Raw genomic sequence first — 115,343 nt, 5'->3', positions numbered from 1 at the left:
GCGGCCGGCCAGGAATGGCGGGCGGCCGGTCACCCTGAGACCTCCGGGTCAGGGCACGAGGACGGCTCGGGCGGGGATCTTCCCGGCCTCGAGGTCCTCGAAGGCCTGGACGGCGTTGTCGAGCGGGTACTTCTTCACCTCGACGCCGATCTTGCCGTCCCTGGCCAGGGCGATGACCTCGCGCATGTCGGAGCGGGTGCCGCCGTAGGCGCGCTGGATGTCGACGCCCCACGGCACGATCTCGGTGCTCTGGGCGGCATAGGGGAACGATCCTCCGCCGAGGCCGATGAACCGGATCGCGCCGCCTCCGGCGACGACGGAGGTCGACAGGTCCACGGTCGGCTGGACCCCGACGACGTCGAGGACGACATCGGCTCCGCGACCCGAGGTCAGGTCGAGGATCGCCTCCGCCGCCTCGGCGTCGGAGGGCAGCACGATGTCCGCACCGTGGGAGGAGGCGTAGTCGAGCTTGCCCTGGTCGGTGTCGAGGGCGATGATCCGTGAGCCCGTCGTCGCCCGCAGGATCTGCAGCGCCAGGTGGCCGAGCCCGCCGAGGCCGATGAGCACGACGGTGGCGTCGGCCGTGAGCCGATCGCGCACGGAGTTGATGTTGTGCATCGGCGTGAGCCCGGCGTCGGCCAGCGGCGCGCTGGTGACGGGGTCCAGGTCACCGAGGGGGTCGAGGTGGCGGGACTTCACGGCGATGTACTCCGCCATGCCGCCCGGCGAGCCGATTCCCGGGGAGAGGGGGGCGAGCGCGTCGCGGGGGTAGGCGACGTGGCACTCGTTGTCACGTCCGGACAGGCAGGCCCGGCACTCCCCGCAGGAGAGGATGAGGGAGACGATCGCGGCGTCGCCGGGCTCCCAGCCGTGGACATCCTCGCCGAAGGACTCGACGATGCCGGAGACCTCATGGCCGAGGGTGCTGCCGATGAGCGGACTGTCATCGCCCATGGTGATGATCGAGACGTCGGAGTGGCAGAGGCCGGCGCCGCCGACCTTGAGCAGCACCTCGTCGGAGCCGATCTCGGGGATGGGCTTGTCCTGGACCTCGACCGTGTTGTTGCTGACGTACGTGACTGCGCGCATGGCTCCTCCTTGACGATGTCGAGTGCGACCGTCGACGAGAGCGCCGACGGCAACCTCGGTGTCCATCCTCGTGGTGTCGCCGAGGTGGGTCAACCACGCGCGGTGCTCACCGCTGCCCTGCTCGGCCGTCGCGGAGCCGAGAGATCCATTGGATGAGCAGCTGAGTCTCCGTGGCGCCCAGGACTTCAGGGTGTGCGGCGGCGTGTTCGACGATCGAATGCCACGGCGTCGATCCCTCGCCTTCGGACTGCGAGGCTCCGGTGATCGCGGTCAGAACGCCTTCACGCACGGCCACCGACAGTTCGCGATCCTCGGCACCGAGGACGATCTGACGCAGTGTCACACCGATGTTCGTCACCAGGATGTGCGCCGCGGCCTGCTCGGGCGACACCACCAGACGCCCCTGCTGACTCGCCCGTTCGGTCAGTCCCCGCAGGATCTCACTCGGTCGCGACTGCGCCTCGGGCGAGTAACCCGGTACGACTTTGCCGTACATCAGGGTGTAGAAGCCGGGGTTGGCGAGCCCGAAGGCAACATGGGCGTCCCATCCCATCCGCAGATCCTGGATCGGATCACCACTCGATTCGGCTGCGGTCTTCTCCCCCAGATACATGTCGAAGCCACGTTCGATGACGGCGTCGATGAGTCCTTGCTTGCTGCCGAAGAAGTGGTAGAGGGTCGGCATCTTGACACCGGCCGCATCGCACACCGCACGCAGGGAGAAGTCCTCACCGGGCTCCGCGGCGATGAGGTCCGCGGCCGCATTGAGCAGGCGCGTGCGTGTATCGGCAGTCGGGAACTCTGTCATACCGCTATATTATCGTGTAGTGTTGATATGGAACCCCATATCACCGATACGACAGGAGTTCTCATGACCGAGCACACCCTTCGGGGAAAGCACGTCCTCATCGCCGGCGGAGGCAAGAACCTCGGCGGTCTCATCGCCCGACAGGCGGCCGAGGCCGGCGCCGACGTCGCCATCCACTACAACTCCGAATCCTCACGCGCCGAGGCCGAGGCGACCCTCGCAGCGGTCGAGTCGCACGGTGCCAAGGGGGTCCTCCTCACCGGGGACCTCACCCGGCCCGCCGCGGTCGAGTCGCTGTTCGCGGAGGCCGCGTCCGCCCTGGGCACCATCGACGTCGCGGTGAATACGGTCGGGAAGGTCCTGCGCAAGCCGATCGCGGAGACCACGGAGGACGAATACGATTCGATGTTCGACATCAACTCCAAGGCGGCCTACTTCTTCATCAAGGAGGCCGGCAGGCGCCTCGGCGACGGCGGCACGATCATCACCATCGTCACCTCGCTCCTCGCCGCGTTCACCGAAGGCTATTCGACCTACGCGGGCGGCAAGAGCCCCGTCGAGCACTTCACCCGGGCGGCGGCGAAGGAATTCGGCGAACGCGGCATCTCCGTCACGGCCATCGCCCCCGGTCCCATGGACACCCCGTTCTTCTACGGCCAGGAGACGCCGGAGCGGGTGGAGTTCCACAAGTCCCAGGCCATGGGCAACCAGCTCACCCAGATCGAGGACATCGCACCGATCGTCCGGTTCCTCGCCACCGAGGGCTGGTGGATCACCGGTCAGACCATCCTCGCCAACGGCGGATACACGACACGCTGAACCCTCGCGGTCAGGCAATCACCATTCACCACCGACGACCAGGAGCACCCATGACCGAACCGCAGATCCCTGATACCGTGGCCCGTTTCATCGGCCTCGTCAACGCCCACGACGAGGAGGGCTTCCTCGAGGCGTTCACCTCGGGCGGAACCGTCGACGACTGGGGCCGGGAGTTCACCGGCCGCGAAGCCATCAAGGCATGGAGCGACAAGGAGTTCATCGGCGCCACCGGAACGCTGACCCCAGAGGAGGTCACCACCGCGGGAGATCAGGTCACCGTCATCGGCGACTGGTCCTCCACCTGGGCCAATGGCCGATCCTCGTTCACCTTCGACGTGGTCGGCGATCACATCTCCCGGATGACCATCCGGGAAGGCTGAACCGGGGTGCCGGGCCCCGGCCGCCGGCCGACAGCCGGTGGTCCGGGGTCGGCGTTCCGGCGGAGCACGGGCGGCCCTAGACTGGCCGGATGAGGAGAGAATCGAGTTCCGACTTCTTCGCCCTGCACGTCCCCGGTGACCCCTTCGTGCTGCCGAATGCCTGGGACGTCGCCTCCGCCCTCACACTAGCGGCGGCGGGCTTCCCCGCCATCGGAACGACGAGTCTCGGGGTCGCCGCCTCCGCCGGAGTCCCCGACGAACATGCCCTGACCAGGCAGAGGAACCTCGATCTCCTCAGCACTCTCAGCACCTTCGCGGACGCGCCGATGCTGACCTGCGACATGGAGAACGGATACAGCCAGGACCCGGCGGCCGTCGTGGACGCGGTCGACGAACTCCTGGACTCCGCCTCAGCGGTCAGAGGCATCAACATCGAGGACTCGTCCCACGGCTCGGTCACGGACGCGGGCACTCATGCGGCGAAGATCAATGCCGTCAAGGACCGCCATCCGGATCTGTTCGTCAATGCGCGCACCGACGTCTTCTGGACCGGCTTGGACGACCTCGCCGAGGCGCTCGACCGCGTCGATCGCTACGCCGAGGCCGGGGCCGACGGGATCTTCGTCCCCGGAGACCTCGACCATGAGACGATCGCGAGGATCACCGAGCACACTTCGCTGCCCGTCAATGTCCTCGCCACCCCGAGGATGACCCGGGCGGAGCTGGCGGACGTCGGCGTCGCGCGGATCAGCACCGGCTCTCTGCTCTACCGCACCGCACTGACCGCCGCAGTCGACACGGCCCGTGGATTCGCCGATCCGTCCTCGACTCCCCGGTCGACATACTCCTATTCCGAGATCCGCGACACGGTCACCGAGAACACGCGAATCGGCCGGCGATGACTCACTTCTTCACCATCGGCCACTCCAACCGCTCGATCGAGGAGTTCATCGAGCTCCTCGGCGAGAGCGACATCGACCTCGTCGTCGACGTCCGACGGCTTCCCGGGTCGACGAAGTACCCCCATTTCGACGAGGACGCCCTCGAGAAGTCCCTCGCCGAGGCGGACGTCGCGCTGCGCCGTCTGCCCGGGCTGACCGGGCGGCGAAACGTCAGCAAGGAGATCCCCTTCGAGGTGAATGCGTGGTGGAGGAACCGCAGCTTCCACAACTACGCCGATCACGCCCTGACCGACGAGTTCCGGTCGAGCCTCGACGAGCTCCGTGACTGGGGTGCGTCGGCGACGACTGTGGTGATGTGCTCCGAGGCCGTGTGGTGGCGGTGCCACCGCCGGCTCATCGCCGACCACCTGCTCGCCCGCGGCCACGAGGTCGCCCACATCCTCGGCCGAGGCCAGGTCAAGCCGGCGGAGCTGAGCGAGGGCGCGGTCATCGGCGACGACGGAACGGTGACCTATCCGGCGCCGGTCGCCGACCCTGCGGAGGCGACGCAATAGAATCGGCAGCTGAGACGACCGCACGTGACGCTCTGCCGGGGAAGCTCACATGTCACAGAAACTCGCCGAGCGGTGTCTCCATGGTGACCTCTCAATGAAAGGACACCAACGATGAACACCATCGGCTCCCCCAACAACTCCGACCGCTCGAGCGCACGCATCCCTCTGGACAAGTCGGGCCTCGTCGAATCCGCACTCGGCTGGGTGTCGGAGAAGATGTACGGCAAGGTTCTCGATCCTTTCCGCGCCGCCTTCCACCATCGCCCGGTCCTATTCTCCTACCTGGGATTCGAGCTGGCGGCGATGCGATGGAAGAAGCTCCCGCAGGGTCTCCAGGCCCTGGCGGTGATGACCGTCGCCCAGGAGATCGGGTGCTCGTGGTGCATGGACTTCGGCTACTGGGAGAACCACCACAGGGGAATCGATCCCGCGAAGCTCCGCGATGTCCCGCAGTGGCGGACCAGCAGGGCCTACACGAATCTCGAACGCACCGTGATGGAGTACGCGGCCGCCGCGACCGCGACCCCGCCGACGGTCACCGACGACATGGTCGCATGCCTCCGCGAAGATCTGACCGACGCCCAGGTCGTCGAGCTTGCCAGCCTGGTCTCCCTGGAGAATCTCCGCTCCCGCACGAATGCCGGCCTGGGGCTGACCAGCCAGGGATTCAAGGCAGAATGTGAGGTACCCATTCGCGAAGTGAGCTGAGGTGCTGCCGGTGACCGGAGAAGACCATCATGCGGACGTGTTCGAGGAGCACCGCGGCACCTTGCTGGGTGCGGCCTATCGCGTCCTGGGCACCGTCCAGGACAGCGAGGACGCGGTACAGGAGACCTGGCTGCGCTGGACTGATGTCGACCTCCAGGACATCCGCGACCCCAGGTCCTACCTCCTCAAGGCGGTCACCCGCGTCGCTTTGAACATCGCCCGCTCCCAGTCCCGGCGCCGGGAGGAGTACCCCGGCCCATGGCTGCCGGAGCCTGTTGCGACGGGAACGGATTCCGAACCCGGGCACCTCGCCGAGGTGGCTGAGGAGGTGTCGCTCGCCCTTCTCGTCGTGCTCGAATCGCTCACCGACCTCGAGCGGGCGGCGTTCGTGCTCCGGGAGGCCTTCGGATTGCCGTATGCCGAGGTCGCCGAGGCTCTCGGACGGTCCGAGACCTCGACGCGACAGCTCGTCAGCCGAGCACGGAAGGCCATCCGCGTCCGAGCGCCGAGGCGGTCCGCCGGCCCGGATGCGCACCGGGACGTGACGCGTCTGTTCCTGGCAGCGGCTGAAGGATCCGTCCCTCTGGAGGAGGTCCTGCCGGTGCTTGCTCCCGCTGTCGTGCTGACGACGGACGCCGGCGGTCGGGCGAAGGCCGCACTCAATCCCATCACCGGCGCCGCCAAGGTGCTCCGGTTCATCGCCGGCGTGCTGAGCAAACCCGAGACTGTCGCCCTGAACTGGGAACTCACCGAGGTCAATGGCGCTCCCGCCTTCATCGCCCGGCATGACCGGGGCATCGACTCCGTCGTCTGGCTCGAGGTCGAGGGCGACGTCGTCACACGCATCCAGATGATCCGGAACCCCGACAAGCTGCGTGCCCTCCGGGCGCACTGAGCCGTGAACGTCAGCAGGTGCTGCGAGATCAGACGGAGTTTCTCTCAGCGGCACTGGAGCGGGACTGAATAGTCGTCCCACCTCTCGTGCAACCGAGGCCAAGTCTCCGTCCGATCAGGTCAGCTCAGATTCGACGCCGGTCGCCGACCCTGCGGAGGCGACGCAATAGAATCGACACCTGTGACGACCGCACGTGACGCTCTGCTGGGGAAGGTGCTCGATTATCTCATCGAGCACGGAGTTCGCGATGTCAGTCTGCGCACACTGGCGGCGAACATCGGCACCAGCCACCGGATGCTCATCTACCACTTCGGGTCCCGAGAAGGTCTGCTGACAGCGATCGTCGATCACATCTGGCACGCCCAGCAGGAGATCCTCGAGCAGTTTGCCGAAGCTCACCTCGACGATCCCGTTGAAGGAGCCTGGCAGTTCTGGCAGGCCCTGGTCAGGGACAGCTCGGTCATGCCACTGGTGTTCGAGCTCTCGGCCGCCGCGATGCAGGGCGCTCCGTGGAGAACGTCGTTCCAAGAAGGCGCGGCCCTCTACATCGACCGCTTGTCGCGTCGGCTGAGGCTGGCCGGAGTGCCGGACGAACGCGCGGAGGTCCTGGCCCGGTTGTGGGTTTCGACTGCGCGGGGCGCACTCTGGGAACTCAGGCTCACCGGAGACGTCCATGCGGCGAACGCCACCGTCCGCAGCCTCCTCGACTCCACGTTCCCCCCGTCCGCGAACTGAGGAGGACAGCACCAGAGATCACCTTCACGGGCGATGGGGCAGCATCCCGGCGAGCCGGTTGCGAGCCTCTGCCGCCCGGCCCTCGGCCAGAGCGACACGCGCGACCACGCTCGAAGCAGCGCGGATCAGCTGTGGGGCGATCAGCCTCCTGCGGGAATAGCGGGCGAGCGCTTCACTCGGCTCATATCGACCCAGCAGAGTGCCGAGGGCGACCGCGTCACGGATCGCCTCACACGCCCCTCGCCCGAGGTTGGGGGTCATGGCGTGGGCCGCATCGCCGATGAGCACAGCACGACCACGGACGAATGACCGCAGTCCTCGCGAGACATGGATTCCGCTGACGACCGTCTGCTCGGCGGTCGCCTCGGCGAGGACGTCGGACACTCGGGAGGGGAAACCTCGAGCGACAGTCCTGATGTGCGAGAGACCCTCCTCGGCGTCCGCGAACCGCCGGCCGGGGAACGCGGTGAACCAATTCGTCCGCCCTCCCGGCACCGGCGTGATCCCGAACAGCGTGCCCGAGCCCCAGTACTCGGTGACCTCCCCGCCGGACAGGTCGTGCTCGATCACCCCTCGCAGCACGGTGGCCCCATGGACGCGCGCGGCACTGCGCTCACCCCAATGATCTCGACGCACGGCACTGCGCGCCCCATCGGCACCGACGACCACCTCGGCGTCCAAAGCATGGGAATCGGCGATCTCCTCCGTGCGCCAGATGACCGACTCGGGAAGGGACTCGCGGAGGATCCGGTGCAGGCTGGCGCGGCCGATCATCACGATGTCCTGGGGGCCGCTTCGCAGCAGGGCACGATCGTCAGCAGCGCGAACGGTGGCACCCGTGACCCTGATCCCCTGCTGACGCACGGTCTCGCCGAGGCCGATCGCGTCCAGCGCATGCATCGCCGGGCGCCACATGCCGAAGGCGGTATCGACCTCGCGCCTCGTTTCGGGCGCAGTGCGTTCGCGCACCGTCACAGTCCAGTCCGGTCGTCGGAGGGCGCGTGCCAGAGTCAGTCCCGCGATTCCGCCGCCGACGATCTCCACGGCAGCCATGACCGAATTGTATAACTCTTGTCGTCCGTCAGCCCTGAGAGTGCGCGCTGTCGAGGACGGCCTCTCAGGGATGCTGACCCGTGTGTAGCGCTTGATTCAACTCCTGAGTCAGGGCCACGGCCGTCACAGACCCTTGTTGGGCTGGGATCGGCTATGTACCATTTGGTACATGACAGTTCTCATCTGCGGAGCCGGGCCCACAGATCTCGTGTCAGCACTGGTCCTGACAGCGAACGGGATCGATTGCCGAATCGTCGACAGACGCGCAGCCCCGAGGCCCAGTTCGCGTGCGCTCGGGCTCCAGGCCCGATCCATGGAGGTCCTCTCGGGACTCGGCATCGCCGAGAGAGTGGAACGGGTCTCCTACCGTCTCTCCAACGCAACGATCATGCGCGGTGACCGGCCTCTGGTGACCATGGCATGGATCCCGCCCGACAGTCGCTACCCCTACACCTACGTGGTTCCGCAGTCCGGCCTCGAAGAGATCCTCGCGGCTCGGCTTCTGGAGTGGGGAGTCCCGGTCGAACGCGATATCGAACTGACCTCGGTGTCGGCCGACGATGCCCAGGTGGTCGCCACCATGGCCGATGGTTCGACGATCGCCGCCGACTGGCTGATCGGAGCTGACGGGGCCCGGAGCCGCGTGCGGGAATCCGTGGGAATCGGCTTTCCGCATCAGGTGACGGGCGAGACCTACTACTTGGCCGATGCGACGATCGACCTCGACGTCGACATCGGCGACAGCGCGATGTGGTTGGGAAGGAACGGCCCGCTCATGTTCATGCGTCTGCCCGGAGACGATCATTCCTGGCGGGTCTTCGTCGACATGACCGACAGGGCCAGTCGTCGTCGACTGCCTGAGCTGACGAGGGAGAAACTGGTCTCACTGCTCTCCTCACGCGGACCGGGGACCGCCGAGGTCGAATCGCTCTCATGGACATCCGTCTTCCAGACCAGGCTGGGTCTGGCTGATTCCTATCGATCCGACCGCGTCGTCATCGCCGGGGACGCCGGTCATGTCTTCCCACCTTTCGGCGGGCAGGGAATGAACCTGGGAATCCAGGATGCGGTGAACCTGTCGTGGCGTCTGGCCGCGGTTGTCCGAGGCGAACCTGAGTCCCTGCTCGATGAGTACGAACGCGAACGCCGAGCGGTCGCACAGGCGACCATCCGAGATGTCGAAGCACGCCGGCGGATGTACGCCCTGCGCAACCCGATAGCTCGATCAGCCCGCGATCTGCTGCTGAGGCTCGCCGGAGGAAATCCTCGTGCCGCCCGTCGCGCGAGTCTGCAGAACTCTCAGCTGCTCACCACGTACCGGGCCGTCACTCCGGGGGGAGACCGAGGACAGGCTCCCCGACCAGGGGACCGGGCTCCTGACGGTCCGTTCAAGGGCGGCACTCTGCACGAGCACTTCGCTCCCGATCATTGGACCCTGCTGGAATTCGAGACGCTGGTGACTCGGGAGACGGTCGAGAGAGAATCGGGCCTGCACACGGTCCGCATTCCTCTCAGCGCAGACACCAGCCTGAATCTCCGACAAAGGTACGGCGTCGGCGATGCGCCGGAGTATGTTCTCGTCCGACCCGACGGTCACATCGCCACCCGGTCCTCGAAACTGGCGGAGGTCCGCTCTCAGCTCCCGACCATCTGATGAGCCCGGGCCTCCGTCGCCTTCTGATCGGCGAGTCGATCCGCTCAGAGATGGCGGCAAGCACCCTGGTCGTGGAGCTCGAGGGCCTCTGAACCCTCACCGCAGATCCACGCTGAGGTTCCCCTTGACCGTGGAGTAGATACGGCAGGACCCCGAGGCCAGGGGCAGTCCCTCCGCGGGGGCGCGCACCCGCCTCGGCGTGCCGACGATGTCGCCTGCCCGCAGTTCGACGACGACGTCGACGAGGACCGGGCCGAGCTCCGCGAGGTCCGCCCGGGCGAACACGGCATGACGCGAAGTCCCCCTGCGCTCGATCCCACCGGCCGCCTCGGCGTCCCCGTCCCGGACCCGGGCGACGATGCGGGCGATGTCGACCTCGTCGGCCGGGTCCAGGTCGACGTCGAAGCTCACGGCCTCCGCGTCGAGCGTGACCCGCGATGCCCGCGGGTTCTGCTCGAGGAGTCTCTGCGTCGACGCCAGGGACTCGAGTCCGGAGATGTCCCGGGAGCGGATGAGCTGTGCGCGCTGCCGGTAGGGGAACTCGAGGTGCGAGTCCAGACGTTCGGGGACGAAGCGCTCCATGAAGCGCACATGGGCGTGCACCCAGCGGCGCCGTGTCAGCGCTGACATCGCGGGAAGCCTCTCGGGGGCGTAGAAGCGCAGCGCCTTGCGGCGGAAGAGGTCGAGCACCATGAGCTCGGCGGTCCGGGGATCGGGTTCGAGCTCCAAGATGATGCGGGCCAGTTCGGTCACCGACTCCGTGTAGGACTCCGGGTGGACCCGTTCGGAGCTGATGTTGCGGCCGTCGTCGCGCTGGCGGAGGAAGTAGTGGTCGTAGTCGGCGAGGATCGCGATGCGCCGCGATCTCAGGTAGCACCGGGTGAGCATCATGCCGTCCTCGAGGCGGATCTTCCCCTCCGGGAACCGGATGCCGTGGGCCTCGATGAGCGAACGGCGGATGAGCTTCTGCGGGGACAGGGTCGCCAGCACCGTGCGCGCGTCGACGTCGACGACGGTGGCGGTGAAGAGGGAGGACTGGATCCGCCGGCCCCCGAGGGCGACCAGCCGGGGAGCGACGACATCGACGTCGTGCTCGTCGGCGAACGCCACCATCCGGCGCAGGGATTCGGGTCCCATCCGGTCGTCGGCGTCGCAGAAGAAGAGGTAGTCGCCGGTGGCCGCGTCGATGCCGACATTGCGGGGATGGCCGGGCCAGCCGCTGTTCTTCTCGTGGATGACCCGCCAGTTCGGGTGGCGGGAGGCGACGTCGTCGAGGAGGCGCCCGCCTCCGTCGGTCGACCCGTCGTCGACGGCGATGACCTCGAAGAGCGCGGGGTCGAGGTCCTGGTCGGCCAGGGAGTCGAGGAGCTCGCGCAGGTACGGCATGGCGTTGAAGACGGGCACGATGACGGACACCCGTGCGGACCCAGCGCTCGATGAGGGTCCCGTGTCGCCCTCGCGGACGCGGAACTGGGCCAGCCTGGCAGAGAGCTTCCTCAGCCTGCGGCGGGCCCCGGCCAGCCTGTCGCCCACGGACACACGGTCTCCCTCGATCGCACACCATCAACCTCAATCAAGCCATGGTTCGGCAGCCGGGAGCAGGAGGCACGCCGAGGCGGTCGCCGGCGCGCCCCCTCGATCGGAGGTCTCAGAGGCGGTTGAGCAGCTCCTGCTCGGCGTCGGGGTGGAGCTCTCCGGTATCGGGGTCGACGACCGGCTCGACCCGTCCCTGCTGTTCCCACTCGGTGGCGATGACGCCGAGTTCGGCCCTGATCGCTCCCTCGTCGGCGCCGAAGCGCTCGGTGTCGGTGATCTCAGCCATGGAGATCCTTCGCCGGTTCCTGCCCGGGCTTGTCGTCGCCGCCGGAGATCTTCGACTTCACCTCGCCGCCGGCCTTCTTCACCTCGTCGCCGGCGGTCTTCAGCGCCTGCTCGGCCTGCTCCTGGACGACCGGCGCCTTCTCCTTGACGGTCTCCTGGATGTCGGAAACCCGGTCCTGGACCTTCGGATCGTTCCACAGCTCCTGAGCCCGCTGCTTGAGCGACTCATAGCTCTGACGTCCGGCGCGCGCTCCCAGGACGTATCCGATCCCGATCCCTGCTGCCAGCAGAAGTTTGCCCTTCATGTTGCCTCCTTCTCTCGGGTTTCCCAATGGTGCCTTGAACTTAACGGCGATCGCCCAGGCGATCAAGAGGGGTTGCGGGAACCGTGGTCCTCGTCCTGGGCCAGGGCCTCGCGCACGGCGGCGAGGATCTCCTGGGCCGAGGCCTTCTCGGACTCGCTGCTCGTGTCGACCCGGACGACCGGGCCGAGTTCGAGCGGCGCGCTGCTGCGCCACAGGTCGACGTCGTTCGGATCGTCCTCGTGGATGCCGTGCCGGTCGCGGTTCTCATAGCGTTCGATCGCCTCGTCCAGCGGGGCGTCGCACCACACCTCGACGACCGTCGTCGCCCCCGCGGTGCGCAGGCCCTCGCGGACGCAGTCGAGGTCGCGCTCGAGCGCCCAGAAGGACTCGACGACCACCGTGTCCTCGACGAGGCCGGCGAGCTCCCAGGCCACCCTGTTCGCCAGCTCATGGGCCGGGTCCCTGGGGAAGCGATAGTTGACGGAGTCGACGAGGCGCTCGAGCACCTCGTCGACGGAGAGGAACGGAACATCGGCCTCGTCGGCGAGTTCGGATGCGAGGGTCGACTTCCCCGAGGCGGGGAGTCCGTTGACGAGGATCACGGTGGCTGCCATAGTTCCGTCCTTTCACGCCGCGCCTCCGACGGCCGAAGCGGTGTCCACCGCTCCTGGCGCCGCCGGAGGCCGACTGCTGCGTATTCTGTTCTCGCTGATCTCTCGGTCAGGGGGTGTCGATGAGACTGGCCCGATCGACGCGGCGGTGGAATCGCATTCCCGCCAGCCCGCCGAGGATCGCCGCAACCAGGGTCACGACCAAGGCGACGAGCGCGGCGATGATTCCCGGTGTGGTCAGGTTACCGAGGTCGGGGATCTGGGGGAAGCTCGACATGACACCGAGCTGCGATCCCGTGATCACCCCGATGACGGCGACGACGATGGCGATGACGACCGCCCACACCCAGACGGCGACGCCCTGCCTGACCCCGTTGAACCGGGCCATCCGTCCCGCGACGTACCCGCCGCAGTAGTAGGCGATGAAGAGGATCACGGCGAGAACGATCCCACCGATGATCCCGGCCGACTGCGGATCCTGCAGGGCCTGTTCGGCCACGTTGGAGTTCGTCGCGCCGCCGACCAGGGCGCTCACCGCACCGGCGAGCGCGGTGAGGAGGACCGTGGTGCCGACGGCCGTGAGCCAGCCGAAGAAGGCCGATCCGATCTTCACGCCGCCGAACGCCTCACGCTCCCTCTCGACGAGGTGGTCGCGCGGGTCGTTGATCGCGCGGCGCTCGCCGAGGCGGTCGCGGTCCCGCTCGTCGACCGGGTCGGCACCGGAGTCCGGATGGGGGTCCCGGTCGATGCCGTGGTCGCCGAGGCGGTCGCGGTCGGCATCGTGCTTGCCCAGATGGCGTCGACCCTCATCAGGGTCGGTCGGGCCTGCGTTCGTGCTCATCAGTCCTCACCTCACTGCCGGTCTCGCTGGTCGATGCCGTTCAGCGCCGGTCGCGGGGGTCGACATCCCCATCGGCTTCGATCCGCTCCTTGCGGACGTCCTCGCTGACCGTCTCCTCGTCGGTGACGCGCTCCTTGTCGAGACGGACGCGTTCGACGGGGACGGTCTCCTTCTCCACGACCGGTCGCTCCTCGTGGAGGGTGACCTCGTGCTCCTCCTCGCTGATCGCGGGGCCGTCGAGGGCCTCGTCGCGGTTGGCGTCGGTGATCGGCTCACGCTCGATCCGGACCTCCTCGCGCTGCACGGGCACGGTGCGGGTCTCGTTCTCCGTGACCACGTACTTGCGCAGTCGCGCCCGCCCGGTCTCGCGCGATTCGGTGCCGACGTGGAGCTCCTCCTCGGACCGGGTCATCGCATCGTCGGTGGTCGGACCCGAGGTGTCCCGGCCGACGGCGTCGCGGTCGGTCGCGTCCTGGCCCTGGACTCCCGCGCGGGTGCCGCCGGCGAGGTTGTAGTAGCGGTAGAGCTCGTCCTGCTCCTGCTCGCTGAGGTGGCCCTCGGGTTCGATGCTGGGCGCATCCTTGACGGTGTCCTTGTCGAAGGCGATCCGGATGTCGTCGCCGTCGATCCTCGCACCCTCGAGAGGAGCGAATGATTCCTTGGTGCCGAGGAGACCGGTGTTCGCGGTCACCCAGCTCGGGTTGCCGGTCCGGTCGTCGACGTAGATCTGGCCGACGGATCCGATCTTGTCGCCGTCGGGGCCGAGCACCTTGCCGTTGTTGTTGAGGACCTGGGCGATGTTCTCCGTGGAAATCATGGTGTTCTCCTCTGCAGTTGTTCCGTTGGTGCTGCTGGAGTCGCAACCGACGGTTGCGTGGCCCCACCGTAACCACAGGTCGCTTCACGCCGTAACCCCCGCGCGTTGACTCAGCGAAAACACCCGCCAAGCGGCAAGTGGGTTTGCGAGATCTCAGGGTTCCGGCACCGATTGCTCGGGCGGATCCTCATCGGCGTCGCGGTCGCCGATCCCGGGCCCGTCGCCGTCGAGCAGGCCGTCGCCGTCGAGCAGGGCGATCGCGGCGTCGGCGACCGCGGATCCCGCACCCGCGTAGATGTTGACGATCGCCTGCACCCCTTCTGCTTCCAGGTGCTCGACCTGGTCGGGTCGTTGGACGACGGCGGCGATGTGCCCCTCGAACCCGGCTGCGCGCAGCTGGTCGAGGGCGAACGCGTTGGAGTCGTGAATGGCCATGGCGAGGACGACGGTGCGGACGAATCCTCCGGCGACGAGACGCTGCCAGAACTCGTGATCGGTCGCATCCCCCTCGAGGACGTTGAAGCCCTCGTCCTGGAGTCGGCCCACCACCGCGTGGTCGTTGTCGATGCCGAGCACCTTGAGGCCCTTGCGGTCGACGAGCCGGGAGTAGGCCGAGCGTCCCACTCGTCCCATGCCGAGGACCACGACGTCGGCGTCGGTCGTGTCGATCGGCCGGTCCTGGGGACGCAGCTTCGCGGTGCTCTCGTCGGGCATCAGCCGCTCGAAGAACGCCGCGATCGCGAGGCTGTGCGCATTGGCCAGGGAGGAGACGATCATGCTCAGCGCGACGGCGAGCGAGATCGGTGAGATCCAGTGGTCGTCGAAGAGGCCCGCGGCGACCCCGACGACCACGACGATGATCGAGAACTCGGAGAAGTTGGTCAGCGCGAGGCTGCTCCTGATGCTCGTGCGGTTGCGCAGGCCGAACAGCCGGCCGAGGAGGATGAAGCCGAGGAACGTCAGCGGAAGCAGGATGAGGCACAGCAGCCCCGCCAGTTCGAGGTCCTCCCAGGTCGGCGTCGAGTGGATTCCGATGACGAGGAAGAAGCCGACGAGGAAGAGCTCCTTGACGCTGAACAGGACCTTCGACAGTTCGAGGGCCCGAGGGTGGGAGGCGAGCAGCGCGCCCATGACGAGGGCGCCGAGGTCCCCGTGGATGCCGACGCTGTCGAAGGCGTAGTATCCGGGGCCCAGGGCGATGACCACGCCGAAGAGCACGAGCAGTTCGTCGTGGCCGATCCGGTCGAGGATCCGCCGCACCACCCAGGTCGCCGGGATGATGAGGATGAGGGCGAAGGCCCACGGATCGGGCGGCTCGTCGCCGGTCAGTGTGAAGAACGCCACCGCGGCGAGGTCCTGGATGACGAGGATCGCGATCGCGGTCTGCCCGTAGTAGGAGCCGTCGTCCGACCGTTCCTCGAGGACCTTGACGCAGAGCACCGTCGAGGAGAACGACAGGGCGAATCCGAGCAGCGCCAGCGTCCGCCAGTCCCCGTCGAGGTCGGCGATGCCGATGGTGACCGCGAGCGCGACGGTCGCGCCGCCGGCGACGATGCTGGCGAGCATGTGGAGGACGGCGGTTCCGTACGCCTCCGGGTGGATGAGCGAGCGGAGGTCGAACTTCAGTCCGATGGTGAACAGGAGCAGGGTGACGCCGAGGTTCGCCAGGTCCTCCAGTCCCGGGAACGGGGCGATGTCGACGGCGCCGAGGAGGAAGCCGGCTCCGAGGAACCCCACGAGTGCGGGGACCCGGAGTTCGTGGGCGACCACTCCGCAGATCGCGGCGGCGACGATGGTCAGGACGATCTCATGCACGAACGTCCTCCTCGTCGCCGGGACCCATCGACCGCGTCGTCCGCCGTCAGCACCCCCCGTTCCGTCTGCGGGTACTTCAAAGTTACCGCGAGAAGGACCGTGTGGATACGGCTCACAGGATCCGGAATCGCGACAGGGTCCCGCGGCCGGGGTTCACTGCGCGCCGAGGTGCGCCGTCGGCTCAGGGGTCGATGCGCAGGATCCGATCGTCGTCCGGCCCGGGGTCGCCGCGACCGTCGGTGTTGTTGGTCAGCACCCACAGTGATCCGTCGGGGGCGACGGTGACGTCGCGGAGCCGACCGAAGTCCTCGCCGAGGCGCTCGTCGGACTCATCGAGCGCGTCGAGGGGGACATCGCGCAGCCGCTCACCCCGGAGGTTGGCGATGTGGATCGTCTCCTCGGTGATCGCCATCCCGCTGGGACTGGCCTCGGTCGGTTCCCACTGCTGCACGGGGTCGACGAAGTCGTCGTCGTTCGCGATGCCCTCGACCTCGGGCCACCCGTAGTTGTCGCCGGCGTCGATGACGTTGAGCTCGTCCCACGTGTCCTGACCGAATTCGCTCGAGTACATGGTGCCCTCGGCGTCCCAGGCGATGCCCTGCGGGTTGCGGTGTCCGAGGCTGTACACCGGGGAGCCCTCGAACGGGTTGTCCTCGGGCACCGCGCCCTCGGGAGTGAGCCGGAGGATCTTCCCCGCGTGGGAGTCGAGATCCTGCGCATCCGAACGCCTCCCGGCGTCGCCTGTCGTCGCGTAGAGCAGGCCATCGGGGCCGAATGCGATACGACCTCCGTTGTGGAAGCCGGCGGCGGGGATCCCGTCGAGGATCGTCTGAGGATCCCCGAGACCCAGTGCTCCCGGTTCGCCGGTCAGGGGATATCGTTCGATCCTGTTCTCGTCGCCGGCGGTGAAGTAGGCGTAGAGGTGGTCCTCATGGACGGCGATCCCCAGCAGCCCGCCTTCACCGTTCGGTTCGGCACCGTCGATGCTGCCGAGTTCCCGTGCGTTGCCGTCGGGATCGAGTTCGAGGATGCGGGCGCTGTCGCGTTCACTGACCAGCGGGGTCTGGCCGTGGAAGGCGATCGACCAGGGGGCGTCGAGGCCCTCGGCGATGACTCCGACGTCTCCGCCGGCCTGGTCGGCGCTCGGTGCCGCCTGGTCCGTTCCTGCTTCCGTTTCCGCCTCGGTGCCGGCATCGCGGTTCGACCCGGTGCCGGCGGGCTCAGTGCTCGTCGAGCATGCCGCGGCCGCGAGCACGGTCGCGCTGACTGCGAGGGTGACGATGAGCCTGCGAGGAGTCATGGCGGTCCTTCCGGTCGTCCACGACCAGGATAGGGGTCAGCTCATGGTCTGGGGAGGGCCTTACGGTGCCTCTCAGGATTCTGCGGACACCCGTCGCCCGGTGAGTCCGTCCGCACCCTGCTCAGGGAACCTGGTGGCCCGCAGCACGGAAGAGGCCGTACCACTCGCCGCGGGTCAGGCGGATGTCGGACCCGCTGGCGGCCTCGCCCACCCGGGAGGGGTTGGTCGTGCCCAGGACGACCTGGATGCCTGCGGGGTGGCGGGTGATCCACGCGGTGGCGATCCCGGTCGGGGTGACGCCGTACTTGTCGGCGAGACGATCGAGTTCGCCATTGAGCTCCGGCCAGTTCGGTGAGCCGAGGAAGACGCCGTCCTCGAAGCCCGACTGGAACGGCGACCATGCTTGGAGGGTGATGGAGGTGGTCCGGGCATGATCGATGACCCCGCCGCCGTCGCGGGTGATCGAATCGTCGTGGCCGGACATGTTCGAGGACAGTCCCTGTGCGACGAGCGTCGAATGCGTCACTGACAGTTGGACCTGGTTGACGACGATCGGCTGCCTCACCACCGTCCTCAGCAGATCGATCTGCCGCGGGGTGTGGTTGGAGACTCCGAAGGCACGAACCTTCCCGGCCGATTCGAGGTGGTCGAAGGCACGAGCGACCTCCTCGGGTTCGACCAGCGCATCCGGACGGTGGAGGAGCAGGACATCGAGGTAGTCGGTCCGCAGGGCCCGCAGGGACCGCTCGGCCGCGGCGACGATGTGCTCGTAGGACTGGTCGTAGCTCCACGGCTCGGCCACGATGCCGGTCTTGGTCTGCAGGATGATCTGCTCTCGCTCCGTCGGGCTCAGGCGCAGCGCCTCGGCGAAACGCTGCTCGCACAGATGCGGACCGCCACCGGGATGATTGAAGCCGTAGAGGTCGGCATGGTCGAAGAAGTCGATGCCGGACTCGCGGGCGGCGGAGTACAGGGTTCGGATCTCCCCATCGGTGAGCGCGGCGATCCGCATCATGCCGGCGATGACGTTGGGCACCGCGGTGCCGGTGGGGCCGAGGGGAACGGTGCGCATGCGTCGATACCTCCGTGGTCGAGTGCTCTCAGCACCCAGCCTAGGTGCACGATCGAGGGAGTTGGCTCACTTCGACGACGAAGGCCCCGGACCGATCCGGTCCGGGGCCTGTGCCGCGAGTGCTGTCTCAATGCTGCTCGAGTGGAGGTAAGGGGACTCGAACCCCTAACCCCCTGCTTGCAAAGCAGGTGCGCTACCAATTGCGCCATACCCCCGAGTTCCGCGAATTCCGTCGCGGACGTCCAGCCGATTCTACTCGCACCGTCGGCCGCGGCGCAAAGGATCGTCCCTGCAGGAGGTCGGGCACGGTCACCCGCCGATGGTCCGCGGGCTCAGACGGTCTTGCGCACCCCGTCGAGGAGAGGCTTGAAGACCAGCCCGCCGAGGAGCGCTCCGATGATCGGGAACACGAGGAACGCCCACAGCTGCATGAGCGACTCACCGCCGCCGTAGATCGCCGAGGCGATCGACCTCGCCGGATTCACCGAGGTGTTCGACACGGGAATCGAGATGAGGTGGATGAGCGTCAGGCTCAGCCCGATCGTCAGCCCAGCGGCGGCAGGAGTCGACCGGGGTGCCGTGGCACCGAGGATGACGATGACGAACACGGCCGTGAGGATGATCTCGACGAGGGCGACCGACAGGAGCCCGTATCCATCGGGTGACGCGTCACCGTAGCCGTTCGACGCGAAGTTCTTCAGGTCGGCTCCGTCGCGTCCCAGTGCGATGAGGAACAGCAGGCTGCTTGCGACGAGCCCGCCGACGACCTGCGCGATGACGTAACCGGGCACGTCCTTCCAGGCGAACCGCCCGGCCGTGGCGAGGCCGACGGTGACGGCGGGATTGAAGTGGCCTCCGGAGACGGGGCCGAACGAATAGGCTCCGACGACCACGGTGAGTCCGAAGGCCAGGGCGACCCCGAGGAATCCGACGTGCTCGCCGGCGAGGACCGCGGTGCCCACGCCGCCCAGGACGAGGAGGAAAGTGCCCAGCGCCTCGGCGCCCCAGCGGGCTCCGGTGCTCGGCAGCAGGGATTCGATGTCAGCTGGATGTGCGTCGGTGGCCATGTCGTGTCCTTCCAGAGGAAGCAGACGGCGGAGACGCAGGCACAGTGACCCGGGCGTCGCCGTCATCCCGCAGGTTCTCTTTCAACGTAGCACCGAAATCAGGAAATGGTCAGTTCGTTCACCGAAACTTTACATAGTCGTTCGCGGAGTCTCAGCCGTCCGATCGGGGCGCGGCTGTGGTTCCGTGGGCTGCTCCTCCGCTGCAGCGGATCCGCCCAGGGCCTCGATGCGGAGGGTGAGAGCGGCGATCGTCTCCTCGAGGGCATGGATGTGGGCGACGGTCGCGGATTGGTTCTCATCAGCGTTCTCCGACACCTTCTCGACGATCCAGGAGGCGAGCGTGCCGGTGACGACGCCGAGGAGCGCGATCCCTCCGAGCATCAGGCACACGGCGAGCATCCGCCCGACCCCGCTCACCGGGGCCATGTCCCCGTAGCCGACGGTCGTCACGGTGACGAACGCCCACCAGATGGCGTCGGGGAAGGTGTTGATCGCCGACTCGGTCCCGCGCTCGGCGTCGAGAACGGCCAGCGCCGCCGCGTAGACGAGGAGTGCCGAGGCCGAAGCGGTGTAGATGAGGATCCGACCGCGGACAGCGGTGCCGACAGTGCGGTTGAGGATGTGGAGAACCGTGATGGCGCGCAGCACCCGCAGGGGGCGCAGCAGCGGCAGGGCGATGACGGCGAGGTCGAAGAGATGGCGGCGGAACCAGACCCAACGGTCCGGAGCGAGGACGAGACTGATGACATAGTCGACGACGAAGACGAACCAGGGGACGATGACGAGTGCGAAGGCGATCTCACCGGTCCGACCTGTCGGCTGTCCGATGACCTGCCAGCTGTAGCCGCCGAGGAAGACGAGAGCGGCCGCGACGAGCGGCCATTCCATGATCTGCTGCCAGCGTTCGGAGTTCACGACACCGACCTCGGTGCGCCGGTACGGACGGTCATGAGCTCATCCCCTCGAACCAGGGGAGGGAGGGGAGACGGGCCGGATCGGCAAGGACCTCGAGCGAGGCGATGGTCCCGCCCGTGATGACGAACGCCATGACCGAGACCACGCGTGAGCGGTGCACCGCGGCGAGTCCGGGCATCCCGTCGACGAGAACCGGGATCGACTGGGCGGCGAGCCTGCTCATCTGGACCGCCTGGGCGGCGATGTCCGAGGCACCTGCGACGACCTGGATCCGTTCACCGTAGTCGGCCCGGAGGACCGCGTTCTCGTCAAGCATCTCGAGGAGAGTACGCAAGTCGCCGGTCTCGACCGCATGCCGCCATGCGTAGACGAGGCTCATTCCGCGGCGGCGGTCGCGCCCTGCCGATTCACCATTCTGCCGGAGTCGGCGCCTGGCACGGGAGGCGAGCTGACGAGCCGCCTCGGGAGACCGGTCCACAACGTCGGCGACGGTGTCGAAGGACTGGCCGAACACGTCGTGGAGGACAAAGGCGATCCTCTCCGCGGGACTGAGAGTCTCGACCACCATGAGCAGGGCGACGCTGATCCGATCGGATTCGATGACGGCGTCGACGGGATCCGGAGCCGGATCGACGGGTTCGTCCGTCCACGACTCGACATGCCAGGAATGCTCGCGGGTGCGCCGAGGTGAGCGCAGCAGGTCGAGGCAGACCCGGGAGACCACGGTGGTCAGCCAGGCGTCGAGGTTCTCGATCGTCGAGACCTCGCTGCGGGTCAGTCGCAGCCATGTCTCCTGGACGGCGTCCTCGGCGTCCGCCGAGCCACCGAGGAGTCGGACGGCGATCGCGTACAGTCGGGACCGCTGCGTCTCGAACCTCTCCGACAATTCCATGTCACATCTCCTCGTCCTCAGTCGTCAGGGTGATGACGGTCGAACAATCCGTCGAGTGACGAAGGAAGGATGATCATGACAGTCAACCCGATCCTGGTGACCGGTGGCACGGGGAACATCGGCACGCGCGTGGTGCGGATGCTGCACGAGGCCGATCGTGAGGTGCGCATCCTCACTCGTCGTCCCCACTCTAGCTCCCCGGGCACCGAATACGTCTACGGTGACACAGTGCGGAACCACGGCCTCGACGAGGCGGTAGCCGGCGTCGACACCCTCATCCACCTCGCGGGCGGTGCCCGGGGAGACGATGCAGCGGCGGACAATCTCGTCGCGGCGGCCCGCCGCGCCGAGGTGCGGCACATCGTTCTCATCTCAGTCACCGGCGCCGAGCGGATGCCGATCGGGTACTTCCGCCGCAAGGCGAAAGCCGAGGACATCATCATCGGTTCCGGTTTGCCCTTCTCGATCCTCAGGGCAGCTCAGCTCCACGACTTCGTCCTCCCGATCATCCGGTCCCTGTCGATGCTGCGCATCGCTCCGCGGGGACTGCGATTTGAACCGGTCGACGCCGATGAGGTCGCGGCTCGCCTCACCGCCCTGGCCCTCGGCACTCCGGCCGGTCGGGTACCCGACGTCGTCGGACCGCAGGTCCTCGACTGCAGGGAAATGGTTTCCACGTACAACCGAGTGGGAGAGCTGCGTCGTCCCATCGTGTCGATGCGGCTGTGGGGGACGATCGGCCGGGCCTATCGCGAGGGAGCCAACTTGGCAGAGGCCGGCGCTGTCCGGGGTCTGCGCTCGTGGGAGGAGCATCTGCGGGGCACCGCAGCCGTGGCCGGCTGACCATGGTCAGCACCGGACAACGCGAAATGCCCCGCCATTCGACGGGGCATTCCTCGATTCTGTGGAGGTAAGGGGACTCGAACCCCTAACCCTCTGCTTGCAAAGCAGATGCGCTACCAATTGCGCCATACCCCCGAGAGCGGGTGTTCACCCTACACCGAGTCGGTGTACTTGGACCATTCGGCCTGGGCACTCTGGTTCCTGTGCCGCCACCGGAAGAAGAATCCCAGTCCCACCAGGGTGAGACTGCTGAGAATCCATCTCTTCATGATCCTCCTCGAAAGGATGTGGGCCTACCTGGACTTGAACCAGGGACCTCTTCGTTATCAGCGAAGCGCTCTAACCGCCTGAGCTATAGGCCCTTTCCGGGGGTGAACCCGAAGTAAAAATATACCCAACCCGCCTCGTCGAACACAAATCCGGCGGCCGTGACTCCGGTCACAGGCCGCCGGATCGTCAGTGCGTCCGATTCAGTCGTCGGTGAGCGTGAGGTGGAAGCCGCCCGCGATGAGGGAGCCGATGTTGTAGAGGAATGCGGCCAGGGTCGACAGGGCGGTGAGCAGCACGATGTTGATCACCGAGATGATGAAGCCGGCCGCCACGACCCGACCGAAGCCGAAGATGCCCACGATCCGCTCGGCGGACTCGGCACCGGCCAACTCGGTCATCGTCGCCTCCATCGAGCTCATCACGCCGGTGGCCTGGAGCACGACCCAGAGCACGACGAATGCGACGATGGTCGCGATGCCGATGGCCACCGAGATGAGGAACGACATCTTCATCACGGACCAGGGATCGACCGCCGACACGGTGAGCCGAACGGTCCGCGGACCCTTCTTCTTCTTGCCCTTGCCGCTCTCGACCATGTTCTTGACGCCCATCTTCACGCCGCCGGAGCTGGCCCGGACGGTGTTCGCCGCCGCTGCCATCTTCGTGGTGGCGCCGCCCGTCGACTGCGAACCGGATCCCGTCGACTGCGATCCCGCGCTCGGGGCGGAGGGCCCGGACCCGGTGGGGGCGGACTTCCCGGTCGATGGCGCCGACTTCGGAGCGGGAGGGGCGACGACCGTGGGAGGTCCGCTCGACTTGGCGGAGCTGCCCGACTTCGCGGCGTTCCCGGACTTCGCCGCATTTCCCGACGGCGCGGGAGACTGCTGGGCCGGCCGAGGCGACTGCGCGGGCCCGGACCCGGCCCTGTCGTCGGTCTTCGCCGAGCCGGCGGTCAAGCGAGTCGAGCCGCTCGAAGTTCTGATGATCTTGCCTGAGCCTGGCTTCTTGTTGTCGCTCACTCTTCCACATCCTCGCTGCCGGTCTCAGGCGCTGCGCCCTCAGCCTCGGCTACGTCGGCTTCGTCTTCAACTGCGGTCTCGGGTCCACGGGTCACTGCGATGATACGGTCATTCTTGCCCGGCTTGGCGAACACCACACCCATCGTGTTGCGTCCCTTCGCAGGGACCTCGTCGATGTTCGACCGCACCACTTTACCGCGTTCCATGACGACGAGGACCTCTTCGCCCTGTTCGACGATGAGTCCGCCCACCAAGTCTCCGCGTTCCTCCGTGATCTTGGCAACTCGGATCCCGAGGCCGCCGCGGCCCTGCAGCCGGTATTCGTCGACGGGAGTGCGCTTGGCGTAACCGCCCTCGGTGACGACGAAGACGTACCTGTCGGGCTGCACGACGTCCATCGTCAGCAGCTCGTCGTCGTCTCGGAACTTCATGCCCGTGACCCCCGACGTGACGCGGCCGAGCGGCCGGATCGTCTCGTCATCGGCGGCGAAGCGGATCGACATCCCCTTGCGGGAGATGAGCAGCAGGTGGTCCTCGGGTCCCACGATGCGCGCCGAGACCAGCTCGTCGGGCTGACCGTTGTACTCCCGGAGGTTGATCGCGATGACGCCGCCGGTGCGGTTCGAGTCGTACTCGCTCAGCCGTGTCTTCTTCACGACGCCGGAGCGGGTGGCGAGGATGAGGAACTCCGCCTCCTCGTAGTCGCGGATCGAGAGCACCTTGGCGATCGTCTCGCCCGGCTGCAGCGCGAGGAGGTTCGCGACATGCTGACCCTTGGCATCGCGTGAGCCCTCGGGGATCTCGTACGCCTTGGCCCGGTAGACGCGTCCGGTGTTCGTGAAGAACAGCACCCAGTTGTGCGTCGAGGTGACGAAGAACTGCTCGACGACGTCGTCACCGCGCAGTTGGGCGCCCTTGATCCCCTTGCCGCCGCGGTGCTGGGCGCGGTAGAGGGAGGTCTGGGTGCGCTTGGCGTACCCGCCACGCGTGATCGTGACGACGACCTCCTCCTCGGGGATGAGGTCCTCCATCGACACATCGCCGTCGAAGCCGGCGAGGATCTTCGTGCGGCGGTCGTCCCCGTAGCGGTCGACGACCTCGTCGAGCTCCTCGGACACGATCTCGCGCTGCCGCGCGGGGGTCTCGAGGATGTGCTTGTACTCGGCGATCTGCTTCTCGATCTTGTCGGCCTCCTCCTGGATCTTCAGCCGCTCGAGGGCGGCGAGCCGCCGCAGCTGCAGATCGAGGATGGCGTTCGCCTGGAGCTCGTCGACCTCGAGCAGCTCCATCAGCCCGGTCCGGGCCTCATCGGACGACGGTGAGCGGCGGATCAGGGCGATGACCGCGTCGAGGGCGTCGAGAGCCTTGAGGTAGCCGCGCAGGATGTGGGCCCGCTCCTCGGCCTTGCGCAGCCGGAACTGGGTCCGCCTGACGATGACCTCGATCTGGTGCTTGACCCACAGACGGAGGAACGAGTCGAGGCTGAGGGTGCGCGGAACATTGTCGACCAGCGCGAGCATGTTCGCGGAGAAGTTCTCCTGCAGCGAGGTGTGCTTGTAGAGGTTGTTGAGCACGACCTTCGCGACCGCGTCGCGTTTGAGGACGATGACGAGGCGCTGTCCGGTGCGTCCCGAGGACTCATCGCGCAGGTCCGCGATGCCCGCGACCTTGCCGTCCTTGACGTAGGAGGCGATCTTCGCGGCCAGGGTGTCGGGGTTGACCATGTAGGGCAGCTGGGTGACGACGAGGCACGTGCGCCCCTGGATCTCCTCGACCTCGACGACGGCCCGCTGGGTGATCGATCCGCGGCCGGTCCGGTAGGTGTCCTCGATGCCCTTGCGGCCGAGGATCGTCGCGCCCATCGGGAAGTCGGGTCCCTTGACGATGCCGAGCAGGGCCTCGAGCGCCTCCTCCTTCGTCGCCTCGGGGTGGGCGAGGAGCCATTGTGCCCCGGCGGCGACCTCACGGAGGTTGTGCGGGGGGATGTTCGTCGCCATGCCCACGGCGATGCCGGCGGAGCCGTTGACGAGCAGGTTCGGGATCCGCGAGGGCAGGACGACGGGTTCCTGGTTGCGGCCGTCGTAGTTGTCCTGGAAGTCGACGGTCTCTTCCTCGATGTCGCGGACCATCTCGAGGGCCAGGGGCGCCATCTTGCACTCGGTGTACCGGGGGGCCGCGGCGCCGTCGTCACCGGGAGAGCCGAAGTTGCCCTGGCCGGCGATGAGGGGATAGCGCATCGTCCACGGCTGCACGAGGCGGACCAGGGCGTCGTAGATCGCGGTGTCGCCGTGCGGGTGGTACTGGCCCATGACGTCGCCGACGACGCGCGAGCACTTGGAGAAGTTGCGGTCGGGGCGGTAGCCTCCGTCGAACATCGCGTAGAGGACGCGGCGGTGGACCGGTTTGAGACCGTCACGGACATCGGGCAGGGCGCGTCCGACGATGACGCTCATCGCGTAGTCGAGGTACGACCTCTGCATCTCGAGGTTGAGGTCGACCTGTTCGACCCGATTGATCTCGGTCCCGATTTCGTTGTCGTCAGCCAATGTGGGCTCTTTCCTTCTCTGTCACCGAGGCATGGTCAGCTCGGCGGGTGAGTGTGTGGGGTCTGCGCTGCCTCCGCCGAGGTGACCGGAAGTCCCGGCCACACCTCGGCGAGGTGGGGATCAGATGTCGAGGAAGCGGACGTCCTTCGCGTTCTCCTGGATGAAGCGACGGCGCGAATCGACGTCGTCGCCCATGAGCACGGTGAAGATCTCGTCGGCGACGATCGCGTCGTCGAGCGAGACCTGCTTAAGCAGCCGATGGTCGGGATCCATCGTCGTCTCCCACAGCTCCTCGTAGTTCATCTCGCCCAGACCCTTGTAGCGCTGGATCGCCAGGTCCTTGGGCAGCCGCTTGCCGGCGGCCTTGCCCGTCGTCAGCAGACCGTCGCGCTCCCTGTCGGTGTAGGCGAACTCGTGCGGGGCGTTCGTCCACTTGATCCGGTAGAGCGGCGGGGTGGCGAGGTAGACGTAGCCGTGCTCGATGAGGGGCTTCATGTACCGGAAGATCAGGGTCAGCAGCAGAGTGGTGATGTGCTGACCGTCGACGTCGGCATCGGCCATGAGCACGATCTTGTGGTAGCGGAGCTTGTCGAGGTCGAACTCCTCGCCGATCCCCGTGCCGAAGGCCGTGATCATCGCCTGGACCTCGTTGTTGCCCAGGGCCCGGTCGAGCCGGGCCTTCTCGACGTTGAGGATCTTGCCGCGCAGCGGCAGGATCGCCTGCGTGTTCGGGTTGCGACCCTGCGCGGCGGAGCCGCCGGCCGAGTCACCCTCGACGATGAAGACCTCCGAGATCGCCGGGTCCTTCGACTGGCAGTCCTTGAGCTTGCCGGGCATGCCCGAGGTCTCGAGGAGGCCCTTGCGGCGGGTGGCCTCCCGCGCCTTGCGGGCGGCGAGCCTCGCCTGGGAGGCCTGGATGGACTTGCGGACGACGTCCTTGGCCTGGGCGGGATTGGCCTCGAGCCAATGCCCGAGCTCGTCGCGGACGACTCTCTGGACGAATCCCTTGACCTCGGAGTTGCCGAGCTTCGTCTTCGTCTGCCCCTCGAACTGGGGATCGCCGATCTTCACCGAGATGACCGCGGTCAGCCCCTCGCGGATGTCATCGCCGGTGAGGTTGGGATCTTTCTCGCGCAGCAGCTTCTGGTCGCGGGCGTAGGCGTTGATGAGCGAGGTCAGCGCGGTGCGGAAGCCCTCTTCATGGGTGCCGCCCTCGTGGGTGTTGATGACGTTGGCGTAGGTGTGCACGGACTCGTTGTACGCGGTCGTCCACTGCATCGCGATCTCGAGGGCGAGAGTCTGCTCGGTCTCCTCGGCCTCGAAGACGATGACGTCGGGATGGACGACCTCGGCCTTCTTCGTCGAGTTGAGGTACTGGACGTAGTCGAGCAGCCCGTGCTCGTAGAGGTAGGTGACCTCGCGCGGCTTCGCCTCGGTCTGCTCGTCCTCGTCGATCTGGACGTTCTCGTCGTCGACCTGGGTATGACGTTCGTCGGTGAGGCTGATCTGGAGTCCCTTGTTGAGGAACGCCATCTGCTGGAACCGGGCCCGCAGGTACTCGTAGGAGAACTCGGTCGTCTCGAAGATCTCGGCGTCGGGCCAGAAGGTCACCGAGGTGCCGGTCTCCTCCGTCGCCTCCCCGCGGGTGAGCTCACCGGTGGGAACGCCTCGGCGGAAGTCCATCGTCCATACGTAGCCATCGCGCTTGACCTCGACATCGAGGCGTTCGGACAGGGCGTTGACGACGGTCGATCCGACGCCGTGGAGGCCGCCGGCCACCGCGTATCCGCCGCCGCCGAACTTGCCTCCGGCGTGGAGGATCGTGAGGATGACCTCGACGGTGGGCTTGTTCTCGGTGGGGTGCATGGCCACGGGCATTCCGCGTCCGTTGTCGACGACGCGCACGCCGCCGTCGGAGAGGATCGTCACCTCGATGTGATCGCAGTAGCCGGCCATCGCCTCGTCGACGGAGTTGTCGACGATCTCCTGCACCAGATGGTGGAGACCGCGTTCCGAGGTCGATCCGATGTACATGCCCGGGCGCTTGCGAACTGCTTCGAGACCTTCGAGTACCGTGATATCCCCGGCATCGTATCGGGACTGATCCTCGGTCGTCATGTGACTCCTTGTCCAAGTGAACGCTATCGGCCTCCCATTCTACCGTGCCGAAGTGTGAAATGCCCGTAAGCGGCCTCAGAGGGCCGTTGTGCGGATTTTCGAGCCATCGGCAGTACCCCCGGACAGGTGAGGGTCATGCGAACGCCGTTTACGGCGTTCTGTCGCTTTCGCCGAGACAGGCCCATACCCCTGAGGAGGATCCGACATCCTCCGCGCAGCTCGAGAGCTCTGCGGTCGTGCCCGGCCGTTCAGCCGTACGTGTCACGCGGTCCTCGCCCGGCCACGGTGCGGCGGCCCTTCTTGAAGGTGCGCCCGCGGGGGCCGCGGATCTCGATCTCGGTGATCGTCCGCGATCCCAGGCCCGTCTCGAGGGCGTCGAGGATCGAGGGCTTGAGGACGCGCAGCTGGGTCGCCCAGGTCGTCGAGTCCGCGGCGATGACGAGGAGAGGGGGCGAGAAGTCGACGGGGGTGCAGTGCTGGGCGACCTGGGCGCCAACGAGGTCGGGCCAGCGGCCGAGGACCTTGCCGATGTCGATCGACGAGCTCCACCCCCGGGAGGAGATGAGGCTGCCGAGAGCCGAGGAGATCGTGGCCGGGTCGCGCTTGTCCTTGCCCGCCGAGGTGTAGGTGACCTCTCCGCGCACCCGGGAGCGCCGGCGGGACGGGACGTACCGGGACTCCGTCGCCTCCATGCGACGGACCCGGTCGAGGGCCTCGAGGGCGGCCACCGGGGTGGCCTCGTCGCGGATGATGCCGCTCATGTCGATTCCGCCTCGCGCAGGAGCCGGGACTGATCGATCCTGGTGCCGACGAGGCCAGCGGGCAGATCGGCGTCGACGGCCGCCGTGATGAGAACCTGCTCGGCCTCGGTGATCCTGGCGGCCAGTCGTGACCGTCGTCCGGTGTCGAGCTCGGCGAAGACGTCGTCGAGGACGAGGATCGGCTGCTCGGCGACAGAGCCGGCATCCGCGCTGAGCAGGTCCCAGCCGGCCAGCTGCATCGCGAGCGCCAGCGACCAGGTCTCCCCATGGGAGGCGTAGCCCTTGGCCGGATGCTCACCGATCGTCAGGGCCAGATCGTCCCGGCCGGGCCCGTGCAGAGTCAGCCCGCGCTCGATCTCCGTGGTGCGGCGGCGTTCGAGCGCGGCGAGCAGCAGCTCCCGGCACTCGGCCGCCGACTCGGCCGACGAGTAGTCGATCCGGGATTCGTAGCGGGCCTGGATGCCCTGCCGTTCCAGGCGGGCATCGGCGGCGATGTAGGCGAAGTTCTCCTGCAGTCCCGTGACGATGTCGGCGAGGAGCCTGCGTCGACCGGCCACCAGCTCCGAGGCAGCGTCCGCATAGGCCATGTTCCAGATGTCGAGGGTCGCCTCGAGTCCCGGATCGCGGTCCTCGCGCAGTCGCTTGAGCAGGGCGTTGCGCTGCTTGAGCGCACGTTCGAAGTCCGTGATCACCGAGGCGTAACGGGGATTGCGGGCGACGACGAGGGCGTCGATCCAGTTCCGGCGCTCGGCGGGCTCGCCGCGGACGAGGCTGAGGTCCTCGGGAGCGAAGACGACACAGGAGACGAGGCCGAGGATCTCCCGGAGCCTGACCGCCGAACGGTTGACCCGCGCCCGATTGGCCCCTTTCGACTGGATCGAGACCTCGACGACGGCATGGCGCGGGCCGCGATTGACCAGGGCGGAGATGGTCGCCGCCTGGGCGTTCTCGTGGACGAGCGGGGCGTCGAAGGCGACGCGGTGGGAGCGCAGGTGGGCGAGGTAGCCGATCGCCTCGACGATGTTGGTCTTCCCGGTCCCGTTGTCGGCGACGAACGTGGTCACTCCCGGCTCGAACTCGAGATCGAGCTCGCGGTAGGAGCGGTAGTCACGCAGGGAGAGTCGGGATATCCACATTCAGATGCGGGTGGGCATGAGCAGATAGCGGTACGACTCGTCAGCCGGGGAGTCGAGGTCCTTCTGACCCGAGATGATCACGGGCTTCATCGGCTGGGTGAAGGAGAAGTTGACGTACGGGCTCTCGACGGCGGCCAATCCCTCGGCGATGTAGTGGGGGTTGAAGCCGACGGTGATCGGTTCGCCCTGGAGGGTCGCCTCGACGGCCTCGGACGCCTGGGCGTCGTCACCGGTGCCGGCATGGAGCGTGAGCAGACCGTCGCTGACCTCGAAGCGCAGCGGGGTGTTGCGCTCGGCGACGAGCGAGACACGGCGCACGGCCTCGCGGAGGACCCCGGTCTCGACGATCGCGTGGATCGGCACGGAGTCGGGGAAGAGAGACCGCACCTTCGGGTACTCGCCCTCGACGAGCAGCGAGGTCGTCACCCGTCCCGCCGAGGTGAAGGAGATGAGGTCCTTGCCCGAATCGGTGCTCAGCCCGATCGTCACGTCTCCGCCGAGGGACTTCGAGACATCGGACAGCGTCCGGCCTCGCAGCAGCGCGACGGCGGAGACGTCGGGTCGGCCCGGGTTCCAGGTGAATTCGCGGACGGCGAGGCGGTAGCGATCGGTTGCGAGCAGGGTGACCTTCTCACCCTCGATCTCGACGCGCACGCTGGTGAGGATCGGGAGGGTGTCGTCCTTCGATGTCGCGATCGTCACCTGGGAGACGGAGTTCTGGAACTCCCCGGCGGAAACCGTGCCCGAGGCGTCGGGGATCTGCGGGAGCGAGGGGTACTCGGCGACGGGCATGGTCATCAGCGAGAACCGGGACGACCCGCACGTGACGTCGACCTTGGAGCCGATCTGCTCGAGTGTCACCTCCTGATTCGGCAGGGCCTTGGAGATGTCGGCGAGGAGACGGCCGGAGACGAGGACGGTGCCGGCCGAGACGACGTCCGCCGAGATCTCGACCCGCGAGGAGACCTCGTAGTCGAAGACGGCCAGACGGACGGTGCCACCCGCCTCGGCGGTGATGAGGATGCCGGTGAGCACCGGCGCGGAGGGGCGGTTGGGAAGGGTCTTGGTGGCCCAGGTGACCGCGTCAGCGAGGACATCACGGTTGACTTTGAACTTCAGGGTCGATGCTTCGGCGTTCACTTCACTCCTTGGGGCTGTCCACCCGATGTACTCACTGCTCTCCGGTTTCACGCTGCTCGGAAAACTCTACACAGCGTAGCCGACATCAGTGCCCCGCCTGCGACGGAATCTCGGATCCGAGAATCGCTCGAGACCGAATGTTCGAATAACCGGAAGGCTCCGGACTCGGTGCTCCGTGCCGGTGTCGACCTCATCGGCCCGCCAGGCAGCAGGCGGTGGCGGGAACCCTCTTGAGAGATGAATTCACTCAGTAGAAGTATTAGCACCTGTGGACTCTGTGGACAACCCTCGATGACTCCCGGATGATCTGGGCTGACAGCCCTTCGGTGGGTGTGGATGAGGTGTGCAGCCAGGGGCGGGGTCCCGGGAACGCCTGGGTAAGCACAGGCATGTAGTTCACATCCGTCCACGTCCCCTTCGCCCTCTGTCCACGTCCTCGTCCCCAGAGTGGCCTGTTTGTCCCCATGGTTATCCACAGATGTGCATAGCCGATTCTATAGGCGATGCTGTTGTTTGATGCGGTTTGTGAGTTCGGTGACCTGGGTGTAGACCGCTCGTCGTTCGGCCATCTGAGTTCGAATCTTCTTGTTGGCGTGCATGACGGTCGTGTGGTCGCGGCCCCCGAATGCCTGACCGATCTTCGGCAGGGACAGGTCGGTGAGCTCGCGGCACAGGTACATCGCGATCTGGCGGGCAGTCGTCAGGGTGCGGGACCGGGAGGTGCCGCAGAGATCGTCGAGGGTGAGGCTGAAATAGGCGGCCGTCTGGCCCATGATGTCGGCCGCGGTGATGGTCGGGGTCTCGTCCTGGGTGATGAAGTCCTTGAGCACGGTCTCGGCCAGGCTGACGTCGACGAGCTGGTCGTTGAGGTTGGCGAAGGCCGTGACCCGGATGAGGGCGCCCTCGAGTTCGCGGATGTTCGAGGAGACGCGTGAGGCGATGTACTCGAGGACGTCGTCGGGGACGTCGAGCTGTTCGCCGGCGGCCTTGCGCCGGAGGATCGCGAACCTCGTCTCCATGTCGGGGGGCTGGACGTCGGTGAGCAGTCCCCATTCGAAGCGGGAGCGCAGTCGTTCCTCGAAGCCCTTGAGCATCTTCGGCGGCTGGTCGGAGGTGATGACGACCTGTTTGGCCTCGTTGTGCAGCGCATTGAAGGTGTGGAAGAACTCCTCGACGGTCGCATCCTTGCCCTGCAGGAACTGGATGTCGTCGATCATGAGGATGTCGACTTCGCGGTAGCGCCGCTGGAACGCCGGCCGGAGGGAGTTCGAGGTGCGCGAGGAGCCGATCGTGTTGATGAAGTCGTTGACGAACTCCTCGCTCGAGACGTACTTCACCCTGATCTCCGGGAACAGCTGCGTCGCGTAGTAGCCGATGGCATGGAGCAGGTGGGTCTTGCCCAGGCCCGAGTCGCCGTAGATGAAGAGGGGGTTGTACGCCTTGGCCGGCGCTTCGGCCACCGCGAAGGCCGCGGCGTGCGCGAAGCGGTTGGAGGCACCGATGACGAAGGTGTCGAACGTGTACTTCGGGTTGAGCTGTGCCACCCCGGGGATCTCCGTGCTCGTCGTCTCCGCAGCAGGAGCCTCGGCGAGCTTCACCGGGGAGTTGTCCACAGGTGCTGGGGACGACGTCGCCGTCGTCGCAGCCGAGCCGGTGACCGCCTCCGGGGGGCGGAAGCCGGTCTTCTCGGGCACGTTGTCCACAGGGGTGGGAGCCGGAGCGGCCGGAGGCTCGTCGAGCACGTGATCCTCGGTCCGGGGGGTCGGTGCGCTCGCCGAGGCGGGGGCGGAGAACTCGGGGGCTGCTGTGCTCTGGGGAGTGGGCTCGCCGATGAGCTCCTCGAACTGGACCGGAACGTCGAGGTCGGGTTCGACGACGAAGCCAAACGTCACGTCGAAGCCCAGCACCTTGGAGAATTCCCTGGTCAGAGGCTCGCGGAGGCGAGTTTCGATCGTGCGTCGAGTGTGCTCGTCGCGGACGGCGAGAACCACGAGGGAGTTGTCGACGAGCGCTTTGGGAAGGGCGAGGAGCAGGAAGCCCCGCTGGTGGGCGGAAAGGTTCTCGTCCTGTTCCAGGGTCGAGACCACCGTCCGCCAACGGCTGATGAGCTCATTCTTGGAATTCGGCAATCTTCCTCCAGTTCCACACTGCGTCACGGGCGCGGTCCACACCTGTGCATGACATCCACATAGTTTTCCACAGTTTGTGGAACCGGAGCGACTCGAGGCCGAGATCCTCCACATTCGTGGATAAGGATGTGGAAAACTACACCGTTGTGACTTGTGGATTCGTGACCCTCGTCCGAGCCGGGAACGGGTCCAGCGCCTCGGCGGACCGGCTCCTGCGGTGATGCAGGCCATGTCCGGTTCGTTTGACCGTCGACTCGGGCCTTCGCTAAGATGGAGTGTCCTGTGTACTGGGCTTCATCCGATTCTCTTTAAGCTCTACTGCACAGGAGTGCTCGGCGGTCGAGACTCGCACCGCCGTTTTTTGTGAGAACGCATTGTCGTTCACCGGCGATCTAGAAATCGGAGACCTGAAGTGAGTAAGCGTACTTTCCAGCCCAACAACCGCAAGCGTGCCAAGAAGCACGGTTTCCGTCTGCGCATGCGCACCCGTGCCGGCCGCGCCATCCTGGCTTCGCGTCGTCGTAAGGGACGTTCCGAAGTCTCGGCATAAGGCATGATCCCCGCAGCGCACCGGATCCGGAGCGGCGATGACTTCAGACGAGTCTTCAGAGCCGGAGTCCGCGTGCGCTCGGATCATCTCATGGCCCACGGCCTGACAGATACGAATGATTCCCACGCCGGCCGCGTGGGTTTCATCGTATCCAAGGCCGTTGGCAATGCCGTGAGGCGCAATCGGGTGAAGCGACGCCTGAGAGAGATCATGCGTCCGCGGATATCGGACCTCGAGCCCGGATCCCTGTTCGTCATCCGAGCGCAGCCGAACGCCGCCGAGGCGGACTATGCCGTGCTCGAGTCCGAGGTCGTCACCCTGCTGTCGAAGGCACGGAGGAAGCTGGCGGATCGTGGACGCCGAGCATGACCTTCGGCATGTCTCGGAGGTCCCACCCCGTCCGCGCGGGTGGTGTCCCTCTCTCTGGTGGCTGCTGAGGATCGGGCCGCGGTTTCCGTTCGTGTGGGCGATCCGCGCGTACCGGCTGGTCATCTCTCCCCTCTACGGGCAGGTGTGCAGGTACTATCCGAGCTGCTCGATGTACGGTCTCGAGGCCTTCGAGATACACGGAGTTCTCAAGGGGATGGTGTTAACTGGGTGGCGGATCCTGCGATGCAATCCCTTCTCCCGCGGTGGGGTGGATCATGTTCCCGGCTCAGCACGTGAGGCCCGGTCCGAGAGGATCCGGTCCGGCGAATGATCCCGACCCCGGTCCAGGCTGCCGATCCCTGGGGATGCTGCGCAGCGCGCGAGGAGATGGGGTCCCACTGCGCGGTCTCGCGACCGACTGGCAACAATGGCAAAATGAACGATCGTGAAGATTCGTTGTAACGAGGAGAACTGAATGGACTGGATTGACAAGCTGCTCTACCCCCTGCAGTGGGTGGTTGCTTGGATCCTCGCGATCTTTCACGAGATCTTCACGGCGATCGGGCTGCCGGCGGACAACGGCTGGACCTGGGTGCTCTCGATCGCGGGCCTGACTCTCGTCATCCGTGCTCTGCTCATTCCGCTGTTCGTCTACCAGATCAAGGCGCAGCGCAAGATGCAGCTGCTGCAGCCGGAGATCCAGCGACTGCAGGCCAAGTACAAGGGCAAGAAGGACCAGTACTCGCGTCAGGCCATGGCCGAGGAGCAGATGGCCCTGTTCCGCGACAACAAGACGAGCCCCTGGGCGTCCTGCCTGCCGCTGCTCGTCCAGATGCCGATCTTCTTCTCACTCTTCCGCGTCATCCACAACATGCCCAAGGTGGCCAACGGGGATATCGGCGCCATCGGCGGGTTCACTCAGCAGCTGGCGATCCAGGCCGAGCAGTCCTCGGTCTTCGGGATCTCCCTGTCGGCGGTCTTCACGGACCCCGGCATCGGCGTCAAGCTCCTCACCGGTGTCCTCATCGTCATCATGGCGGCGACGATGTTCATCACGCAGAAGCAGATGATGGCCAAGAACATGTCGGAAGCGGCGATGGCCAATCCGATGATGCAGTCGCAGAAGATGCTGCTCTACATCATGCCGATCGTCTTCGGTGTCGGCGGCATCTACTTCCCGCTCGGCGTCCTCTTCTACTGGCTGGTCTCGAACACCTGGACCATGGTCCAGCAGCACATCGTCATCCGCAACATGCCGGCTCCCGGGTCCAAGGCCGAGAAGGAGATGCTCGAACGCAAGGCGCGCAAGGGCAAGGCCGTCAAGACGCCCGAGTCCACGGGCACTGTTGCCGAGACCGCCGCCGAGGCGCCCAAGCCCAAGGGGCAGCGCGCTCAGCCCGTGAGCAAGAATCGCAAGAAGAACAAGAAGCGCTGAGGAAGAACATGACTGAAGAGATCGTCGAAGACCGGGCCGCGAAGCCGAGCCGAGCAGAACTCCTCGAAGAAGAGGGCGAGATCGCAGCGGACTACCTCGAAGAGCTGATGGACATCGCGGACATCGACGGCGACATCGACATCGATGTCGCCGATGGCCGCGCGCAGCTGTCCATCGTCTGTGAGGACCAGGAGGAGTCGAATCTCCGCACGCTGGTCGGACGTGACGGCAAGACGCTCAGCGCCCTGCAGGAGCTGTGCCGGCTGGCCGTGCAGACGAGCACAGGACAGCGTTCCTGGCTCATGCTCGACATCGACGGCTTCCGTTCGAGCCGCCGCGACGAGCTCATCACGAAGGCTCAGAAGGCGCTCGCGCAGGTGCGCGAGACCGGTGAGACCTATGTCTTTCCTCCGATGAACAGCTTCGAGCGCAAGATCATCCACGATCAGGTGGCACAGGCCGGACTGGTCTCGGAATCCGAGGGTGAAGGAGACGGACGGCATGTCGTCGTCCGTTCCGCGAATGACTGATCTCTCCGCCCTCGAGGTCCCTCCGACCGGAACCTCGGCCTATTTCGGTGAGTCATTCGGCACAGCCGAGCGCTACGCCGAGCACCTGGCGACCACCGGAATCGAGTGGGGCCTGATCGGTCCTCGTGAAGTGGACAGGCTGTGGACGAGGCACATCCTCAACTGCGCTGTTGTCGCCGAGTTCATCGATGACGACGATGTCGTCGGAGACGTCGGCAGCGGCGCCGGACTGCCCGGCATTCCGATCGCCTTGCTCAGGCCGAATGCCCAGGTCGTGCTCATCGAACCGATGGAACGCCGTGTCGAATGGCTGACGATGGTTGTCGAGGACCTCGGCCTGGACAATGTCCGCATCGTCCGGGCTCGAGTGGAGGAGCTCGTCGACGAGGAGATGTTCACCGCGGTGACCGCCCGGGCGGTCAAGGCGATGACGACGCTGATCGAATGGACTCACGATGTCGTGGGACCAGGAGGCCGCATCCTCGCTCTCAAGGGAGCCTCGGTCGAGGCCGAGCTGGCGAAGACGAAGAAGCTGCTCAAACGGTATCGTTTTGGTCAGCCGACGATCCACCTCGTGGACGGAGGCGGAATCCTCGAAGTGCCGAGCCGCGTAGTGGAAATCGCAAAGAAATAGATCAAAGCAAATCTGGTTTAGGCTGAGTACAGCTTTGTGAACCCAATGGATGATGGAGTGCGCCGTATGCCGATCATGGACGAGTCGTCTCCCATAGGCGCTGCGATCGCACGCGACAACAGGCGCGCCGATCGTCTGTCGCAAGTGAGCTTCCCCAAGCCCGATTCGACTCGAGTGTTCACGATCGCCAATCAGAAGGGCGGCGTCGGCAAGACGACGACGGCCGTGAACCTCGCCGCCGCTCTGGCCAAGCAGAATCTCAACGTCCTCGTCATCGACATCGACCCGCAGGGCAATGCGAGCACCGCCCTCGGCATCGATCACTACTCCGAGGTGACGAGCATCTACGACGTCATCATCGACGACGTGCCGATCAGGGAGGCAGTCGCGCAGTGCCCTGATTTCGAGACCCTCAAATGCGTGCCGGCGACGATCGACCTGGCCGGAGCCGAGATCGAGCTCGTCTCCCTCGTTGCCCGCGAACAGCGCCTGCACCGCTCTCTCACCCAGTACCTCGACGAGGAAGCCGCAGCGGGCCAGCGCGTGGACTATGTCATCGTGGACTGCCCGCCGAGTCTCGGCCTGCTCACCGTGAATGCCTTCGTCGCCGCACGCGAGGTCCTCATCCCTATCCAATGCGAGTACTACGCCCTTGAGGGTCTGAGCCAGCTGCTGAAGAACATCCAGCTGATCCAGAAGCACCTCAATCCGAACCTGGCGATCTCGACGATCCTTCTGACGATGTACGACGGCAGGACCAACCTGAGCGCACAGGTGGCCGAGGACGTCCGCACTCACTTCCCGGACCAGGTCCTCCGGACGTCGATTCCGCGATCCGTGCGGATCTCTGAAGCCCCGAGCTACGGGCAGACCGTGATCTCGTACGATCCCCATTCCAGTGGCGCCTTGTCGTATCGGGAAGCTGCCGAAGAAATTGCTATTCGAGGAGTGAAGCGTGGCTGAACGCAGGAAGCGCGGACTGGGACGGGGTCTGGGAGCGCTCATCCCGGACGCCGCCGCAAGTGAGCGTCCCGTGGATGTGTTCTTCTCCGGTGGCGAGACGGACGAGAGGCAGAGCAACGGAGAAGAGGCGAAGCCCGCCCGCACGCGGACCGACCCCGCCGCCTCCATGCAGTCATCACGCCGCAGGAAGGCGAAGACGGCCGCCGCCGGCAAGGCTGAAGGCGCAGAGCCCCCGACGACCGGTCAGGCGAAGAAGGCGCGAGCCGGTGGGTCGAAGGCGGAGGCCGGCGAAAGCGCGGGGACCTCCTCCAGCACCTCGACGGCTCGGAAATCGACGAGCGCGAAGTCGACCGGTGGGAAGTCGTCAGCTGTGAAGACGTCCGGCGCGAAGTCGACCAGTGCGAGGACTTCCGGTGGGAAGGCTTCTGCTGCGAAGTCGACCGATGCGAAGACCTCCCGCTCGAAGACGACCGACAGGTCTGCCACCGATGCAGTCACTGGTGCCGAATCGATATCGCCACCGAGGACCGACGACAAGTCTGCAGGCGCGTCGTCGTCAGCGACGACGAAGGCTGCCGAGGAGACACCTGAGGGTGTCTCTGAGACGACGGCAGAGGAACCGTCGACTGTGGACGCCTCAGAGGTGCCCGAAGCCGCTCCAGATGCCGCCCCTGAACTGTCGTCGTCGTCGTCCGTCGATGGTTCGTTGACCGATGGTCTCTCGTCTGGGCAAGAAGGCTCTGCACCCACGGATGCGGACGATGTCAGGGAGACCCATCCGGGCGTGTATACCTCGGCGGGAGGGTCGTCGAACTCTGAGCGGACCTCGAAGAGTAGTACTACAGGCGAAGTTACCATGTCGGGCGACTTCTCCTCCGACTCTTCGTCCGACTCTTCGTCCGACTCTTCGTCCGGCCCTGAGATGCCGGAATCGTCCGAGGCCGAAAGTCCGAGCACAGCGGATGCGAATGCTGCCGCGGAACGCTCCTCTGAGTCCGACGACGAGACGGACGACGAAGCGGACGACGGGGTCGAGTCGATCGCCGACACCGAGTACGGGGAGATCGCTGTCGATCTCATCGATCCCAATCCTCGCCAGCCACGGACGGTCTTCGACGAAGACCAGTTGGCTGAACTCGTGCACAGCATTCGCGAGATCGGCGTCCTGCAGCCTGTCGTCGTGCGGCAGAAGCCGGGTGATTCGCCACGCTACGAGCTGATCATGGGCGAACGTCGTCTGCGCGCGACGAAAGAAGCCGGCCTCGAGTCGATCCCTGCGATCATTCGCCATGTCGACGACACCGACCTCCTCCGGGATGCCCTCCTGGAGAACCTCCATCGTGCGGAACTCAATCCGCTGGAGGAGGCTGCTGCGTATGGCCAACTCCTCGAGGACTTCGGTTGCACTCAGGAGGAGCTTTCGGAGAGGATCGGTCGTTCACGTCCGCAGATCTCGAATACTTTGAGGCTTCTGCGTCTTCCGCCTCTGGTTCAGCGTCGTGTCGCTGCTGGTGTCATCTCCGCAGGGCATGCGCGGGCGATTCTCGGGCTGAAGAATCCCGAGCATATGGAGGTTCTCGCTCAACGTATTGTCGCCGAGGGGTTGTCCGTGCGGGCGTCGGAAGAGGCCGTCGTTCTGCTCAACCGTGGTGACTCCGTGAATGTTTCACGTGCAACGTCGAAGGTCGCTCCGGAGTTCATCGAAGTGGCAGAACGCCTTGGGGACCGTCTGGATACCAAGGTGAACATCACCGTCGGCAAGCGAAAAGGAAAATTGAGCGTCGAATTCGCCAATCAGGAGGATCTCGACCGCATACTCAACATCCTTGGCATCAAGGACTTCAGCAACTGATTGAAATCGGAAGAGAGCCCCTTCAGCTGTGCAGCTGAGGGGGCTCTCCCTCATGTGCTGCATTCCCGGACCTTCCTTCGAACCCCAACTAGCGTCGACCGTCGGTTGGTTCACCGTGGATCTCCGACTATCCCGTACCCTCCGGTGGAAAATCCGGTGGTGATAGTGGCTGCTCGGATCGGCGAGGCGTTTCGTAGGGCATTTTGGGACTGACACATGGCGGCTGAAGTTCCCCGTCCGGTGAGTAGCTGCGACTACGAGACTGGATTACCACGGACACTACTGATTGACCGGGCGCTACCAGACAGTCGTTAGGCTCAGCGCTTCGCGGTTCATCGGGAACCGTGGTCACGCTCAAGTCTCCGAACCCCGCACGAATCGTGGAACACTGTCGGTGTACGCGGAAGGGGTTCCACGTGAAACGCAATGCCATCCTAATAGGCGCGGGGGTTCGGGAGATTGTAGTGCTCGGTGTTCGGTCGCCGAGAGTCCGTTTCCACCGTTTTCCGTCGAACGAGGCTCGAGTTAATCATGGGTCTAGGCGCGTTCCGCATGTTCGTGACACAGTCTGTGCCTGAGTACCCGGCGATGAACGACCCCCATGGGCAACCACGCGCGTTGCTGTTGGTGGCAAGGGACTGATCCACCGTGCTTCCCCTGGCGCCGGGTCATTAGTGGTGTTTCACGTGGAACAGAGCGCTTCTGTATCGCAACCGACGAAAGAATGAGCGCATCAGCATTGCTGGTCTGGGGCAAGTTGAGGCTGATCTGTTTTCCCGCAGGGTGTGGCCGTTCTGGTTATGGCAACTGAGGAATCGCTGCATCTGCCAGAATGCGGTCGGCCCGGCGGCCAACGCGAGTTCAGATGTTGGAGTTGGAGTAGGATGCGCGGGACGAGAACCAGATTGATGCAGTTCCTGTGTGCCAACCACTCTCCGAGGGAGGCGCAGATACACTGGGAACGAGGTTTCATGTGAAACCGACGCGGCCGCGCGTCCATACGTCGGCGCTGGCTATGTACATGTTGGACTACGCACCCGGCCCAGCGCGTGCCTCCAAACCTGCGGGCGAGCAGGGAGACCGCAGCTGCTCCCTCTTGATACTGCAAATGCCTTAGTATATGACACAACTTCACTGGATCAAGCACACGTTCCGGTCGCTATACATGGCACTGCATTCCGGGCTTGCAGGCAGTAGGATTCCGCTCGATTCCTTGTGATCTCAGGGCAACCAGTAGAAATTATCCGACTGGTTGGCTGGTTCTGGCTCTCAACGGGTGTTGTGCGCAGCGCAACAGAAGGGTTCGATGAGTTTCCGACGGTCTTCCTTGCACGGGTTTCACGTGGAACACGGGTCGGGCCCTTGTGTTGTACCTTGTTTGGCTACGCCCCCACCGCACGGATGACTGTTCGGTCTCGCAACGTGTGCTGTGGGCAGCGAAGCGCAGACGGGCTCGGTACATCTCCGAGGGTCGGCCTTACGGAGGCTTCTCGTGAAACATCGTCTTGGCTTTAACGGCAACGATTGCATGGCCAGTCCGTTTGCATGAACCCGGTGTTATGCAAACGCGGTAACTGCCGGATCGCGACGCAAACCGTGCTGCCTGTGGTGCCCGGAGGGCGGTACTACGTTCACGGAGTCCCACGCTCCCCGCCTTTACGTCGGTGGATGGACAGGTTTGGGGACAGTTCGCGGGTCCGCCTGTTCCACACCCGACTTGCCCCGGTGAGTGCGGTCAGTGCAATCAGACGTCGAGTCGTACCTCGGGTGTGAATAGTCGATCGCACTTACACTAGATGCCTCAGTTGGCCCTTTGACTTCTTGGGCGGGTAGATCAGTGTATTCGCTGCTTATAGCTCCCTTAGTTCTAATGCGATGTTCCACGTGAAACATCCGGGTGCTTCTCCCAAAGCCGCCGCTCGCCTATCTCGCCGGCACGGTGATTCCTGTGGGATTCGCGTGCGGACCACTCCTCGCGCAGAATGGGTGATTCACCCGCTTCGACGGTTTGGTCTCTCGATGAGACAGGCGCAATGGAGCACACTCGATCCCACCTCCACCTAGGATGCTCCTACCTAGTGTCCGACGAAGCAATTTGAGACGGCGTCCGCGTTTCACGTGAAACCATTTGTCAGGTCTCAAACGGGCACTTCGGACTCGCGCCCCGTAGCTATTGCGATCATGTTTGTTTTGCCGTCCTGGACCCAGAAACTCACTGCGTATCAGTGGGTACTTCCCGGAGACGATTTGCGATGCTCTCCACCGTTAGGCGACCCGGCGCTGTGGACGTGTGAAGAATGAGTCGGATGCCGCATTCCGCAAGCTCGCGACTCGGGTTCCATCTGGCATGAGTCCTCGAAGGCCTCGAGAGTTGCGCCGTTTGACTCGGACAGGCCGTTAGGGCTGAAGGTTTCGGTCGGAGAATAGAACGTATTCGGAGCGAGTTTGAACGCCGAAAGCGCAGTGTGTTTGTTGATCATGTTTCACGTGAAACGCAGCCGGCGCAATGTGAGGCGGTGTGAATGTTTCTAGTGAGACGCAGCCGGCGCGTGTCAGTCGACGGGAGTGTTTCACGTGAAACTGCGAAGCTAGAGCGCTAATCGTAGTGTCGACAACTAGAGCAGGCGGTTGATGTGGTTTGGCGTTGAGCTTGTACGGGCCCGGATGACATTCTTGCTGCCCTGCAAGGAGTATATGTGTCGGTCCAACGACCTACCCGCCGGCCGAACATGGACGATTTGGAATCTGCACTGTGCCGGAGAAGCGAGCGATAGCGGGCATTTGGGGAGGAGCGCTGGCTCTCGCTGCTTCGTACTCTGCGTGCTTTACCGTCTCTATGTGCTCCGTCTGCTGTTAGCCGGCGTTCGCTCATGACTCGACTGTGGGCGCCCAGGCAATGGGAACAACCAAAGGTGGGCATCTGATCTGAGCTCTGGCGTTCTGAGGGTTTTCTCCAAGTTGAGCACGCGTGTTCCACGTGAAACACTACGGCCCCTGCCCAGAAGCGGCAGTTCCCCATTGATCAGGCGTTGCAGAACACACCCATGTGCTGAGAGTCAGGTACTGCCAACCTGGGCGTGCCAGTCGCTTCCCGTGTTGATGCGACCAGGTGCGCCTTCCACCGATCTCCTATTGACTGGCGCCGTTGTCGGGTCGCTTCCTTTTGAATGCCGTAAGTCTTGTCGCTCTTGAGAGCAGATTGTTCCACGTGAAACCAAGGAGGAAGTCAGGAAGTACCGTATTCGTAGGGCTATACGCCTGAACAGATTCGTGAGATCTGAATCGAAGCGCGGGGCCTCGCCGGTGGATCGACCTTGAGGCGTCGGAACTACTCTACTCCGTTCAGTGCTTGGCGCCTTTGATGGCGCTGTTGACCAGAACACTCCGATTCGATCACATAATGCGTAGGCACCAAGTAGGAGCCCGAGCACGGCGTGGATGGAGACCGAATTAAGGGAACGTTCTCTGTCATTGGCGGCGCATTGGGAATAGCGTGACGAAGTATTAATTCTTAACGAAGTTTCACGTGAAACGAGATGAGCGGGTTTGTGCTTCCGCTTCGCATATCGCCGTTCATCCGGCCCGCGGGAGGATGAAAACCGGCCCGACAGGTCATGTTAGAACACCTGGTACTCGGTCCGTGGCGAGGACGTGCAACCAGGTGCGTCTACTCGACGGCGATGTGACCCGGAGTTTCACGTGAAACTGTGTTGGAGCTATTGGGATAAGACACCGACCGGAACAAAACCGCCGATTTGCCGGACCGCGTGGGCAGGATCAAATGCGTGTGTTCCCAGGAGCGTGGACGATCTCAGCTGAACGCTTTGATCGCCTCGATACTGAGGGTTCCCGTGTCGGGGTCAGCGTCCTCTCTGACGTAGAGACGTTGAAGGGCAGCAGCGATCCCGACGGCGACGGAGTCGCGGGTATGTGGCTGCTCGAGACGTCTCAGATCGTCGTCGTTGGTCAGATAGCCGGTGACGACGTGGACCTTCGGCGTCTTCAGTCGCTTCAAGGACGACCACGTCCTGGCGTGTGTACGGCAATCGAGCATGCCGGTACGTGAGGTCACCTCGCTCTGAATGAGGGAAGCGAGTCGTGATCCGATCGGGGAATTCACATGAGGCAGCTTCTCATGCCCGAAGTAGAAGCTCGCAATGCCGTTGGCCTGCGGAGAATCGTGGACATCGGCGGTGACGGTGATGACCGCCGATGCGCGCAGGTGATCGGCCATGCTGATGTCGACCGACTCGGCGTCGACGACGATCGCTCCGGCTCCGACTGCTTCGAGTCGACCCGCCAGACGGCGGGCGATGTCAGTGGTGATCTCCTTCTCCAATGCGGCCTGTTCATCGGTCATGGGAAGCGTCACGAAATCTACAACTGTAGTTGCTGCTTCGATGACGAATGTCCGACCGGCCAGGGACGTGCCACTCGCGGCCACCCGAGCGCGTTCTTCCAGTGCGAAGAGATTCCCGGTGCTGTGGTTGCGATCGATTGCGGAGAGGCCGCGCAGGGTCTGGGGCCCAGCAATGCCGTCAGGAACCGTTCCGAGGCTCCTCTGCAGTTCCTTGAGCGCGGCTTCGGTGACGTCTTTGAACTCCGCATCGATGAGGCCGGCGTAGAACCCGAGACCGGCAAGCTTCTGCTGCAGATGGAGCACATCGTCGCCGGCCAGGGGCTTGACGGGGTCGAATCGGAGCACTCTGTCCCCGAGCTGGTACCGCGCCCGTTCGAGTTCCGAGAAGGTCTCTGTGCCGAGGACACCGTCGCAGAGGATGCCCCGGACCTGTTGGAACTGGCGCAGGGCGAGTTCGAACGACTGGTCGAACTCCGGAGAACCCGCTTCGCCTGCGTCGAGGCCCATGCGGCTCATCTGCGATCTGACCGTTGCCAGTACTTCTGAGGAGTCCCCACGCTTGAAATGCGGGTGTGGGCGGTCAGTCACGTGCTTGCCAATCTGCTGTGTGTGTCGGGTCCGGATACACCGAAGGCGCCTGTTGATCCTACAACAGGCGCCTCGGAGCTTGATCAGATGAAGTCGGCGAGCTCTTCCTCGAGGGCCGGCTTCGGTCGGGCACCGATGATGGTCTTCGCCACTTCTCCGTCCTTGAAGACGTACAGTGCGGGAATCGAGGTGATCCCGTATGCACTGGCGGTTTCGAGGTTCTCGTCGGTGTTGACCTTGACGACCGTGAGCTTCTCGGCGTTCTCTTCGGCGATCTGGTCGACGATGGGACTGACCATTCGGCAGGGGCCGCACCAGGGGGCCCAGAAGTCGACCAAGACGGGCTTGTCGGACTTGAGAACGGTCTCTTCGAATGTGGCGTCGGTGACTTCGGTCGTCATGGCCTACCTTTCTTCAATCAGTGTTCTCAGTGGAGAACAGCATGCGAGGGGGTTTCATTCCCTCTCTCAGGAGCCTAACGGCGCCGCCGTTGCAGCCGCCGCCGCGTCGACTCCCTGAGACTGCTTCGCCGCGGACTCGAGTCCTGCGAGGTAGTGCTCGGCGTCGAGGGCCGCCGCGCACCCGGACCCGGCGGCCGTCACCGCCTGGCGATACACGGAGTCGATGACATCACCGGCGGCGAAGACACCGTCGACCGCCGTCTTGGACGAACGGCCGTCGACCTCGAGGTAGCCGTCGGCGCGGAGCGGAAGCTGGTCGGCGAAGAGACTCGTCCGCGGGTCGGAGCCGATGGCGACGAACAGACCGGTGACCGGAAGCTCCGAGGTCTCGCCGGTGACGGTGCTGCGCACGGTGATGCCCGTCAGCGACTCGTCGCCGTGGATCTCGGCGACTTCGCTGTCGAGGAGGAACTCGAGCTTCTCATCGGCCTTGGCACGGTCCTGCATCGCCTGGGAGGCGCGCAGTTCCTGGCGGCGGTGGATCAGCGTGACCTTCGAGGCGAATCGCGTGAGGAACGTGGCTTCCTCGAGCGCGGAGTCTCCGCCCCCGACCACGGCGATGTGCTGATCGCGGAAGAAGAACCCGTCGCATGTTGCACACCAGCTGACACCGTGCCCGGAGAGCTTCTTCTCGTTGGGCAGGTTGAGCTCACGGTAGGCGGAGCCGGTGGCGAGGATGACCGCCTTCGCGGTGTATCGGGCTCCCAGCGCCGTGACGATCTGGTGGGCGCCGGGCTCGAGGGTGAGGGTCTCCACGTCGTCGTAGACCACCTCGGCGCCGAACCTCTCCGCCTGGGCGCGCATGTTCTCCATCAGCTCGGGACCCTGCACTCCCTCGGGGAATCCGGGGAAGTTCTCCACGTCGGTGGTGTTCATCAGCTCGCCGCCCGCGGTCACGGATCCCGCGATGACCACGGGATTGAGATTGGCACGGGCCGCGTAGACGGCGGCGGTGTAGCCGGCGGGTCCCGACCCGATGATCACCAGTTGGGTTTCAGTCATGTGCAGATGTCCTGTTCAGTTCAGTTCTCGATGCGCCCGCCCACGATGCGGGCGCGGATTGCCTGTCGTAGATGTAACCGTCCGGCCCGAACGCCTATTCCGTGCTCGGGCCGGAGCGGGACCGCGGGCCTATTTCACGGCGACCGTGCTGATCGATGCTCGGTAGCCGCCTTCGCCCTGCGGCAGCTCGGTGATCCAGAGGATCAGACTGTCGGTCTCGACCCCCTCGTCGAGTTCGACGGTGACACCGTCCTTGTCGAACTCTCCCTCTCCCACCTTCTTCGCGTCGGCAGGATCGGAGCCGCTGCGGATCTCGAAGGCACCGCCCGAGGAGGACGACTTGACCTCGACCTCCTTGACGATGGTCTCCTCCTTGAGCTCCACGAGGAGTCCGACCCCGGACTTGAGGTTGCCGAACTCGGCGCTGTTGTAGCGATCGGTGCGCCATGACCCCTTCTCACCGGGCATGACATCGGCTGCGCTGTCGTCGTTCTCGCTGTCGTCACCCTCGGGGTCGAGCGCCGAGACCGTGTCGATCTCCGGTGGCACGGCCGGCTCCTCCTCAGCAGCGTCCTCGGTGCTCTCCTCGGCCGGCTGGGTGGGTGCCGGGGAGTCGACGACGGTGGCCGGCTCGTCCTGTGAGTTCTGGTTGACCACGACGAAGCCGATGACGACCGCGGCGGCGAGGACGACGGCGAGGATGATCCAGGGCAGGGGCCTCTTGCGCCGGTCGGTGCCCTGCGGACCGGTGCCGGAGCCCGCGGCACCCGCCGGGGCGCCCGCGGCGGCTGCCCCCGCGGTCCCGCCCGATGTGCTCGTCCCGGTCACCCGGCCCGAGGCGCCTGCTGCTCCCGCAGGTGCCGATCCTCCGGTTCGCGCCGCACCTGCTGCCGCTCCGGTGGCTCCGGCGACGGTCGCTCCGGCGGTTCCGACCGCAGCGGCGACTGTCGGGCGACCGTCATCGCCCTGCTTCCGGACCGATCCGGTTCCCTTCGGGTCTCCGCGACCGGCTGGGCCGGCATCCGGGGCCTGGGTCGGCAGGGGCGCCGTCGCGGCATCCGTCGCCGCGGTGGTGCTCATCGGCTGGGTCGTGGCGTCGTCGTCGACCGTGCCGGGTGAGAGCCGGCGCACCTGCTTGGGAGGCGCCGAGGCGTTGGCCTCCGCCCGTCTCTCCGCCGAGGCGGCTTCGAGGGCCGCGACGCGCCGCCGGGCCTCCTCCTCCTTGGCACGGGCGATGCGACGTTCGCGTTCGTACTCGCGCAGCTGATGCTCGCGCTGCTGCTCGTGGGTCTCGAACATCCCTCCGAGGAACCACGACCCGTCGTCCTCGTCATCGAGGATGACCCGGGTGTCGTTGTCCTCATCGTCGTCGGAGACGATGTCGAGCGCCTGGGTGTCGGGGTCGGTCGGGTCCTCGCCACCGCGCTCCATGATCGGAGTCGTCATGTTGTCGTCGTACTCGCGATCGGCGTACTCGGAGTATTCGGAGTAGGTCTGCTCCGGCTCCCACTCGTCCCATTCCTTCGCCGCATGGTCGATCTGGGAGGCACCGATGGGGAAGCTCGAGGCCTCGCGCATCTGCATGCGGTCGGCGTAACGGCCGGTCGTCTTGCCGACGACGCCCGCCGCCAGCCCACGGGTGCCGGGACGCGTGATCCCGATCCGCACGAGGGCGGCCTTGACCTGGTCCTCGCTGGCCGTGGCGTTCGAGCCGATCCCGCCGGACCCGGGCGCAGGCAGCCGGGTGGCCTCCTCGAAGCTGCGCGGGGCCCGGTTGAACAGGGAATCGTTCTCCCGGACGGGAGCCTTGGTCACGTACCGCAGGAGCTCGGGATCCCATTCGGCGAGGTAGCCGAGGACCTCGGCCACGGAGCCGGGTCCCGGGTCCGCTCCGGTGAGGATGCCGCTGACGAAGTCGTCGACGGTGGGAGGCAGTTCAGGATTGAGCGATCTGGCGCGGGCGATCCGGGAGTTCTCCCGGCCCGACGGCGGAATGCCGCCGACCGCCTCGTCGCCGGGCCAATGGCCGGTCAGCGCCGCGTAGAAGAGCCGCACGAGGTCGAGTGCGTCCTGCCGGGACGCCTTCGTCGGGGTCCAGTCCTCAGCGGGGAGGACGCCGGTCCCCAGGGCCAGCGCGGCGTCGATGCCGATGCCGGAGACGAGGACGCCGCCCTTGGACGTGATGCCGGCCGTGCTGGGGCGCAGGAACATGTGGAAGAGTCCGCGCCGTGCAGCGGCGACGAGGACCGTGCCGATCTCGCCGATGAGGGCGCGGGCGGTGTCCACCGACAGCGGGGTCCGGGGCAGGATCTCTCCGAGCGAAGCGGCGGCGATGCGCTCGACGACGACGTAGTCGAGGCCGTTGGCCTGTCCGACATCGAGCGTCGGGGCGATCCGGTGGTCACCGAGGATCGACACCCGCCTTGCCGCATCGAGCATGTCTCCGGACTTCTCGGCGTCGGCGACATGGATGAGGACGGGCTCGTCGAGAATGGCGTCGAGGGCCGTGCAGACCGCGCCCGCCTCGGGGGCCTCCTCGATCCACGGACGGTCGATCGTCGATACAACATAACGACCGGCCACGACCATGCCGGGTTCGATATGGATCAGGGTGATCACCTCCGAGGGGACTGAAGAGAGCGGCTATCGTCTTATTTTTCCAGCAACCACGCCAATTATCGAATGGAGTTCCCGGACTTTGAGCAGATAGCACACGCCCAGGTAGACGATGAGCATGACGAGACCGATCATGACGACCTCGAGCGCCGCCGGGATCCGTCCCGCGGGGAACCATGGGTTGGCGAAGTACAGGCAGACGAATCCCGCGACCATCGCCACCGCTCCCGCGGCGACGAACTTGAGGTGGCTGAGGACGATCGTGCGCAGGTCGATGCCGCCGAGACGGCGGTGGAGGATCGCGAACGAGAGCACCATCGCGAGCAGGTAGCCGAGGCTCATGGCGGCGCCGATCGCCATGACGGTGAACTCCTTGGGGATGTAGGCGATGGCCCACACCGCGACGGAGGTGAAGACGACCTGCGGCAGCTGGACGAGGAACGGGGTCTTCGCGTCCTCGTAGGCATAGAACACGCGTTGGGCGAGGTAGTTGGCGCTGAAGGGGACGAGCCCGATGACCATCGTCGTGATCACCATGGCGATGGTCCGCGCCTGACCGACGTCGGCGCCGGCGGCGATGACCATCGCGACCTGGGTGCCGAGGACGAAGAATGCGACGGTCGCGAACATGTTGATCATCCCCACGATCCGCACTCCGGTGGAGAAGCCCTCCCGGACCGCCTCGGTGTCCTGGTGGGCGGCATCCCTGCTCATCGAGGTGAACAGCGCCGTGGCCAGGGATACCGCGATGAGCGAATGCGGGAGCATGAAGACGAGGTAGCCGTAGGAGTAGGCGGCGTTCGAGGCGTTGCCGGCCCCCGAGGCGCCCGCCGCGACCCGGGAGATGACGAGGAAGCCCAGCTGGCCGATGAGCATGGCCGCGAAGGTCCAGGACGCCACCCTGCCCGCGGTGCCCAGGCCCACGCCGCGGAAGCCGAACCGGGGTCGGTAGGAGAATCCGATCCGCTTGAGCGGCCAGATGAGGATGAGGGCCTGCGCGGCGACGCCCAGGGTGGCCGACCCGCCGAGGAGGGCGATCTTCTTCGGCGTCCAGGTCCCGAGCGAATGGGACACGGCGTTGTCGGAGCCGAAGACGACGATGAAGACGGCCAACCCGATGATCGCCACGACGTTGTTGAGCACCGGCGCCCACATGTAGGGCCCGAAGGAGGACTTGGCGTTGAGGACCTGTCCGAGCAGCGTGTAGAGGCCGTAGAAGAACAGCTGCGGCACGCACCAGTAGGCGAATGCGGTCGCCAGGGCCATCTGGCCGGCCCCCCAGCCCGAGGAGTAGAGCCAGACGAGCACGGGGGCGGCGAGGGTCGCGGCGAGGCTGACCATCGCGAGCAGGAGGAACGACAGGGTGAGCAGGCGGTCGGTGTAGTCCTTGCCGCCGTCCTTCATCTTCGCGGCCCGCACCAGCTGCGGGACGAGAACGGCGTTGACGACGCCGCCGGCGAGCAGCATGTAAAGAGTGTTCGGGACCTTGTTGGCGACGTCGAAGGCATCGGCCTGGACAGCGGTGACGCCGATCGCGGCCGCGAGCATGGCCGCTTTGACGAACCCCAGAATGCGTGACGTGAGAGTGCCGGCCGTCATCACGGCCGACGACTTCGCCAGCGCTGCTAGCTTGGACAAGTCCTACCTCTTCTCCGGTTCTTCGGATCGTGCGCGGGCGACCGCGGCCGCCAGCTGCTGCTCGGGGATCTGCCGACGACCGCGGGAGACGGACTTGACGAGTCCGATGACGAACACCGCGGCCAGGCCGAGGCCGATCACCGCCGTCCCGATGTTCTCCCAGTCCGCGCGGACTCTGACCAGCAGGGACGTGTCGCTGGGGAGGACGGCGTCCGCGGCGGTGACCATCTCGATGGTCGTCGGGACGTCGGCGTTGGCCAGTCCCTCGACGGGGACCTCGACGCGGGTGCTCGACTCGGGAGCGACCGTGACCATCTCGGTGGGCTGTGCCCGCAGCTGCGGGGTCTGCGGGCGCATGCGCACCCGCAGCTGCGCCTCGGCGGCGGTGTCGTTGACGATCGTCACCGGGATCGTCGTCTTCTCCCCGGTGACGAGGAGCACGGACGAGCCCTCCTCGAGGCGGATGCTGTCCGTCTGCGCGCTGCTCGTCGACTCCGCGCTCTCGAGGCAGCGGTTGGCGTTGCCGCCCATCGTCCAGGCCACCGACGTGCACGTGAGCAGCGACCTGTCCAGGGTCGTGTTCGCGGTGGCCACGTCCGTGAACACGGTGTTGAACCGGCTCTCCGTCTCGCGGACCTCGGCCAGCCCCTGCAGAGTGCGGCTGCCGATGTGCTGGGCATCGGTGTCGGTCCGGAGCACCCCGCGCGGCGAGACGTCGGAGGCGAGGAGCTCATCGAGCCCCGCCGTGCGAACCCAGGGGGCGTCGGCGATGGCCGTGACGGCCTTGGCCCAGTTCGCCGAGGCGGCCGAGCGCGGCAGCGGCAGCAGCAGGTGGCGCGTCCGGTAGGGGGCCTCGGATTGGATCGCCGCCGTGACCGCGACGAGCTCGCTGATCCCGGCGGCCGGACGATCGGACCGGATGATGCCGCGGCTGAGATCGGTGAGTGCGGAGTCGGCGACGAGTGTCTCGATCGCCGAGTCGGCGCTCGCCGCGGTGCGGGTCCGCGAGTGGGCGCTGTCGCGGATGCCCGTGAGGGAGGGCTGCTGGCGGTCGTCGAGGATCACGGTCTTCGTGCCCGTCTCCTTGAGCGCCGCAAGCTGATCGCGTTCGGCGCTGCCGGCGATCGGCCACGCGACGTCGGTCCGCGCGTGGGGCAGGACCGCGGTGACGAGGTCCTTCTGGGATTCCGCGAACGCGGACAGGCCGCCGAGGCGCTGGGCGCTCAGGGCGGTCTGATCGGGATCGCCGTAGGGCAGGACGACGACGGGATGGGACCCGGCGGTGTCGAGGAAGTCCCAGTACCAGGTCTCGAGCCGGGTCCGCCGGGCCTCCCTGGCCTCGGCCTCGTCCGCGCCGGCCTCGTCGGCCGCCGGCCGGGTCTCGGTGTTGCGCGGATCGCTGCCCTCGGGTTCGGGCGGGGCGGTGGGGTCGTCGGTCGAGGTGGGAGTCGCCTCGGCGGTCTGTCCGTCGTCCGCGGCCGGCTCGGCACCGGGTTCGGCGAGGGCGGACTCGAAGGAGGCGATGATCCGCGGGTCGAGGGCGATGCCGACACCCGGGGTGTCGAGGACCGTGGAGATCGTGGCCAGGGCACCGCCGTCGGAGATCGCGGCATCGAGGTCCGCGGGGCTGATGAGGCCGTTCTCGGAGTACCCGGGAAGGGTGACGGGGGCGAGGATGCTGATGGCGGTCTTGTCGAATTCGGGGTTCGGGTACCACGTCGTGAAGCCGATGCCCGACGCCCGCAGACCTGTCGCGTCCCGCAGCTGCACGGCCAGGCCGCGCGGACCCCACGACGACACGGGTGAGGACTTCCGCAGCCCGAGGTCCTCGGCGGGGACGGAGATGGTGAACTCGTGGGCCGAACCGGCGGCGATCTCATCGCCGAAGTCGACGTCGACTTCCGGTGCGGGATCGGACCGGTCCTCCTGAGAGGACTCCTCCTCGGCCTTCTTCCGCGCCTCGGGTCCGTCGGTGTCGAGATCGGCGATCGTGCGGTTCTGCGACTGATCGCTCTTCCACGCCTCGATCCGGTGCTCGGCGTCGAGGCTGCGGGTCGAGATCTTGAGATCGAGGTCGGGAGCGACGATCGCCTCGCTGGTCGGATTGGCGATGAGCCCCCGGACCGTGACCGTGCCCTTGTCGTCGACCCACGGGGTCACCTCGTCGAGGGTGATGCTCACGTCCTGCCCGGGGTTCGGCGCCGCGGCGCCAGGCGAGGCCTGTGCCGCCGAGGCGAGGACCGGGAATGCGAGAATCGACCCTGCGAGCACGGCGATCGCGCTCAGCAGGGCGAAGAGGAATTGCGCACGGATCACGGGTTCCACGGTCTACGTCTCGTCATCGGTCCTGGTCATCACTCGCCCCTCCGGCCGTCGTCTGCGGATCCGACACCATCGGACGGGCAGCGGCGACGATACGGCGTTCATTGGCGAACGACAACTTCGACCGCAGCTGGTCGAAGGGGACCCAGGCCGCGTCGATCGCCTCCTGATCGGGATCATTGTCCACCGTCAGGGTCCCGGACCGGGCACGGAGCAGGAAATGGTGGACGAGTTTGTGGACGCGGATGCCCGCGACGGTGAACCAGTAGTCGACGGTGCCCAGCGGACGGATGACCTCGCCGAGGATCCCGGTCTCCTCCGCGACCTCCCGCCTGGCCGCCTCGGCGGGGGTCTCGGATCCCTCGAGGTGGCCTTTCGGCAGGCACCATTCGACCCTCCCCGCGCGATTGATCCGGGCGATGACGGCCACGCACCGATCCGGGCTCGTGAAGTCGACGACGATGCCCCCGGCCGATGTCTCCTCGACCGTGGTGCGACGGGACGTCCTGGGTCCCGGCTTGGGCATCGGTGTGGTCATTCTCCTACCTTAATGGGCGATTCTTGGAAGTTTCGTCGAACGCCGCCGGGTAGGCTGGTGGACGCTCGACGAGCCGCCCGGACGGCTCGACGACACGCAGCGGATGAGCTCGCGACGACGAGCGATCCGGCTCGTGACGACCCGCTCGCGATGACCCGCGGATGAGAAGGAGTTCGGTGGATCCACACAGCGCGCAGGCCCGTCTGCACGACACCCTCGAGGAGCTCGACGACATCCTCGGGCCGCTGGGACGCCGCTTCGCCGACGCCGGTCATGAGCTCGCGCTCGTCGGCGGATCCGTCCGCGACGCGCTGCTGGGCAGGCCGATGCCCGACCTCGACTTCACCACCGACGCGCGACCCGAGGCGATCGAGGAGCTCATCGCCGGTTGGGCCGACACCCATTGGGACATCGGGCGGGAGTTCGGGACGATCGGCGCCATGAAGTCCGGGGTGCAGATCGAGATCACGACCTACCGCGCCGAGTCCTACGACCCCGAGTCGCGCAAACCGGTCGTCTCCTTCGGCTCGGACCTCGACGCCGACCTCGTCCGGCGCGACTTCACGATCGGCGCGATGGCCGTCCGGCTGCCGGCGAAGACGTTCGTCGACCCGTTCGGCGGATTCGCCGATCTCACGGCCGGCGTCATCCGCACGCCCGGTGCCGCCGCGGACTCGTTCTCCGACGATCCCCTGCGGATGATGCGGGCCGCGCGGTTCACCTCCCAGCTCGGCCTGCACGCCGCCGCCGAGGTGGAGGCCGCGATGAGCGACATGGCCGACCGCATCGCCATCGTCTCCGCCGAGCGGGTGCAGGTCGAGCTGCGCAAGCTCATCACCGGGGCCGACCCGGCGGCGGGCATCGACCTGCTCGTGCGCACCTCGATCGCCGACCACGTCCTGCCCGAGGTCGCGGGACTGCGGCTCGAGACCGATGAGCACCACCGGCACAAGGACGTCTACCAGCACAGCCTCACCGTGCTCCAGCAGGCCGTCGACCTCGAGCGGGCCTACGCGGCCCGGCAGCGCGAGGCCGGCCTCGACGCCGACGATCCGCAGTTCCTCGAGGAGCCCGACTTCATCGTCCGCTTCGCCGCCCTCATGCACGACGTCGGCAAACCGGCGACGCGCAGGTTCCTCCCCGGCGGAGCCGTGACCTTCTACCACCACGACGCGGTGGGCGCGAAGCTCACCGCGAAGCGGATGAAGGCCCTGCGCTTCGACAAGGACACGATCAGGGCCGTCTCCCGCCTCGTCGAACTCCACCTGCGGTTCTACGGCTACGGAGACGCCGGGTGGACCGACTCCGCCGTGCGCCGCTACATCACCGATGCCGGGCCCCTGCTCACCCGGCTGCACATCCTCACCCGCGCCGATGTCACGACCCGCAACCGAAGGAAGGCCGAGCGTCTCGCCTTCGCCTATGACGACCTCGAGCGGCGCATCGAGAAGCTGACGGAGCAGGAGGAGCTCGCCGCCGTCCGTCCGGACCTCGACGGACGGGCGATCATGGCCATCCTCGACATCCCGCCCTCCCCGCTGGTCGGCAAGGCCTACAAGTTCCTGCTCGACATGCGGCTCGAACACGGGCCGATGGCGCCCGAGCGCGCGGAGGAGCTGCTGCGGGCCTGGTGGGAGGACAACCGGCCGCAGGAAGACGCGATCGAGGACACGGCCGAGGACGCGGCCGAGCGCTCGACCGACTGAGCACCCGCCTCGGCGGGACCTCGCCCCGCCCGACGCGCCTCGGCGCGGCCTCGCACCATTCCACCCACCTCGGCGTGGGCTGACCTCGTCCGACCCTCCTCGGCCGGTTCGGGGAGACCCGCGTGCCCGAACTCTCGCACCGGCTGGTAACTTCATGTCCACAGGCAATGTGCTCGACGTCACAGTCGGGGCAGGACACCGACGCGAGGAGACCAGAATGACAGTGACCAGTGATTTCCGTGCCGCGAGGGACCGGCTCATCGAGCTGCGCAGCGATTGGGCCGCCGCCCGGGAGAGCTTCGAGTGGCCGCGCTTCACCCACTTCAACTTCGCCCTCGACTGGTTCGACGAGATCGCCAGGGACAACGACGCCCCGGCACTGTGGATCGTCGAGCAGGACGGCAGCGAGGGCAAGTGGAGCTTCGCCGAGCTCTCGGAGCGCTCGAACCGGGTCGCCAACTTCCTCCGGCATGCCGGGGTCAAGCGCGGTGATCATGTCATGGTCATGCTCGGCAACCAGGTCGAGCTGTGGGAGACGATGCTCGCCGGCATCAAGCTCGGCGCAGTCCTCATGCCCACGACGACCCAGCTGGGACCCATCGACCTGTCCGACCGCGTCGAGCGCGGACAGGCGCAGTTCGTCGTCGCGGGGCCCGCGGACGCGGCGAAGTTCGACGAGGTCGACGCCGAGGTGGTGCGCATCGTCGTCGGCGGTGAGTCGAGCCGGGACCAGGACTTCGACTACGCCGACGCCGGGAGGGAGAGCGCCGAGTTCGACCCGCAGGGGAAGTCCCGGGCCGATGATCTCCTGCTGCTGTACTTCACCTCGGGCACGACCTCGAAGGCGAAGATGGTCGCCCATTCCCACGTCTCCTACCCCGTCGGCCACCTCTCGACGATGTACTGGATGGGCCTGGCCCCGGGAGATGTCCACCTCAACGTCGCCTCGCCGGGATGGGCGAAGCACGCGTGGTCGAACATCTTCACCCCCTGGATCGCGGAATCCTGCGTGTTCCTCTACAACTACACGCGCTTCGACGCGAACGCGCTCATGGAGACGATGGACAGGGTCGGGGTGACGAGCTTCTGCGCGCCTCCGACCGTGTGGAGGATGCTCATCCAGGCCGACCTCGGCCACCTGAAGAACCCGCCGAGCAAGGCGCTCGGCGCCGGTGAGCCGCTCAACCCCGAGGTCATCGACCAGGTGAGGCGAGTGTGGGGCGTGCACATCCGCGACGGCTACGGCCAGACGGAGACCACCCTGCAGATCGGCAACTCCCCGGATCAGGAGTTCAAGCCGGGGTCGATGGGCAGGCCGCTGCCCGGCTACGATGTCGTGCTCATCGACCCGGCGACCGGTGAGGAGGGCGACGAAGGCGAGATCTGCCTGCGCCTGGACCCGCGCCCGATCGGCCTGACGAGCGGGTACTGGAGCAATGAGGAGAAGACCGCCGAGGCGTTCTCCGGGGGCGTCTATCACACCGGAGACGTCGCGCAGAGGGACGCGGACGGCTTCATCACCTACGTCGGCCGCGCCGACGACGTCTTCAAGGCCAGCGACTACCGTCTGTCCCCGTTCGAGCTCGAGAGCGTGCTCATCGAGCACGAGGCCGTCGCCGAGGCGGCCGTCGTCCCCTCACCCGACCCCGCCCGTCTCGCGGTCCCCAAGGCCTACGTCGTCGTCGCCGGAGGCTATGAGCCCGATGCCGACACCGCCCGGGACATCCTCGCGTACAGCCGCGAGCATCTGGCTCCCTACAAGCGCATCCGCCGGCTCGAGTTCGCGGAGCTGCCGAAGACCATCTCCGGCAAGATCCGGCGCGTGGAGCTGCGTGCACGGGAGGACCAGCTCCATCCGTTCAGCGGCGAACCGCAGGTCGAGGGCCGTGAGTACGCGGACACGGACTTCGACCTCAGAAGCTGAGGCCACCGCCGAGGCGGCGCGACGGTCCAGCCCCGTCCTCCTCGGGGAGGGCGGGGCCCACCGTCTTCGGTGAGGGACGGTGCCTCGCCTCGGGGACGGAGGGCACGCGCCCCGCCTCGGGGACGGACGGGTGGAGCAGATGTGACCAACGCCGCAGTCGCCTCGGCGTGTTTCCGGGGCCTTCGGATATCAGTGCAGATCAGCGCCGATACCGAGGACGCGCCTCGCCGCGGCGGCGATTTCCGCCGGCGAAGGGCTGATCGGCGGTGTCAGGCGTTTTTCACGGTGTTCCAAAGATCGCGTGGCACACTGAAACCCACGTGTGACCTTTTTCGAACCTCGTCGCCAACTCATTGCGACAGGCAGACCGACCTGGAGGACCTTGGGTGGCTAAGGGACAATCCGCTTCCACGACCAGAGGAAGCAGCATCAAGAACCTACTCAACTACCCGCGCGCCGGAGCGAGCGGGTGGAAGCGCTTCCTTCCCAGCCTCCGCCTCATCACGGTGGGCGGCCTGAGCCTCATCATCGCCGGCTGCATCGCCTTCGTCATCGGATACGCGGTCACCGATGTCCCCGAGCCGAACCTCGAGGCGACCGGCCAGACATCGACGATCTATTACTCCGACGGAAAGACGCCGATCGGCCAGTACAAGATCGAGGACCGCGAGTCGGTGCCGATCGACGAGATCGCCAAGCCCATGCAGCTGGCGGCGATCGCCGCCGAGGACACGACGTTCTACGAGAACCGCGGGATCTCGATCAAGGGCCTGTCCCGAGCGGTCGTCGGCGTCGCGACGAACAACTACGCGGGCGGCGGATCGACGATCACCCAGCAGTACGTGAAGAACTTCTACCTGACCAATGAGCACTCCATGAGCCGCAAGGTCAAGGAGATGTTCATCGCGCTGAAGATCGACCAGGAGCTGAGCAAGGACGAGATCCTCGCCAACTACCTCAACACGATCTACCTCGGGCGCCGGTCCTACGGCATCGAGGTCGCCAGCCAGAACTACTTCGACAAGTCCGCGAAGGACCTCAACCTCAGCGAATCGGCCCTGCTCGCCGCGATGATCCAGCGGCCCGGAGCGGCTGACCCGGCCGACGACCCGCAGGCCTACGAGGCCCGGTTCGACTACGTCCTCAAGTCGATGGTCGACGAGGGCTTCATCACCCAGGAGCAGGCCGACGAGGTCGAGATGCCCAAGGTCAAGGAGGCCAACAAGGAGAACTCCCTGTCCGGCCAGAAGGGCTACATGTGGGAGTTCGTCCGCCGTGAGGCGATGGCGAAGCTCAACATCGACGAGTCCCAGCTCGACCGCGGTGGATACGAGATCGTCACGACCTTCGACGAGGAGCGGATGAAGGAGGCCGAGAAGGCGATCGAGTCCCTCCCGGAGAACAAGCCGGACGGCCTGCAGGCCGGCCTCGTCTCCATCGATCCGAAGACCGGATCGATCGAGGCCTTCTACGGCGGCGAGGACTACCTCGACCAGGCGTTCAACGCCTCGACACAGGCCGCAGCCCAGGCGGGCTCGACGTTCAAGCCCTTCGCCCTCGTGGCCGGGCTCGAGAACGGCGTGCGGCTGACCGACCGCTATGTCGGCAGCCCGACGACCATGCAGCTGCCCGGCGGAGGGACGTGGGCCCCGAAGAACTTCGGCGGAGCGAGCTATGGACCCGTGACCCTGCTCAAGGCGACGCAGAGCTCGATCAACACCGCGTATGCCCAGCTCAACATCCAGGTCGGCCCGGAGAAGACCGTCGACGTGGCCGAGCGTGCCGGATTCCGCCCCGGCTGCACGAAGGAGCAGGAGGCAGCGGGCGAGATCCACGAGTGCACCCGGGGCCTCGAGCCCAATGCCGCGAACGTGCTCGGCACCGCGAGCCCCCGTGTCATCGACATGGCCACCGCCTACGCGACCTTCGCCTCCAACGGCGTGCGCCACGAGACCCATGCGATCGACCACGTCAACGACGCCGAGGGCACCGAGGTCTACAAGGCCGAGAACAAGGGCAAGCGCGTCTTCGACAAGGCCGTGGCCGCCGAGACCTCCTACGCCCTGCGCCAGGTCGTCAACGGCGGATCCGGCAGCTACGCCCAGAACCTCGGCCGGCCGGCTGCCGGCAAGACCGGAACCTCCTCGGACAACTACTCCGCGTGGTTCGCCGGCTACACCCCCAACCTCTCGACCGTCGTCGCGCTCTACCGACAGGGTGAGGACGGCAGCAGCAAGCCGATCGGCGCCTACGGTGGACGGAGCGAGGTCACCGGCGGATCCTTCCCGATCCAGGTGTGGACCAAGTACATGAGCAACGCCCTCGAGGGTGAGCCGATCGAGCAGTTCCCCGAGCGCGGGCAGCTGCCCCAGGTGAAGAAGCCCGTGAACACGGGCGAGCCCGCTCCGCCGCGTCCGAAGCGGACGAGCAACGACAATGACAGCGACCGTCCGAAGAAGACCAAGGCGCCGATCGAGGAGCCCAAGGAGGAGCCGAGCGAGGAACCGTCCGAGAAGCCGAAGGAATCCGAAGGTGAGAAGGACGGCTCGAAGGACTCCACCGGGGACAAGGACAACTCGAAGGAGGGTCGCAAGGACAGCGGAAGCGACTCCGGCAACGACCGGGGTGGTAACAATGAGACCACGGACCCAGGAGACGGTTCGGAAACTGACGCCGACGGAGGCGGAGAGGGCACGACCGGAGCCAATGGGAACAACGGCAACTCGGGCCCGCTTGATCTAGGAGGCTGAGGGGAGATCCTCGGACTATGACCGGTAGCCTCTAGGCATGCCCTCACACCCCAGCACCCGGATCGCCGAGCCTCTGCTCGGCGGTCCGGACGGCATTCACCTCGGTGCCGCTGGAGCACGGTTCCGGCGCCTCCAGGCGTTCATCTTCGCCGGCCTGCTCGGAGCGACGACCTTCCTCGCGCTCGCTCTCCAGGCTCCCTGTCTGAGCTCAGGGTACGCGCAGCCGTCCGCCTCGGCGAGGATGTGCGCGGGACCGCTGTCCACGGCGTTCCTCGGCGACCTCAATCCCGAGGCTCCGGGCCGTTCGACCGGCGGGGCGGCCGGGCTGTCCGTCCTCGACGCCGCCCTGGTCGCCGGCCTGCGGGCGTTGACCGACGACGTCTCGGTGTTCATGTCCTTCGTCCTCATCCTCAACGTCGTCGCGATCGCGGCCCTGGGCGTGGGGCTGCTCGTCCTCGCCCGGCAGCGGGCCTGGCTCACCGCGGTGTTCGTCTCGCCGATCATCCTCTTCACCCTCGGCTCGACCCTCGACCCCGTGGCCGTGGCGCTGAGCGTGTGGGCGCTCATCGTCGTCCTCGGGTCACCGCCGATCCCCGCCCGGCCCTGGCTCGCCGGAGTGCTCCTCGGCCTCGCCGCCTTCATCAAGCCCCTGGCCCTCCTCGTCCTCCTCGCCCTGACGCTCGCGGGAAGCCATCCGACGCGGACGGTGCCGGCGCGGAGCCCGCGGATGATGATCGCGACGGCGGCGCTCACCTCGGCGCTCATCCTCATCCTCGACGGCAGCGCGTACGCCCGGGTCGTCCACGGGCTCACCGACGCCGTGGACGGCGGTTCGTTCGCCTCGATCCTCGTCATGGCGCGGTTCGGCAGCAACGCATCCTGGGCGCCCGTGTGGATCGCCGCGAGTGCCGGAGTGGTGCTGGCGGTGACGATCGCGCTGCTCCTCGTGCGCCGGCGGGGTCTCGACCCGGCGGTTGCAGCCTGCCTGCTCATCGGGGCGTGCCTCCTCTTCGCCCCGGGCATGATGCCCTGGGACAGCCTGTGGCTGCTGCCGTTCCTCGTCCTCGCCGTCCACCGCTGGTGGGTGCTCATCGTCTGGGGACTCGCCGAGGCGAGCTTCGCCGTCGCGAGCCACCTCGGCGACGTCGCGGGCATCGACCCCGAGGCCGGACTCGAACCCGCGTTCGTCGCCCTCTTCACCCTCCTGCGGCTCTTCGCCCTCGTCGTCGCGATCATCTTCGCCGCCGAGAACCTGCACCGACAGCGGGTGCGCGCCCCGCGTCGCATCGCCGTCGCCGCGAGGACGAGGCCCGTGGGTGCCGGAGGCGAGAATCCGGACATGACAGCGCCCGCCCGCGTCCTCTAGAATGGTGAGGTCTGTTCCCATTTCGCGCCATCGCGGATCCGGGGCAGGCATGCATAGATACCCTCCTGCCATGGAACGACCATGGCCGTGAAGACCAGAGGAGGTGGGTGACACATGCGTCATTACGAGCTCATGCTCATTCTTGACAACGAACTCGAAGAGCGGACGTTGGCTGACACCGTGGACAACCTGATCAAGGTGATCCCGGCTGAGAACGGAACCGTCGACAACGTGGACATCTGGGGACGCAGGCGCTTCGCCTACGAGATCCAGAAGAAGTCCGAAGGCTACTACGTCGTGGTGGATTTCCACGCCGAGCCTGCAACGACCAAGGAACTCGATCGTCAGCTCGGACTCAATGAGTCCGTTCTGCGCACCAAGATCCTCCGCCCAGACGCCAAGTAAGCGTCAGGCTACCTCGCTTCAAGGAGCATTCAATGGCAGGCGAAACAGTCATCACGGTCGTCGGGAATCTGACAAGTGACCCGGAACTGCGATTCACACCCAACGGTGCGGCCGTCGCAAACTTCACCGTGGCCTCGACGCCGCGCGTCTTCGACCGTGCGTCCAACGAGTTCAAGGACGGGGAGACCCTGTTCCTCCGCTGCTCGGTGTGGCGCGAGATGGGCGAGAACGTTGCCGAAAGCCTCCAGCGAGGGACTCGGGTCATCGTGCAGGGCCGGCTGAAGTCGCGGTCCTTCGAGACCAAGGAGGGCGAGAAGCGCACCGTCATGGAACTGGACGTCGACGAAGTCGGCCCCAGCCTGCGACGCGCCACCGCTCAGGTCTCGAAGAACGAACGCAGCGGAGGCGGGTTCTCCGGCGGCGGCTACGGCGGACAGCAGGGAGGCGGCCAGCAGGGCGGCTTCTCGCAGCAGTCCTCCGGCTGGGGCAGCAATCCCCAGCAGAGCGGCCAGCCCCAGGGCGGCCCCGGGCAGGGCAACCCCCAACAGGGTGGTCAGCGCCAGGGCGGATACAGCCAGGGGAACAACGGACCGGCGAATGATCCGTGGGCATCATCGAGTCCACAGGGCGGCAACGGCGGCTGGGGCAACCCGGGCGCCGATGAACCGCCATTCTGAACACGTCTGAAGACATTTCGCACATCAGGAGATACTCATGGCAAAGCCAGAGATCCGGAAGCCTATCAAGAAGAAGGCGAATCCGCTCAAAAAGGGCGAAGCGGCCAAGATCAACTACAAGGACACCGCTACGCTTCGCAAGTTCATTTCTGACCGTGGCAAGATCCGTGCACGTCGCGTCACCGGTGTGACCGTGCAGGAACAGCGCGTCATCGCGAAGGCCGTGAAGAACGCCCGCGAGATGGCACTTCTGCCCTACTCGAGCTCTGCTCGCTGATCGGAGAGAAGAGACCATGCCAAACCGCAAAGTGATTCTCAATCAGGAAGTCGACGGCCTGGGCGCCGCCGGCGATGTCGTCGAGGTGCGTGCCGGCTACGCCCGCAACCTGCTCCTGCCCCGTGGCTGGGCCAGCGTGTGGAGCGAGGGTGCCGAGAAGCACATCGAGGCACTCCGCAAGGCTCGCCAGTCCAAGCAGATCGCCGACCACGATGAAGCAGTCAAGGTCAAGGGTGAGCTGGAGTCGACCAGCGCTCGGATCGAACTCAAGGCAGGGAAGAACGGTCGCCTCTTCGGCGCCGTGACCCCCGCCCTGGTCGCCGAGGCGCTGCAGGCTGCCACCGGTCACGAGTTCGATCGTCGCCAGGTCGCCCTGGCCGGTCACGTCAAGACCCCCGGCAGCTACACCGCGACCGTGCGCGTCAACGACACGATCACCGCGAACGCCAAGTTCGAGGTCATCGGCAAGGCCTGATCCCGGGCCAGTTCGCTCGTCGATGGCCTGACGGCTCGTCGAGGACGGTCGGGGCTTCATCGCCCTGACCCGAACCGAGCTCCTGAGCGCCGAGGCGCACCCACTGCGGGTGCACCTCGGCGCTCAGTGCTTCCCGGAGCCGGCGGGGCTCGCCGAGATGGGATCGCCAGGTCACACTGACCCACCGAGAGTGCAGCGACCCGCTGAAAGAGCACCGACTAGGCGAATGAGCACCGACCCGGCGAAGGCTCACCGCACGAGGTGACCCCTCGGCGGATCAGTGTGCTTTCGGGCCAGCGCCTTCGGCCTTACGAGGCGGGAGGAGACGTGCAGCGGTGCTGTTATGCGGGGGGCTCCGAGGTGAAGACGAGCGACTCCGCGGTCGGGAACTCCTCGATTGCCTCGGCGTCGAACGGTGGGACCAGCTCGAGGTAGACCGGCACATCGTTCTCGACGAAGAGGACGACGATCGCCGAACCCGACACGGCGTCGAGGATGAAGCTGCTGCGCTCGGCATCATGCGCGTAGCGCGGGGTGTCGTCGGGCAGCGCCAGGGCGATCGACGGGCACTTGCCGCACGCGCACGTGTCCGAGACGACGGTGTTGGCGAGGTTGGCCGCCCACACCGCCCGACGATCGGTGGTGCGGCGCAGGCGAGCGCTGGAATCGGCGCGCGGTTTGCCCAGAGTGTGATTGTGGTTGAGTTCGAAGAGCTGGGCCGAGGAGCCGTTGAGCCCGGCCGAGACCTGGGCCCGTCGGATCATCTCGACGGCCACTTCCAGCTCTCGTTCGCTGAGTGCTCGGCTCATGCTTCGATCCTACGCGGAGACTCCCGTCCTTGCTGGAACCCAAGTGACGATGTTGCGAAATCGTGAACTCACGGCGAGATGCCTTGCCATGTCACGGCACGTCCCGGCGAGTCTGCCCGGCCCTGGGGGCGCGGATCTGTCGCTGGCGTGTCGCACGCGGATTCGCCGCCGTCGTTCGTCGACCGCCTGACCCTGGTCAGCCGGACCCTAGTCTGCCCGACCCTGGTCTACCCGACCCTGGCCGGGCGACCGTTCCGACTCCGGTTTCCCAGGCGTGACACAGGCGGCCGTGACCAGGCTTCGCGGCAGACTTCGCTAAAGTCGGTGCAGGAGGTAACGATGGCGACTGAGAGAGCACTGTCCGTGCCGCGGCTGAGCGGGCCGGGCGAGCTGACCGTCGAGGATCACGCGCGGGCGGCCGGTCTGCGGAAGATGCGGACACTGGCCCTGTCGCTGCTCGTCCTCGCCACGCTCATCTTCCTCGCCACCCACATCTTCACCGACCTCACCGGGGTCTGGGGCTTCGTCTCCCGCGCCTCCGAGGCGGCGATGATCGGCGCGATCGCCGACTGGTTCGCCGTCACCGCGCTCTTCCGGCATCCCCTGGGCCTGCCGATCCCGCACACCGCCATCATCCCCCGCAAGAAGGACACCCTCGGAGCGAGCCTCTCGGCCTTCGTGGCCTCGAACTTCCTCCACGCCGAAGCGGTCTCGACGAAGATCCGCTCCGCGCAGGTCTCCCGCCGAGGCGGGGCATGGCTGAGCAGATCCGCCAACCGCGACCTCGTCGTCGACCGCGCGGCCAGCGGGCTCGAGTACGTCCTCGACCGCATCGACGACGACTCCATCGCCGCGCTGACGAGGAACGTCATCGTGCCGAGGCTGGTCGCGACGAGGAAGACTCCGGTGCTCGGCCAGCTGCTGCGCCAGATCGTCCTCGACGGTGCCCACCACAGGCTCGTCGACCTCATCGTCGCCGAGGCGCACACCTGGCTGAGCCAGAACCCGCAGGTCATCGACGAGATCGTCCACAACCGAGCGCCCTCGTGGGTGCCGGACTTCGTCAACGAGCAGCTTGCCGGGCGCCTTCAGCGCGAGGTCCTCGGCTGGATCGCCGACGTCCGCGACAACCCCTACCACAAGGCCCGTCAGGCCCTGGACGCGTGGCTCGTCGACCTGTCCTCCGACCTCGGTTCCGAGACGGCCCTGGCGGACAAGGCGGAGGTCGTCATCAACGACCTGCTCGGCCAGGAAGGTGTCGTCGACTCCGTCCTCGAGGTGTGGGGATCGCTCAAGCACCTCCTTCGGCAGGCGATCATCGACCCGAAGGGCGAGGTCCGCGACCGGATCTCCGACCTCATCGGAGAGTTCGCCGAGCGCCTGCAGACCGACACCGCATTCGCCGCCAGGATCGACGACCGGATCGCCACGACCGCCGGCGACCTGGCCGAGAGCTTCGGCCCGGAGATCGCCAGCGTCATCTCCGACACGATCGAGAGGTGGGACGCGAAGGAGGCCGCCGAGCGCATCGAGCTCTATGTCGGCCGCGACCTCCAGTACATCCGGATCAACGGCACGGTGATCGGAGCCCTCGTCGGAATCGCGATCCACACCGTCATCGTTCTCCTGCCCGCCTGACGGCGTTTCGCATGGAAGGGGCCGGACTCCCGGCCGCAGGCCTCATTCCTGCTGGTGGATGATCTGGACGAGGTTGCCGACGGTGTCGTCGAGGACGGCGGTGGTGATCGGGCCCATCTGGGTCGGCTTCTGGGTGAAGGTGACCCCGAGTCCGCTCAGGCGCTCGTATTCGGCCTCGACATCGTCGACGGCGAACTGGTTGATCGGGATCCCATCGGCCGCCAGCGCCTCGGTGTAGGCCGCCGCCGCGGGGTGGCCCTTGGGCTCGAGGACGATCTCGGCCCCGTCCGGGTTCTCCGGGGAGACCACGGTCAGCCACCGGGCGTCGCCGACGGGGATGTCGAACTTCGGGAGGAACCCGAGCTTCTCGGTGTAGAACTCGAGCGCCCGCGCCTGGTCGTCGACGGGGATGCTGATCCACTGTGCTCTCATCATGACTCCTTGGATGTGCGCGCCGAGGTGGTGCTCACCTCGGCGGAGGGGTGGTGGGTGCCGTCCACCGCTCGAGGGCGGCGGTCAGCGGTGCGAGGTCGATCCGGTGGAACTTGTACCGGCCCTCCTTGCGGCTGTTGACGAGACCGGCGGACTCGAGCACGTCGAGATGCTGCGAGATCGCCTGTCGGCTGAGACCGAGGTGGTGCTTGTTGGCCAAGCGGGCGCAGATCTCGAACAGCGTCTGATCATCGGCGATCACCAGTTCATCGAGGATGATCCGCCGCGTCTCGTCGGCCAGCGCCTTGAATACGTCCGCCATGACCCCACAATAGGCAAGAGATGACTTGCGTGTCAAGAGGCAAGCACGAACTTGCCTCTGCGAACCCGCCGCGTGGTCCTCGGGTTTTCCCCGACTCCCCGTCGGGACCGCTCCATGGCCGCCGTGGCTCGCCGGCGCACAGGATGGAGGCATGTTCGAACTCCCCTCCATCCTCACCGCGACACACGTGACCAAACGCTACGGACAGACCACCGCTCTCGCCGACGTCGACCTGGGCATCCGCCTCGGCGAGTCCGTGGCCATCATGGGACCGTCGGGGTCCGGAAAGACGACGCTGCTCCACTGCCTCGCCGGAATCATCCCGCCCGATTCCGGCACCATCCGGCTCCTGCCCACCGAGCGGAACCCGCCCGCGGAGATCACCTCGCTGAGGGAATCCGGGCGCACCGCCCTGCGTCGCGACGTCTTCGGATTCGTCTTCCAGCAGGGCCTTCTCCTGCCCGAGCTCTCCGCGGAGGACAACGTCGCGTTGGCGGCCATGCTCGCCGGCGCGAGCCGCCGGGAGGCGAGCGCCCATGCCCGTGGCTGGCTCGAGCGACTGGGGTTGGCCGAGCACCTGGGCAGGCGGATCGGGCAGCTCTCCGGCGGTCAGGCGCAGCGCGTGGCCATCGCCCGCGCCCAGGTCACCCAGCCGGTGGTGACCTTCGCCGATGAACCGACCGGGGCGCTGGACTCCCACACCTCCGCCGAGGTGCTCTCCGAGCTTCTCGCCTCGACGGCGGGACGGGGATCGAGCCTGGTCGTGGTCACCCACGACGAGACCGTGGCCGCGCGCTGCTCGCGGATCGTGCGCCTGTCCGACGGCCGGATCGTCTCCGACAGCGGACGACAGGTGGAGGCACGATGACCGCGGTGCGCATCGTCCCCCTCGTCCTCGGCCGCCGGACGCTGCTCTCGTCGACTGCGGTGCTCGTGATGAGCTCGTTCTTCGCCTGCGCGGCCCTGTTCCTCACCGTGGCCGCCGGGGCCTGGAGCTTCTTCCGGGTCCCACCGCACCCGGACCCCGCCCAGGCGGGCATCGACATGATGTACACGGTGCTCGCTTCCCTGGCGACCGTCTTCCTCGTGATCCCGGCAAGCACCCTGGCGTCCGCCTCGGCGACGCTTTCCGCCCGCCGCCAGGACGAGCGGCTGTCGACGGTGTCGCTGCTCGGTGCCCGGAGATCGGCGATCGTCGCGCTCGCCGTCGCCGAGCCGCTGATGCCGGCGATCGCCGGGATCGTCCTCGGCGTCCTCGGATACCTGGCGCTCGCCTGGCCGGTGAGCGCGATCCGGTTCCGCGGCGCACCCATCGGATACGAGAACATGCTCATGCCGCCCTGGCTGCTCGGTGCGGTCGTGGCGTTCCTCGTCCTCGTCTGCCTCTGCTCGGCGCTGCTCGGGCTGCGGAAGGTCACGGTCTCCCCGCTGGGGGTGCGGACGAAGTCCGTGGACCGGAGGTTCCCGCTGGCCCGGGTGATCGCGACGGTCATCGTGCTGCTCCTCCTCCCGGTGCTCATCGCCGTGTCGAAGGCGGGCAGCCTCGGTGTCGGGGTCGTCGTGTCCATGGTCCTCGCTGTCTTCGCCCTCGGGCTCGTCGCGGTCGACCTCATCGGAGGGCTGCTCATCCGCTGGTTCGCTCACCTCAGCGGAGCTCGGGCGCAGACCCCCGCACGGCTCATCGCGGCCCGTCTGGTCTCGGACGAGCCGAGGAGGTTCTGGAGGAGGGTGTCGGGCCTGGCGATGACCGCGTTCGTCGCCGCCGTCGGCGGCAGCGGGGTCGCGCTCATGCGCACCGGCCTCGACCACGCCGAGGACTCCGGGATGACACCCGAGGAGATCACCCTCCTCGGCGACATCTTCACCGGAGTGCTGCTCGTCATGGGGATCTCGATCCTCCTCATCGCGGTCTCCGCCCTCATCAACCAGGTCGCCGATGTCCACTACCGGGCCGACACCTTCCAGGATCTCCATGCCGCCGGAATGGACCCGGAGACGATGCACCAGGCGCTCGTGCGCGCCGTGCTCGGTCCTGTCATCTGGGTATCGCTCCTCGCCGGCGGCCTGGGGCTGCTGCTCGTGCTGCCTCTTGCCGGGGCCGCTCTGGTCCTCGCACCCGTCACGTTCCTCACGATTCTCGCGTCAGTGCTCGCGGGTATCCTCGTCATCAGAGCCGGGCTGCAGGTGGCGAAGCCGATCCTCGTCCAGGTGGCGACCGCGGGCCGCACACGGGAGTGAGGATGCCGCCTCGTTGAGGGTTCCGGGGTCGGATTCCGGGTGACCGAGGGGGCGGGCAAACCCGGTTAGAGTTGAGGGGCACTGACTTCTGGTGCGAGAGTCTGGAGAGGGAAGCAGTTGTTGAGCAACGATCAGGGTTACGACGGTCTGAGGACTCCTCCACAGGATCTCGAGGCGGAGCAGAGCGTGCTCGGTGCGATGCTCCTGTCCAAGGACGCGATCGCCGACTGCGTCGAGTCGATGTCCGGCGACGACTTCTACAAGCCCGCCCACGAGACCATCTACGAAGCCGTCCTCGACCTCTACTCGCGCGGGGAGCCCGCCGACTCGGTGACGGTGGCGAACTACCTGACGAAGACCGGGGACCTCTCCCGCGTCGGCGGGCCCGCCTACCTCCACACCCTCATCTCCTCCGTGCCGACCGCGGCGAACGCCGGGTACTATGCCGCGATCGTCCGCGAGCAGGCGGTGCTCCGCCGTCTCGTCGAGGCCGGCACCCGCATCGTGCAGATGGGCTATGACGCCGAGGGCGACACCGACGACGTCGTCAACCTCGCGCAGGCCGAGATCTACCAGGTCACCGAGCGGCACACGACCGAGGACTACGTCGTCCTCTCCGAGATCCTCGGCGAGGTCGCGCAGGAGATCGAGCGCAACGGCGACACCGACGGGATGACCGCGGGTGTGCCGACGGGCTTCACCGAGTTCGACCAGCTGACCAACGGCCTCCACCCGGGGCAGATGATCGTCATCGCCGCCCGCCCCGGTGTCGGCAAGTCGACGCTCGCCCTCGACTTCGTCCGCTCGGCCGCGATCCACCATGGGCAGGCGTCCGTGTTCTTCTCCTTGGAGATGGGCAAGAACGAGCTCGTCATGAGGCTGCTGTCCGCGGAGTCGGAGATCCCGCTGCAGAACCTCCGCCGAGGCGAGCTCAGCCCCCACGACTGGACGACCCTGGCGGCGACCGAGGCCCGCATCAACGATGCCCCCCTGTTCGTCGACGACTCCCCGAACATGGCCCTGACCGAGATCCGCGCGAAGTGCCGGCGTCTCAAGCAGCAGCACGACCTCAAGATGGTCTGCGTCGACTACCTCCAGCTGATGAGCTCGGGCAAGCGCGTCGAGTCGCGGCAGCAGGAGGTCTCCGAGTTCTCGCGCTCGCTCAAGCTGCTGGCCAAGGAGCTCGAGGTTCCGGTCATCGCCCTGTCGCAGCTCAACCGCGGCAGCGAGCAGCGCACGGACAAGCGGCCGATGATCTCCGACCTGCGCGAGTCCGGGTCGATCGAGCAGGACGCCGATATGGTGCTCCTCATCCACCGTGAGGACATGTACGACAAGGAGCATGAGCGCGCCGGCGAGGCCGACATCATCGTCGCCAAGCACCGTGCGGGACCGACGGGCGAGATCCCGGTCGCGTTCCAGGGCGCGAAGTCCCGCTTCGTCAACATGCCCCACTAGGATCGGGAACCTGCTCGCTCGGCCGACCGTGGGCGCGGAGCGTCTGCGTACCATTGCACCTATGGACCCCAATCCGAACGACCTGCTGGTGCTGCTCACCGTCTCCCGCTCGGCGAGGTACGCGGTCGCGGCTCGTGCGCTGGGCGTCAACCACACGACGATCTCCCGCCGGATCGCCGCCCTGGAGAAGGCGCTGGGCGGACGGGTCCTGTCCCGGACCGAGAGCGGCTGGGAACTGACCGTATTGGGTGAGCAGGCCGTGCGCGCGGCCGAACAGGTGGAGAAGGCGGTGGGCAGCCTCGGCGAGCTGGGGCAGACTCCGGACCCGGTCACCGGGGTGGTCCGGATGACGGCGACCGACGGCTTCAGCGCCTATGTGGCGTCGCCTGCCGTGGCGAAGCTGCGGCGGACCCATCCGGGGCTCAGCGTGGAGATCGTCACCGTGACCCGGCAGGCGCTGCAGCAGCGGTCCGGCCTCGACATCGAGGTCGTCGTCGGTGAGCCCCGGGTCCATCGCGCCGAGGCCCTGATGCTCGGTGAATACGAACTCGGCATGTACGCCTCCGAGGACTACCTCGCCGAGAACGGGACGCCGTCGACCGTCGACGAGCTCGCGGCTCACCACCTGGTCTACTTCATCGACTCCATGCTCCAGGTCGACGACCTCGACGCCCCACGTCGGCTGTTCCCCGAGATCAAGGACGCCCTGACCTCGACCAATGTCTTCGTCCATGTCGAGGCGACTCGGGCGGGTGCGGGAATCGGGTTCCTTCCCTGCTTCATGGCGGACCTCCATTCCGACCTGGTCCGCCTCTTCCCTCGCGACGTCTCCGAGCGGCTCCCGTACTGGATGGTGCTCAGGCCGGAGTCCCTGCGGCGACCGGCCGTCGCCGCGGTGGTGCAGGCGCTGCGGGAGCAGGTGGTCGCCCATCAGGAAGCGCTGTTGGGACGAGGTCGTGACCTGCCGAGCCGTCCTCTCACAGCGGATGCTGCGGGCCCGGAGAATCGCGGTGGAGCAGGTCGGTGATGCGCGACAGTGACCGCGCCGAGATGAGGACCGACCAGCCGCGGACGATGGTGTGGACGACGGCCGGACCGTCCATCTGCCGAAGCGACAGTCGCTCGCGGTCGGGATTGAAGAAGCGCCCGAGCGCGAAGAGGATGCAGGCGTAGGTCACGGCGAGGAGGATCAGGGGCAGGGTCCACATGCTCTCATCGTCGGCTCGCCGGGGTCCGAGGACAAGCAAACGTTGCTCAACGATGATCTGGACGGAAAGTACACGGACGAGCCGGCCGTGTTGCTCGTGCCTAGGCGGGCCGCACCATTGCGGTTTCCCACTGCTCAGCCTAGGTTGGAGCCATGTTGGACTATGCGCCGTTGCAGATCAGGGTGGTCACTCCCCGGCTCGAGCTCGTCGGTGCGACCGACGAGATGCTCGCGCAGCTGGTGCCGCTGGTCGAGGACGGGAAGACCTTCGCGGAACCTGCCCCCTACGACGATCCGATGCCGTTCTACGAATCCGACCCCGAGGCGCGAGTGGCGAAATGGCTGCAGAGCCGGTGGCGCGGTCGCGCCCGGTTCAGTCCCTCGGAGTTCCGCCTCAGCTTCGCCGTGGTCGTCGACGGAGAAGCGGTGGGAATGCAGGACCTCATCGCGGAGAAGTTCGACACCTGCCGGACGGTGCTGACCTTCTCCTGGCTGTCCACGGACGTTCGTCGTCGCGGTCTGGGCACGGAGATGCGCAGCGCGGTGCTCCATCTCGCCTTCGACGGGCTGGGCGCCGCCGAGGCGAGCTCCGACGCCTTCGTCGACAACCTCGGGTCGAACAAGGTCTCCGAGCATCTCGGCTACGAGAAGAACGGTGTCGAGTGGGACACCCGCCGAGGTGAGCCGGCCCTCCTGCAGAGATGGCGGCTGACGCGCGAGAACTGGTAAAGACACCGCAGAGACGATATCGGTCTCCACGGTGTCTCACGGTTCACGGCGATGCTCGGCAGCGCAGAGGACTGAACGTCGTCGCCACCGGCAAGCCGCCACCGGCGGACTGCCACCGGCGAGCGGTCAGGCGCGCCGGAACTCGGCCATCATCGGGCAGTCGAACGGGTCCCTTGCGGCCAGGCCGACACGGTTGAGGTAGTCGATGACGATCGCGTAGGAGCGCCACAGGCTCGTCTCGGTGTAGGGAACATCGAGATCCTTGCATTTCGCCATGACGAGTTCGCGTGCCTTGGCCAGGTGCGGCCTCGACATGCTCGGGAACAGGTGGTGCTCGATCTGGTAGTTGAGCCCGCCCATCAGCCAGGTCGCCCACCAGCCGCCCCGGATGTTGCGCGATGTCCGGACCTGCTTGGAGAAGAAGTCGATCTTGGCATCGCGGGCGATGACCGGCATGCCCTTGTGGTTCGGGGCGAAGGACGCGCCCATGTAGACGCCGAAGACGGCGAGCTGGACTCCGAGGAACGCGAACGCCATTCCCAGCGGCAGGAGAATGAAGAGGGGGACGAGCAGGGCGGTGAAGCGCACCGTGATGAGGGTGAGCTCGGTCCAGCGGTTCTTGACCTTGCCGCGGGACACCATGTGCGCGATGCTCTGGTAGTGCAGGTTGAGGCCCTCGAGAGTGAGCAGAGGGAAGAACGCCCAGCCCTGGTACTTCGTGATGAGCTTCCAGATGCCACGGTCCTTGCCGGCGTCCTCCTCGAGGAAGACGATGGCGCCGGTGGCGATGTCGGGGTCCCGGTCGACCTTGTTGGGATTGGCATGATGCCGGGAGTGCTTGGAATCCCACCACGAATAGCTCATCCCCACGACTCCGACGCCCAGGATGAGCGAGAGACGATCGTTGCCCTTCTTCGTGGCGAGGATCTGCCGGTGCGCTGCCTCGTGGGAGAGGAAGGCGACCTGGGTGAAGATGATGCCGAGGCCGGCGGCGATGAGGAGCTGGAACCAGCTGTCCCCCAGGAGAACGAAACCGGCGATGCAGCCGGCGAATGCCACGGCCAGGGCGATGCCGACGGTGAGGTAGAACCAGGGTGTGCGCTCCAGCAGGCCGAGCGTGCGGACGTTCTGCGACACCTCGGCGAAGGATCTGATCTGCGGGGGGAAGGAATCGACGCCGAGGTGCTTCTGCCTCCGACGCGGTGCAGGGGCACCTGGTTCAGCGATCGTCATTGTGGTGGTCATGAACTTCTCCGGCGTCGTTGGGCGAATCGTCCAGTGGCACGGGGTGGACGCCCCGGTACCAGTGAGGCCCGGCACTCAACGGTGCCGGGCCTCACTGGATGTTCGTCAGCTCTGATTATCAGAGGGGACGCACGCTGGTGGCCTGGAGGCCCTTGGCGCCCATTTCGGTCGAGAACTCGACCTTCTGACCTTCGGTCAGCTCACGGTAGCCGGTGCTCTCGATCGCGGAGAAGTGGGTGAAGACGTCGGCGGAGCCGTCGTCGGGCTGGATGAATCCGAAGCCCTTTTCGGAATTGAACCACTTCACGGTGCCTGTGCTCATGTTTTTTCCTTTGTTTCGACCGACCGCATTCGCGATCGATGTATTGTTGCGATTTATTCGGATATCCCAACGGGAGGGTCGATTCAGGCGTTTCTCAAGAGAAATGACTCGGAGAATACCACGGGACGATTCCGGACACCTGGCAGGTGACTGGAGTGCGGCTCGTGATGCGAATGAATGATTCCCGAATGGGTTGCGCGGATGGTAGACACGCGCCTAGAGGCAGTGGCATGGCGTCAAGTGGATCTACCTACACTTACTTAGCCATATATCTTCCGCACCTGATCGTGCGGCAACAATTCAACAGTATCAGACTTGAGGCCGTTTGCGCACATTCACCGTCGGAATCGTCCTCCGTGACCTGTTTCCGGCAAATTCCCCTGCCTCTGGTTTCGAGTCTGGCTCCGGTGCTCCGCGCGGGATACCCTGCCTTCATGAGCGTGCGCATCGTCGTCCCCCGTCCGTCCGATGCCGAGGCGATCGCCGAGGTTCACATCCGCGCCTGGAAGGACACCTACGACCACCTCCTGCCCGCCGGATTCTTCACCACCGAATGGCAGGAGGGGCGCCGGCAGCTGTGGAGGGTCATCCTCGGCACCGAGAATCCGCACAGAAGCGTCCGGGTGGCAGTGAGCGAGACGCCCGGTGAGGAGAGGCGGATCGTCGGCTTCGCCCTCGCCGGCCGGCCGCAGGATGCGAAGGCTCCGCGTGGGCTGCTGCTCTATTCGCTCTACGTGCTCGCGGAACACCACGGGGCGGGTGTCGGCCAGGGTCTGCTCGAGGCGGTGCTCGGCGACCGTCCGGCATTCCTCTGGGTCGAGAGGACCAACGCGCGTGCTCGTGCGTTCTACGAACGCAACGGGTTCGACGTCGACGGTGTGGAGCAGGTCGAGGAGCAGTTCCCGGGCATCGTCGAGGTGCGCATGGTGCGCTGAGCCTCCTCGTTGGAGGTCGTGTGGAGCTCGCCAGCCCGGAGTCAGCGCCCGGGTGCGGGTCCTCGTTCGATCCGCCGGCGGAAGGAGTGCATGGCGACGGCGCCGAGCAGCGGGCCGATGGCGAGGACCATGAAGGCGAACCGCCAGCCGACGACGCCGGCGACCACCGGAACGAGGTTGATCGTCACGAGGGTGAGCAGGAAGCCGAGCGCGGTCTGCGCGGTCAGCGCCGTTCCCGCGAAGCGGTGGTCGACGACTTCGCTGAGCGCGGTGGAGAACACCCCGGAGTCGGCGATGACCGCGGCACCCCACACGGCGAGGATGACGAGGACGAGCGGCCATGACACCACGAAGAGCAGCGGAGAGACGAGGCAGCATGCGCCGCTGACGACCATCGCGACCCCGGCCGCACGAGCGCGCCCGAATCTCCCCGAGGCCCATCCTCCGAGCAGGCACCCGACGACGCCGGCGGCTCCGATGGTGAGGAACGAGATGAGCCCGACGGGGGACGTGGGATGCCCCGCGAGGAGGAATGCCGGCAGCCATGTCCACAGGGCGTAGAGCTCCCACATGTGACCGAAGTAGCCAAGATTCGCCAGGAGAGGGCCTCTCTCCCGGAACATCTCGAGGGCATAGCGCGGACGGTGGCCACCGGACCGGCGACCCAGCTGCGGCCCCCGGCGGATGCACAGCAGAGCGGTGAGCGCCGCGATCCCCGCCAGGGCCGCGGCGCTGAGGAGAACTCCCTGCCAGGGGAGGGCCTCGAGGCCGGTGAGCAGATGGGGCAGGGCCGACCCGAGGGTCAGCGCGCCGATGAGCACGCCGATCGCCAGTCCCCGGCTCGCGGGCGCGAACCAGGAGGCCATGAGCTGCATGCCCACCGGGTAGACGCCGGCGAGGAAGAACCCCGTGGCCAGGCGCAGAGCGATGACCGCGAAGAAGCTGTCGCCGAGGACAGGGATGACCGCTGTGGCCGCGCCCGCCGCTGCGGCGGAGCAGGCCATGACCCGCTGCGGAGGGAACCGGTCGGGGAGGTTGAGCGCCGCCGAGGCGACGGCCCCGCACACGAACCCCAGCTGGACGGAGGCGGTGAGCCAGATCGCCTGCGCGTCGGTGATCGTCCATGCCTCCCGGAGAGCCGGGACGACGGCCGAGGCCGAGAACCACGTCGCCATGGCGAGGATCTGCACCCCGGCGATGAGGGCGAGCTGGACGATCGGCGACGCCTGGGGAACGGGAGCACCGCTCCCGCCGGCTCCTGTCATCATGCCCGTGCCCCTTCCTGAGTCCCGCGCCCATGCCTGGCTCAGCTGATTCAATCATCCCCGGAGCCGTCTCACGAACCCGTGCCGGACCGCCCGCGGATCTAGACTGAGAGACGTGTCGATCGCGGAGCTGTCCCTCTTCCTCCTGGGAATCGCCGTCATCGTCGGCGGTGCGATGGTCGTCCTCAGGACCGCCGAGGCGGGACTGGGCTGGCTGCCCGCCATCGCCGTCGTGCGAGCCGTGGTGCAGCTCGGGCTCGTCGCCCTCCTGCTGCAGGGAGCGCTGACGACGTGGTGGACGGTCGTCGCCTTCGTCGCGCTCATGCTCACCACCGCCTCGGCGACGTCGTTCCGCCGCGCCAGGGCGCTGCGGCACGGTCCGCGCGGAGCGGTCATCGGGGTCCTCGTCGGTGCGGCGGTGACGATCTCCCTCGTCTTCGCCTTCGGGCTCGTCGACGGAACGTATGAGAAGGTCATCGCGGTCGCCGGCATCGTCATCGGGAACTCGATGACGATCGCGACCCTGACCATCCGCCGGTTCGCCGCGAACATCGAGGCGAGCACCGGTGAGGTCGAGGCCTGGCTGTCCCTGGGAGCGAGGCCCAGGCGAGCCGTCGCCCGTCAGCGGCAGGACGCGATCAGGGAGGCTCTCATCCCCAACCTCGACCAGACGAAGAGCACCGGGCTGGTGACCCTGCCCGGCGCCTTCGTCGGGGCGCTCTTCGGAGGGGCGTCTCCGGTGGAGGCCGCGCAGTTCCAGATCGTCGTGCTCGCCGCCCTGGTCCTCGCCGGGGCCCTCACCTCGGTGCTCGGGACCCTCATCGCCGCCGATGTCCGGCAGCTGCCGGCGGCCGACCGCAGCTGAGGGCGCTCACGTCCCCGGGCCGGACTCCCTGACCGAACCTCCGGCCCGACCGCCCGAGTTCCCCGGGCGCCCGGGGAGCGGGGCCGCTCACTTCTCCCGCGCGGAACCCGCGGGTCCTCCCGGCGAACGGCCGGGCCCTGCCGCCGAGGCGTCGCGCTCGCCTGCCGTCAGGGGCTGGGCGATGTCCTCGAGGTTCGCTCGCTCGGCCTTGACTCCGAAGATCAGCTCGCACACTCCGCCCAGCGCCATGACTCCGGCGCTGACATAGAACCCGAGCGCCACGAGCCCGATGTCGCCGGATTCGATGAACCGGCCGAACAGGAGGGGCCCGATGATTCCGCCGAGCCCCGTTCCGATCGCGTAGAAGAACGCGATGGCCATGGCGCGGGTCTCCATCGGGAAGATCTCGCTGACGGTGAGGTAGGCCGAGCTGGCTCCCGAGGAGGCGAGGAAGAAGCAGACCATGAGCACGCCGAGGAACAGCCATTCGTTGTCGCTTCCCGTGAGGATCAGTGCGAGGATCACGGCGACCGCGGCCGATCCGAGGTAGCTCGTCGCGATCATGGGTTTGCGCCCGATGGAGTCGAACAGGGGTCCGAGGATGACCGGTCCGAGGAAGTTCGAGATCGCCCAGAGGACGAGGAACACGGGCACGACATCCGCACCGACGTCGAAGAACCCGGTCATCAGCGTGCCGAGGTTGAACGTGATCCCGTTGTAGAGGAACGCCTGCCCGACGAACAGGGCCAGGCACAGGATCGCCCGCTTCGGGTACTTCGTGAACGCGACCTTGGCGATCTCCCGGAACGGGATGGTGTGCCGCTGATGGATGGTCAGGGAGTCCTTGTCGTCGACGTCCTCGAGGTGGTGCTCACCCGACTCCTCCTTGACCTCACGCTCGATGGCGTCGATGATCTCCTCGGCCTCGTCCTCCCGGCCGTGGATGAACAGCCAGCGCGGGCTCTCCGGGACGTGCCGGCGGACGATGAAGATGAGCAGGCCGAGGACGGCGCCGAGCCCGAAGGCCAGCCGCCAGCCGAGGTCCTTGGCGAAGAGGTCCTCGTTGAGCAGGAGGAGGGCGAGTGCCGAACCGCCGGCGGCGCCCAGCCAGTAGGAGCCGTTGATGACCAGGTCGACCCGACCGCGGACCCGCGCGGGGATGAGCTCGTCGATGGCGGAGTTGATCGCCGCGTACTCACCGCCGATGCCGGCGCCGGTGACGAACCGGGCGAGGTAGAAGTACCACGGTGAGAAGGAGAACGCCGTCGCGACGGTCGCGATGACGTAGACGGCCAGGGTGAGGATGAAGAGCTTCTTGCGGCCGAAGCGGTCGGTGAGCTGGCCGAAGAACAGCGCCCCGAGACAGGCGCCGAGGATGTAGACGGCCGCCGCGATCCCGATGTGACCGGCGGTGAGCTCGATCCCGCTGCCCTCTTCCGTCAGCCGCGCGGCGACGCTGCCGACCATGGTCACCTCGAGGCCGTCGAGGATCCACACCGTTCCCAGGCCGATGATCACCCGCCAGTGGAACTTCGTCCACGGCAGCCGGTCGAGTCGGGCCGGCACCTTCGTCGTGATGGTGCCGAGTTCTCCTTGTGCCATCGCTCACCCTCCCAGTCGTACGCCGGCCCCGGGCCTAGCGGCGGTCTCGGTACTTCCGCCACAGGCGCAGGGGCAACAGCCCGATCAACGGTGCACGGCGTCCGAGGGATTCGGAGTCGTCGCGGTCGAGGGCCGCGGAGTACCGGGTGGCATGCTCGGGTGAGGGATACGTCTTGCTCCCCGAGGTGCCACAGCCGCGCTCGCATTCCCAGACCATCGTGCGGCCTTCGGAACGGAAACGGAGCCGGTGTCCGAGCAGTCGACAAGTCACCATGACAGTGAGGCTAACACCCAGGCGTAGTCCGCGGGCAAGAGTTCTCCGCCGTCGCCCACCCGTTCCGGTGCCTCAGTGCCGGAAGCCGGGCAGACTCACGCTCAGCCGCGGAGCGACAGCGCCGGCATAGGCCGTGAACAGCGACAGAGCGGCGAGCATCGCGGCCGCCGGCCACCAGTGACCTCCCGCCGAGGAGACGAAGCCGGTGGCGAGCAGGGGGATGAACCCGGAGAGCATTCCTGCGGCGTTCTGCGCCATCCCCACTCCGGTGTACCTCGTCGCGGCGGGGAAGAGGCCGGTGAGGACCGTCCCCGAGGCCGCGTACGGCAACGACAGCGTCGAGACCGCGAGCACCATGGCGGCCACGATGAGGACCGGCTGGTCGGAGGAGAAGAGGAGGAACGAAGGTACGGCGAGAACCGCCGAGGCGACCCCGCCCCAGAGGATCACCCGGCTCGCACCGTACTTGGTGCCGAGGATCCCGCCCCAGACGAGGACGGCGATCTCGATCGCCGCGGCGATCATGCTGCCGAGCAGGAGCAGCGAGTCGTCGTAGCCGAGGATGTTGACGCCGTACCAGACGCAGAAGGCGGTGACGAGGTAGAACCCGCCGACGCCGAGCAGGGCTGCGGCCATGCCGACGACGATCTGCCTCCAGCTCTCGCGCAGAGTCGTCCGGACCGGGCTCTGGGAGACCTCGCCGGATTCCTCGAGCTGCCTGAAGACCGGGGACTCCTCGAGGCGGCTGCGGATCCAGACCGCGACGAGCAGCAGCGGAAGGGCGACGAGGAACGGGATCCTCCAGCCCCAGGAGTCGAAGCTCTCCTGCGAGAACAGGAGCGTCATGACGAAGAACCCGCCCGAGGACAGGATCGTGCCGATCGGGGAGCCGATCTGGGGGATCGCGGCGTAGCGGGCCCGCAGGTGCAGCGGGGCGTTCTCGACGACGATCGTCATCGCCCCCGACCACTCGCCGCCGACGAACAGGCCCTGGAGGATCCGCAGGAGCACGAGCAGGACCGGGGCGGCGAATCCGATCGCCGCGTACGTCGGGAGCATGCCGATGAGTCCCGTGACGACCCCGATGCCGACGATCGTGACCATGAGCACCCGGCGCCGTCCGATCCGATCGCCCATCCGCCCGAAGATGATGCCTCCGATCGGCCGCGCCGCCAGGCCCACGCCGAACGTCGCGAACGACGCGAGCGCGGCGGCGGTCGCATTCTCGCTGGTGAAGTACTGGACATTGAAGATCAGCGCGGCGGCGGCGCTGAACAGGAAGAAGTCGTACCATTCGAGCGCGGTGCCGATCAGGGCCCCGACGGCGACCTTGTTGGCGTCCTTGACGCTGAGTTCCTGGGTCGCATCGTATTCGAGCGCCGAGGCTGTCGTGTTCTCGCTCATGTGTCTCTCCATCGAGGTGGGGCGTCGGGATCGCGGTCGGATCGGGAGCAGGACCGTCTGCCGGGCCTGCTCCTCACCCGACGACGGTGGAAACCTCATCCGACCATACCGAGTGCCGGCGACTGCAGGGGCAGTCGGTCACCTCGGCGACCGTCCCCACCGCCGCGGACGGACGAGCGGAGAGGGACACGACGAGGAGTGAGGTCTGCTTCACTATCGTCGGCCCTGCCGATTCGCTATGGTGTGCTCATGGGTCGGTTCAGCTTGCTCGAATGGCCGGTGATCCGGCAGCTGCGCACCTCCGACAAGTCGGGGCGGGGCGAATCGGTCGTGTCCGAGCGGACCCGCGGGATCGCGCCGCGGACGACGACCGCGGACAAGGTCGTCCAGTCCGTCTGCCCGTACTGCGCCGTGGGCTGCGGGCAGAGGATCTTCGTCAAGGACGACAAGGTCGTCCAGATCGAAGGCGACCCCGACTCCCCGATCTCCCGTGGCCGGCTGTGCCCCAAGGGCGCCGCCAGCGAGCAGCTCGTCAATGCTCCCGGACGCCAGACCGAGGTCCTCTACCGCGCCCCGAAGGCGAAGGACTGGCAGAAGCTCGACCTGCCCACCGCGATCGACATGATCGCCGACCGCTTCCTCGAAGCCCGCCGCAACCACTGGGAGGACTTCGACGACAAGGGCCACCCGCTGCGGCGGACGATGGGCATCGCCAGCCTCGGCGGGGCGACCATCGACAACGAGGAGAACTACCTCGCCAAGAAGCTGTTCACCGCGGCCGGGGCGATACAGATCGAGAACCAGGCGCGTATTTGACACTCCGCCACGGTTCCCAGTCTGGGAACCTCGTTCGGGCGAGGCGGCGCCACCCAACCGCTCCAGGACATGGCGAACGCGGACTGCATCGTCATCCAGGGTTCCAACATGGCCGAGTGCCACCCGGTGGGCTTCCAGTGGGTGACCGAGGCCAAGGCTCGGGGCGCCCGGGTCATCCACGTCGATCCCCGGTTCACCCGCACCTCGGCGATCGCGGACAAGCACGTCCCGATCCGGGCGGGCTCGGACATCGTGCTCCTCGGCGCGCTCATCAACCGGATCCTCTCCGACGGCCTGCACTTCGACGAGTACGTCCGGGCGTACACGAACGCCTCGAACCTCATCGATGCCGGCTACCGGGACACCGAGGACCTCGACGGACTGTTCTCGGGCTTCGACCCCGAGACCAACACGTACGACAACTCGACCTGGGCGTATGAGACCGACGAGGCGGGTGTGGCCATCCGCGACGAGACGCTGAGCGACCCGCGCTGCGTGTTCCAGATCCTCAAGCGCCACTACTCCCGCTACACCCCCGAGATGGTGGCCGAGAACTGCGGCATCGCGCCCGAGGACTTCGAGTACCTGCTCGAGTCGATCACGACGAACTCGGGCCGGGAGCGCACGACCTGCTTCGCCTACGCCGTGGGCTGGACCCAGCACTCGCTCGGCGCCCAGTTCATCCGCACGGCGTCGATCCTCCAGCTGCTGCTCGGCAACATGGGACGGCCGGGCGGGGGCATCATGGCCCTGCGCGGTCATGCGACGATCCAGGGCTCGACCGACATCCCGACCCTGTTCAACCTGCTCCCGGGCTATCTGCCGATGCCCCGGGCCGGAGTCCACGACACCTTCGACGACTTCATCGCCGCCGTCGGCACGCCCGAGACCCACCGCGGATTCTGGGCCAACGGCCGCGCGTACGCGGTGAATCTGCTCAAGGCGTGGTGGGGCAATGCGGCGACGGCGGACAACAACTGGGCGTACGACTACCTGCCCCGGCTGACCGGCGCCCACGGGACGTACCAGACGCAGGTGCGGATGCTCGAGGACGGCGTCGACGGCTACTTCCTTCTCGGCCAGAACCCGGCGGTGGGATCGGCCAACGGCAAGATGCAGCGGATGGCGATGAGCCACCTCAAGTGGCTCGTCGTGCGCGACTTCAATCTCATCGAATCCGCCACCTGGTGGAAGGACGGCCCGGAGATCGCCACGGGCGAGATGCGCCCCGAGGACATCGACACCGAGGTGTTCTTCCTCCCCGCCGCCAACCACACGGAGAAGGCCGGCACCTTCACCCAGACCCAGCGCCTGGTCCAATGGCGGTTCAAGGCGGTCGACCCGCCGGGCGACGCCCAGAGCGAACTCGACTTCTTCTACGAGCTCGGGGAGCGGATCCGGGAGAAGCTCGCGGACTCCGACGACCCCCGGGACCGGCCGCTCCTCGACCTCACATGGGACTACCCTCGCGATGCGGAGGGTGACGTCGACGCCGAGGCGGTGCTCGCTGAGATCAACGGCTACCACGTCGGCGGGGAGAAGCACGGACAGCCGCTGAACTCGTTCGCGGAGATGACCGACGACGGCACGACCCTCGGCGGTTGCTGGATCTACGCCGGCGTCTACGCCGGCGGGGTGAACATGGCGGCCCGGCGCAAGCCCGGCTCCGAGCAGGACGAGATGGCCTCGGAATGGGCGTGGGCATGGCCGGCGAACCGGCGCATCCTCTACAACCGTGCCTCCGCCGACCCCGACGGCAAGCCGTGGTCGGAGCGCAAGCGGCTCGTGTGGTGGGACGAGACGGCCGGGCGCTGGTCCGGCGACGACGTTCCCGACTTCCCGATCGACCGGGAGCCGAGCGCCCGCTTCGACGAACCGCACGGCGGGCCGAGCCACCTCGGCGGGGATGATCCCTTCATCATGCAGGCCGACGGCAAGGGGTGGCTGTTCGCGCCCAGCGGCATGGTCGACGGACCGCTGCCGGCGCATTACGAGCCGCAGGAGTCCACGGTGGGCAACCCCCTCTATGCGCAGCAGAACAGCCCGACCCGGCTGACGATGAAGCGGGAGGACAACCTGTCCGCCCCCGGCGCCGGCTACCCGGGCTCCGAGGTCTACCCCTACGTGTTCACGACCTACCGGCTCACCGAGCACCACACGGCGGGCGGCATGTCGCGCTGGCTGCCGTACCTGTCGGAGCTGCAGCCGGAGATGTTCTGCGAGGTCTCCCCGGAGCTTGCCGAGGAGCTGGGCCTCGAACCGTACGGCTGGGCCACGCTCGTGTCCCCGCGCTCGGCGATCGAGGCGCGCGTGCTCGTGACGAACAGGATGACCCCGCTGACGATCGGCGGTCGGACAGTCCATCAGGTCGGCCTGCCGTATCACTGGGGAGTCGGCGGCAACGCCGTCATCGAGGGGGACTCGGCCAACGACCTCCTCGGCGTGACGATGGATCCGAACGTGTTCATTCAGAACAGCAAGTACGTCGCGGGTGCGGTCCTGCCTGGCCGGCGCCCCCGCGGTGTCGACCTCGTCGACTTCGTCGAGAAGTTCCAGGCCAATGCCGGACTGACGACCGAGTCGGGGAACCGGCAGGTCACGGTTCCGGAGGACGTCGTGGCCGCCTCGGCGGCGGCGCACTCCGACTCCGACTCGGGCGGGCACGTCGGCAGGGAGGGGCACTCGGCCGTCGGCACGGAGCCCGCGCGCACGTACGGCGGGGACGGCGAGGCCCGTGACGGCGCCGCACCGCCCGACGCCGGCGTCGCCGGTTCCGATGACGACGGGTCCGCCGGGCCGGAGGGCAGCTGGGACGCCGAGACCGCGGAATCGCGGCCGCCGATGGCGGGAGAGGCCTCGGCCGACGGCGGCGCCGACACCGGCGAGGCGGGCACCGACCGCGACGACGACGGTGAGGGCGCTGACGACACCGGTCGGGCCAGTGCCGACGACCGGACCGGACGGGTGGACATCAAGCCGGGCCGGCGGGCCGGGGACAGAGCAGACAAGGACGAGGAGGACCGATGACGACGTCGACGTTCGGACACGACACCGTAGCCGACGGGCACTGGGCGCATTCGGCGCACCAGCGCAAGGGGTTCTTCACCGATACCTCGATCTGCATCGGCTGCAAGGCCTGCGAGGTCGCCTGCAAGGAATGGAACCGCAATCCGCAGGACGGCACGTACGAGCTGCTCGGCTCCTCCTACGACAACACCGGCAGCCTCGGCGCGAACACCTGGCGACACGTCGCGTTCATCGAACAGGACCAGGAGCGGATCGAGAAGGCCAGGGAGTCGGGGCGTCGGCTCGTCAGCCTCGGCATGCCCACCGTGCGACCCCGGACCGGGCCGACCGGCGGACCGGCAGCGCTCGCCGATGACGGTCAGGGCGCCGCGCCGAACCTGCCGAGCTCGCCCCAGCTCGACGTCGACCTGCTCGCCCCCGGGGCTCTGCAGCCGAGCGATCCCAGCGACTTCACCGGCGTCGACACGACGCCCCCGGACACCCCGGACTTCCGCTGGCTGATGTCATCGGACGTGTGCAAGCACTGCACGCACGCCGGGTGCCTCGACGTCTGCCCCACCGGCGCGCTGTTCCGGACCGAGTTCGACACCGTCGTCGTCCAGAACGACGTGTGCAACGGCTGCGGAACCTGTGTCGCCGGCTGCCCGTTCGGGGTCATCGAACGGCGTGACGACGGGACTATCAACACGCCCACCGACCGTGACCGCAGCGCCACGGACATGGACGTCCCCCACAAGAACACCGCGAACAAGTGCACCCTGTGCTACGACCGCCTCGTCGACGGGCAGACCCCGGCCTGCGCGCAGACCTGCCCGACGACTTCGATCAAGTTCGGCGACCACGACGACATGGTCGCCCAGGCCCACGCCCGCGTCGAGGACCTCCACGCGAAGGGCCTCACCGAGGCCAGGCTCTACGGCGCCAACCCGAACGACGGGGTCGGCGGCATCGGATCTGTGTTCCTCCTCCTCGACGAGCCCGAGGTCTACGGTCTGCCGCCGGACCCGCGGGTGCCGACGAAGGACCTGCCGCAGATGTTCGCCACCGCCGGCATGGCGGCACTGGGCATGGTCGCGGCCGCCGGTCTCGCCTTCCTCGGGAGCCGCCGTCCATGAGCACGTCCGAATTCGATTCCTACCGTCCGCCCGAGCCGGCCGGAGGCCGGAGGAAACGGCGCCGAGGCGCTGGTGACCGAGGCGGGTCCGGGGCCGCCGGCGCGCGTCGCGGCGGCTGGCAGAACCGGGGCGCCGACGGCGGTCGCGAGATGCCGATGGTCGAGGACGTCGAGTTCTCCTCATACTACGGCCGGCCGATCGTCAAGGCTCCGCCATGGGGCCACGAGATCTCGCTCTACCTCTTCCTCGGCGGCCTCGCCGGGGGCTCGACGCTGCTCGGACTCGGGGCGCAGCTGACCGACAGGCCGGGACTGCGGGCCGCGACTCGGCTCACGGCGATCTCGGCCACGGCCCTCGGCGGTGCCGCCCTCGTGGCCGATCTCGGTCGCCCCGAGCGCTTCCTCAACATGATGCGCACGGTCAAGGTGACCTCCCCGATGAGCCTGGGCACGTGGATCCTCTCCGGGTTCGGAGTCGGCGCCGGTGTGACCGCGGCGATCGAGGTCGACCGCCTGACCGGGCAGAGGCTCCTGCCGCTGGGGCCTCTGCGTCGGCCGCTCCATGCGCTGGAGACGACCGCCGCGGTCGAGTCCGCGCTCTTCGCGACCCCGCTCGCCGCCTACACCGCGGTGCTCCTCGGCGCCACCGCCGTGCCGACGTGGAACGCCGCCGGGCGCAACGGCCTGCCGTATGTCTTCGTGTCCTCGGCCGCGATGGCCTCGGGCGGGACGGCGATGGCGCTGGCCCCGGTCCGGGAGACCGGGCCGGCCAGGCTGCTCGCAGTGGCCGGAGCCGCCGGCGATCTCGTCGCCATGCAGGGGATGAAGAAGCGCATGCACCCTGCCGAGGTCGAGCCACTCGAGTCGGGGGAGCCCGGTCACAAGCTGCACCGGTCGGAGAAGCTGCTCATCGCCGGAGCCCTCGGGACCGCCGCCGTCGAGGTCGGCGCCCGGTTCCTGTCGACGAAGCTGGCCAAGGGCGCGGAATCTGTGTCCGGTGGCCGCAGGTGGAAGACGAAGACGGTGCTGCGGGCGGTCTCCGCGATCAGCGGCGTCGCCCTCGCCGCCGCCTCGGCGTACACCCGGTTCGGGGTGCTCGAAGCCGGCATCGAATCGACGAAGGACCCACGTCACGTCGTCGAGCCGCAGAAGGCGCGGCTCGAGGAGCGCCGGGCTCGGGGGATCACCGACGATTCGATCACGACAGGTCGCTGAGGCGGAGCAGTCCAGTGGCTGTCGGGCGGCGGCCCGTTCAGCGCACGCGGATCCCGGAACCGGCGACGATCTCCCCGATGACGGGGTGACCAGGCAGTTCGCCGACGACGAGGAGTCCGCCGGAGGTCTGGGCATCGGCGAGCAGCACGAGCTCCTCCTCGGTGATCCCGTCGTCGACGCGCAGGTGAGGGCGGACCCAGTCGAGGTTGCGGCGGGAGCCGCCGGTGACGTTGCCCTCGGCGATGAACCTCCGGACGCCGTCGAGCACCGGCACCCTGGTGTGGTCGATGACGGCCCCGACCCCCGAGGCGCGGCACATCTTGAACAGGTGCCCGAGCAGTCCGAACCCGGTGACGTCGGTCGCGGCCCTGATCCCGGCGTCCACCGCGGCCCGCGAGGCCTCGGCGTTGAGCTCGGTCATCGTCGCGATCGCCTGGGCAAAGGTCTCACCCGTGGCCTTGTGCCGGTTGTTGAGGACGCCGACGCCGATCGACTTCGTCAGCGTCAGGGGCAGCCCCACCTCGGCGGAGTCATTGCGCATGAGCTTATCGGGGTGGGCGATGCCGGTGACGGCCATGCCGTACTTCGGTTCGGGATCGTCGATCGAATGGCCGCCGGCGACGGGGCAGCGCGCGGCGGCCGCGACATCGAGCCCGCCGCGCAGCACCTCCGTGAGCAGCTCCATCGGCAGGAGCTCGCGCGGCCAGCCGACGAGGTTGATCGCCGTCACCGGCGTCCCGCCCATCGCGTAGATGTCGGAGAGGGCGTTGGCGGCGGCGATGCGGCCCCAGTCGTAGGCGTCGTCGACGACCGGGGTGAAGAAGTCCGCCGTGGAGAGCACCGCGAGGTCCTCGCGCACCCGCACCGCCGAGGCGTCGTCGCCGTCGTCGAGTCCGACGAGGACATCGGGGGCATCCTGACCGGTCAGGCCGCGCACCGCATCCTCGAGCTCACCCGGCGGGATCTTGCACGCGCATCCCCCGCCGTGGGCGTACGAGGTCAGACGATCGGTGATGGCAGTCATACGCCCGAGACTAACACCGGCGGCTTGGCCCGCGAAGAACCGCCGGGTGCGCGGATGGAGACACCATGGGGGGCGCAGCCGCGGACGCAGGGCCGGCACAGGCGCAGGGGGAGCAGAGGCGATGAGGGGGTCCTTGCCGGTGCACTGTGCCGGCATCGCACCGGGTAGGATGCGGGGTGGAGGCGTCCGGCGTCCTGGTGGGCCCCCCGGTCTTCAAAACCGGTGAGACCGAGCATCTCGGTCTGGCGGGTTCGATTCCCGTCCGTCTCCGCCACATACGCAATCGCGCCCCGTTCGTGCTGTCCCGATGCCCCACCGAGGTGATGCCCACCCTCGGCGAGGCGATGTCGGGCTGCTCGGCGAGGCCCACCGTCGACTGCCACGGAGGTCGCTGTCATGGTCGATACCGACCCTCGGCGGAGGATTCCGCGCACCGATCGCCTCCTCGCCCTCCCCGAGGTCATCGCCGCAGGTGAGCGGCTCGGCCAGTCGACGATCCGCGCGATCGTCGCCGACGCGCAGTCAGCGGCCCGGTCCGGCCGGATGCCCGTCGCCGAGGTGGTCCCCACGATCATCCGCAGCCTCGCACCCCGTGCGGCCTCCTCCCTGACACCGGTGCTCAACGCGACCGGGATCATCGTGCACACCAACCTCGGTCGCGCACCGCTGTCGGACGAGGCCCGGCAGGCGGTCCTCGATGCCACGGGCTACGTCGACGTCGAGATGGACCTCGAGTCCGGCAGGCGCAGCCGCCGCGGCACGGGCGCACGAGCGGCTCTGCTCCGCGCCTGTCCCGCCGCTGAGGACGCCCTGGTCGTCAACAATGGTGCGGCAGCTCTGCTGCTGACCGTCACGGCCCTGGCGGAGAGGAGGCCGAACGCTTCCGGCGCAGCCGGCCTCGGGGAGATCATCGTCAGCCGCGGCGAACTCGTCGAGATCGGCGCCGGGTTCCGACTTCCCGACCTCATGGTCACCACCGGTGCCCGCCTGCGCGAGGTCGGGACGACCAACCGCACCCACCTCGACGACTATGCTCGCGCCATCTCGGCCGCCACCGGCTGTCTGCTCAAGGTCCACACGAGCAACTTCCGGGTCGAGGGATTCACCGCCGAGGTCGACATCGCGAGCCTGCGCGGCCTCGCCGACGAGCACGGGCTGCCCCTGATCGCCGACCTCGGCAGCGGCCTCTTCGTCCCCGATCCCGCGCTGCCCGAGGAACCCGACATCACGACCGCTCTCGAGGCCGGCGCCGACGTCGTCATCGTCAGCGGGGACAAGCTCCTCGGCGGTCCGCAGGCCGGGCTCATCGTCGGCCGTCGCGATGCCGTGGAAACGATCGCCACGCACCCCCTGGCCCGGGCGATGCGCACGGACAAGCTGACGCTGGCCGCCCTGGAGGCCACCGTGACGAGTGCCCGCAATCCCGTTCACGAGGCCCTCCACATCGACGTCGACGAGCTGCGGGGGCGCACCGACCGACTCGCGACCGTCCTCAGCGCGGACGCGGGCCTCGGCGATCTGCCGGTCGTCGCCCACGACGGACGGGTCGGCGGCGGAGGAGCTCCGGGAGTCCCGCTGCCCGGCTGGGCACTCGAACTGCCCGAAGCCCTGGCCGAGCCCCTGCGCCTCGGCGATCCCGCCATCGTCACCCGACTCCACCAGGGGCGATGCCTTCTCGACCTGCGGTGCGTGCCCGAGACCGAGGACGATCGGGTGGCCGCCGCGGTCCTCGCCGCGGCCGACCGCCTCCGCGAGGGCCGCGACGATCCCGAACCGCGGGCGGACCACCTCGGCGAGGGCCGCGACGGCCTCGGCGAGGAGGGCTGATGTTCGTCGTCGCGACCGCCGGGCACGTCGACCACGGCAAATCGACGCTGGTCCGCGCCCTCACCGGCATGGAACCCGACCGCTGGGCCGAGGAGAGGAAACGCGGGCTGACGATCGACCTCGGATTCGCGTGGACGACCCTGCCCTCGGGTCGCGAGCTCGCCTTCGTCGACGTGCCTGGCCACGAACGCTTCCTCGCGAACATGCTCGCCGGGGTCGGACCCGCTCCGCTCGTGTGCCTCGTCGTCGCCGCGGACAAGGGATGGCAGGCCCAGTCGAGCGATCACCGCGACGCCATCACGGCCCTCGGGATCACCCACGGCATCGTCGTCATCACCCGCGCCGATCTCGCACCCGAGTCCGTCGAGACGACATCAGTCCAGGCGAGAGCCCAACTGCGCGACACTCCACTCGAGGACGCTCCGGTCGTCGCGGTGTCGGCGACGACCGGCGACGGACTCGATGAACTCGTTCAGCGACTCGATGAGGTCCTCGCCTCGGCGCCCGCACCTGACGCCGACGCCCGCGTCCGCCTGTGGGTCGACCGCACGTTCTCGATCACCGGATCGGGCACCGTCGTCACCGGGACCCTGACCGCCGGGACCCTGACCCAGGGTGCGCAGATGGAGATCGTCGGGGAGTCCGCGCCCCGCCGGGTGGGCATCCGCGGGCTCCAGAGCCGCAACGCCGCCGCGAGCTCCGTGACCCCGACTGCGCGGGTGGCCGTCAACCTCCGCGACGTCGCCACCTCCGACGTCCATCGCGGCGCCGCGCTCATCACCCCGGGAACCTGGCCGCTCGTCGAGGTCATCGACGTGCGTCGGAGCATGGGGGAGGACCTCGACGCGGGGGTGCGTGAGCTCATGCTCCACATCGGCACCGCGGCCGTCCCCGCCCACGTCCGGCCGTTCGACGCCGACCACGCCCGCCTCACCCTCGACCGACCCCTTCCGCTGGAGGTCGGCGATCGGATGGTCCTGCGCAACCCCGGCAGCCGCAATGTCTTCGCCGGTGCGATCGTCCTCGACGTCGACGTCCCCGACCTCACCCGCCGAGGCGATGGCGCCCGCCGTGCCGCCGAGCTCGCCGACCGTCCCGTCACGGGAGACATCGGCGCCGAGGTGGCGCGCCGGGGTGCCGTGCGACGGCAGCGGCTCATCGGATTCGGACTCGAGATCCCCGCGGCGCTCCCCGACGATGTCGTCGAACCGGCCGCGGGATGGCTCGTCCACCGCCCGACACTGCGGACCTGGGCCGAGGAGGTGCGGACCTCGGTGGCGAGGGCGCTCGCGGCGAATCCCCTCGTCGCCGGGGTCCCGGAGAAGGCCGTCACCGAGGAGGCGCGCCGCCTCCGCCCTCCTGTGCCCGCGCAGTCGGGCAGCGGAGCGCCCGCCGCGGAGCTCGTCACCGCGATCCTCGCGGAGGCGGGACTCGAATCTGTCAGGGGAATGGTGCGGCCGCCCGGCCATACCGCAGACCTCGGACCGGCCGAGGCCGGGGTCGCCGAGGTGGAGCGCCGCCTGGGCGCCGATCTCTTCGCCGCTCCCGAGGCCGACGATCTCCGGGCCCTCGGCCTGGGAGCGCGGGAGCTCGCGGTCGCCGAGAGCGCGGGACGGCTGCTGCGCCTCGGCGACGGTGTCGTCGTCTCGCCGCGAACACCCGCGCAGGCCATGCGGATCCTCGCGGGACTCGATCAGCCGTTCACGACGAGTGAGGCGCGCAAGGCTCTGGGGACGACGCGGCGCGTGGTCATCCCGCTGCTCGAGCATCTCGACTCGCGGGGGTGGACCCGGCGGATCGACAACACCAAGCGCGAAGTCGTCCGTTAGACCCCGCATCTCACCGTTGGATCCCGGTCTCACTGCCCATGTAGTGCATGTGTGGGTCGATACTGAGTGCGGACGACGATGTCCGCAACGGCAGCCAGCGAGAGGTGTCCATCATGTCGATCAACGCTTACATCTTCTTCAGCAACGGCCAGTGCGCCGAGGCCTTCGAGTGGTACCAGGGGATCTTCGGGGGTGAGGTGTCGATCATGCTGATGAAGGACGCGCCCGAGGACCAGCGGATGCCCGGGGCGCCTGAGGACAGCGTCATGCACGCGGCCCTGACGTTCGGCGATGCCCTGCTCATGGGATCCGACGATCCGACCGGCGACGGCGGCCCGAAGACCGGGATCTCCCTGTCCTACACGGCACCCGACGCCGAGACCGCGCGGCGCGTGTTCGACTCCCTGTCCGAAGGCGGCGAGGTGCAGATGCCGCTCGACAAGACGTTCTGGACAGAGGCGTTCGGCGCGTGCGTCGACCGCTACGGCGTGCCCTGGATGGTCGACACGGCCGGCGAACCGAGCTGACCAGGCCGTGGGGTGCGCTGGTAGTCGGCTCTCACGCGGCCGCTGCCAAGAAGTGGAATCGCGCGGCATTTCACCGTCGCGTTCTCACTTCTTGGTAGCGGTTGCGTGAGACGGTGCACGAAGGCGTCGCGATTTCACTTCTGGGTCGCGGCCGCGAGAGGCGGGGTGCGTTCGCACCGGGCCTCACCTGTGAGGCCCGGGCGGCGGGACGTCCCCCAGACCCTGAAAGCTCTGCCCGTGCGGCCCGGTCAGAGCGACCGGTCGTCCGTCGACGGCGAGGACGAATCGGCCGTCGGGCATGCCCGGGAGGCCCCGTCCGATTTCCGGGAGGACGGCTCTGCCCTCGTTGCTGATCCAGGTGACGTCGGCTCTGCCCAGCATCAGTTCGGCGAATCTCCTCCGTTCAGCGGCCCCGAGGTAGGCGAGGACCGCGCTGTGGAACACCACCGTTCGCGTTCCCGAAGGCGCCTCGTCGATGAGCGCGTCCACCGTTCCGAGCAGGTCCCCGGCGAGGATCCTCGGCGGATCGGAGGCGGCGATCGCAGCCGCGGCCTCCAACCGCTTCCTGCGCTCACGGTGTTCGGGCCAGATGAGCGACTGCAGCCATCGGCGCTGCTCGGGATCGGTGACGTCGAGCGGATTGAGGTCGATGCCGGCCCGCCACGCCACGTCGGGGACGCGATCGGGCGGATCGTGGTTCTCCATCGTGCAGCGGATGGACACGGAGCTCGGTCCGGAGGCGGGATGCACTTCGACCCGACCATTCGCGGTGTCGAAGTCGTAGCTGTAGCGATCGGGAAAGAGGCACAGTCCGGCCGAGGCTCCCACCTCGATGAGGGACAGAGGCTGCTCGAGCTCGGAGAGGACGGGCAGCAGGACCGCGCACCGGCCCGCTTCGTTCGTCTGCGTCGAATGGGAGAGCATGACGTCGACGACCGGCTCCCAGTGATCGAGCAGCCAGGTGCGCAGAATCGGGAACTCGGTGGCCCCGGCGCCGAGGTGCCGAGCAGCAGCGAAGAGCAAGTTGGCCTGCCGTTTCGGCCAGGGAAGGGTGAGCACGAGGTCGAGGATCTCCTCGTCCGCGGCAACACCCCTCGCCCATGCAGCGTACGTCTCCGAGGCACCAGCTGCCTCGAGCTCGGCGAATCGCTCGTAGTGAGTGCGCAGGGACTCGGGTTCGCTCGGGCTGCTCGGTTGCATGGTCGTGCTCCTCGGCGTGCGGGGGCTGTTTGGGGCAGGTTCATGCCAGCGTAGGTGAGCGGCGGCCGCCTGCCAGTCCCAACCCACCGATCGGCGGCCCTCGGCGAGGCATGCCGCGTCCGTCCACAGTGCGGCGGACCCGGTTCGGGGGTCCCCAGCCCCGTCCTCGCAGCTGACCGCTACCAAGAAGTGGAATCGCGCGGCATTTCACCGTCGCGTTCTCACTTCTTGGTAGCGGCTGCGTGAGACGGTGCACGAAGGCGTCGCGATTCCACTTCTGGGTCGCGGCCGACGAGTCGGGGTCGCTGCCGACGGCGTCGTCGAGGACGCGCTATGGGCCCGCACCACATGGGTCGCGGCTGCGAAGGAGCGGCACCGGCGCCGGATCGCCCAACAATCCCCGCCTTCCCAGGCACTGCGGGAAGCAGCGTCCTTCGGGCAACATGACGGAATCCGACCCCGTATGGACGGGTGAGGTGGAAATCTGCGACAGTTGATCCGTGACATCCGAACCCTCCTCCGACGCCCGACTGTTGAGCGATCCGACCACCCAGACCTTCGATGCCGTCATCGTGGGCGGCGGTCCCCGCGGGGTCGCCACCCTCATCCGCATCGCCGCTCGCCTCGGCGAGTCCGCACGGACGGCCGACGACGCCCGACCGGCGCCCCTGCGCATCGCCATCGTCGACGCCCACGAGGTCGGTCCGGGGGCGACCTGGACGACCGCGCAGCCCGGGCAGTACCTCAACAACACCACCGCCTCGGCGACGACGATCTACCCGGACGAGTCCACGGACCTCAGCGGGCCTCCGTCACCGGGCCCCACCCTCGTCGAGTGGATGGACGAGGTCGCCCGCGCCGGCCGGCACGCGGCGGGGGACTGGGTCGCCGAGGAGGCGGAAGCGCTGCGGGCCCTCGACTTCACCTCGCGCCGGCTCCAGGGCGTCTACTACCGTGATCAGCTCGAGGCGGCTGCGGCACATCCGCTCATCGACCTCACCGAGTTCACCGCGCTCGCCGTCGACCTCGAGTCCGGTGACGGTGACGGGGCAGTTCGCGCAACGCGCACCCCGGTCGACGGCAGCAGCCGTGACGATCTCGACAACGCAGCGGCCACGCGCGTCGTCCTCGCCGACGGTCGCCGACTCTCGGCTCCGACGATCGTCCTCGCCCAGGGCATGGTCCAGGCGGTGCCGGACGCCCAGGTCAGAGCGTGCGCGGAATTCGCCGCCGACCGCGGCCTCCGGTACGTGCCTCCGGGGATGCCTGCCGAACGGGACTTCTCCGGGCTGCCCGCGGGAGAGACCGTGCTCGTGCGCGGGCTGGGGGCGAACTTCTTCGACGTCATCGGCGGTCTCGCCGAGGAATGGGGCGGGCGCTTCGACGACGTCCCCGGCGACCCGCACGGGCGGCTGCGCTACATCCCCTCGGGGCGGGAGCCACGGCTCGTGGCCGGCTCGCGCCGCGGAATGCCCTACCGGAGCAAGCCCGTTCCCTACACCCCGCAGCGGGACTACCGTCCCCGCTGGGCTCGAGACGAATGGTTCGCCGGACTCCGGGCGCGGAGGAACCTCGATTTCGCCGTCGAGGTGTGGCCGACCATCGCCCGGGAGATCGCCGATCAGTACCTCGCCGCGCTGTCCGAATGGGCACCGGAGACTCTGCGCTCGGACCTGCGCCCGGACGCTGCGATCCCGGCGGACCAGGCCGCCGCATGGATCCCCCTGCTCGAGGAGTGCATGACGGGTGAGGACGTCGACAGGGTGCTCGCCGAGGCGGTCGTCGACTCGCGGTGGAACTGGACGATCGCGGATCTGCGCCGTCCCACCCGCGGTGAGCCCATCAGCCCCGAGGACTGGGAGGAATTCGTCGACCGGCTCATCACCGACGAACTCGGTTCGATGTCCAGGGCGGCGGTCCATCCCCGGGCCGCCGTCAACAGGGTGATGAGCGTCCTTCGCGGCCCCGCCCAGGAACTCGGCGCGGTCGGCGCGATCGCCGGAGACTCCCTCGTCCGTGACCTCCACGGATGGTTCGACGCCGATGGGCTCTTCCTCGCCTCCGGACCGCCCTCGGAGAGGGTGCGGCGAGTGCTCGCCCTCATCGAGGCCGGGGTCATCGACCTGCTCGGCCCCGAGACGGTCATCGAGCTGCCGACCGAACCGGACGCCGGCTTCCGGGCGGTCTCGGCGATCACCGGACGCACCGCCGAGGCGCGCGTGCTGCTCGAGACCCGGATGTCGAAGGGGAAGGTCTCGGCCACCGACGACCCGCTCCTGACCGCCCTCCTGGAGTCCGGACGCGCGCGCATCCACGCCATCGACGGCGTGCCGACCGACTACATCGAGGCCACCGGCGCCCTGGTCAGCGAGGACGCCGAACTCGGCCACAACCTCGTCGATGCCGCGGGCGGGGTGGACGAGCGCATCGTCGTGCTCGGGATTCCCGCGTCGACCACGCAGCCGGGCAGCGCCATCGGTGCGACCCCGCACAAGTCCTCGCCGCTGCTGGCGGGGGCGGACATCGCCGCCAAGCAGATCGTCCTGCGGGCCGGCAGGCAGCCTGCCCTTCGAGATCGCTCCCGCGCAGCATCCCAGGTCGAGCCCCGCACCGCCGAGCCGGACGAGTGCGCCGGCGAGCCGGACGAGTGCGCCGGGGTCGCGTCGACCGCTGTGTGAGCCCGGAACGCGACTGACCCGACGCGGAATGAAGCAGCGCCGGAGGTCGGGCAGCTTCAGGTCGCCGACCGGCGACCTCGGCGGCGTCGATCCCGCAGGACCCAGCTCACCACACCATTGGCCACCGCCACGGCGATGACGACGAGGACCGCGCCGATGAGCTGCAGCCTCGTCGGATGCTCGGCGAGGATGAGGGCCGCGAACCCGAGCGCGAGGATCGGCTGCAGAAGGAGGAGCGCGCCGGTCGCCGCCGGTTCGAGGACGGCGCTGCCGCGATTGATGAAGACCCACGCCACGACCTGGCCGAGGACCGCCAGCACCGCGAGCAGCACCCAGGACCGCGCGCTGATCCCGGTCAGGTGGAGGCCGCCGGTGAACGGGGCGGCCACGGTCGTCGTCACCGTCGCCGAGGCGGTCGCCCACATCAGCGGCTGATCGATGAGCCGAGGTTCCCGCCGGGTTCCCCGGCGGGTGAGGAACATGTACACGCCGTAGCCGACTCCGGCCAGCATCGTCAGCAGGGTGCCGGTGACCGCGGAGGGCCCCAGAGTGTCGACCTCCCAGAGTCCGCCGACGAGGCTGAGTCCCACGAGCATGACCGGCAGGGCGATGACGAAGCGGACAGCGATCCGCTCCCTGTCGATGAGGAGCGCGAGCAGGGGGAGGACGACCACCTGGACGTTGACGAGCACGGTGCTGATGCCGGCGCCCACCTGGTAGATCGCCGCCGTCCACGCCGAGTAGTCGATGCCGAGGGCGAGTCCCGCGGCCAGGGACCACAGGATCCCCCGCATGGACAGCCGCCCGCGCCGCCGCGCCTCGAGCAGGGCCATGGGGACGAGCACGAGGAGTGCGATGGCGCAGCGCAGCAGCGCGGTCGTCGGGGCATCGACCCCGGCGAGCTTGATGAGCACCGCGGAGATCGACAGGGACAGCGCCCCGGTGAGCACCGCCACCGAGGCGACGAGGCGAATGCGCGCAGGGCTCGGCGGCGTGCGGGCTCCGGCATGGGAGACCCGATCGCCGGAGGACCCCGGAGTCCCACCGACGCTGTCACGGAAGGCCATGCTCCGACGATATCCCGCTCGGGCCCGACATGGCCGCCCCGACCGTCGCCGAGATCGCGGAGCACGGACGACCGCAGCCCCTGACCAGCGGTGTCGAGGATCACTGCGCAATTCGGGAATAAGTCCGCAGCAGTGGCGGTTCTCTGCTGTGTCCGCACATTCCCCCTCGGCGGAAGACTCCATCGGACGGCCCACAGGCGTCCGGGCGCGGAGTCCTCGACTCAATCATGTGATCGGAGCTCCCCTGTGTCCAGAGACAGCTCACCCTCGACAGCACCGTCGGCCGCAGCGCGGACCGAGACCATCGACCCGGCCGGGATGCGCGTCATCTGGCTGCTGCTCGTCGCCGCCTTCGTCGCGATCCTCAACGAGACCACGATGGCGATCGCGATCCCGGAGCTCAACGCGACGCTCGGCATCCCACCCGAGCTCGGACAGTGGCTGACGAGTGCCTTCATGCTGACGATGGCGGTCGTGATCCCCACGACGGGCTTCCTCATCCAGCGCTTCACGACCCGTCAGGTGTTCGTCGCCGCGATGGTCCTCTTCTCCGCGGGCACGCTCATCTGCCTCGTGGCCCCCGGCTTCCCGGCACTGCTCGTCGGCCGCGTCGTGCAGGCCTCGGGCACCGGGATCATGATGCCGCTGCTGATGACGACGATGATGAACGTAGTCCCTGCGCATTCGCGCGGTCGGATGATGGGACGCGTCGGACTCGTCATCTCCCTCGCCCCGGCCATCGGCCCCACGATGTCGGGCATCGTCCTCGACTCCCTCGGCTGGCGGTGGCTCTTCGCCATCGTCCTGCCGGTCGCACTCGTGGCCCTCGCTCTCGGCGCGAAGTGGATGACCAACCTCGGCGAGACGACGCATGCCCCCATCGACGTCCTCTCGATCGTCGTCTCGGCGCTCGCCTTCGGCGGCATCGTCTTCGGGCTCAGCCAGTTCGGCGGCCACGGCGGCGAGGGCGGTTCGTCGACGACCGGGCTCGCCTGGGGTGCGATCGCCGTCGGCGTCGTCTTCCTCGGGCTCTTCGTCTGGCGTCAGCTGTTCCTCATCCGGAACAGCGCCGCTCTGCTCGACCTGCGGGTCTTCACCTCGCGCAACTACGTGCTCTCGGTCATCATCATGGCCGTCGTGGCGCTGTCGATGTTCGGCACTTTCTCCCTGCTGCCGCTCTACCTGCAGAACGTCATCGGCCTGGGCGCCACCCAGTCCGGGCTCGTCCTGCTGCCGGGATCGATCCTCATGGGTCTCCTCGGCCCGGTGATGGGCCGCATCTATGACGCGAGCGGACCTCGCGTGCTCCTGCTGCCCGGTGCGACGATGATCGCCGCGGCGATGTTCGCCTACTCGGCAGTGGGCATCGGCACGCCGGTATGGGTGTTCGTCTGCATCCAGACCGTCATGTCCCTGGGCCTGGCCGCCTCATTCACGCCGCTGTTCTCCGCGTCGCTGGGCTCCCTGGACCGCTCGCTCTACTCGCACGGTTCGGCGGCGCTCAACACTCTGCAGCAGGTGGCGGGGGCCGCGGGCACCGCCCTGCTCATCTCGATCTACTCCTCGGCACTTCACGCGGGGCAGGGGGCGGGACGCAGCGTCGCCGAGGCGGGTGCCCCCGGCGCGCAGTCGGCGTTCCTCCTCGCCGGGTTCATCGCCCTCGTGCCCGTGGTCCTCGCGTTCTTCATCCGCAAGCCCGAGGATCTCGAGGCCCGGCAGCCCGAGGACGTGTCCCTGAGCGCCGAATGATCGACAGCGTCGGGTCCGGTCGGCTGCCGTCGAGCGGCTGACCGGACCCGACGGTCCGGACGGTGCACGGGCACGGTCCCGCGGCGCAGCGCACCTCCCCGAGGCGCAGGGCCAAGTCCCGACTATCGGAAATTTCCCTCCCGGTCCTGGTCGCAGACGAGGGCCCGGCGTACTGTTGATCCGTAGCGCGCCGGGCATCATCCCTGGTCCGGCCCAGATCGAGGGAGATCTCATGTCATCTGAGGCGAATCCGTCAGCACCGGGACAGACCCCTGATGCCGCACTGGAGAAGCGGACGCTGAAGAAGGTCACGCTCCGGCTCATCCCGTTCATCATCGTGATGTACTTCATCAACTACCTCGACCGCACGAATCTCGGAATCGCGGGCCCCGGAGGGATGAATGAGGAGCTGGGGCTCAGCGCCACCCAGTTCGGATTCGCGGCCGGGGTGTTCTTCTTCGGCTATCTGCTGCTCGAGGTCCCCTCGAACCTCGCCCTCCACCGGTTCGGCGCGCGGAAGTGGCTCGCCCGCATCCTCGTCAGCTGGGGACTCGTCGCCGCCCTCATGGCGTTCGTCCCCAACGCCGGCTGGCTCTATGTGCTGCGGTTCCTCCTCGGCGTCGCCGAGGCGGGATTCTTCCCGGGCATCATCCTCTACCTCACGTACTGGTTCCCGTCGAGCACGCGGGCCCGGGCGACGGCGCTGTTCATGCTCGCCATCCCCATGTCGAGCGTCATCGGGACCCCGCTGTCGTCGTGGATCATCGCCGGTGGCAACGAGATGTTCGAGAACTTCTCCGGCTGGCGGTTCATGTTCCTCGTCGAGGGCCTGCCCGCCGTGGTGCTCGGCATCATCTGCCTCTTCTTCCTCACCGACCGGCCGCGCGACGCGAAGTGGCTCGACCCGGAGGAGCGGGAGTGGCTGCAGAATCGGATGGACGCCGAGGAGTCGAGGAAGTCGGAGACGTTCCACTACCCGATCCGCCGCGCCCTGCTGCAGCCGCGGGTCCTCGCGCTGTCGTTCGTCTACTTCGGAATGGTCTACGGGCTCTACGCCCTGAGCTTCTTCCTTCCCACCATCATCGCGGGATTCAAGGAGTCCTTCGGCACCGAGTTCTCGATCGTCCAGGTCGGACTCATCACCGCCATCCCCTGGGTGTTCGGTGCCGCGACGATGTACTTCTGGTCACGGCACGGGGACCGGACGAACGAACGCGTCTGGCACGTCGCCCTCCCGCTGTTCGTCGGCGGAGTGTCCATCCCGATCGCCCTCTACCTCAACTCGCCGTTCACGACGATGATCGCGGTGACGATCACGTGCATGGCGATCTGTGCGGCGCTGCCGACGTTCTGGCCGCTGCCACAGACCTTCCTCGCCGGCGCGGGGGCGGCCGCGGGGCTGGCGCTGATCAACTCCCTCGGCAACTCGGCCGGGTTCTTCGCCCCCTACATCACCGGCTGGCTGGCCGAACTCACCGGCACTCAGAACGCCGGCATGTGGGTCGTCGGAGCCACGATGGTCGCCGCTGGCATCGTCACCCTCATCCTCAAGGGCGCACCGGCACCCGATCACGTCGACGCGGCGACCGACCGATAGGGTCGGGGGACAACGAGAAGCGCGACAGGGGAGTCCCATGACCATCGAGCAGCTGGCGGCCAGACTGAGCGCGGGTGCGCTCACCACCGATCCTGACATCATCGCCGCCCACGCCCGGGACGAGGCGCTGTTCTGCCCGCACGAGGGGGCGATCGCCCTCGTCAGAGCCGCCTCGGCGAGCGATGTCCAGGAGGTCATGCGATACGCCACCGCCAACCGGGTGCCCGTGGTCCCGCAGGGCGCCCGGTCCGGGATCTCCGGCGGGGCCAACGGATCCCCGGGCGCGATCCTGCTCAACGTCTCCCGGATGAACGAGGTCGTGGCCGTCGACGAGGCGGAGCGGCTCGTCACCGTCCAGCCGGGGATCATCAACCAGGACCTCAAGGACCACCTTGCCCCCTACGGACTGTCCTACCCGCCCGATCCCGGCTCGGTGGCGCTGTCCTCGATCGGCGGCAACATCGCCACGAACGCGGGCGGACTGTGCTGCGTGAAGTACGGCGTGACCAGGGATTACGTTCGCAGCCTCACGGTCGTGCTCGCCGACGGCACGCTGACGACCCTCGGTCCGCGCACCGCGAAAGGAGTGGCCGGCCTCGACCTGCGGCACCTGTTCATCGGATCGGAGGGGACGCTGGGCGTCATCGTCGAGGCGACGCTGCGCCTCATCCCGGCCCTGCCGGAACCGGTCACCGCCGTCGCGACATTCCCCGACGAGCGCACCGGTCTGCAGACCGTCGCCGACTTCATGGCCGCCGGCGGGGTGCCCAGCCTCCTCGAGTTCCTCGACGCGACCAGCCTGAGCATGCTCAACGCCTTCGGCGACTTCGGCCTCGACGAGGACGCCGGGTCGATGCTCATCATGCAGATCGATGAGAATCCGACCGACTCGGAAGCGGCGATGGCGGTCTTCGCCGAGGTGGCCCAGGCCTGCGGAGCCCTCGACGTCGCGTACTCCGATGACCCCGCCGACAGTGCGGCGCTCGTCGCGGCGAGGCGGATGATCCAGCCGGCCTACGAGAAATTCGCCCACGCCCACGGCGGCGGGCAGCTCCTCGACGACGTGTGCCTGCCGCGGATGGCGATGCCCGAATTCTGCGATCGCCTCGGCGAGCTGCGGTCCCGGTCGGGGCTGACGATCGCCCTGGTCGCCCATGCCGGGGACGGCAACACCCACCCGTCGGTGTTCTTCGACGCCGCGGACGCCGAGGAGACGGCGAGGGCCCAGGAGGTCTTCGGGGAGATCATGCGCATCGGACTCGAACTCGGGGGCACGATCACCGGCGAGCACGGGGTCGGCTACCTCAAGCGCGACTGGCTGTCGAGCGAGCTCGACGAAGGAGGGCAGCGGATGCAGCTCGCAGTCAAGGCCGCCCTCGACCCCCTGGGCATCCTCAACCCGGGGAAGATGTTCGGCGCCCTGTAGAGCTCAGGATTCCGCGCGACCGGCGCGCCAGTAGCCCATGAAGGCGATCTGCTTGCGGTCGACGCCGACCTCCTGGACGAGGTAACGGCGCAGGCGCTTGACCGGTCCGGCCTCTCCCGCGATCCACGCATAGAACGGACGCGCACCCTCCGCACTGTCGCTCGAGCTGCCCTGGGCCGCCGTCGTCAGCGCCGCGGGCACGTCCCAGAGGATCTCGGAGTCGATGTCGACGTCCTCGAGCTCGACGAGCGCGCCGCCGCCGGACGCCGTGGCACCCACCTCGGCGAGGGCCGGGGACTCCGCCCGGACGGCCTCGCGCACGGCGGGTTCGAGGAGCTCGCCGTGGACGGCCGATCCGCGGGCCAGCCACTGGACCTCGAATCCGTCGGGAGCCTCGATCTCGAGGAAGTCGGCGGTGGTCGGGACCTCGAGGATCGCCCGACCGGCAACGCCGGAGCCGCGGAGGAAGTCGAGGATCGAGGCGATCGCCGGCACCGCGGTCTCGTCCCCGGCGAGGAGGATCTGGCGGGCCCCGCCCGGCTCGAACTCGAGTCCGGAGTACGTCTCGGCGTAGCGCGTCGGTCCGATGAGGTGGAGGCGGTGCCCGACCTCGGCCGACTGGGCCCAGCTCGCCGCCGGACCCGAATGACCCTCGGCGTCGGTGTGGAGGACCATGTCGACGACGAGCTCGCGGTCCTCGTCCCGCCACTCACGAACGGTGTAGGTGCGCATGCTTCCGCGCACCTGGGGGTCGAGCTGCAGCCAGGACTGGTACCACGACAGCCCCGAGCCGTCCTGCGAGGAGAGGAACTCGAGCAGGTCGAACGCCGGTTCCGGGGCCCCGGCAGGAGGGATGACGAGCTTGAACCGCAGGTCACGAGGGTGCCCGGGGACACCGAAGTCGGCCAGGCCGGGACCGCCGAGGGTGATGCGGCGGAACGCCGGGCTGAGATCCTCGACGGCGACGACGGTGGCCTCGAAGGCGATGATCGGTGCTCGTGACACTGGTGCTCCTTGGAGTCTGGCAGACGGGGAACCGGATGAGGGGCACCCGGGTGAGGTTAGGTGAGCCTTTCCAAACCGATGGTACATTGATTCCGATCCGTGTGCGACCGATGTCGTCGGTGCGCGCGGACCAACGTCGCGATACTCCTCACCGGAGGCACGCATTCCCTCGACCCGACCCGGAGGCGCCCATGCATCGTCGCCAGATGCTCACCCTGTCCCTGCTCACCCCGCTCGCCCTCGCCGCATGCTCGTCCACCAGCGGAGAGAGCGCGCCTGCGACATCGACCGCGGCCGGCTTCACTTACTCGCCGGCCGGCTATGACGGCCTGACGATCTCCACGGACTCGCCCGTCGAGCGCATCGCGATGGACTTCTACTCCGCAGCCGCACTCGCCCCGTACGGGATCGCTCCCGTGGCGGTGTTCGGATACGGCAAGGACGACTCGCCCGGCCAGTCCTTCGACCTCACGGGCGTCGAGATCGTCGGTGAGGACGCGGAGATCGACCTCGAGGCCCTCGCCGCCTCGGCGCCCGACCTCATCATCGCCTACGGCAATGAGAAGGGCGACGGATGGACGTGGTGGGAGGAGAAGGTGACCTCCCAGGTGTCCGAACTGGCTCCCTTCGTCCCGGTGAAGCTCGACGGGGGGACACCGGACGTCATGTTCGAGCAGTACGCCGCGGTCGCCTCGGCGTTGGGAAGGGACACCGAATCGGGCACGATCAGTGGTCTGCGCGAGGACTACGAAGCGGCCCGGCAGCGGCTGCGGGAGGTCGCCAAGAAGCAGGACGGCCTCACCGTGCTGCTCGCGAACTTCAGCCCCGAGATCAACTACACCGCGAAATCGCTCGGCATTGCCCAGATGCTCACCGAGGACGGTCTCACCCTCGTCGGACCGGATCCCGTGGGGGAGTCGGCCTGGGCGGAGGTGTCCTGGGAGAAGATCGGCGAGTACCCCTCCGACGTCCTGCTCGTCCACGACTTCTCCACCGAGTACGAGGACAACCCCGTCTACACCCGCCTTCCCGCAGTCAAGGCCGGGCAGCTGGGAACCTGGGACGACAAGCGCGCCTACACCTACGATGGCTACGCGGCCTGGATCGACGAGATCACCGGAGTGCTCGAATCCGCGCAGGACGTCACGACCTGAGCGCGCTTCCCGCCGCCGACTCCGGATGTCCCTGCCCCTTCTCGCCAGGACCGGTCGGCGAATAGGGTGGGACCGAGCGACTCCCGCAGCGACGAGACCCGATCGTGGAGAGGCCGAGACGATGAGCGCAGACGAACAGCACGTCACAGTCGACACCGACGACGAGGTGATCGCCGCCCTCGCGAAGGGGGTGCCGATCACCTGGTTCCGCCCGGGCCGTCCCCGCACCGCGGAGGTGATGCGCGACATCGCCGTCGACGAGAGCCTGATGGGCGAGGCCGCCGCGCGCTTCGAGCGCTTCGCCCCGTGGTTTGCCTCGGCGTTCCCGGAGACCGCCGAGGCGCAGGGCATCCTCGAATCGCCCCTCGTCGCAGCCGATGCCGCCCGACGGGAGATCGACGACCGCCTCGGCGTCGAGCTTCCCGGGCAGCTGTGGCTCAAACGCGATGACGCACTGCCCGTCAGCGGGTCGATCAAGGCTCGCGGCGGCTTCCATGAGGTCCTCGAGTACGCCGAGGCGGTGGCGGTCGAGGGCGGAATGGACGCCCACGACCCGGCGACGTACGCCAGTGACGAGTTCCGGGAGCGGGCGGCGGCGCACCACATCGTCGTCGGCTCGACCGGAAACCTCGGTCTGTCGATCGGCATCCTCAGCGCCGCCCTCGGATTCGCCGCCACCGTGCACATGTCCGCCGACGCGCGGGAGTGGAAGAAGGAGAAGCTGCGCAGCCACGGCGTCGAGGTCATCGAGTACGAGGGCGATTTCGCCGCCGCGGTCGAGGCCGGTCGCGCCTCGGCGGAGGGAGTCCCGCGCACCCACTTCGTCGACGACGAGGACTCCGTGAGCCTGTTCGCCGGTTATTCCGTCGCAGCACTGAGGCTCAAGGAGCAGTTCGCGGAGCGGGGCGAGCCCGTCGACGCCGACCATCAGCTCGTCGTCTACCTCCCCTGCGGGATCGGCGGCAGCCCCGGTGGCGTGACCTACGGCCTCAAACGGGTCTTCGGCGACGCCGTGCACTGCGTGTTCGTCGAGCCGACAGCGGTTCCGGCGATGGTCCTCGGAGTGCGGACCGGCCGGCACCACGACATCGCCGTCCAGGACATCGGGCTGAGCGGGCAGACGGCTGCCGACGGGCTCGCCGTCGCCCGTCCCTCCCGCTTCGTCGGTCCCGTCGTCGACCCGCTGATCTCGGCCTTCGCGACCGTGAGCGACGACATCATCCGAGCGGGCGTGGGCGTCCTGGCCGAGTGCGAGGGTCTCGAGGTCGAGCCGTCTGCGGCCGCGGGGCTCACGGTCCCGTGGCGTGCGGTGATCGCCGAGGCGAGCGTCCGTGACGAGACAGGCGTCCGGGACGAAGCCGACGGCGCCGCCGAGGTGAGCGGGCCCTCCGCAGCAGGGGTGCCATGGCCGCTCGACGGCTCGACGAACCACCTCGTCTGGCTCACCGGCGGCGCCATGGTCCCGGTCGAGGAGCGCCGCCGCTACGTCACCGAAGGCGTCCGCCTCATGTCCCTCATCGGAGACGAGGACCCAGCACCGGTGAGCTTCATCGACTGATCCGGGCCAAGGGAACGCCGGGAAGGGAGAGGCACGGAATCCGCGGGTCTCAGAATCCGTACGGATCCGCGGCGATGCTCACGACGACCTTGCCGTCGACGACCTCCGCGGTGCCGTCGATCGAGAACGTCACCGTGTCATCGAAGGTCTCTCGCTCATCGCCGAACATCTCGTAGTCGCCGGTGATGAACGCCTCGCCGCTCGTCTCCGAGGTGATCGACCAGGCCGGACCGCCATTGGGACCCGTGGGCGAACCGGAATCGAAGTACATGTCTGCTGAGGATGAGTCGGCCACGGTGATCGTGGGATACGAGGAGATCGACCACTTGATGTTCTCGGCCTCATAGCTCTCGGCCAGGGACGATCCGAAAGGGCAGCCGTCCGGCTGCGCGACGGTCTTGTCGGCGCAGCTGTCGATGAGAGTCTTGACCTGCTTGTCCACCTCGGCGCGGAAGGCGTCCGTCGGCTGAGCCGAGAGCGGTGGGGTCTCGGTGCCCTCGACATCGGCGCTGTCGGCGAAGAACGTGCGGGTCTCGACGGCGTCAGCGGTGACCAGCTCGGATTCTTCGGCCAGACCGACCGTGTAGAGCCCCGGGAACGCCGGAAGGCTGAGCGCCGAGCCGTCGGTGTCGACGGGAACGCCGTTGACCTTGACCGTGCTCAGTCCAGGTGTCTCGACGCTGAGATGGGCGAGTTCTGGCGCCTGGAGCTTCCATTCATCGAAGACGACGGCGGTTCTCCCGGCCTTGTGCAGGGTGAAGGTGCTCGTGCCCTTGCTTCCACCGATGTCGTATGTCGCGGACACGGTGGCGACGTCGCCGCTGATCTCGGCGTCCTCGACGCTGACGTTCTGGGGCAGCGCCTTCGAGGCGCTGAGGACGTCATTGGTGAGCAGCTGGCGCTGCTCTGCGGCCACATCGACGTCTGCCATCTCCAGTGCTCCTTCGGCGTCACCGTCGGCGAGCTCGGAGAAGTACTTCTCGACGGCGGCCTCGGGGCTGAACGCACGTGCGTTGACCTGGTTGACGACGATGAGGGCCGCGACGATGAGGACCGCGATCGATCCGGCGGCCACGCCCACGATGGTCGCCTTCCGCTTGTCGAAGGGCTTCGCAGGGGGCGGGGCGGTCGCCGCTGCGACGCTCGCCGAGTGCTGCTGCACGTAGGGCGTCGCGCCGGGGAACTCCGGCCGGCCGCCGGCAGTCAGAGGGTGCTCTGCGGCTCCGGTGATCCCGGAGTGCGCGGCGGCCCCGGGCTGTGCGGCGTATCCGGCAACGGGTGCCGCTCCGGCATGCGGAGCAGTCGAGCCATCGGTCGGTGCGGCAGTCGGGGGCGGTGGTGGCGCGACAGCCGTCGCCTCGGCGAGCGCGTCCGCATGGATGAGAGCGAACCGGGGCTCGCTCATCCCCAGGGTCTGGCCCCAGTACGGATGAATCGCCCGGCCGGCGGCGAACTTCGCGATCGCGGGCACGGTGAGGACCAAGCGTGCGCCGATGGTTCGGGACAGGATTTCGATGAGCGCGCCCCAGAGGGCCAGGATGAGGAACGACCAGGCCAGCGGACCGATGCCGAATCGCGCCGCTCCTGACCCGCCGAGGAGCATGGCTGCCTCCGCCGAGCCTTCCATCGAGGCCCGGAGAGGGACCGCGAGGACGGAGACGAGCCCCCAGATGACGCAGAAGGCCACGGGGACCTGCCAGACGGACGACCACTGTTGCCGGTCCTCGCCTCTCACCGTCCAATAGGGACGGCGGGTCACCGTGGAGACCGAGACGGCGACGAGAACTGCGAGGACCGCGACCAGCACACCGATCCACAGCTGACCGGGTGCGTCGCTGCTGAAGATGGTCAGCGACTGGGAGAAGCTGTCCGAGGCGAAGCCGAGATCACCCTGACCCGTGGCGCTCACCCCTCCGAAGTGGACGAGCAGGGAGAGAATGAGACCGACGTTGACGACGGCCAGCGGGATGAGCTGCCAGGGCAGATCGAGACCGAGGGGGATGACGAAGAGGGCGACGATGGAGAGCAGTCCCACCGACACCACGAGATGGACGGCGGTGACGAGGAGCGGGGGAACGGCTCGTCTGAGGAACGGCGCACCAAGCGCCTCGGTGCCCTTGAAATGCCCGGCTGCACGCCCGACGACACTGGTGACGACGATGGCGAGGAGGGGGAGGAAGAACGACCGGGCCGTGACAGCCGAGAACTCGAGTTCGATGAGCTGCTCGCCATCGAGGGCGGAGAACCGTGCGGCGAAGATCAGCTGGAGGAGGAACAGCACCAGCGTCGCGGCCAGACCGGTGATCGCGATCCGCGTCCAGGTGCTGGCGCGATTCGGGGCGGGCGCGCGCAGTTCGCTGCGTTTCGTCGACCACCAGAGGACGCCGATGACGACGACGGTGACGAGGAGGGGTGCGCCGAGGAGGACCACGCTCCCGTTGGCTTCGACGATTCCGCTGGAGGCGAGGTCGAAACGGAAGACCGCCGAGCCGAACAGTGAGAGGGCGAGGAAGATGAACGGCAGGGCGTAGCTGAGTCCATCAAGACTGATCCCCGTGTCCGCGGCGAAGGAATCGAACTCCGCCAAGGAGGTCAGGAGAACCGAGATGATGATGGACACGATGAGCCCCGCCAACAGCGCGAGGCCGGGAGGGATGAGCGCGGTTCTCCAGGTGGCGCCCTTCCTCAGGGCGGAGACGAACGCCGACGGCACCTGCGAACCCGATGGGGGCAGCGGTGGACCGAAGGCCGCAGGACCGGGTGCCGAGCCGTTGGGCCCCTGCGGGTAGTCGACGTGCTGCGGGTACGGCGTCGCCTGAGGCGGGTAGGGCGAACCGTGCTGCGGGTAGGGCGATCCGTGCTGCGCGGGCGCCGGGCCCTGTGGCGGAGACGGAGTTCCGTCACTCGGATGCATCGGGTCATACGGCGACTCGGGGTGAGTGGATCCCGGTTCCGCGGATTCCTCGCTGCTGGGCTCGGAGGGAGGGGCGAACCGCGCAGAGGACTCATCGTGTCGCGCTGGTGACTCAGGTCCTGGGGCAGGGGACGACGAAGGACGAGGCGGAGCCGCCGTATCGCCGTCGGCAGTATCGCCGTCGACTCGATCGGCAGCCTCATCGCCTGCGGACGAGGCGGGATCGGGGGTTTCGGACTCGCCGGCCTGCTTGTCACTCATCTCGGTTCCTCAACCAATCGCACTAGAGATGTTCTGATGTCGCCGGAATTCACTTCTCGGCCGATCATCGGATCGTCTCGTCAACTGTAGTGGTGACACTATATTAAACTCTGGGGGCAAGTGAAGTTCCTCTATTGTTATTTTTGGCCGCACAGCCGATCTGGAGTCGTCGATGAGTGAGAATCCTCCCCCACCTGGCCGCGGGGACGATAACGAATGGGACATCAATAGGGAACAGGCGGGTCATTGGCCGAATGGATCCCAAGGAAACTCGGGTTGGGGCCCGCCCCCCGCCCCGCCGCGTCCTTACGTCGCGCCCCCACCTCCGAGTCCACCTCGTTCGACTCCGCCGCAGTTCCCGTCCGGAGCGCCGCAGGCGACGGGATGGCCGGCCCCTCACCGGCCGGCCGAGGGGAACGTGGCGGCGACCCAGCCGGCGTACTCAGCTGGGACCGTGCCAGCGGCTGGGACCGGGTGGGCGTCCGCGGACCAGCACGCCCACAGCGGTGTACCGGGTGCGGTCACGGCACCGGTGGCGCCACGGCGGAGGCGAGGCCTCATCGCCGTGGTCGTGGCGTTCATCGTCATCGCCGGTGTCGGGATCGGCTGGGGTGCCTCCGAGTACTTCAGCCGAGAATCCACCGACGGTGACGTGGTGTCGGTCCCGAGCGAACCTGCTGGTGGTGAGACTGCGGGTGCGCCATCGTCGCCTCCCGTCCCGAGCGGTCAGCCGACGCCCACGGAGACGGCGCCTGCCCTGCCGGAGGATCCCGCCGAGGCTCTGGACCAGCTCGTCGAAACGGACCGGAAGACGGTGATCGCTGACCTTGACGGCAAGTGGGTGCCGCAGCTGAGTTCGAAGAAGCTGGGTCTTCAGGCCGAGGGCAGGACGTGGAACGAAGCGGAGATCCTCGCCGAGCACCAGAAGCTGCGAGAGGAGCATCCGCGCGTGCAGCTCGTCTGGTCCGGGGACTTCAACAGCTTCAAGGAGGACGACTTCTGGGTGACGATCGTGGGCATCGGCTATGACGACCCCGAAGAGGCCCTGACCTGGTGCTCGGCTCATGGGCTGGGGCCCGATCACTGCTATGCGAAGCAGCTGAACACCTCGGGAGGATACGAGGGCACGACACGGCTCCAGGACTGATCACTGCAGTGTGATCGCAGGGCTTCACTTTGCGGATCACGCGCGTTGTCCGGACGGTGACCGACGGCTTCTCGTCCCCGGGGTAAGCTGACCGCGACATCGCTGTGCATACGACAAAGGAGCCGTCATGCAGCATTTCGACATGGTCGTCATCGGAAGCGGACCGTCGGGCCGTCGCGCCGCGGTCCAGGCCGCGAAACTCGGCAAGCGGGTGCTCGTCGTCGACCGTGGCAGCCGGGTCGGTGGAGTCTCGGTGCACACGGGAACGATCCCGTCGAAGACGCTGCGTGAGACCGTTCTCAACCTCTCCGGCTGGCGGGAGCGTGGATTCTACGGCCGTGGGTACCGGGTCAAGGAGGAGATCGGGATCGACGACCTCATCCGCCGCCTCCACAAGACGCTCGACCACGAGGTCGAGGTCCTCCAGCACCAATTCATGCGCAATGCGATCAAGCACATCCGCGCCTCGGCGAGGTTCCTGTCGACCGAGGCCCTCCAGCTCACCGCTGAGCACGGGGAGGTGACCGAGATCGGGTTCGACCATGCTCTCATCGCCGTCGGCACCCGACCCCATCGTCCGCACCACGTGCCCTTCGACCGCGACCACGTCTTCGACAGCGATGAGATCCTCGAGCTGAGCCGGCTCCCGCGCACCCTCACCGTCATCGGCGGAGGGGTCATCGGCGTCGAGTACGCGACGATCTTCTCCGCCCTCGACGTCCCCGTCACGCTCGTCGAACCGCGACAGAACATCCTCGACTTCGTCGACCACGAGATCATCGACGACTTCATCCACCAGATGCGCGACCGTGGGATGCAGCTGCGCCTCGGCGCCTCCGTCTCCGAGATCGCGAAGGTCGACGACGGCACACGCGTGACCCTGTCCGACGGTCGCATCGTCCACAGCGAGATGGTGCTCTACGCTGCCGGCCGTGCCGGCAACGTCACGGGCCTCGGCCTCGACGCCGTCGGCATCGAACCCGATTCGCGGGGCCGTATCAAGGTCGACCCCGAGAGCTTCCAGACCACTGCCGAGAACATCTACGCCGCCGGCGACGTCATCGGATTCCCGAGCCTCGCCTCGACGTCGATGGAACAGGGCCGGGTGGCGGCCTGCCACGCGTTCGGCGCTCCCGTGCCCAAGCCGCCCGAGAGCTTCCCCTACGGGATCTACGCCGTGCCCGAGATCTCGACGGTCGGCAAGTCCGAGGAGCAGGTGCGCTCGAGCGGCACTCCCTACGAGGTGGGAGTCGCGCGGTTCCGGGAGACCTCGCGCGGGCACATCATGGGCGTGGACGCGGGCTTCCTCAAACTCGTCTTCGACCGGCAGACCCGCCGGCTGCTCGGCGCGCACATCATCGGCGAGGGCGCGACCGAACTCATCCACATCGGCCAGGCAGTCATCAACCTCGGCGGCACCGTCGACTTCTTCGTCGAGAACACCTTCAACTATCCGACGCTGGCCGAGGCCTACAAGATCGCCGGCCTCGACGCCTGGAACCGCATGGGCGCGGAGGACGCCCAGACCCTGGCTCCGGCCGCCGGATGATCGAAGCGGCCAGTCCTCACCTCGATCGGACCGGCCTCGCCGAGGTGGGTTGCCCCCGAGTCCTGGCGTCGGTCCGCGCTCCTACTCGGCGACGAGGGCGCCGCGGCGGGACTGGACGACGTAGACGAGGACACCGAGGAGCAGCCACGCCGCGCCGATGATGAGCGCCAGGGGTCGCGCGTTGACGAGTACGAGGATGAGCAGCAGGCCGCCGACGACGGGGATGAGGCCGTGCCGGAACCAGCTGGGATCCTCGCCGCCGAGGCGCTTGACGAGGAAGTAGCCGACCACCGAGGCCTGGACGAAGACGAATGCGGTGAGCGCGCCGACATCGACGATCGAGGTGAGCTGATCGAGGCCGTCCGCCCGAGAGGTCGCCCAGCCGGCGACGAGGACATTGCCGGCGGCGGCCACGAGGACGCCCTTCCACGGAACACCGGACCGCGGAGACACCTCGGCGAGGAATCGCGGCACGCGGCCCTGCCTGCCCATGTCCATGAGGATGCGGGAGCCCGCGGCCTGCCCGATCATCGCGGAGAACGCCGCCCCCGCGCCCTTCGCGAACGCGAGCAGCCAATGGACCCAGGTCCCGAGCGTCGCGTCGACGGCGGAGTAGTAGGCGGCTCCCTCCTGCTCCGGGGCCGCACGCAGCTCGGCGGGAGTGACGGGCGAGAGCAGCGATCCCACCCAGGTCTGGGCGACGAAGAAGACCCCGGCGATGATGAGGCAGGTGAGCGTCGCCCGGCCGACGATCCGGGGTCCGCCCTTGGCCTCCTCGGCGAAGGTGGCCAGGGAGTCGAAGCCGAGATAGGAGAGGATCGCGACCGACACGGCCCCGAGGACCGCAGCCATCGAGAACGTGTCGACGCCGGTCAGCGGGGACAGCCAGTCGCGGGTGGGTCCATGGGCGGCGAGATAGCCGATGCCGAGGACCAGGACGAGCCCGAGCACGAGGACCTCGAGGATGACGACGAGGGTGATGACCCGGGAGGCGACCTTCACCCCGGCGAGGTTGAGCCCCGTGGTGACGACGACCGCGACCCCGGTGAACACCCAGACGGGCACCGAGGGGAAGATCGAGTTGAGCGCGATCCCGGTGAAGAGGTAGGCCACGGACGGGATGAAGAGGTAGTCGAGGAGGATCATCCACCCGGCGACGAACCCGGTGCGCGGGCCGATCCCCGCCGAGGCGTAGGCGAACACCGTTCCCGCGCGCGGGATCTCCCGCGACATGCGCATGTAGCTCACCGCGGTGAACGACATGACGATCGTCGCGATGACGTAGACGAGGGCGACGGCCCCGCCGGAGCGGGCGTCGAGGGTGCCGAACACGCCGACCGCGGCGGCAGGGCCGATGAAGACGAGCCCGATGAAGACGAGTTCGGTCAGACCGATCGTCCGGCGGAGCTCACCGCGGGTCGATGAGTTCATGGCCTCTCCCCGGCGCTCGCCCGCTCGGTCGCTGCGCTGACCGGTTCGCCGCCGGCCGACTCGTGTTCGCCGGTGGCCCGCTCGACGATCGTCGTCGCCACGGCCAGGTCCTCCCACGACATCCCGGAGCCCTTGAAGACGACGGTCCGATCCTCGGGGGCGGGCGCCTCGGCGGCGGTGAACTGCTTCATCGTGACGAGGGACTCGGCGTCAAGTGCACCTTCCTGGATCGCGAGGACGACGTCGCCGCCCTCGCGCAGCACGGTGCTCATCGACTCGACGACGACGGTCGCGGAGCGCATGAGACCACCGGGCAGCTCGCGGGCGTCGGGATCGTGGGACCCGCACGCGAGGACCACCGCGCCCGGCCGGACGAGCTCTGCCGAGAACAGGGGCGTCCGGGCGGTGGTGGCGGTGACGACGATGTCGGCGGCGGCCAGGGCGGCGTCCACCTCGGCGGACCCTGCCCTGAGCACGCGACCGCGCTCGCGGACGACGGCGTCGACGCGGTCGGGGTGCCGGACGACGAAGGTCGCCTCGGCGAGGCCGACGTCGAGGACGGCGGCGAGAGTGTCGACATGTCCGATGCCCTGGGGTCCCGCCCCGAAGACGACGAGTCTCACCGGGTCCGTGAAGCGGCTGAATGCGGGCCGGACCGCCGCCACGGACACCGCGGGGGTGCGCAGGGTGGTCAGGGCCGTGCCGTCGAGGATCGCGCGCAGGGTCATCGTCCGGCTGTCGTACATGAGGTACTGGCCCTGGATCCGGGGCAGGCCGAGCTCGGCATTCCTCACCGCGACGCCGACGAGCTTGACCCCGACCCAGTCACCGATCTCGGCGGGCATCATGATCATGTTCCCGGCCGAGACGTCGCGGATGGTGCGCGGGATGTCGTCCTCGGGGTCGAATCCGGCGGCGAGGACCCGGGTCAGTGCGTCGACCGCCTCGGCGGGGGAGAGGGCGGAGAAGACCGACTCGGCATCGAGGTACTTCACATCGTCCATCGGGGCACTTCCTTCGTCGCTGGGCTCGGCCGATTCTGTGCTGCGGACTGGCGCCGCGCTCTGGCCTTGAACTGACGATAGGCGATCGGCGGGCGACTGACCATGATGTCCGCCCGTGGGTCTGGACGCGAGCAGGGTTGGGGGTCCGGACGGGCCCCCAACCGGCTCCTCAGGCGGTGGGGTCGACGAGGATCTTCACCGCCGTGTTGCCCTTGTCGAGGAGCACGGCGAAGCCCTCGTCGACGATGTGCTCGGGGCTGATCCGCTTCGAGATGAATTGGCCGAGGTCGAGGTCGGCGCTACGCGCCATGGCGATGGCCTCCCGATAGTCCTCGTCGAGGTACCCGAACATCCCCGAGTACGTGATCTCGGTCAGGTGCATCTCGGTCTGCACGTCGAGGTCGAGCGGCCGGCTGGGAATTGCGATCACCTGCAGGTGACCGCCGGGACGGATCGCCTTGATGAGATCGTGGGTGACCGGGATGACTCCGGCGCAGTCGAAGGCGACGTCGACGCCGTTGCCGGAGGTGACCTCGGCGACGATCGCCTGCAGATCCTCGTTCATCGGATCAACGACATGGGCGGCGACTCCGGCGTCGAGCGCGGACGCGCGACGCGCGGCATTGGGTTCGCTGATGATGACCGTCGCGCCGGTGGCCGTGAGCACCGCCGAGGCGAGCACGCCGATGGGGCCGGCGCCGCCGACGAGGACGAGGTCCCCGGCTGTCGCTCCCGATCGACGGACCCCATGCGTGGCCACGGACAGCGGTTCGATCATCGCGGCCTGGTCGAGTGGGAGGTCTCCGACGGCGAAGGCGTTGGCTGCGGGGACGGTGACGAATTCACTCAGTCCTCCACCGCCACCGGAGAGCCCGAAGCCGCGCGAATTGCGGCAGATGTTCGTCAGCCCGGCCGTGCAGGCGGGGCAGGCACCGCAGGGAACGTCGGCCTTGACGGCGACCGCGTCGCCGACGCCCAGTCCGGTGACTCCGTCTCCCACCTCGGCGACCGTGCCCGCGAACTCATGGCCGAGGACCACGGGCAGGGTTTCACCGGTGCGCGGCTGGGGCCGATCAGCGGTCGGGGTGGTGGGATAGGAGGGGCCGTCGTGGTAGAGGTGGAGGTCGCTGCCGCAGATACCGGCCCAGGCGACCTTGATCGTCACCTCCCCGGCTGCGGGAGCCGGAGGCTCGGGGATGTCTTCGACGCGAAGGTCGTTCTGCCCGTAGTACATGACCGCTTTCATGACGGTTCCTTTCGACGTTCGATGTGATTCCGGCCCTCGCTGGGACCGACATGCTCAGTCGTGTTGGGGCTGGGCGTGCCGATTCCGATATTACTCTTCGGTCGGAACCCGAGGGAGGGACGATCGGCTGTCCCCGCCGTTCTGCCCCAGCGTGGCGGCGATGTCCTGCAGACCGGCCAGGGCGGCGGCGATGAGGGGCTGGCGGCTCGACCCGCTGCGGATGCCGGTGAGGATCGTCCTCGACGGCACCGGATCGCCGCGCAGGGGCACGCGGTGCACCGCATAGCCGTGGGGCAGCCGGGCCAGCCGGGGGATGAGTGAGACGCCCAGTCCCGCCGAGACGAGGGCGGCCCCCGTCTCCCACTCGTGGGACAGGTGCGCGACCTCGGGGGCGAAACCGGCCGCGGCGCACGCTGCGCGGACGAGGCGGTGATAGGGGGTTCCGGGCCGGTCGACGATCCAGCTCTCCTCCGCCGCGTTGCTGAGCGAGACCGAGGCGCGGCAGGCCAGGGGGTGACCGTCGGGCACGAGGAGGTCGAGCCGGTCGCTGAGCAGCGTGTCCTGCTCGAAGCGCGCATCGCTGCGCGGCGGCAGGGGATCGGTGGCGACGACGACCGCGACATCGGCCTGGTCGGCCAGCAGCAGCTCGAAGCACTCCTCGGGACCGGCCTCGATGATCGTCACGGTGCTGTCCGGGTGCCGCCTCCTCACGGCGTCGACCGTCGGCGGCAGGAGGGTCGCGGCGGCCGTGGAGAACCCGCACAGCCGCAGGATCCTCGAGTTCGGCGCCGCACCGGTGCCCGCCTCGGCGATCTCTCCCCGGATCTCCTCCCACCGGGTGAACAGCTCCTGCGTCCTCTCGAGGAGCAGGGACCCCGCGGCGGTCAGCCGAAGACCGCGCCCCTGCGGCTCGACGACGGCGATTCCGAGGTCCTTGGACAGCGACTTGAGCTGGTGCGACACGGCCGAAGGGGTGTACCCGAGCCGCCGCGCCGCCTCGGTGACGGTGCCGAGTTCCGCGACGACGCGCAGGACGTGGAGTCGATGATCGATCATGCAATATCTTTGCACGAATCAGTGGAAAAGGATTCGCTGTTCTTCATGGGTCGTCGGACGGAGACTGAAGGGAGAGGACTGACGGCGCGACGAAGCGGAGACCCCATGACCATGGCACCACAACGGCAGATGACCCTGAGCGGCGACGAGGGACTCGACCTGGACGCGCTCATCGACCGGCGCCGGCCCGGATACTCGCTCGAGGCGCCGTTCTACATCTCCCAGGAGTTCTTCGAGCGCGACGTCGACGCGATCTTCGCCTCGACGTGGATCTTCGTCGCCTCGACCGCCGAGGTGCCCGAACCCGGCGACTACGTGACGATCGACATCGGGACGTACTCGGTCATCGTCATCCGCGACGACGACGGCGGTATCCGCGCCCACCACAATGTCTGCCGCCACCGCGGCACCCGGCTGCTCACCGAGGCCACCGGATCCGTGGGCAACATCGTCTGCAGCTACCACCAGTGGACCTACACGCCGACAGGGGAGCTGATCTCCGCGGGAGTCCAGGCACCGGGCTTCGACATGGCGTGCTTCACGCTCCGGCCGGTCGACGTGCGCGTGGTCGCGGGACTCATCTTCATCTGCCTCGCCGCCGAGGCGCCCGAGGACTTCGACGACTTCGCCGCCGTGGTCGGACCGTACATCGCCCCACACGCGATCGACCGGACGAAGGTCGCGGCCCAGGTCGATCTGGTCGAGGACGCGAACTGGAAGCTCG

96 protein-coding genes, 4 tRNA genes and 1 pseudogene (1 of these 101 running past the window's edge) are annotated in these 115,343 nt (G+C 67.6%); 49 read left to right on the top strand and 52 right to left on the bottom strand.

All coding sequences use genetic code 11. From position 1 onward, the window contains the following. Positions 1 to 48: 48 nt before the first annotated feature. Positions 49 to 1,089: an alcohol dehydrogenase catalytic domain-containing protein gene (locus DFO65_RS04260; RefSeq protein WP_113903166.1), complete on the bottom strand. Its 1,041-nt coding sequence runs from the start codon at positions 1,087 to 1,089 to the stop codon at positions 49 to 51. 106 nt (positions 1,090 to 1,195) lie between these two features. After that, a complete protein-coding gene (locus DFO65_RS04255; protein WP_113903165.1) occupies positions 1,196 to 1,897 on the bottom strand; it encodes a TetR/AcrR family transcriptional regulator in 702 nt (233 codons plus the stop codon). Between the two features lie 63 nt (positions 1,898 to 1,960). Between DFO65_RS04255 and DFO65_RS04250 the strand changes: the two genes are divergently transcribed. The 7 genes from DFO65_RS04250 (at position 1,961) to DFO65_RS04220 (ending at position 6,890) form a co-directional block, all read left to right on the top strand. Continuing rightward, complete coding sequence (locus DFO65_RS04250) at positions 1,961 to 2,716, top strand: SDR family oxidoreductase (RefSeq protein WP_113903164.1); 756 nt, start codon at positions 1,961 to 1,963, stop codon at positions 2,714 to 2,716. Positions 2,717 to 2,766: 50 nt separating this feature from the next. Beyond that, positions 2,767 to 3,096, top strand: a complete 330-nt coding sequence (locus DFO65_RS04245; protein ID WP_113903163.1) for a nuclear transport factor 2 family protein — start codon at positions 2,767 to 2,769, stop codon at positions 3,094 to 3,096. An 89-nt stretch (positions 3,097 to 3,185) separates the two neighbouring features. Next, on the top strand, positions 3,186 to 3,998 hold the full coding sequence (locus tag DFO65_RS04240; RefSeq protein ID WP_113903162.1) for an isocitrate lyase/PEP mutase family protein: 813 nt from the start codon (positions 3,186 to 3,188) through the stop codon (positions 3,996 to 3,998). Then, the gene (locus tag DFO65_RS04235; RefSeq protein WP_113903161.1) at positions 3,995 to 4,552 is read left to right on the top strand and encodes a DUF488 domain-containing protein; all 558 of its coding nucleotides are present in this window, start codon (positions 3,995 to 3,997) and stop codon (positions 4,550 to 4,552) included. The genes DFO65_RS04240 and DFO65_RS04235 overlap by 4 nt, the downstream gene beginning before the upstream one ends. 111 nt (positions 4,553 to 4,663) lie before the next feature. Further along, positions 4,664 to 5,260 (top strand): carboxymuconolactone decarboxylase family protein, encoded by a 597-nt coding sequence (locus tag DFO65_RS04230; protein WP_113903160.1) that lies wholly within the window; start codon positions 4,664 to 4,666, stop codon positions 5,258 to 5,260. A gap of 10 nt (positions 5,261 to 5,270) precedes the next feature. Beyond that, on the top strand, positions 5,271 to 6,155 hold the full coding sequence (gene sigJ, locus DFO65_RS04225; protein ID WP_113903217.1) for an RNA polymerase sigma factor SigJ: 885 nt from the start codon (positions 5,271 to 5,273) through the stop codon (positions 6,153 to 6,155). Between the two features lie 180 nt (positions 6,156 to 6,335). Beyond that, positions 6,336 to 6,890, top strand: a complete 555-nt coding sequence (locus tag DFO65_RS04220; RefSeq protein ID WP_181778614.1) for a TetR/AcrR family transcriptional regulator — start codon at positions 6,336 to 6,338, stop codon at positions 6,888 to 6,890. A gap of 24 nt (positions 6,891 to 6,914) precedes the next feature. Here DFO65_RS04220 and DFO65_RS04215 read toward each other — a convergent pair whose 3' ends face one another. Continuing rightward, the gene (locus DFO65_RS04215) at positions 6,915 to 7,943 is read right to left on the bottom strand and encodes an FAD-dependent monooxygenase (protein WP_113903158.1); all 1,029 of its coding nucleotides are present in this window, start codon (positions 7,941 to 7,943) and stop codon (positions 6,915 to 6,917) included. 169 nt (positions 7,944 to 8,112) lie between these two features. Here DFO65_RS04215 and DFO65_RS04210 point away from each other — a divergent pair, with 169 nt between their 5' ends. Beyond that, a complete protein-coding gene (locus DFO65_RS04210) occupies positions 8,113 to 9,597 on the top strand; it encodes an FAD-dependent monooxygenase (RefSeq protein WP_113903157.1) in 1,485 nt (494 codons plus the stop codon). Between the two features lie 96 nt (positions 9,598 to 9,693). Here DFO65_RS04210 and DFO65_RS04205 read toward each other — a convergent pair whose 3' ends face one another. The 13 genes from DFO65_RS04205 to DFO65_RS04150 all read right to left on the bottom strand — a co-directional run bounded on the left by DFO65_RS04205 (position 9,694) and on the right by DFO65_RS04150 (position 21,053). Next, positions 9,694 to 11,130, bottom strand: a complete 1,437-nt coding sequence (locus DFO65_RS04205) for a glycosyltransferase family 2 protein (protein ID WP_147233242.1) — start codon at positions 11,128 to 11,130, stop codon at positions 9,694 to 9,696. Between the two features lie 115 nt (positions 11,131 to 11,245). Then, positions 11,246 to 11,419, bottom strand: a complete 174-nt coding sequence (locus tag DFO65_RS17035) for a hypothetical protein (RefSeq protein ID WP_181778613.1) — start codon at positions 11,417 to 11,419, stop codon at positions 11,246 to 11,248. Then, positions 11,412 to 11,723: a YtxH domain-containing protein gene (locus DFO65_RS04200; RefSeq protein WP_113903155.1), complete on the bottom strand. Its 312-nt coding sequence runs from the start codon at positions 11,721 to 11,723 to the stop codon at positions 11,412 to 11,414. Before DFO65_RS04200 ends, DFO65_RS17035 begins: the two co-directional genes overlap by 8 nt. A gap of 62 nt (positions 11,724 to 11,785) precedes the next feature. Beyond that, positions 11,786 to 12,337, bottom strand: a complete 552-nt coding sequence (locus DFO65_RS04195) for a P-loop nucleotide/nucleoside kinase family protein (RefSeq protein WP_113903154.1) — start codon at positions 12,335 to 12,337, stop codon at positions 11,786 to 11,788. 106 nt (positions 12,338 to 12,443) lie between these two features. After that, positions 12,444 to 13,175, bottom strand: a complete 732-nt coding sequence (locus DFO65_RS04190; RefSeq protein WP_245940466.1) for a hypothetical protein — start codon at positions 13,173 to 13,175, stop codon at positions 12,444 to 12,446. A gap of 40 nt (positions 13,176 to 13,215) precedes the next feature. Continuing rightward, entirely contained in the window at positions 13,216 to 13,992 is a 777-nt protein-coding gene (locus DFO65_RS04185; protein WP_113903153.1) for a YsnF/AvaK domain-containing protein, read from the bottom strand. 153 nt (positions 13,993 to 14,145) lie between these two features. Continuing rightward, entirely contained in the window at positions 14,146 to 15,807 is a 1,662-nt protein-coding gene (locus DFO65_RS04180; protein ID WP_113903152.1) for a cation:proton antiporter family protein, read from the bottom strand. Between the two features lie 181 nt (positions 15,808 to 15,988). Continuing rightward, a complete protein-coding gene (locus tag DFO65_RS04175) occupies positions 15,989 to 17,107 on the bottom strand; it encodes a PQQ-dependent sugar dehydrogenase (RefSeq protein WP_113903151.1) in 1,119 nt (372 codons plus the stop codon). Between the two features lie 121 nt (positions 17,108 to 17,228). Then, entirely contained in the window at positions 17,229 to 18,179 is a 951-nt protein-coding gene (locus DFO65_RS04170) for an aldo/keto reductase (RefSeq protein WP_113903150.1), read from the bottom strand. Positions 18,180 to 18,321: 142 nt separating this feature from the next. Continuing rightward, positions 18,322 to 18,394: transfer RNA gene (locus tag DFO65_RS04165), tRNA-Ala, on the bottom strand. A gap of 117 nt (positions 18,395 to 18,511) precedes the next feature. Next, on the bottom strand, positions 18,512 to 19,246 hold the full coding sequence (gene aqpZ / locus DFO65_RS04160) for an aquaporin Z (protein ID WP_181778612.1): 735 nt from the start codon (positions 19,244 to 19,246) through the stop codon (positions 18,512 to 18,514). Between the two features lie 129 nt (positions 19,247 to 19,375). Further along, positions 19,376 to 20,161 (bottom strand): potassium channel family protein, encoded by a 786-nt coding sequence (locus tag DFO65_RS04155; protein WP_220151227.1) that lies wholly within the window; start codon positions 20,159 to 20,161, stop codon positions 19,376 to 19,378. 31 nt (positions 20,162 to 20,192) lie between these two features. Continuing rightward, entirely contained in the window at positions 20,193 to 21,053 is an 861-nt protein-coding gene (locus DFO65_RS04150; protein ID WP_113903149.1) for a sigma-70 family RNA polymerase sigma factor, read from the bottom strand. A 75-nt stretch (positions 21,054 to 21,128) separates the two neighbouring features. Between DFO65_RS04150 and DFO65_RS04145 the strand changes: the two genes are divergently transcribed. Continuing rightward, positions 21,129 to 21,896: an SDR family oxidoreductase gene (locus DFO65_RS04145; RefSeq protein ID WP_113903213.1), complete on the top strand. Its 768-nt coding sequence runs from the start codon at positions 21,129 to 21,131 to the stop codon at positions 21,894 to 21,896. A 62-nt stretch (positions 21,897 to 21,958) separates the two neighbouring features. Here DFO65_RS04145 and DFO65_RS04140 read toward each other — a convergent pair. The 9 genes from DFO65_RS04140 to dnaA all read right to left on the bottom strand — a co-directional run bounded on the left by DFO65_RS04140 (position 21,959) and on the right by dnaA (position 33,015). Next, positions 21,959 to 22,031: transfer RNA gene (locus DFO65_RS04140), tRNA-Ala, on the bottom strand. A 153-nt stretch (positions 22,032 to 22,184) separates the two neighbouring features. Then, positions 22,185 to 22,258: transfer RNA gene (locus tag DFO65_RS04135), tRNA-Ile, on the bottom strand. Between the two features lie 108 nt (positions 22,259 to 22,366). Next, complete coding sequence (locus DFO65_RS17260) at positions 22,367 to 23,185, bottom strand: DUF3566 domain-containing protein (protein WP_245940465.1); 819 nt, start codon at positions 23,183 to 23,185, stop codon at positions 22,367 to 22,369. Further along, the gene (gene gyrA, locus DFO65_RS04125; RefSeq protein WP_113903148.1) at positions 23,182 to 25,731 is read right to left on the bottom strand and encodes a DNA gyrase subunit A; all 2,550 of its coding nucleotides are present in this window, start codon (positions 25,729 to 25,731) and stop codon (positions 23,182 to 23,184) included. The genes DFO65_RS17260 and gyrA overlap by 4 nt, the downstream gene beginning before the upstream one ends. Before the next feature lie 120 nt (positions 25,732 to 25,851). Beyond that, positions 25,852 to 27,849 (bottom strand): DNA topoisomerase (ATP-hydrolyzing) subunit B, encoded by a 1,998-nt coding sequence (gene gyrB, locus DFO65_RS04120; RefSeq protein ID WP_113903147.1) that lies wholly within the window; start codon positions 27,847 to 27,849, stop codon positions 25,852 to 25,854. Positions 27,850 to 28,097: 248 nt separating this feature from the next. Further along, positions 28,098 to 28,610: a DciA family protein gene (locus DFO65_RS04115; RefSeq protein WP_113903146.1), complete on the bottom strand. Its 513-nt coding sequence runs from the start codon at positions 28,608 to 28,610 to the stop codon at positions 28,098 to 28,100. Further along, entirely contained in the window at positions 28,607 to 29,746 is a 1,140-nt protein-coding gene (recF, locus tag DFO65_RS04110) for a DNA replication/repair protein RecF (RefSeq protein WP_113903145.1), read from the bottom strand. Before recF ends, DFO65_RS04115 begins: the two co-directional genes overlap by 4 nt. Further along, the gene (gene dnaN / locus DFO65_RS04105) at positions 29,747 to 30,886 is read right to left on the bottom strand and encodes a DNA polymerase III subunit beta (RefSeq protein WP_181778611.1); all 1,140 of its coding nucleotides are present in this window, start codon (positions 30,884 to 30,886) and stop codon (positions 29,747 to 29,749) included. It lies immediately after the preceding gene. Positions 30,887 to 31,380: 494 nt separating this feature from the next. Then, positions 31,381 to 33,015, bottom strand: coding sequence for a chromosomal replication initiator protein DnaA (dnaA, locus tag DFO65_RS04100; RefSeq protein ID WP_245940464.1), 1,635 nt, complete (start codon positions 33,013 to 33,015; stop codon positions 31,381 to 31,383). A 412-nt stretch (positions 33,016 to 33,427) separates the two neighbouring features. On the opposite strand from dnaA, the gene rpmH reads away from it, so the two are divergent. The 7 genes from rpmH (at position 33,428) to DFO65_RS04065 (ending at position 37,496) form a co-directional block, all read left to right on the top strand. Continuing rightward, positions 33,428 to 33,565 (top strand): 50S ribosomal protein L34, encoded by a 138-nt coding sequence (gene rpmH, locus DFO65_RS04095; RefSeq protein WP_009376895.1) that lies wholly within the window; start codon positions 33,428 to 33,430, stop codon positions 33,563 to 33,565. 3 nt (positions 33,566 to 33,568) lie between these two features. Beyond that, entirely contained in the window at positions 33,569 to 33,934 is a 366-nt protein-coding gene (rnpA, locus tag DFO65_RS04090; protein ID WP_113903143.1) for a ribonuclease P protein component, read from the top strand. Beyond that, positions 33,855 to 34,265: a membrane protein insertion efficiency factor YidD gene (gene yidD / locus DFO65_RS04085; RefSeq protein WP_113903142.1), complete on the top strand. Its 411-nt coding sequence runs from the start codon at positions 33,855 to 33,857 to the stop codon at positions 34,263 to 34,265. Before rnpA ends, yidD begins: the two co-directional genes overlap by 80 nt. Positions 34,266 to 34,409: 144 nt before the next feature. Then, positions 34,410 to 35,369, top strand: coding sequence for a membrane protein insertase YidC (gene yidC / locus DFO65_RS04080; RefSeq protein WP_113903141.1), 960 nt, complete (start codon positions 34,410 to 34,412; stop codon positions 35,367 to 35,369). An 8-nt stretch (positions 35,370 to 35,377) separates the two neighbouring features. Then, entirely contained in the window at positions 35,378 to 35,899 is a 522-nt protein-coding gene (locus tag DFO65_RS04075; RefSeq protein WP_113903140.1) for a Jag family protein, read from the top strand. Next, positions 35,892 to 36,533 (top strand): 16S rRNA (guanine(527)-N(7))-methyltransferase RsmG, encoded by a 642-nt coding sequence (gene rsmG, locus DFO65_RS04070; RefSeq protein ID WP_245940463.1) that lies wholly within the window; start codon positions 35,892 to 35,894, stop codon positions 36,531 to 36,533. Before DFO65_RS04075 ends, rsmG begins: the two co-directional genes overlap by 8 nt. A 66-nt stretch (positions 36,534 to 36,599) precedes the next feature. Next, positions 36,600 to 37,496 carry a ParA family protein gene (locus tag DFO65_RS04065; protein ID WP_113903138.1) on the top strand — a complete coding sequence of 299 codons (897 nt, stop codon included), beginning with the start codon at positions 36,600 to 36,602 and terminating at the stop codon, positions 37,494 to 37,496. Positions 37,497 to 37,739: 243 nt separating this feature from the next. On the opposite strand, the gene DFO65_RS17030 is transcribed toward DFO65_RS04065, so the two are convergent. Next, complete coding sequence (locus DFO65_RS17030; RefSeq protein ID WP_181778609.1) at positions 37,740 to 38,354, bottom strand: hypothetical protein; 615 nt, start codon at positions 38,352 to 38,354, stop codon at positions 37,740 to 37,742. On the opposite strand from DFO65_RS17030, the gene DFO65_RS04060 reads away from it, so the two are divergent. Further along, a complete protein-coding gene (locus tag DFO65_RS04060) occupies positions 38,353 to 39,348 on the top strand; it encodes a ParB/RepB/Spo0J family partition protein (RefSeq protein WP_245940462.1) in 996 nt (331 codons plus the stop codon). The genes DFO65_RS17030 and DFO65_RS04060 overlap by 2 nt on opposite strands. A gap of 3,811 nt (positions 39,349 to 43,159) precedes the next feature. Here the strand turns inward: DFO65_RS04060 and DFO65_RS04055 are convergent. From DFO65_RS04055 to DFO65_RS04025, 7 genes are all read right to left on the bottom strand, one after another. Further along, positions 43,160 to 44,224: a peptidoglycan-binding protein gene (locus DFO65_RS04055; protein WP_113903137.1), complete on the bottom strand. Its 1,065-nt coding sequence runs from the start codon at positions 44,222 to 44,224 to the stop codon at positions 43,160 to 43,162. A gap of 155 nt (positions 44,225 to 44,379) precedes the next feature. Beyond that, positions 44,380 to 44,697, bottom strand: coding sequence for a thioredoxin (trxA, locus tag DFO65_RS04050; protein ID WP_113903136.1), 318 nt, complete (start codon positions 44,695 to 44,697; stop codon positions 44,380 to 44,382). Positions 44,698 to 44,763: 66 nt separating this feature from the next. Then, positions 44,764 to 45,759: a thioredoxin-disulfide reductase gene (gene trxB / locus DFO65_RS04045; protein WP_113903135.1), complete on the bottom strand. Its 996-nt coding sequence runs from the start codon at positions 45,757 to 45,759 to the stop codon at positions 44,764 to 44,766. A gap of 129 nt (positions 45,760 to 45,888) precedes the next feature. After that, on the bottom strand, positions 45,889 to 48,378 hold the full coding sequence (locus DFO65_RS04040; protein WP_113903134.1) for a protein kinase family protein: 2,490 nt from the start codon (positions 48,376 to 48,378) through the stop codon (positions 45,889 to 45,891). Positions 48,379 to 48,402: 24 nt separating this feature from the next. Further along, positions 48,403 to 49,974 (bottom strand): murein biosynthesis integral membrane protein MurJ, encoded by a 1,572-nt coding sequence (gene murJ / locus DFO65_RS04035; protein WP_428844214.1) that lies wholly within the window; start codon positions 49,972 to 49,974, stop codon positions 48,403 to 48,405. A 42-nt stretch (positions 49,975 to 50,016) separates the two neighbouring features. Beyond that, positions 50,017 to 52,329 carry a DUF6049 family protein gene (locus DFO65_RS04030; protein ID WP_245940460.1) on the bottom strand — a complete coding sequence of 771 codons (2,313 nt, stop codon included), beginning with the start codon at positions 52,327 to 52,329 and terminating at the stop codon, positions 50,017 to 50,019. A gap of 22 nt (positions 52,330 to 52,351) precedes the next feature. Further along, positions 52,352 to 52,873, bottom strand: coding sequence for an NUDIX hydrolase (locus tag DFO65_RS04025; protein WP_113903131.1), 522 nt, complete (start codon positions 52,871 to 52,873; stop codon positions 52,352 to 52,354). Between the two features lie 176 nt (positions 52,874 to 53,049). On the opposite strand from DFO65_RS04025, the gene DFO65_RS04020 reads away from it, so the two are divergent. From DFO65_RS04020 to rplI, 8 genes are all read left to right on the top strand, one after another. Then, positions 53,050 to 54,579 carry a CCA tRNA nucleotidyltransferase gene (locus tag DFO65_RS04020; protein ID WP_245940459.1) on the top strand — a complete coding sequence of 510 codons (1,530 nt, stop codon included), beginning with the start codon at positions 53,050 to 53,052 and terminating at the stop codon, positions 54,577 to 54,579. A gap of 217 nt (positions 54,580 to 54,796) precedes the next feature. After that, positions 54,797 to 56,503: an AMP-binding protein gene (locus tag DFO65_RS04015; protein WP_113903129.1), complete on the top strand. Its 1,707-nt coding sequence runs from the start codon at positions 54,797 to 54,799 to the stop codon at positions 56,501 to 56,503. A gap of 386 nt (positions 56,504 to 56,889) precedes the next feature. Next, complete coding sequence (locus DFO65_RS04010; protein ID WP_113903128.1) at positions 56,890 to 59,253, top strand: transglycosylase domain-containing protein; 2,364 nt, start codon at positions 56,890 to 56,892, stop codon at positions 59,251 to 59,253. 37 nt (positions 59,254 to 59,290) lie between these two features. Beyond that, on the top strand, positions 59,291 to 60,619 hold the full coding sequence (locus DFO65_RS04005; RefSeq protein WP_113903127.1) for a glycosyltransferase 87 family protein: 1,329 nt from the start codon (positions 59,291 to 59,293) through the stop codon (positions 60,617 to 60,619). A 114-nt stretch (positions 60,620 to 60,733) separates the two neighbouring features. Then, positions 60,734 to 61,024, top strand: a complete 291-nt coding sequence (rpsF, locus tag DFO65_RS04000) for a 30S ribosomal protein S6 (protein ID WP_113903126.1) — start codon at positions 60,734 to 60,736, stop codon at positions 61,022 to 61,024. A gap of 32 nt (positions 61,025 to 61,056) precedes the next feature. Further along, the gene (locus tag DFO65_RS03995) at positions 61,057 to 61,701 is read left to right on the top strand and encodes a single-stranded DNA-binding protein (RefSeq protein ID WP_113903125.1); all 645 of its coding nucleotides are present in this window, start codon (positions 61,057 to 61,059) and stop codon (positions 61,699 to 61,701) included. Between the two features lie 37 nt (positions 61,702 to 61,738). Continuing rightward, entirely contained in the window at positions 61,739 to 61,978 is a 240-nt protein-coding gene (gene rpsR / locus DFO65_RS03990; RefSeq protein ID WP_113903124.1) for a 30S ribosomal protein S18, read from the top strand. A 16-nt stretch (positions 61,979 to 61,994) separates the two neighbouring features. After that, positions 61,995 to 62,453 (top strand): 50S ribosomal protein L9, encoded by a 459-nt coding sequence (rplI, locus tag DFO65_RS03985; protein WP_113903123.1) that lies wholly within the window; start codon positions 61,995 to 61,997, stop codon positions 62,451 to 62,453. A gap of 341 nt (positions 62,454 to 62,794) precedes the next feature. On the opposite strand, the gene DFO65_RS03980 is transcribed toward rplI, so the two are convergent. Then, positions 62,795 to 63,262 carry a hypothetical protein gene (locus DFO65_RS03980; protein WP_147233240.1) on the bottom strand — a complete coding sequence of 156 codons (468 nt, stop codon included), beginning with the start codon at positions 63,260 to 63,262 and terminating at the stop codon, positions 62,795 to 62,797. Between the two features lie 339 nt (positions 63,263 to 63,601). Between DFO65_RS03980 and DFO65_RS03975 the strand changes: the two genes are divergently transcribed. Further along, positions 63,602 to 64,900: a DUF445 domain-containing protein gene (locus tag DFO65_RS03975; RefSeq protein ID WP_113903121.1), complete on the top strand. Its 1,299-nt coding sequence runs from the start codon at positions 63,602 to 63,604 to the stop codon at positions 64,898 to 64,900. A gap of 42 nt (positions 64,901 to 64,942) precedes the next feature. Here the strand turns inward: DFO65_RS03975 and DFO65_RS03970 are convergent, their stop codons facing one another. Further along, entirely contained in the window at positions 64,943 to 65,332 is a 390-nt protein-coding gene (locus tag DFO65_RS03970; protein WP_113903209.1) for a VOC family protein, read from the bottom strand. A gap of 34 nt (positions 65,333 to 65,366) precedes the next feature. Beyond that, positions 65,367 to 65,654 carry an ArsR/SmtB family transcription factor gene (locus DFO65_RS03965; protein WP_113903120.1) on the bottom strand — a complete coding sequence of 96 codons (288 nt, stop codon included), beginning with the start codon at positions 65,652 to 65,654 and terminating at the stop codon, positions 65,367 to 65,369. Positions 65,655 to 65,805: 151 nt separating this feature from the next. Here DFO65_RS03965 and DFO65_RS03960 point away from each other — a divergent pair, with 151 nt between their 5' ends. The 4 genes from DFO65_RS03960 (at position 65,806) to DFO65_RS03945 (ending at position 70,377) form a co-directional block, all read left to right on the top strand. Beyond that, positions 65,806 to 66,522 carry an ABC transporter ATP-binding protein gene (locus tag DFO65_RS03960; protein ID WP_113903119.1) on the top strand — a complete coding sequence of 239 codons (717 nt, stop codon included), beginning with the start codon at positions 65,806 to 65,808 and terminating at the stop codon, positions 66,520 to 66,522. Continuing rightward, positions 66,519 to 67,892 carry an FtsX-like permease family protein gene (locus tag DFO65_RS03955; RefSeq protein WP_113903118.1) on the top strand — a complete coding sequence of 458 codons (1,374 nt, stop codon included), beginning with the start codon at positions 66,519 to 66,521 and terminating at the stop codon, positions 67,890 to 67,892. Before DFO65_RS03960 ends, DFO65_RS03955 begins: the two co-directional genes overlap by 4 nt. 120 nt (positions 67,893 to 68,012) lie before the next feature. Next, a complete protein-coding gene (gene dnaB / locus DFO65_RS03950) occupies positions 68,013 to 69,350 on the top strand; it encodes a replicative DNA helicase (RefSeq protein ID WP_113903117.1) in 1,338 nt (445 codons plus the stop codon). 61 nt (positions 69,351 to 69,411) lie between these two features. Further along, positions 69,412 to 70,377, top strand: a complete 966-nt coding sequence (locus DFO65_RS03945) for a LysR family transcriptional regulator (RefSeq protein WP_113903116.1) — start codon at positions 69,412 to 69,414, stop codon at positions 70,375 to 70,377. Here the strand turns inward: DFO65_RS03945 and DFO65_RS03940 are convergent. Continuing rightward, entirely contained in the window at positions 70,328 to 70,558 is a 231-nt protein-coding gene (locus DFO65_RS03940) for a hypothetical protein (RefSeq protein ID WP_147233238.1), read from the bottom strand. The genes DFO65_RS03945 and DFO65_RS03940 overlap by 50 nt on opposite strands. A 152-nt stretch (positions 70,559 to 70,710) precedes the next feature. On the opposite strand from DFO65_RS03940, the gene DFO65_RS03935 reads away from it, so the two are divergent. Next, complete coding sequence (locus DFO65_RS03935) at positions 70,711 to 71,286, top strand: GNAT family N-acetyltransferase (RefSeq protein ID WP_113903114.1); 576 nt, start codon at positions 70,711 to 70,713, stop codon at positions 71,284 to 71,286. A gap of 126 nt (positions 71,287 to 71,412) precedes the next feature. Here the strand turns inward: DFO65_RS03935 and DFO65_RS03930 are convergent, their stop codons facing one another. Then, on the bottom strand, positions 71,413 to 72,531 hold the full coding sequence (locus DFO65_RS03930; protein ID WP_428844213.1) for a fatty acid desaturase family protein: 1,119 nt from the start codon (positions 72,529 to 72,531) through the stop codon (positions 71,413 to 71,415). 118 nt (positions 72,532 to 72,649) lie between these two features. Continuing rightward, the gene (locus DFO65_RS03925; RefSeq protein ID WP_113903112.1) at positions 72,650 to 72,853 is read right to left on the bottom strand and encodes a cold-shock protein; all 204 of its coding nucleotides are present in this window, start codon (positions 72,851 to 72,853) and stop codon (positions 72,650 to 72,652) included. Between the two features lie 434 nt (positions 72,854 to 73,287). Between DFO65_RS03925 and DFO65_RS03920 the strand changes: the two genes are divergently transcribed. Then, positions 73,288 to 73,788 carry a GNAT family N-acetyltransferase gene (locus tag DFO65_RS03920; RefSeq protein ID WP_113903111.1) on the top strand — a complete coding sequence of 167 codons (501 nt, stop codon included), beginning with the start codon at positions 73,288 to 73,290 and terminating at the stop codon, positions 73,786 to 73,788. Positions 73,789 to 73,829: 41 nt separating this feature from the next. On the opposite strand, the gene DFO65_RS03915 is transcribed toward DFO65_RS03920, so the two are convergent. Continuing rightward, positions 73,830 to 75,056 (bottom strand): MFS transporter, encoded by a 1,227-nt coding sequence (locus tag DFO65_RS03915; protein ID WP_220151226.1) that lies wholly within the window; start codon positions 75,054 to 75,056, stop codon positions 73,830 to 73,832. A 112-nt stretch (positions 75,057 to 75,168) separates the two neighbouring features. Here DFO65_RS03915 and DFO65_RS03910 point away from each other — a divergent pair, with 112 nt between their 5' ends. Continuing rightward, on the top strand, positions 75,169 to 75,918 hold the full coding sequence (locus DFO65_RS03910; RefSeq protein ID WP_113903110.1) for an ABC transporter permease: 750 nt from the start codon (positions 75,169 to 75,171) through the stop codon (positions 75,916 to 75,918). Between the two features lie 87 nt (positions 75,919 to 76,005). On the opposite strand, the gene DFO65_RS03905 is transcribed toward DFO65_RS03910, so the two are convergent. From DFO65_RS03905 to DFO65_RS03895, 3 genes are all read right to left on the bottom strand, one after another. Next, positions 76,006 to 77,520 (bottom strand): MFS transporter, encoded by a 1,515-nt coding sequence (locus tag DFO65_RS03905; RefSeq protein ID WP_113903109.1) that lies wholly within the window; start codon positions 77,518 to 77,520, stop codon positions 76,006 to 76,008. 34 nt (positions 77,521 to 77,554) lie between these two features. Then, the gene (locus tag DFO65_RS03900) at positions 77,555 to 77,737 is read right to left on the bottom strand and encodes a hypothetical protein (RefSeq protein WP_245940458.1); all 183 of its coding nucleotides are present in this window, start codon (positions 77,735 to 77,737) and stop codon (positions 77,555 to 77,557) included. 129 nt (positions 77,738 to 77,866) lie between these two features. Continuing rightward, on the bottom strand, positions 77,867 to 79,198 hold the full coding sequence (locus tag DFO65_RS03895; RefSeq protein ID WP_113903107.1) for an MFS transporter: 1,332 nt from the start codon (positions 79,196 to 79,198) through the stop codon (positions 77,867 to 77,869). A 249-nt stretch (positions 79,199 to 79,447) separates the two neighbouring features. Between DFO65_RS03895 and fdnG the strand changes: the two are divergent. From fdnG to nrfD, 3 genes and pseudogenes are all read left to right on the top strand, one after another. Next, positions 79,448 to 82,666: pseudogene (gene fdnG / locus DFO65_RS03885) on the top strand (formate dehydrogenase-N subunit alpha); the annotation flags it as partial. Between the two features lie 371 nt (positions 82,667 to 83,037). Next, entirely contained in the window at positions 83,038 to 84,156 is a 1,119-nt protein-coding gene (locus DFO65_RS03880) for a 4Fe-4S dicluster domain-containing protein (protein ID WP_113903104.1), read from the top strand. Then, on the top strand, positions 84,153 to 85,370 hold the full coding sequence (gene nrfD / locus DFO65_RS03875) for an NrfD/PsrC family molybdoenzyme membrane anchor subunit (RefSeq protein WP_113903103.1): 1,218 nt from the start codon (positions 84,153 to 84,155) through the stop codon (positions 85,368 to 85,370). Before DFO65_RS03880 ends, nrfD begins: the two co-directional genes overlap by 4 nt. A 37-nt stretch (positions 85,371 to 85,407) precedes the next feature. On the opposite strand, the gene selD is transcribed toward nrfD, so the two are convergent. Next, positions 85,408 to 86,394 carry a selenide, water dikinase SelD gene (gene selD / locus DFO65_RS03870; RefSeq protein WP_113903102.1) on the bottom strand — a complete coding sequence of 329 codons (987 nt, stop codon included), beginning with the start codon at positions 86,392 to 86,394 and terminating at the stop codon, positions 85,408 to 85,410. Positions 86,395 to 86,572: 178 nt separating this feature from the next. On the opposite strand from selD, the gene DFO65_RS03865 reads away from it, so the two are divergent. The 4 genes from DFO65_RS03865 to DFO65_RS03850 all read left to right on the top strand — a co-directional run bounded on the left by DFO65_RS03865 (position 86,573) and on the right by DFO65_RS03850 (position 90,577). Next, positions 86,573 to 86,668, top strand: a tRNA-Sec gene (locus DFO65_RS03865). Between the two features lie 122 nt (positions 86,669 to 86,790). After that, entirely contained in the window at positions 86,791 to 88,221 is a 1,431-nt protein-coding gene (gene selA / locus DFO65_RS03860) for an L-seryl-tRNA(Sec) selenium transferase (RefSeq protein ID WP_113903101.1), read from the top strand. Then, positions 88,221 to 90,050 (top strand): selenocysteine-specific translation elongation factor, encoded by a 1,830-nt coding sequence (selB, locus tag DFO65_RS03855; protein WP_113903100.1) that lies wholly within the window; start codon positions 88,221 to 88,223, stop codon positions 90,048 to 90,050. The genes selA and selB overlap by 1 nt, the downstream gene beginning before the upstream one ends. 113 nt (positions 90,051 to 90,163) lie before the next feature. Next, positions 90,164 to 90,577: a VOC family protein gene (locus tag DFO65_RS03850; RefSeq protein WP_113903207.1), complete on the top strand. Its 414-nt coding sequence runs from the start codon at positions 90,164 to 90,166 to the stop codon at positions 90,575 to 90,577. A 183-nt stretch (positions 90,578 to 90,760) separates the two neighbouring features. Here the strand turns inward: DFO65_RS03850 and DFO65_RS03845 are convergent, their stop codons facing one another. After that, a complete protein-coding gene (locus tag DFO65_RS03845; RefSeq protein ID WP_113903099.1) occupies positions 90,761 to 91,777 on the bottom strand; it encodes a DUF2332 domain-containing protein in 1,017 nt (338 codons plus the stop codon). Positions 91,778 to 92,277: 500 nt separating this feature from the next. Here DFO65_RS03845 and DFO65_RS03840 point away from each other — a divergent pair, with 500 nt between their 5' ends. After that, on the top strand, positions 92,278 to 94,455 hold the full coding sequence (locus tag DFO65_RS03840) for an FAD/NAD(P)-binding protein (protein WP_245940457.1): 2,178 nt from the start codon (positions 92,278 to 92,280) through the stop codon (positions 94,453 to 94,455). A 56-nt stretch (positions 94,456 to 94,511) separates the two neighbouring features. Here DFO65_RS03840 and DFO65_RS03835 read toward each other — a convergent pair whose 3' ends face one another. Next, a complete protein-coding gene (locus tag DFO65_RS03835; protein WP_113903098.1) occupies positions 94,512 to 95,522 on the bottom strand; it encodes a DMT family transporter in 1,011 nt (336 codons plus the stop codon). A gap of 318 nt (positions 95,523 to 95,840) precedes the next feature. On the opposite strand from DFO65_RS03835, the gene DFO65_RS03830 reads away from it, so the two are divergent. From DFO65_RS03830 to DFO65_RS03820, 3 genes are all read left to right on the top strand, one after another. Further along, complete coding sequence (locus DFO65_RS03830; protein WP_113903097.1) at positions 95,841 to 97,271, top strand: MDR family MFS transporter; 1,431 nt, start codon at positions 95,841 to 95,843, stop codon at positions 97,269 to 97,271. 232 nt (positions 97,272 to 97,503) lie between these two features. After that, positions 97,504 to 98,868 (top strand): MFS transporter, encoded by a 1,365-nt coding sequence (locus DFO65_RS03825; protein ID WP_113903096.1) that lies wholly within the window; start codon positions 97,504 to 97,506, stop codon positions 98,866 to 98,868. A 37-nt stretch (positions 98,869 to 98,905) separates the two neighbouring features. Further along, complete coding sequence (locus DFO65_RS03820; protein WP_113903095.1) at positions 98,906 to 100,294, top strand: FAD-binding oxidoreductase; 1,389 nt, start codon at positions 98,906 to 98,908, stop codon at positions 100,292 to 100,294. Between the two features lie 3 nt (positions 100,295 to 100,297). Here the strand turns inward: DFO65_RS03820 and DFO65_RS03815 are convergent, their stop codons facing one another. Beyond that, positions 100,298 to 101,299, bottom strand: a complete 1,002-nt coding sequence (locus tag DFO65_RS03815) for a siderophore-interacting protein (RefSeq protein WP_113903094.1) — start codon at positions 101,297 to 101,299, stop codon at positions 100,298 to 100,300. Between the two features lie 191 nt (positions 101,300 to 101,490). Here DFO65_RS03815 and DFO65_RS03810 point away from each other — a divergent pair, with 191 nt between their 5' ends. Both DFO65_RS03810 and dsdA read left to right on the top strand, forming a co-directional pair. Beyond that, positions 101,491 to 102,453, top strand: coding sequence for an ABC transporter substrate-binding protein (locus tag DFO65_RS03810; RefSeq protein WP_181778607.1), 963 nt, complete (start codon positions 101,491 to 101,493; stop codon positions 102,451 to 102,453). Between the two features lie 121 nt (positions 102,454 to 102,574). Further along, positions 102,575 to 104,011 carry a D-serine ammonia-lyase gene (dsdA, locus tag DFO65_RS03805; protein ID WP_113903092.1) on the top strand — a complete coding sequence of 479 codons (1,437 nt, stop codon included), beginning with the start codon at positions 102,575 to 102,577 and terminating at the stop codon, positions 104,009 to 104,011. Between the two features lie 49 nt (positions 104,012 to 104,060). On the opposite strand, the gene DFO65_RS03800 is transcribed toward dsdA, so the two are convergent. Then, the gene (locus DFO65_RS03800; protein WP_245940456.1) at positions 104,061 to 106,925 is read right to left on the bottom strand and encodes a hypothetical protein; all 2,865 of its coding nucleotides are present in this window, start codon (positions 106,923 to 106,925) and stop codon (positions 104,061 to 104,063) included. 826 nt (positions 106,926 to 107,751) lie between these two features. Here DFO65_RS03800 and DFO65_RS03795 point away from each other — a divergent pair. Both DFO65_RS03795 and sthA read left to right on the top strand, forming a co-directional pair. Continuing rightward, positions 107,752 to 108,333: a hypothetical protein gene (locus tag DFO65_RS03795; RefSeq protein WP_245940472.1), complete on the top strand. Its 582-nt coding sequence runs from the start codon at positions 107,752 to 107,754 to the stop codon at positions 108,331 to 108,333. Positions 108,334 to 108,460: 127 nt separating this feature from the next. After that, positions 108,461 to 109,882, top strand: coding sequence for a Si-specific NAD(P)(+) transhydrogenase (sthA, locus tag DFO65_RS03790; RefSeq protein ID WP_113903090.1), 1,422 nt, complete (start codon positions 108,461 to 108,463; stop codon positions 109,880 to 109,882). 81 nt (positions 109,883 to 109,963) lie between these two features. Here sthA and DFO65_RS03785 read toward each other — a convergent pair whose 3' ends face one another. The 4 genes from DFO65_RS03785 to DFO65_RS03770 form a co-directional block, all read right to left on the bottom strand. Then, positions 109,964 to 111,313 carry an APC family permease gene (locus tag DFO65_RS03785; RefSeq protein WP_113903089.1) on the bottom strand — a complete coding sequence of 450 codons (1,350 nt, stop codon included), beginning with the start codon at positions 111,311 to 111,313 and terminating at the stop codon, positions 109,964 to 109,966. Continuing rightward, entirely contained in the window at positions 111,310 to 112,317 is a 1,008-nt protein-coding gene (locus DFO65_RS03780; protein WP_113903088.1) for an ornithine cyclodeaminase family protein, read from the bottom strand. The genes DFO65_RS03785 and DFO65_RS03780 overlap by 4 nt, the downstream gene beginning before the upstream one ends. Before the next feature lie 169 nt (positions 112,318 to 112,486). Then, a complete protein-coding gene (locus DFO65_RS03775; protein ID WP_113903087.1) occupies positions 112,487 to 113,563 on the bottom strand; it encodes an alcohol dehydrogenase catalytic domain-containing protein in 1,077 nt (358 codons plus the stop codon). Positions 113,564 to 113,653: 90 nt separating this feature from the next. Beyond that, complete coding sequence (locus tag DFO65_RS03770) at positions 113,654 to 114,619, bottom strand: LysR family transcriptional regulator (protein WP_113903086.1); 966 nt, start codon at positions 114,617 to 114,619, stop codon at positions 113,654 to 113,656. A gap of 111 nt (positions 114,620 to 114,730) precedes the next feature. On the opposite strand from DFO65_RS03770, the gene DFO65_RS03765 reads away from it, so the two are divergent. Next, positions 114,731 to 115,343 carry the beginning of an aromatic ring-hydroxylating oxygenase subunit alpha gene (locus DFO65_RS03765; protein ID WP_245940471.1) on the top strand. Its footprint extends 701 nt past the window's final position, so 613 of the gene's 1,314 nt are visible here — the first part of the coding sequence; the start codon lies at positions 114,731 to 114,733; its stop codon lies off the right edge, out of view.

This window comes from Brevibacterium sanguinis (genome assembly GCF_003315415.1).
GTDB lineage: Bacteria > Actinomycetota > Actinomycetes > Actinomycetales > Brevibacteriaceae > Brevibacterium > Brevibacterium celere_A.
The sequence above is the reverse complement of the archived record's forward strand: the minus strand, read 5'-3'. Positions and strand labels throughout refer to the sequence as shown.

Excerpts from the sequence above, each read along its gene's own strand:
- DFO65_RS04260 (WP_113903166.1), bottom strand. The coding sequence starts at position 1,089 with ATGCGCGCAGTCACGTACGTCAGCAACAACACGGTCGAGGTCCAGGAC.
- DFO65_RS04255 (WP_113903165.1), bottom strand. The coding sequence starts at position 1,897 with ATGACAGAGTTCCCGACTGCCGATACACGCACGCGCCTGCTCAATGCG.
- DFO65_RS04250 (WP_113903164.1), top strand. The coding sequence starts at position 1,961 with ATGACCGAGCACACCCTTCGGGGAAAGCACGTCCTCATCGCCGGCGGA.
- DFO65_RS04245 (WP_113903163.1), top strand. The coding sequence starts at position 2,767 with ATGACCGAACCGCAGATCCCTGATACCGTGGCCCGTTTCATCGGCCTC.
- DFO65_RS04240 (WP_113903162.1), top strand. The coding sequence starts at position 3,186 with ATGAGGAGAGAATCGAGTTCCGACTTCTTCGCCCTGCACGTCCCCGGT.
- DFO65_RS04235 (WP_113903161.1), top strand. The coding sequence starts at position 3,995 with ATGACTCACTTCTTCACCATCGGCCACTCCAACCGCTCGATCGAGGAG.
- DFO65_RS04230 (WP_113903160.1), top strand. The coding sequence starts at position 4,664 with ATGAACACCATCGGCTCCCCCAACAACTCCGACCGCTCGAGCGCACGC.
- DFO65_RS04215 (WP_113903158.1), bottom strand. The coding sequence starts at position 7,943 with ATGGCTGCCGTGGAGATCGTCGGCGGCGGAATCGCGGGACTGACTCTG.
- DFO65_RS04210 (WP_113903157.1), top strand. The coding sequence starts at position 8,113 with ATGACAGTTCTCATCTGCGGAGCCGGGCCCACAGATCTCGTGTCAGCA.
- DFO65_RS17035 (WP_181778613.1), bottom strand. The coding sequence starts at position 11,419 with ATGGCTGAGATCACCGACACCGAGCGCTTCGGCGCCGACGAGGGAGCG.
- DFO65_RS04200 (WP_113903155.1), bottom strand. The coding sequence starts at position 11,723 with ATGAAGGGCAAACTTCTGCTGGCAGCAGGGATCGGGATCGGATACGTC.
- DFO65_RS04195 (WP_113903154.1), bottom strand. The coding sequence starts at position 12,337 with ATGGCAGCCACCGTGATCCTCGTCAACGGACTCCCCGCCTCGGGGAAG.
- DFO65_RS04190 (WP_245940466.1), bottom strand. The coding sequence starts at position 13,175 with ATGAGCACGAACGCAGGCCCGACCGACCCTGATGAGGGTCGACGCCAT.
- DFO65_RS04185 (WP_113903153.1), bottom strand. The coding sequence starts at position 13,992 with ATGATTTCCACGGAGAACATCGCCCAGGTCCTCAACAACAACGGCAAG.
- DFO65_RS04175 (WP_113903151.1), bottom strand. The coding sequence starts at position 17,107 with ATGACTCCTCGCAGGCTCATCGTCACCCTCGCAGTCAGCGCGACCGTG.
- DFO65_RS04170 (WP_113903150.1), bottom strand. The coding sequence starts at position 18,179 with ATGCGCACCGTTCCCCTCGGCCCCACCGGCACCGCGGTGCCCAACGTC.
- aqpZ (WP_181778612.1), bottom strand. The coding sequence starts at position 19,246 with ATGGCCACCGACGCACATCCAGCTGACATCGAATCCCTGCTGCCGAGC.
- DFO65_RS04150 (WP_113903149.1), bottom strand. The coding sequence starts at position 21,053 with ATGGAATTGTCGGAGAGGTTCGAGACGCAGCGGTCCCGACTGTACGCG.
- DFO65_RS04145 (WP_113903213.1), top strand. The coding sequence starts at position 21,129 with ATGACAGTCAACCCGATCCTGGTGACCGGTGGCACGGGGAACATCGGC.
- gyrB (WP_113903147.1), bottom strand. The coding sequence starts at position 27,849 with ATGACGACCGAGGATCAGTCCCGATACGATGCCGGGGATATCACGGTA.
- DFO65_RS04115 (WP_113903146.1), bottom strand. The coding sequence starts at position 28,610 with ATGAGCGGCATCATCCGCGACGAGGCCACCCCGGTGGCCGCCCTCGAG.
- recF (WP_113903145.1), bottom strand. The coding sequence starts at position 29,746 with ATGTGGATATCCCGACTCTCCCTGCGTGACTACCGCTCCTACCGCGAG.
- rnpA (WP_113903143.1), top strand. The coding sequence starts at position 33,569 with ATGATCCCCGCAGCGCACCGGATCCGGAGCGGCGATGACTTCAGACGA.
- yidD (WP_113903142.1), top strand. The coding sequence starts at position 33,855 with ATGCCGTGCTCGAGTCCGAGGTCGTCACCCTGCTGTCGAAGGCACGGA.
- yidC (WP_113903141.1), top strand. The coding sequence starts at position 34,410 with ATGGACTGGATTGACAAGCTGCTCTACCCCCTGCAGTGGGTGGTTGCT.
- DFO65_RS04075 (WP_113903140.1), top strand. The coding sequence starts at position 35,378 with ATGACTGAAGAGATCGTCGAAGACCGGGCCGCGAAGCCGAGCCGAGCA.
- rsmG (WP_245940463.1), top strand. The coding sequence starts at position 35,892 with ATGACTGATCTCTCCGCCCTCGAGGTCCCTCCGACCGGAACCTCGGCC.
- DFO65_RS04065 (WP_113903138.1), top strand. The coding sequence starts at position 36,600 with ATGCCGATCATGGACGAGTCGTCTCCCATAGGCGCTGCGATCGCACGC.
- DFO65_RS04060 (WP_245940462.1), top strand. The coding sequence starts at position 38,353 with ATGTCGGGCGACTTCTCCTCCGACTCTTCGTCCGACTCTTCGTCCGAC.
- DFO65_RS17030 (WP_181778609.1), bottom strand. The coding sequence starts at position 38,354 with ATGGTAACTTCGCCTGTAGTACTACTCTTCGAGGTCCGCTCAGAGTTC.
- DFO65_RS04055 (WP_113903137.1), bottom strand. The coding sequence starts at position 44,224 with ATGAGCCGCATGGGCCTCGACGCAGGCGAAGCGGGTTCTCCGGAGTTC.
- trxA (WP_113903136.1), bottom strand. The coding sequence starts at position 44,697 with ATGACGACCGAAGTCACCGACGCCACATTCGAAGAGACCGTTCTCAAG.
- trxB (WP_113903135.1), bottom strand. The coding sequence starts at position 45,759 with ATGACTGAAACCCAACTGGTGATCATCGGGTCGGGACCCGCCGGCTAC.
- murJ (WP_428844214.1), bottom strand. The coding sequence starts at position 49,974 with ATGACGGCCGGCACTCTCACGTCACGCATTCTGGGGTTCGTCAAAGCG.
- DFO65_RS04025 (WP_113903131.1), bottom strand. The coding sequence starts at position 52,873 with ATGACCACACCGATGCCCAAGCCGGGACCCAGGACGTCCCGTCGCACC.
- DFO65_RS04015 (WP_113903129.1), top strand. The coding sequence starts at position 54,797 with ATGACAGTGACCAGTGATTTCCGTGCCGCGAGGGACCGGCTCATCGAG.
- DFO65_RS04005 (WP_113903127.1), top strand. The coding sequence starts at position 59,291 with ATGCCCTCACACCCCAGCACCCGGATCGCCGAGCCTCTGCTCGGCGGT.
- rpsF (WP_113903126.1), top strand. The coding sequence starts at position 60,734 with ATGCGTCATTACGAGCTCATGCTCATTCTTGACAACGAACTCGAAGAG.
- DFO65_RS03995 (WP_113903125.1), top strand. The coding sequence starts at position 61,057 with ATGGCAGGCGAAACAGTCATCACGGTCGTCGGGAATCTGACAAGTGAC.
- rpsR (WP_113903124.1), top strand. The coding sequence starts at position 61,739 with ATGGCAAAGCCAGAGATCCGGAAGCCTATCAAGAAGAAGGCGAATCCG.
- rplI (WP_113903123.1), top strand. The coding sequence starts at position 61,995 with ATGCCAAACCGCAAAGTGATTCTCAATCAGGAAGTCGACGGCCTGGGC.
- DFO65_RS03980 (WP_147233240.1), bottom strand. The coding sequence starts at position 63,262 with ATGAGCCGAGCACTCAGCGAACGAGAGCTGGAAGTGGCCGTCGAGATG.
- DFO65_RS03975 (WP_113903121.1), top strand. The coding sequence starts at position 63,602 with ATGGCGACTGAGAGAGCACTGTCCGTGCCGCGGCTGAGCGGGCCGGGC.
- DFO65_RS03970 (WP_113903209.1), bottom strand. The coding sequence starts at position 65,332 with ATGAGAGCACAGTGGATCAGCATCCCCGTCGACGACCAGGCGCGGGCG.
- DFO65_RS03965 (WP_113903120.1), bottom strand. The coding sequence starts at position 65,654 with ATGGCGGACGTATTCAAGGCGCTGGCCGACGAGACGCGGCGGATCATC.
- DFO65_RS03960 (WP_113903119.1), top strand. The coding sequence starts at position 65,806 with ATGTTCGAACTCCCCTCCATCCTCACCGCGACACACGTGACCAAACGC.
- DFO65_RS03955 (WP_113903118.1), top strand. The coding sequence starts at position 66,519 with ATGACCGCGGTGCGCATCGTCCCCCTCGTCCTCGGCCGCCGGACGCTG.
- DFO65_RS03945 (WP_113903116.1), top strand. The coding sequence starts at position 69,412 with ATGGACCCCAATCCGAACGACCTGCTGGTGCTGCTCACCGTCTCCCGC.
- DFO65_RS03940 (WP_147233238.1), bottom strand. The coding sequence starts at position 70,558 with ATGTGGACCCTGCCCCTGATCCTCCTCGCCGTGACCTACGCCTGCATC.
- DFO65_RS03935 (WP_113903114.1), top strand. The coding sequence starts at position 70,711 with ATGTTGGACTATGCGCCGTTGCAGATCAGGGTGGTCACTCCCCGGCTC.
- DFO65_RS03930 (WP_428844213.1), bottom strand. The coding sequence starts at position 72,531 with ATGACCACCACAATGACGATCGCTGAACCAGGTGCCCCTGCACCGCGT.
- DFO65_RS03925 (WP_113903112.1), bottom strand. The coding sequence starts at position 72,853 with ATGAGCACAGGCACCGTGAAGTGGTTCAATTCCGAAAAGGGCTTCGGA.
- DFO65_RS03920 (WP_113903111.1), top strand. The coding sequence starts at position 73,288 with ATGAGCGTGCGCATCGTCGTCCCCCGTCCGTCCGATGCCGAGGCGATC.
- DFO65_RS03915 (WP_220151226.1), bottom strand. The coding sequence starts at position 75,056 with ATGATGACAGGAGCCGGCGGGAGCGGTGCTCCCGTTCCCCAGGCGTCG.
- DFO65_RS03905 (WP_113903109.1), bottom strand. The coding sequence starts at position 77,520 with ATGGCACAAGGAGAACTCGGCACCATCACGACGAAGGTGCCGGCCCGA.
- DFO65_RS03900 (WP_245940458.1), bottom strand. The coding sequence starts at position 77,737 with ATGGTCTGGGAATGCGAGCGCGGCTGTGGCACCTCGGGGAGCAAGACG.
- DFO65_RS03895 (WP_113903107.1), bottom strand. The coding sequence starts at position 79,198 with ATGAGCGAGAACACGACAGCCTCGGCGCTCGAATACGATGCGACCCAG.
- DFO65_RS03880 (WP_113903104.1), top strand. The coding sequence starts at position 83,038 with ATGACGACGTCGACGTTCGGACACGACACCGTAGCCGACGGGCACTGG.
- nrfD (WP_113903103.1), top strand. The coding sequence starts at position 84,153 with ATGAGCACGTCCGAATTCGATTCCTACCGTCCGCCCGAGCCGGCCGGA.
- selD (WP_113903102.1), bottom strand. The coding sequence starts at position 86,394 with ATGACTGCCATCACCGATCGTCTGACCTCGTACGCCCACGGCGGGGGA.
- selA (WP_113903101.1), top strand. The coding sequence starts at position 86,791 with ATGGTCGATACCGACCCTCGGCGGAGGATTCCGCGCACCGATCGCCTC.
- selB (WP_113903100.1), top strand. The coding sequence starts at position 88,221 with ATGTTCGTCGTCGCGACCGCCGGGCACGTCGACCACGGCAAATCGACG.
- DFO65_RS03850 (WP_113903207.1), top strand. The coding sequence starts at position 90,164 with ATGTCGATCAACGCTTACATCTTCTTCAGCAACGGCCAGTGCGCCGAG.
- DFO65_RS03845 (WP_113903099.1), bottom strand. The coding sequence starts at position 91,777 with ATGCAACCGAGCAGCCCGAGCGAACCCGAGTCCCTGCGCACTCACTAC.
- DFO65_RS03835 (WP_113903098.1), bottom strand. The coding sequence starts at position 95,522 with ATGGCCTTCCGTGACAGCGTCGGTGGGACTCCGGGGTCCTCCGGCGAT.
- DFO65_RS03830 (WP_113903097.1), top strand. The coding sequence starts at position 95,841 with ATGCGCGTCATCTGGCTGCTGCTCGTCGCCGCCTTCGTCGCGATCCTC.
- DFO65_RS03825 (WP_113903096.1), top strand. The coding sequence starts at position 97,504 with ATGTCATCTGAGGCGAATCCGTCAGCACCGGGACAGACCCCTGATGCC.
- DFO65_RS03820 (WP_113903095.1), top strand. The coding sequence starts at position 98,906 with ATGACCATCGAGCAGCTGGCGGCCAGACTGAGCGCGGGTGCGCTCACC.
- DFO65_RS03810 (WP_181778607.1), top strand. The coding sequence starts at position 101,491 with ATGCATCGTCGCCAGATGCTCACCCTGTCCCTGCTCACCCCGCTCGCC.
- dsdA (WP_113903092.1), top strand. The coding sequence starts at position 102,575 with ATGAGCGCAGACGAACAGCACGTCACAGTCGACACCGACGACGAGGTG.
- DFO65_RS03800 (WP_245940456.1), bottom strand. The coding sequence starts at position 106,925 with ATGCATCCGAGTGACGGAACTCCGTCTCCGCCACAGGGCCCGGCGCCC.
- sthA (WP_113903090.1), top strand. The coding sequence starts at position 108,461 with ATGCAGCATTTCGACATGGTCGTCATCGGAAGCGGACCGTCGGGCCGT.
- DFO65_RS03785 (WP_113903089.1), bottom strand. The coding sequence starts at position 111,313 with ATGAACTCATCGACCCGCGGTGAGCTCCGCCGGACGATCGGTCTGACC.
- DFO65_RS03780 (WP_113903088.1), bottom strand. The coding sequence starts at position 112,317 with ATGGACGATGTGAAGTACCTCGATGCCGAGTCGGTCTTCTCCGCCCTC.
- DFO65_RS03775 (WP_113903087.1), bottom strand. The coding sequence starts at position 113,563 with ATGAAAGCGGTCATGTACTACGGGCAGAACGACCTTCGCGTCGAAGAC.
- DFO65_RS03770 (WP_113903086.1), bottom strand. The coding sequence starts at position 114,619 with ATGATCGATCATCGACTCCACGTCCTGCGCGTCGTCGCGGAACTCGGC.